At 58.7% G+C, this 105,292-nt stretch carries 101 protein-coding genes (1 of these 101 running past the window's edge); 55 read left to right on the top strand and 46 right to left on the bottom strand.

Features of this window, described 5'->3' with window-relative positions; all coding sequences use genetic code 11:
* Positions 1-135: 135 nt before the first annotated feature.
* The 5 genes from ACNA0J_RS09010 to ACNA0J_RS08990 all read right to left on the bottom strand — a co-directional run bounded on the left by ACNA0J_RS09010 (position 136) and on the right by ACNA0J_RS08990 (position 4,001).
* Complete coding sequence (locus tag ACNA0J_RS09010; protein WP_415818590.1) at positions 136-1,428, bottom strand: type II toxin-antitoxin system HipA family toxin; 1,293 nt, start codon at positions 1,426-1,428, stop codon at positions 136-138.
* A complete protein-coding gene (locus ACNA0J_RS09005) occupies positions 1,428-1,754 on the bottom strand; it encodes a helix-turn-helix domain-containing protein (RefSeq protein ID WP_415818588.1) in 327 nt (108 codons plus the stop codon). The genes ACNA0J_RS09010 and ACNA0J_RS09005 overlap by 1 nt, the downstream gene beginning before the upstream one ends.
* Before the next feature lie 180 nt (positions 1,755-1,934).
* Positions 1,935-2,492, bottom strand: a complete 558-nt coding sequence (locus ACNA0J_RS09000) for a hypothetical protein (protein WP_415818586.1) — start codon at positions 2,490-2,492, stop codon at positions 1,935-1,937.
* A 159-nt stretch (positions 2,493-2,651) separates the two neighbouring features.
* A complete protein-coding gene (locus ACNA0J_RS08995) occupies positions 2,652-3,005 on the bottom strand; it encodes a VOC family protein (protein ID WP_415818584.1) in 354 nt (117 codons plus the stop codon).
* A gap of 111 nt (positions 3,006-3,116) precedes the next feature.
* Positions 3,117-4,001 carry an arginase family protein gene (locus tag ACNA0J_RS08990; protein WP_415818582.1) on the bottom strand — a complete coding sequence of 295 codons (885 nt, stop codon included), beginning with the start codon at positions 3,999-4,001 and terminating at the stop codon, positions 3,117-3,119.
* A gap of 269 nt (positions 4,002-4,270) precedes the next feature.
* On the opposite strand from ACNA0J_RS08990, the gene ACNA0J_RS08985 reads away from it, so the two are divergent.
* Positions 4,271-6,367 carry a catalase gene (locus ACNA0J_RS08985; protein ID WP_415818580.1) on the top strand — a complete coding sequence of 699 codons (2,097 nt, stop codon included), beginning with the start codon at positions 4,271-4,273 and terminating at the stop codon, positions 6,365-6,367.
* A 71-nt stretch (positions 6,368-6,438) separates the two neighbouring features.
* Here ACNA0J_RS08985 and ACNA0J_RS08980 read toward each other — a convergent pair whose 3' ends face one another.
* Positions 6,439-7,119 (bottom strand): DJ-1/PfpI family protein, encoded by a 681-nt coding sequence (locus ACNA0J_RS08980; protein WP_415818578.1) that lies wholly within the window; start codon positions 7,117-7,119, stop codon positions 6,439-6,441.
* 123 nt (positions 7,120-7,242) lie between these two features.
* Here ACNA0J_RS08980 and ACNA0J_RS08975 point away from each other — a divergent pair, with 123 nt between their 5' ends.
* Positions 7,243-8,217, top strand: a complete 975-nt coding sequence (locus ACNA0J_RS08975) for a GlxA family transcriptional regulator (protein WP_415818576.1) — start codon at positions 7,243-7,245, stop codon at positions 8,215-8,217.
* Between the two features lie 28 nt (positions 8,218-8,245).
* Here the strand turns inward: ACNA0J_RS08975 and ACNA0J_RS08970 are convergent, their stop codons facing one another.
* Positions 8,246-8,590 (bottom strand): EF-hand domain-containing protein, encoded by a 345-nt coding sequence (locus ACNA0J_RS08970; protein WP_415818574.1) that lies wholly within the window; start codon positions 8,588-8,590, stop codon positions 8,246-8,248.
* A 181-nt stretch (positions 8,591-8,771) separates the two neighbouring features.
* Here ACNA0J_RS08970 and ACNA0J_RS08965 point away from each other — a divergent pair, with 181 nt between their 5' ends.
* A complete protein-coding gene (locus ACNA0J_RS08965; RefSeq protein WP_415818572.1) occupies positions 8,772-9,194 on the top strand; it encodes a cupin domain-containing protein in 423 nt (140 codons plus the stop codon).
* Here the strand turns inward: ACNA0J_RS08965 and ACNA0J_RS08960 are convergent.
* From ACNA0J_RS08960 to amaB, 5 genes are all read right to left on the bottom strand, one after another.
* Positions 9,159-10,007, bottom strand: coding sequence for a 5'-methylthioadenosine/adenosylhomocysteine nucleosidase (locus ACNA0J_RS08960; RefSeq protein WP_415818570.1), 849 nt, complete (start codon positions 10,005-10,007; stop codon positions 9,159-9,161). The genes ACNA0J_RS08965 and ACNA0J_RS08960 overlap by 36 nt on opposite strands.
* A 9-nt stretch (positions 10,008-10,016) precedes the next feature.
* Positions 10,017-10,553, bottom strand: a complete 537-nt coding sequence (locus tag ACNA0J_RS08955) for a GNAT family N-acetyltransferase (RefSeq protein WP_415818568.1) — start codon at positions 10,551-10,553, stop codon at positions 10,017-10,019.
* A 45-nt stretch (positions 10,554-10,598) separates the two neighbouring features.
* Positions 10,599-11,213 carry an ABC transporter ATP-binding protein gene (locus ACNA0J_RS08950; RefSeq protein WP_415818566.1) on the bottom strand — a complete coding sequence of 205 codons (615 nt, stop codon included), beginning with the start codon at positions 11,211-11,213 and terminating at the stop codon, positions 10,599-10,601.
* Positions 11,214-11,258: 45 nt separating this feature from the next.
* Positions 11,259-13,664, bottom strand: a complete 2,406-nt coding sequence (locus tag ACNA0J_RS08945) for a glucose/quinate/shikimate family membrane-bound PQQ-dependent dehydrogenase (RefSeq protein WP_415818564.1) — start codon at positions 13,662-13,664, stop codon at positions 11,259-11,261.
* Positions 13,665-13,825: 161 nt separating this feature from the next.
* On the bottom strand, positions 13,826-15,328 hold the full coding sequence (gene amaB, locus ACNA0J_RS08940) for an L-piperidine-6-carboxylate dehydrogenase (protein WP_415818562.1): 1,503 nt from the start codon (positions 15,326-15,328) through the stop codon (positions 13,826-13,828).
* Positions 15,329-15,436: 108 nt separating this feature from the next.
* Between amaB and ACNA0J_RS08935 the strand changes: the two genes are divergently transcribed.
* The 6 genes from ACNA0J_RS08935 to ACNA0J_RS08910 all read left to right on the top strand — a co-directional run bounded on the left by ACNA0J_RS08935 (position 15,437) and on the right by ACNA0J_RS08910 (position 20,358).
* Positions 15,437-16,186, top strand: a complete 750-nt coding sequence (locus ACNA0J_RS08935) for an amino acid ABC transporter ATP-binding protein (protein WP_415818560.1) — start codon at positions 15,437-15,439, stop codon at positions 16,184-16,186.
* A gap of 90 nt (positions 16,187-16,276) precedes the next feature.
* Positions 16,277-17,068, top strand: a complete 792-nt coding sequence (locus tag ACNA0J_RS08930) for an ABC transporter substrate-binding protein (protein WP_415818558.1) — start codon at positions 16,277-16,279, stop codon at positions 17,066-17,068.
* 4 nt (positions 17,069-17,072) lie between these two features.
* A complete protein-coding gene (locus ACNA0J_RS08925; RefSeq protein WP_415818556.1) occupies positions 17,073-17,765 on the top strand; it encodes an amino acid ABC transporter permease in 693 nt (230 codons plus the stop codon).
* 2 nt (positions 17,766-17,767) lie between these two features.
* Positions 17,768-18,457 (top strand): amino acid ABC transporter permease, encoded by a 690-nt coding sequence (locus tag ACNA0J_RS08920; RefSeq protein ID WP_415818554.1) that lies wholly within the window; start codon positions 17,768-17,770, stop codon positions 18,455-18,457.
* 11 nt (positions 18,458-18,468) lie between these two features.
* Positions 18,469-19,761 (top strand): NAD(P)/FAD-dependent oxidoreductase, encoded by a 1,293-nt coding sequence (locus tag ACNA0J_RS08915; RefSeq protein ID WP_415818552.1) that lies wholly within the window; start codon positions 18,469-18,471, stop codon positions 19,759-19,761.
* Between the two features lie 12 nt (positions 19,762-19,773).
* Positions 19,774-20,358 carry a helix-turn-helix domain-containing protein gene (locus ACNA0J_RS08910; RefSeq protein WP_415818550.1) on the top strand — a complete coding sequence of 195 codons (585 nt, stop codon included), beginning with the start codon at positions 19,774-19,776 and terminating at the stop codon, positions 20,356-20,358.
* Positions 20,359-20,397: 39 nt separating this feature from the next.
* Here ACNA0J_RS08910 and ACNA0J_RS08905 read toward each other — a convergent pair whose 3' ends face one another.
* Positions 20,398-21,501, bottom strand: coding sequence for a branched-chain amino acid aminotransferase (locus ACNA0J_RS08905; RefSeq protein WP_415818548.1), 1,104 nt, complete (start codon positions 21,499-21,501; stop codon positions 20,398-20,400).
* 210 nt (positions 21,502-21,711) lie between these two features.
* Here ACNA0J_RS08905 and ACNA0J_RS08900 point away from each other — a divergent pair, with 210 nt between their 5' ends.
* The 3 genes from ACNA0J_RS08900 (at position 21,712) to ACNA0J_RS08890 (ending at position 25,192) form a co-directional block, all read left to right on the top strand.
* Positions 21,712-22,755: a DUF72 domain-containing protein gene (locus ACNA0J_RS08900; RefSeq protein ID WP_415818546.1), complete on the top strand. Its 1,044-nt coding sequence runs from the start codon at positions 21,712-21,714 to the stop codon at positions 22,753-22,755.
* A 143-nt stretch (positions 22,756-22,898) separates the two neighbouring features.
* Positions 22,899-23,795: an alpha/beta fold hydrolase gene (locus tag ACNA0J_RS08895; protein ID WP_415818544.1), complete on the top strand. Its 897-nt coding sequence runs from the start codon at positions 22,899-22,901 to the stop codon at positions 23,793-23,795.
* A complete protein-coding gene (locus ACNA0J_RS08890; protein ID WP_415818542.1) occupies positions 23,792-25,192 on the top strand; it encodes an MmgE/PrpD family protein in 1,401 nt (466 codons plus the stop codon). The genes ACNA0J_RS08895 and ACNA0J_RS08890 overlap by 4 nt, the downstream gene beginning before the upstream one ends.
* 46 nt (positions 25,193-25,238) lie before the next feature.
* Here ACNA0J_RS08890 and ACNA0J_RS08885 read toward each other — a convergent pair whose 3' ends face one another.
* A complete protein-coding gene (locus ACNA0J_RS08885) occupies positions 25,239-26,141 on the bottom strand; it encodes a LysR substrate-binding domain-containing protein (protein ID WP_415818540.1) in 903 nt (300 codons plus the stop codon).
* 202 nt (positions 26,142-26,343) lie between these two features.
* Here ACNA0J_RS08885 and ACNA0J_RS08880 point away from each other — a divergent pair, with 202 nt between their 5' ends.
* Together ACNA0J_RS08880 and ACNA0J_RS08875 are read left to right on the top strand one after the other, a co-directional pair.
* Complete coding sequence (locus ACNA0J_RS08880; RefSeq protein WP_415818538.1) at positions 26,344-27,333, top strand: Bug family tripartite tricarboxylate transporter substrate binding protein; 990 nt, start codon at positions 26,344-26,346, stop codon at positions 27,331-27,333.
* An 18-nt stretch (positions 27,334-27,351) separates the two neighbouring features.
* Positions 27,352-28,701: an MmgE/PrpD family protein gene (locus ACNA0J_RS08875; protein WP_415818536.1), complete on the top strand. Its 1,350-nt coding sequence runs from the start codon at positions 27,352-27,354 to the stop codon at positions 28,699-28,701.
* Positions 28,702-28,756: 55 nt separating this feature from the next.
* On the opposite strand, the gene ACNA0J_RS08870 is transcribed toward ACNA0J_RS08875, so the two are convergent.
* Positions 28,757-29,512: an Atu4866 domain-containing protein gene (locus ACNA0J_RS08870; RefSeq protein WP_415818534.1), complete on the bottom strand. Its 756-nt coding sequence runs from the start codon at positions 29,510-29,512 to the stop codon at positions 28,757-28,759.
* 44 nt (positions 29,513-29,556) lie between these two features.
* On the bottom strand, positions 29,557-30,627 hold the full coding sequence (locus ACNA0J_RS08865) for an aldo/keto reductase (RefSeq protein ID WP_415818532.1): 1,071 nt from the start codon (positions 30,625-30,627) through the stop codon (positions 29,557-29,559).
* A gap of 158 nt (positions 30,628-30,785) precedes the next feature.
* Between ACNA0J_RS08865 and ACNA0J_RS08860 the strand changes: the two genes are divergently transcribed.
* On the top strand, positions 30,786-31,691 hold the full coding sequence (locus ACNA0J_RS08860) for an AraC family transcriptional regulator (protein ID WP_415818530.1): 906 nt from the start codon (positions 30,786-30,788) through the stop codon (positions 31,689-31,691).
* A 32-nt stretch (positions 31,692-31,723) separates the two neighbouring features.
* On the opposite strand, the gene ACNA0J_RS08855 is transcribed toward ACNA0J_RS08860, so the two are convergent.
* Complete coding sequence (locus ACNA0J_RS08855; RefSeq protein WP_415818528.1) at positions 31,724-32,800, bottom strand: LacI family DNA-binding transcriptional regulator; 1,077 nt, start codon at positions 32,798-32,800, stop codon at positions 31,724-31,726.
* Between the two features lie 156 nt (positions 32,801-32,956).
* On the opposite strand from ACNA0J_RS08855, the gene ACNA0J_RS08850 reads away from it, so the two are divergent.
* From ACNA0J_RS08850 to ACNA0J_RS08810, 9 genes are all read left to right on the top strand, one after another.
* A complete protein-coding gene (locus ACNA0J_RS08850) occupies positions 32,957-33,961 on the top strand; it encodes a Bug family tripartite tricarboxylate transporter substrate binding protein (protein WP_415818526.1) in 1,005 nt (334 codons plus the stop codon).
* Positions 33,962-33,964: 3 nt separating this feature from the next.
* A complete protein-coding gene (gene araD / locus ACNA0J_RS08845; protein ID WP_415818524.1) occupies positions 33,965-35,716 on the top strand; it encodes an L-arabinonate dehydratase in 1,752 nt (583 codons plus the stop codon).
* A 21-nt stretch (positions 35,717-35,737) separates the two neighbouring features.
* On the top strand, positions 35,738-36,547 hold the full coding sequence (locus tag ACNA0J_RS08840) for an HpcH/HpaI aldolase family protein (RefSeq protein WP_415818522.1): 810 nt from the start codon (positions 35,738-35,740) through the stop codon (positions 36,545-36,547).
* Between the two features lie 23 nt (positions 36,548-36,570).
* On the top strand, positions 36,571-37,539 hold the full coding sequence (locus ACNA0J_RS08835) for a tripartite tricarboxylate transporter substrate binding protein (RefSeq protein ID WP_415818520.1): 969 nt from the start codon (positions 36,571-36,573) through the stop codon (positions 37,537-37,539).
* Between the two features lie 271 nt (positions 37,540-37,810).
* On the top strand, positions 37,811-39,136 hold the full coding sequence (locus ACNA0J_RS08830; RefSeq protein ID WP_415818518.1) for an MFS transporter: 1,326 nt from the start codon (positions 37,811-37,813) through the stop codon (positions 39,134-39,136).
* Positions 39,137-39,155: 19 nt separating this feature from the next.
* Positions 39,156-41,708, top strand: coding sequence for a nitrite reductase large subunit NirB (nirB, locus tag ACNA0J_RS08825; protein ID WP_415818602.1), 2,553 nt, complete (start codon positions 39,156-39,158; stop codon positions 41,706-41,708).
* A gap of 31 nt (positions 41,709-41,739) precedes the next feature.
* Positions 41,740-42,075 (top strand): nitrite reductase small subunit NirD, encoded by a 336-nt coding sequence (gene nirD, locus ACNA0J_RS08820; RefSeq protein WP_415818517.1) that lies wholly within the window; start codon positions 41,740-41,742, stop codon positions 42,073-42,075.
* A complete protein-coding gene (locus ACNA0J_RS08815) occupies positions 42,072-43,295 on the top strand; it encodes an NAD(P)/FAD-dependent oxidoreductase (protein WP_415818515.1) in 1,224 nt (407 codons plus the stop codon). The genes nirD and ACNA0J_RS08815 overlap by 4 nt, the downstream gene beginning before the upstream one ends.
* 14 nt (positions 43,296-43,309) lie before the next feature.
* A complete protein-coding gene (locus ACNA0J_RS08810; protein ID WP_415818513.1) occupies positions 43,310-46,045 on the top strand; it encodes a molybdopterin-dependent oxidoreductase in 2,736 nt (911 codons plus the stop codon).
* Between the two features lie 20 nt (positions 46,046-46,065).
* On the opposite strand, the gene ACNA0J_RS08805 is transcribed toward ACNA0J_RS08810, so the two are convergent.
* From ACNA0J_RS08805 to ACNA0J_RS08795, 3 genes are all read right to left on the bottom strand, one after another.
* Entirely contained in the window at positions 46,066-47,172 is a 1,107-nt protein-coding gene (locus tag ACNA0J_RS08805) for an enolase C-terminal domain-like protein (RefSeq protein WP_415818511.1), read from the bottom strand.
* Positions 47,173-47,242: 70 nt separating this feature from the next.
* Positions 47,243-47,869: a glutathione S-transferase family protein gene (locus ACNA0J_RS08800; protein WP_415818509.1), complete on the bottom strand. Its 627-nt coding sequence runs from the start codon at positions 47,867-47,869 to the stop codon at positions 47,243-47,245.
* A gap of 65 nt (positions 47,870-47,934) precedes the next feature.
* Entirely contained in the window at positions 47,935-48,900 is a 966-nt protein-coding gene (locus tag ACNA0J_RS08795) for a Bug family tripartite tricarboxylate transporter substrate binding protein (protein WP_415818507.1), read from the bottom strand.
* Between the two features lie 134 nt (positions 48,901-49,034).
* On the opposite strand from ACNA0J_RS08795, the gene ACNA0J_RS08790 reads away from it, so the two are divergent.
* A complete protein-coding gene (locus tag ACNA0J_RS08790) occupies positions 49,035-49,802 on the top strand; it encodes a FadR/GntR family transcriptional regulator (protein WP_415818505.1) in 768 nt (255 codons plus the stop codon).
* Positions 49,803-49,822: 20 nt separating this feature from the next.
* Here the strand turns inward: ACNA0J_RS08790 and ACNA0J_RS08785 are convergent, their stop codons facing one another.
* The 3 genes from ACNA0J_RS08785 to ACNA0J_RS08775 are packed head-to-tail and all read right to left on the bottom strand — an operon-like array spanning position 49,823 to position 51,862.
* Positions 49,823-50,209 carry a RidA family protein gene (locus ACNA0J_RS08785; protein ID WP_415818503.1) on the bottom strand — a complete coding sequence of 129 codons (387 nt, stop codon included), beginning with the start codon at positions 50,207-50,209 and terminating at the stop codon, positions 49,823-49,825.
* Between the two features lie 39 nt (positions 50,210-50,248).
* The gene (gene yghU, locus ACNA0J_RS08780; RefSeq protein ID WP_415818501.1) at positions 50,249-51,127 is read right to left on the bottom strand and encodes a glutathione-dependent disulfide-bond oxidoreductase; all 879 of its coding nucleotides are present in this window, start codon (positions 51,125-51,127) and stop codon (positions 50,249-50,251) included.
* Positions 51,128-51,157: 30 nt separating this feature from the next.
* Positions 51,158-51,862, bottom strand: coding sequence for a glutathione S-transferase family protein (locus ACNA0J_RS08775; RefSeq protein WP_415818499.1), 705 nt, complete (start codon positions 51,860-51,862; stop codon positions 51,158-51,160).
* Positions 51,863-51,972: 110 nt separating this feature from the next.
* Between ACNA0J_RS08775 and ACNA0J_RS08770 the strand changes: the two genes are divergently transcribed.
* Positions 51,973-52,551, top strand: coding sequence for a TetR/AcrR family transcriptional regulator (locus ACNA0J_RS08770; protein WP_415818497.1), 579 nt, complete (start codon positions 51,973-51,975; stop codon positions 52,549-52,551).
* A 51-nt stretch (positions 52,552-52,602) separates the two neighbouring features.
* Here ACNA0J_RS08770 and ACNA0J_RS08765 read toward each other — a convergent pair whose 3' ends face one another.
* The 4 genes from ACNA0J_RS08765 to ACNA0J_RS08750 form a co-directional block, all read right to left on the bottom strand.
* Positions 52,603-52,920 carry an NIPSNAP family protein gene (locus ACNA0J_RS08765; RefSeq protein ID WP_415818495.1) on the bottom strand — a complete coding sequence of 106 codons (318 nt, stop codon included), beginning with the start codon at positions 52,918-52,920 and terminating at the stop codon, positions 52,603-52,605.
* A gap of 187 nt (positions 52,921-53,107) precedes the next feature.
* Complete coding sequence (locus ACNA0J_RS08760; RefSeq protein ID WP_415818493.1) at positions 53,108-54,175, bottom strand: phosphotransferase; 1,068 nt, start codon at positions 54,173-54,175, stop codon at positions 53,108-53,110.
* A complete protein-coding gene (locus ACNA0J_RS08755) occupies positions 54,168-55,361 on the bottom strand; it encodes an acyl-CoA dehydrogenase family protein (RefSeq protein ID WP_415818491.1) in 1,194 nt (397 codons plus the stop codon). Before ACNA0J_RS08755 ends, ACNA0J_RS08760 begins: the two co-directional genes overlap by 8 nt.
* A 10-nt stretch (positions 55,362-55,371) precedes the next feature.
* Positions 55,372-56,118 (bottom strand): SDR family NAD(P)-dependent oxidoreductase, encoded by a 747-nt coding sequence (locus tag ACNA0J_RS08750; protein ID WP_415818489.1) that lies wholly within the window; start codon positions 56,116-56,118, stop codon positions 55,372-55,374.
* 156 nt (positions 56,119-56,274) lie between these two features.
* Here ACNA0J_RS08750 and ACNA0J_RS08745 point away from each other — a divergent pair, with 156 nt between their 5' ends.
* Positions 56,275-56,973, top strand: a complete 699-nt coding sequence (locus ACNA0J_RS08745) for a GntR family transcriptional regulator (RefSeq protein ID WP_415818486.1) — start codon at positions 56,275-56,277, stop codon at positions 56,971-56,973.
* On the opposite strand, the gene ACNA0J_RS08740 is transcribed toward ACNA0J_RS08745, so the two are convergent.
* The 5 genes from ACNA0J_RS08740 to ACNA0J_RS08720 form a co-directional block, all read right to left on the bottom strand.
* Entirely contained in the window at positions 56,949-58,793 is a 1,845-nt protein-coding gene (locus ACNA0J_RS08740) for an ABC transporter ATP-binding protein (RefSeq protein WP_415818600.1), read from the bottom strand. The two genes, ACNA0J_RS08745 and ACNA0J_RS08740, sit on opposite strands and share 25 nt — an antisense overlap.
* Positions 58,794-58,976: 183 nt before the next feature.
* Positions 58,977-60,002, bottom strand: a complete 1,026-nt coding sequence (locus ACNA0J_RS08735; protein ID WP_415818481.1) for a Bug family tripartite tricarboxylate transporter substrate binding protein — start codon at positions 60,000-60,002, stop codon at positions 58,977-58,979.
* Positions 59,980-61,173 (bottom strand): CaiB/BaiF CoA transferase family protein, encoded by a 1,194-nt coding sequence (locus ACNA0J_RS08730; protein WP_415818479.1) that lies wholly within the window; start codon positions 61,171-61,173, stop codon positions 59,980-59,982. Before ACNA0J_RS08730 ends, ACNA0J_RS08735 begins: the two co-directional genes overlap by 23 nt.
* 57 nt (positions 61,174-61,230) lie before the next feature.
* A complete protein-coding gene (locus ACNA0J_RS08725; protein WP_415818477.1) occupies positions 61,231-62,376 on the bottom strand; it encodes an FAS1-like dehydratase domain-containing protein in 1,146 nt (381 codons plus the stop codon).
* Between the two features lie 20 nt (positions 62,377-62,396).
* A complete protein-coding gene (locus ACNA0J_RS08720; RefSeq protein WP_415818475.1) occupies positions 62,397-63,965 on the bottom strand; it encodes an acyl-CoA synthetase in 1,569 nt (522 codons plus the stop codon).
* Positions 63,966-64,128: 163 nt separating this feature from the next.
* On the opposite strand from ACNA0J_RS08720, the gene ACNA0J_RS08715 reads away from it, so the two are divergent.
* On the top strand, positions 64,129-64,923 hold the full coding sequence (locus ACNA0J_RS08715) for an IclR family transcriptional regulator (RefSeq protein ID WP_415818473.1): 795 nt from the start codon (positions 64,129-64,131) through the stop codon (positions 64,921-64,923).
* Between the two features lie 130 nt (positions 64,924-65,053).
* Here the strand turns inward: ACNA0J_RS08715 and ACNA0J_RS08710 are convergent, their stop codons facing one another.
* Genes ACNA0J_RS08710 through ACNA0J_RS08700 form a run of 3 tightly spaced genes read right to left on the bottom strand, consistent with a single transcriptional unit; the run spans position 65,054 to position 67,709 of the window.
* Complete coding sequence (locus tag ACNA0J_RS08710) at positions 65,054-65,758, bottom strand: SDR family NAD(P)-dependent oxidoreductase (protein ID WP_415818471.1); 705 nt, start codon at positions 65,756-65,758, stop codon at positions 65,054-65,056.
* A 7-nt stretch (positions 65,759-65,765) separates the two neighbouring features.
* Positions 65,766-66,731 (bottom strand): Bug family tripartite tricarboxylate transporter substrate binding protein, encoded by a 966-nt coding sequence (locus ACNA0J_RS08705; RefSeq protein ID WP_415818469.1) that lies wholly within the window; start codon positions 66,729-66,731, stop codon positions 65,766-65,768.
* Between the two features lie 39 nt (positions 66,732-66,770).
* Entirely contained in the window at positions 66,771-67,709 is a 939-nt protein-coding gene (locus tag ACNA0J_RS08700; protein WP_415818467.1) for a dihydrodipicolinate synthase family protein, read from the bottom strand.
* Between the two features lie 115 nt (positions 67,710-67,824).
* Between ACNA0J_RS08700 and ACNA0J_RS08695 the strand changes: the two genes are divergently transcribed.
* Positions 67,825-68,763: a LysR family transcriptional regulator gene (locus ACNA0J_RS08695; protein ID WP_415818598.1), complete on the top strand. Its 939-nt coding sequence runs from the start codon at positions 67,825-67,827 to the stop codon at positions 68,761-68,763.
* A gap of 47 nt (positions 68,764-68,810) precedes the next feature.
* Here the strand turns inward: ACNA0J_RS08695 and ACNA0J_RS08690 are convergent, their stop codons facing one another.
* The 3 genes from ACNA0J_RS08690 to ACNA0J_RS08680 are packed head-to-tail and all read right to left on the bottom strand — an operon-like array spanning position 68,811 to position 72,704.
* Entirely contained in the window at positions 68,811-70,316 is a 1,506-nt protein-coding gene (locus ACNA0J_RS08690) for a fumarate hydratase (protein ID WP_415818465.1), read from the bottom strand.
* Positions 70,317-70,328: 12 nt separating this feature from the next.
* The gene (locus ACNA0J_RS08685) at positions 70,329-71,309 is read right to left on the bottom strand and encodes a Bug family tripartite tricarboxylate transporter substrate binding protein (RefSeq protein ID WP_415818463.1); all 981 of its coding nucleotides are present in this window, start codon (positions 71,307-71,309) and stop codon (positions 70,329-70,331) included.
* A 39-nt stretch (positions 71,310-71,348) separates the two neighbouring features.
* The gene (locus ACNA0J_RS08680; RefSeq protein ID WP_415818461.1) at positions 71,349-72,704 is read right to left on the bottom strand and encodes a class-II fumarase/aspartase family protein; all 1,356 of its coding nucleotides are present in this window, start codon (positions 72,702-72,704) and stop codon (positions 71,349-71,351) included.
* A gap of 106 nt (positions 72,705-72,810) precedes the next feature.
* Between ACNA0J_RS08680 and ACNA0J_RS08675 the strand changes: the two genes are divergently transcribed.
* A complete protein-coding gene (locus tag ACNA0J_RS08675) occupies positions 72,811-73,563 on the top strand; it encodes a GntR family transcriptional regulator (RefSeq protein ID WP_415818459.1) in 753 nt (250 codons plus the stop codon).
* A 22-nt stretch (positions 73,564-73,585) separates the two neighbouring features.
* Here the strand turns inward: ACNA0J_RS08675 and ACNA0J_RS08670 are convergent, their stop codons facing one another.
* Positions 73,586-74,305, bottom strand: coding sequence for a GntR family transcriptional regulator (locus tag ACNA0J_RS08670; RefSeq protein ID WP_415818457.1), 720 nt, complete (start codon positions 74,303-74,305; stop codon positions 73,586-73,588).
* Between the two features lie 150 nt (positions 74,306-74,455).
* Here ACNA0J_RS08670 and ACNA0J_RS08665 point away from each other — a divergent pair, with 150 nt between their 5' ends.
* Genes ACNA0J_RS08665 through ACNA0J_RS08620 form a run of 10 tightly spaced genes read left to right on the top strand, consistent with a single transcriptional unit; the run spans position 74,456 to position 84,770 of the window.
* Positions 74,456-76,189 carry an acetolactate synthase catalytic subunit gene (locus tag ACNA0J_RS08665; RefSeq protein WP_415818455.1) on the top strand — a complete coding sequence of 578 codons (1,734 nt, stop codon included), beginning with the start codon at positions 74,456-74,458 and terminating at the stop codon, positions 76,187-76,189.
* A 40-nt stretch (positions 76,190-76,229) separates the two neighbouring features.
* Positions 76,230-77,114 (top strand): branched-chain amino acid ABC transporter permease, encoded by an 885-nt coding sequence (locus ACNA0J_RS08660; RefSeq protein ID WP_415804095.1) that lies wholly within the window; start codon positions 76,230-76,232, stop codon positions 77,112-77,114.
* Positions 77,111-78,112: a branched-chain amino acid ABC transporter permease gene (locus ACNA0J_RS08655; protein ID WP_415818453.1), complete on the top strand. Its 1,002-nt coding sequence runs from the start codon at positions 77,111-77,113 to the stop codon at positions 78,110-78,112. The genes ACNA0J_RS08660 and ACNA0J_RS08655 overlap by 4 nt, the downstream gene beginning before the upstream one ends.
* Positions 78,099-78,818 (top strand): ABC transporter ATP-binding protein, encoded by a 720-nt coding sequence (locus ACNA0J_RS08650; RefSeq protein ID WP_415818451.1) that lies wholly within the window; start codon positions 78,099-78,101, stop codon positions 78,816-78,818. The genes ACNA0J_RS08655 and ACNA0J_RS08650 overlap by 14 nt, the downstream gene beginning before the upstream one ends.
* Entirely contained in the window at positions 78,805-79,515 is a 711-nt protein-coding gene (locus ACNA0J_RS08645) for an ABC transporter ATP-binding protein (protein WP_415818449.1), read from the top strand. The genes ACNA0J_RS08650 and ACNA0J_RS08645 overlap by 14 nt, the downstream gene beginning before the upstream one ends.
* 41 nt (positions 79,516-79,556) lie before the next feature.
* Positions 79,557-80,813 carry an ABC transporter substrate-binding protein gene (locus ACNA0J_RS08640; protein ID WP_415818447.1) on the top strand — a complete coding sequence of 419 codons (1,257 nt, stop codon included), beginning with the start codon at positions 79,557-79,559 and terminating at the stop codon, positions 80,811-80,813.
* Between the two features lie 59 nt (positions 80,814-80,872).
* The gene (locus ACNA0J_RS08635) at positions 80,873-81,910 is read left to right on the top strand and encodes a zinc-dependent alcohol dehydrogenase (RefSeq protein WP_415818445.1); all 1,038 of its coding nucleotides are present in this window, start codon (positions 80,873-80,875) and stop codon (positions 81,908-81,910) included.
* Positions 81,911-81,951: 41 nt separating this feature from the next.
* The gene (locus tag ACNA0J_RS08630; RefSeq protein ID WP_415818443.1) at positions 81,952-82,971 is read left to right on the top strand and encodes a cyclase family protein; all 1,020 of its coding nucleotides are present in this window, start codon (positions 81,952-81,954) and stop codon (positions 82,969-82,971) included.
* 17 nt (positions 82,972-82,988) lie between these two features.
* Positions 82,989-83,756, top strand: a complete 768-nt coding sequence (locus tag ACNA0J_RS08625) for an SDR family oxidoreductase (protein WP_415818441.1) — start codon at positions 82,989-82,991, stop codon at positions 83,754-83,756.
* A 51-nt stretch (positions 83,757-83,807) separates the two neighbouring features.
* A complete protein-coding gene (locus tag ACNA0J_RS08620; RefSeq protein ID WP_415818439.1) occupies positions 83,808-84,770 on the top strand; it encodes a tripartite tricarboxylate transporter substrate binding protein in 963 nt (320 codons plus the stop codon).
* Here the strand turns inward: ACNA0J_RS08620 and ACNA0J_RS08615 are convergent.
* Positions 84,721-85,704 (bottom strand): LysR family transcriptional regulator, encoded by a 984-nt coding sequence (locus ACNA0J_RS08615; protein ID WP_415818437.1) that lies wholly within the window; start codon positions 85,702-85,704, stop codon positions 84,721-84,723. The genes ACNA0J_RS08620 and ACNA0J_RS08615 overlap by 50 nt on opposite strands.
* Before the next feature lie 252 nt (positions 85,705-85,956).
* Between ACNA0J_RS08615 and hydA the strand changes: the two genes are divergently transcribed.
* The 10 genes from hydA to ACNA0J_RS08565 all read left to right on the top strand — a co-directional run bounded on the left by hydA (position 85,957) and on the right by ACNA0J_RS08565 (position 96,120).
* Entirely contained in the window at positions 85,957-87,456 is a 1,500-nt protein-coding gene (gene hydA, locus ACNA0J_RS08610) for a dihydropyrimidinase (RefSeq protein WP_415818435.1), read from the top strand.
* 52 nt (positions 87,457-87,508) lie between these two features.
* Entirely contained in the window at positions 87,509-88,363 is an 855-nt protein-coding gene (locus ACNA0J_RS08605; protein WP_415818433.1) for a transporter substrate-binding domain-containing protein, read from the top strand.
* Positions 88,364-88,391: 28 nt separating this feature from the next.
* Positions 88,392-89,144, top strand: a complete 753-nt coding sequence (locus tag ACNA0J_RS08600; protein WP_415818431.1) for an amino acid ABC transporter ATP-binding protein — start codon at positions 88,392-88,394, stop codon at positions 89,142-89,144.
* A complete protein-coding gene (locus ACNA0J_RS08595; RefSeq protein WP_415818429.1) occupies positions 89,144-89,821 on the top strand; it encodes an amino acid ABC transporter permease in 678 nt (225 codons plus the stop codon). The genes ACNA0J_RS08600 and ACNA0J_RS08595 overlap by 1 nt, the downstream gene beginning before the upstream one ends.
* Before the next feature lie 15 nt (positions 89,822-89,836).
* Complete coding sequence (locus ACNA0J_RS08590; RefSeq protein WP_415818427.1) at positions 89,837-90,505, top strand: amino acid ABC transporter permease; 669 nt, start codon at positions 89,837-89,839, stop codon at positions 90,503-90,505.
* A gap of 105 nt (positions 90,506-90,610) precedes the next feature.
* Complete coding sequence (locus ACNA0J_RS08585; protein WP_415818425.1) at positions 90,611-91,546, top strand: dihydrodipicolinate synthase family protein; 936 nt, start codon at positions 90,611-90,613, stop codon at positions 91,544-91,546.
* 32 nt (positions 91,547-91,578) lie between these two features.
* A complete protein-coding gene (locus ACNA0J_RS08580) occupies positions 91,579-92,238 on the top strand; it encodes an aspartate/glutamate racemase family protein (protein WP_415818423.1) in 660 nt (219 codons plus the stop codon).
* A 4-nt stretch (positions 92,239-92,242) separates the two neighbouring features.
* Positions 92,243-93,670 (top strand): FAD-binding oxidoreductase, encoded by a 1,428-nt coding sequence (locus tag ACNA0J_RS08575; protein ID WP_415818421.1) that lies wholly within the window; start codon positions 92,243-92,245, stop codon positions 93,668-93,670.
* A gap of 90 nt (positions 93,671-93,760) precedes the next feature.
* Entirely contained in the window at positions 93,761-94,708 is a 948-nt protein-coding gene (locus tag ACNA0J_RS08570; protein WP_415818419.1) for an N-carbamoyl-D-amino-acid hydrolase, read from the top strand.
* Positions 94,709-94,848: 140 nt separating this feature from the next.
* Positions 94,849-96,120 (top strand): MFS transporter, encoded by a 1,272-nt coding sequence (locus ACNA0J_RS08565; protein ID WP_415818417.1) that lies wholly within the window; start codon positions 94,849-94,851, stop codon positions 96,118-96,120.
* Between the two features lie 43 nt (positions 96,121-96,163).
* Here ACNA0J_RS08565 and ACNA0J_RS08560 read toward each other — a convergent pair whose 3' ends face one another.
* Complete coding sequence (locus ACNA0J_RS08560) at positions 96,164-96,907, bottom strand: SDR family oxidoreductase (protein ID WP_415818415.1); 744 nt, start codon at positions 96,905-96,907, stop codon at positions 96,164-96,166.
* Between the two features lie 344 nt (positions 96,908-97,251).
* On the opposite strand from ACNA0J_RS08560, the gene ACNA0J_RS08555 reads away from it, so the two are divergent.
* The 3 genes from ACNA0J_RS08555 to ACNA0J_RS08545 all read left to right on the top strand — a co-directional run bounded on the left by ACNA0J_RS08555 (position 97,252) and on the right by ACNA0J_RS08545 (position 99,071).
* On the top strand, positions 97,252-97,731 hold the full coding sequence (locus ACNA0J_RS08555; protein WP_415818413.1) for a carboxymuconolactone decarboxylase family protein: 480 nt from the start codon (positions 97,252-97,254) through the stop codon (positions 97,729-97,731).
* 10 nt (positions 97,732-97,741) lie between these two features.
* Positions 97,742-98,497, top strand: coding sequence for an SDR family oxidoreductase (locus tag ACNA0J_RS08550; protein WP_415818411.1), 756 nt, complete (start codon positions 97,742-97,744; stop codon positions 98,495-98,497).
* Between the two features lie 73 nt (positions 98,498-98,570).
* Positions 98,571-99,071, top strand: coding sequence for an Ohr family peroxiredoxin (locus ACNA0J_RS08545; protein ID WP_415818409.1), 501 nt, complete (start codon positions 98,571-98,573; stop codon positions 99,069-99,071).
* Here the strand turns inward: ACNA0J_RS08545 and ACNA0J_RS08540 are convergent.
* The 5 genes from ACNA0J_RS08540 to ACNA0J_RS08520 all read right to left on the bottom strand — a co-directional run bounded on the left by ACNA0J_RS08540 (position 99,068) and on the right by ACNA0J_RS08520 (position 103,147).
* Positions 99,068-100,102 carry a LysR family transcriptional regulator gene (locus ACNA0J_RS08540; RefSeq protein WP_415818407.1) on the bottom strand — a complete coding sequence of 345 codons (1,035 nt, stop codon included), beginning with the start codon at positions 100,100-100,102 and terminating at the stop codon, positions 99,068-99,070. The genes ACNA0J_RS08545 and ACNA0J_RS08540 overlap by 4 nt on opposite strands.
* Positions 100,103-100,234: 132 nt before the next feature.
* Positions 100,235-100,669 (bottom strand): cupin domain-containing protein, encoded by a 435-nt coding sequence (locus ACNA0J_RS08535; RefSeq protein ID WP_415818405.1) that lies wholly within the window; start codon positions 100,667-100,669, stop codon positions 100,235-100,237.
* 136 nt (positions 100,670-100,805) lie between these two features.
* Positions 100,806-101,684, bottom strand: coding sequence for an RNA polymerase sigma-70 factor (locus ACNA0J_RS08530; RefSeq protein ID WP_415818403.1), 879 nt, complete (start codon positions 101,682-101,684; stop codon positions 100,806-100,808).
* Between the two features lie 173 nt (positions 101,685-101,857).
* The gene (locus ACNA0J_RS08525) at positions 101,858-102,532 is read right to left on the bottom strand and encodes a DedA family protein (RefSeq protein ID WP_415818401.1); all 675 of its coding nucleotides are present in this window, start codon (positions 102,530-102,532) and stop codon (positions 101,858-101,860) included.
* Positions 102,533-102,688: 156 nt separating this feature from the next.
* Complete coding sequence (locus ACNA0J_RS08520; RefSeq protein ID WP_415818399.1) at positions 102,689-103,147, bottom strand: hypothetical protein; 459 nt, start codon at positions 103,145-103,147, stop codon at positions 102,689-102,691.
* A 142-nt stretch (positions 103,148-103,289) separates the two neighbouring features.
* Between ACNA0J_RS08520 and ACNA0J_RS08515 the strand changes: the two genes are divergently transcribed.
* Positions 103,290-104,201 (top strand): dihydrodipicolinate synthase family protein, encoded by a 912-nt coding sequence (locus ACNA0J_RS08515; protein WP_415818397.1) that lies wholly within the window; start codon positions 103,290-103,292, stop codon positions 104,199-104,201.
* Between the two features lie 141 nt (positions 104,202-104,342).
* On the top strand, positions 104,343-105,292 hold the 5' portion of the coding sequence (locus tag ACNA0J_RS08510) for a Bug family tripartite tricarboxylate transporter substrate binding protein (protein WP_415818395.1). Its footprint extends 46 nt past the window's final position; the window shows 950 of its 996 coding nt (coding positions 1-950); it begins with the start codon at positions 104,343-104,345; the stop codon falls past the right edge of the window.

Genomic DNA, 105,292 nt, shown 5'->3' with positions numbered 1-105,292 from the left:
CACCCGCTCCACTTCAGCTTTCCACGAACATCTACTTACCCCCAGGGAACGTTGTAAGGTCTCGTCCTGCTAACTGATTTCCTACACATTCCAAAATGCGCCGCATCGGAACAGGTGAACAAAAGGACGATTCCTTTACCCTTTGAGCAGCGCAGCGGCTGCCTCCATCTGTCCATGCTCGAAAGCTGCTGCGAAGTCATCTAATTCGTATGCGCGCAGCCCCACCTCAGGGCCAAGAGCCACCTTTCGCCAATTCACTACTGCAGCATAAATTTCGGCCATGATTGTTTGGGCCTGTTTTTGGTCCAATGAGAAGTAAGCCGACCGAGCCAGCAGCATATGGACATCGGTGATCGGACCGTCTTCCTCAGACAGCCATGTCTTGGATTCACGTTCTTTGTCTGGAAACGGATTGATGTCGAACGCAGGCGCAAGACGCCATAGTCCATGCTCCACATGCAGGAAACCATGGTTCTGCAAGTGATCGTCCACGTTGGTAATCAATAGATTGAACACGAGACGGCGCCAGAGTTGATGCAAATCCCGAGTAGGCGAGTGTCCGTAGGAACGGATGGCATCCGCAATTTCCGTGTAGCTGCGGTCTTCCTCGCGCGAGGCCTGCAACAGTGATGCCGCTGACTGGTATGAAGTGCGGCCATCATTGCCATCACGATCAAATCGTCGGATGACGGCCACGGGGACTTCGGCTAAGGAGACTATGCGAGCAGGGGCGGCATCGATGCCCGCCAACTGTGCCAGTTTCAACGCCAGGACTTCGCCACGCGTGACGCTGCGCGTGTCGTTCACGCTGGGGAACTTGCCGATGGCAAGCCTGCCGTCTCCGTCCACGATCGTGCATTTGGGGCGCATGCCACCAAGTGACGTGCCCTTGCCCTGCAGGTAGCGCAAATCTTCGACCGTCTCTTCTCCGCGCTCGACGGCGCGGCTGGCTTGGTAGATATGTTCGAGCTCTATCAACGGTGGGGTAGTGCGCCAACCCTCTGGTGCCGTTCTATGCCAGGTTCCATTCGGATCGCGCAGGCGCAGTGCGCCAATGCGGCTGAAGTCATCGACCGCCAGCAGATAATCTAATTCCGTCAGGGGCTGCAGTTTCGGGTCGGTGCGGCGACGCTTCGCATGGTCGCGGGCGATGACGCGACGGCCCCAGGCGTCGGGGGCTGTATCGGCTATTGCACCATGGAATACAGAGTCATGAGGCGAGGCTGCCTTGTGTGGCTGGTGACCAGGCATCAGCTGCAGGTCTGCCGATACGTTGAACCGATCAGGGCTGGTCAACCAGATCTCATCGTAGGCGAAAGCGCAGTTCTGGCGACGTCCTTGCTGGACGTACACGAGCGTGCCTAGCGGCAGGCCAGCCTTGCCGATGCATACCTGGACTTGTTGGCGGGTGGGAGCGGCGACGGGCATCACAGTGCTCCCGAAGAGCCGCCGGACTTGCTGCGCACGCGTTTGGGCAAGTGCTCGTCCATCAGCGTCAGTCCGATCTCGTCGTTTGACGTATCCAGCAGATGTTCAAGCGCGCGAATCTCGCCGAAGACATGTAGTGCGCGGGCAAAGAAGTGGATGGGCACCTTGACATCGCCTTTCTCCATCCGGCGCACGGTGGATAGGGACGCACCCATGCGCTCGGCAAGCGAGGCCTGAGAGATGTGGCGTCGCCTGCGAGCCAAGGAAATATCGCTGCCGAGCTTCCGTATCGCACGCTCAACGGGTAAAGGAAGGGGAGGGGTCATGATTAAAGTTCCCTTGAGAACATTAATTATAGATAGATGTTCTCAAAGGAGCAATTATGGCTCATAAGCTCAAGTAGTTCCAGAGGGTGACCAACAGCCTCAAACCGGTACATAATCCGGTACATTCCTGTTCCCCGAACAGGAATAGCCCTTGTGCAGCGTTAACGGTCGTGCGGTCGGTTAATGCGTTTCCGTGCAGCTTTGACGGTAGTGTGCCGCGAGACGATTTGTGCCCTCTCGAATCTGCCTGATCTCCGCATTGGCGTCGAACCCGCCTTCCGCCGGCGTCGCCCGCATATGCCCTGGTACCTCGGAAGTCCTCATGGCGACCAAGACGTGGTGATGAAGAAGAACCGTATCCAGCCATTCGGCCTCGTTGACGGTCAACAATGGCGTGAGCTGTGCTGCGCGTTTCTCGAAGGCTACCTTGTCCGTGAGCAGGCCCGGGGGCATCGGCGCAACAACGCCAACCGGTATGGTCGCCGCGTAGCCGCGGTCAGCCGCATAGTGAATTTCGGCGGCGAGCGTGGCCGCTGTGCGCAACGTTTGGCAATGGAGCTCTTCGCCTTTGGCGCGCCGCTCGGCCGATGCTCTCGCCGATAGCTCTTGCATGGCGAAAGGAAGCATGAAGTACGACGAAAGGGCGGTGCCGAGTGCTGTTGCAACGGCAATCACGACAGTCCAAAGAGCTGCGCTCGGAAGTGAACGGAGTTTCGGTGGTTCTTTCGGTCGGTCCACGAGCACTGTCTCCTAATCGCAAAGAGAAAGCGACATTGTGCCCTAGAGGCTGAGACTAGTACCCAAGGTCAGCGACACTTTGCGAGGGGCGAAAATAGTGTTCCGGAGCACTGAGAGGCTCACAAGTGCTAGGCGGCGCCGATGCTGTATCCCCCGAGTTCAGATGTGCGCAAGGATATTGACGAGCTTTCCAAACGGATCACGAACGTAGAATCGGCGCACCCCCCAAGGCTCGTCAACAGGCCCATATTCGATGGAGAATCCCGCATCTCTCATACGCTGGAATGTCGTGTCCACGTCGTCGACTTCGATCGATAGATCCGGCACAGGCGTTCCAGATCCGCCTTGCACTGCAAAGCTCAACTGGACAGTCATTTTTTCCGCCATGCGGCCATACGTCTGAAGCCAGCCGTGATCCATCAAAAGCTCCAGGCCGAGAATGTCTTGATAAAACGCGCGAGCTAGACTTGGGTCCGGCACGTCCAGGTTGGCCACTATACGTTTGACTTGCAATCTTGACTCCTTCTACCTCGCTGGCGAAGTTAGCAAAAAAGTTGCTTCAGCTATTTTAGAGAAAGCTGTCGAGAACACTGCAGCCTGAGCGCATCACTCCTCACAGCGTGCTTACTGTCGCAGCGCTGTTGCTATTACGTCGGCCAAGCCTCGTCCTGCGCTGCCGTCCTCATCCAGACGTGGGTTATAGATGGTGATCTCGATGCCGACCGCCTTACCGCTTGCTAACGCAATCCGAAGCGCGGCCCCTAGCGCATCCCACGACAGCCCGTCTGGTACGCGAAAATCGACAGCCGGCATGATGTCATCATCGAGGCAATCGGCGTCGAGATGAATGAAGAAACCGTCGAGCTCATCTCGGGTCAGGTGGTCGACCGCTTCTCGCGCGGCGGCCTCGATGCCCTTCGCCCGCACGGCCGGAAGATCAATCGCTTTGAGTTCTTTGGGGAGCGGCTGGCTGCCGTATTCCTCCTGGTCCTTATGATCGCGATACGCGAATGCGACAGCATCTTCGGGACGGACCAGCGGGCCGCGACCTTCAAGGTCGGTGAGTGTCGACGGGCCGTAGCCAGTGACCCACGCAAGGTCCATTGAGGCGCCTTCGCCATTCGGCTCCGCCTCAGGTTGAAAGAAATCGGCGTTGCCGTCGATGAAGAACAGGCCGTAGCGGCCGCGCCGTCGAAACGCGAGCATCGAGCCCAGCACAATGGTGCAGTCGCCGCCGAGCACCACCGGAAATTCTCCCGCGTCCAGTATCGTCTCCACGGCGTCGGCAAGTTGCGGCGACCACGCTGCAATTGCCTCGGCATTCAGGATGCCGGTGGTGGGATCGGGCGTAGGATTCTTGCGAGGCACAGCCACCCGCCCTGCGCGTCGCGCACGGATGCGCTGCGCGAGACCGAGTTCCAAAAGCCGATCGGGCAAGCGTTCCACGCCGTCGGTCGCCAAGCCCAGCGTAGAGGGGGCCTCGAGAATTGCATAAGAGAGGGTCTGCATTCGCACCTCCATTAGCAGCTATTTGCAGAGTAAGTCACTACCTTCCGCTCTTGCAACCGTTCAGGCCAGTCGGTGCCAGGACCGATACTTGCGCTAGGGTGTGAGTTATGCCGATCACGTCGATTTTGCAAGTCTGATATCTGACCGATAGCGAAACAGTGTGACTCTTTGTTCCAGTCACCGCATCCGCAATGACCGTTCAGGTATAAAAACTCGTACGTGTTCGAGTTTGTCCATTCAGCCCGCCATCCCTCAAGGAGAGCCCAGCCATGGCCAATATACCGAAAAGTCGTTCCGGTGCGTCCGTCAGCAAGAGCAAGTCCGACCGCCGTGGAAACGGTGATGAGCTTCACCAGGAAACAGGCGGGACGCACCCGCCGCTGACGACCAATCAGGGTATCCCGATCTCCGACAACCAGAATTCCTTGCACCCGACAACGCACGGACCGACATTGCTGGAAGATTTCGTCCTGCGCGAGAAGATCACGCATTTCGACCATGAACGTATTCCGGAGCGTATCGTCCATGCGCGCGGCTCTGCAGTCCATGGTCACTTTGAGTTGACCAAATCGCTGAAGAAATACACCACCGCCAAATTGCTGACGGAGATAGGTGCCAAGACTCCAGTCTTCGTCCGGTTCTCTACGGTGGCGGGCGGTGCCGGCTCGATCGACACACCACGCGATGTACGTGGTTTTGCCGTGAAGTTCTATACCCAGGAGGGTAACTTCGATCTGGTCGGCAACAATATTCCCGTGTTCTTCATTCAGGATGCCATCAAGTTTCCCGATCTGGTGCATGCGGTAAAGATGGAACCGGATCGCGGATTCCCCCAGGCGGCCACGGCCCACGACACATTCTGGGATTTCATTTCGCTCACCCCCGAATCGATGCACATGATCATGTGGGCAATGTCCGACCGGGCAATTCCACGCTCTCTGCGCATGATCGAGGGCTTTGGCGTTCACAGTTTCCGTCTGGTCAACGAGAAGGGAGAGAGCACGTTCGCCAAGTTCCATTGGCGGCCAAAGCTAGGCCTGCAATCGACCGTATGGGACGAGGCGGTGAAAATCGCGGGTGCCGATCCGGATTTCCATCGACGTGACTTGTTCGAGGCGATACAGCGGGGCGACTTCCCGCAATGGGAATTGGCCGTGCAGCTATTCACGGAAGAGGACGCGGCGAAGTTTCCCTTCGATCATCTCGACGCGACCAAATTGATTCCCGAAGAGACCGTGCCGCTCACCGTGATCGGGACCATGGTGCTCGATCGGTGGCCGGATAATTTCTTTGCGGAAACCGAACAGGTGGCGTTCTGTCCGGCCAATATCGTGCCGGGGATCGATTTCAGTAACGATCCTCTGCTGCAGGGGCGTTTGTTCTCGTACCTGGATACTCAGCTGTCCCGGCTCGGATCGCCGAACTTTCACCAGATTCCTGTCAACGCGCCGAAGTGTCCGTTCGCTAACCTGCAACGCGACGGTCATATGCAGATGCAGGTTCCCAAAGGGCGAGTGAACTACGAACCTAGTTCCTTGCAGGTCGATACGCCTCGAGAAACAGCGTCGGGCTTTCGCAGCTACGCGCAGCCCGCCGAGGATGGAACCAAGGGGCGCATCCGGCCGGAGAGTTTTGCCGACCATTACAGTCAGGCGCGATTGTTCTACAAGAGCCAGACTGCACCGGAGCAGGCACACATCGCCTCGGCGCTGGTGTTCGAGTTGTCAAAGGTGGAGACACTCCATGTTCGGGAAGCCATCGTGGGCCACCTGCGGCATATCGATAGCGGCCTGGCCAAGCGCGTGGCCGATGGTCTGGCGTTGGATAGCCTGCCGCCTGTGCCGCCAGCAGCCGTCAAGCCTCAGGATCTGCCACCCTCACCGGCATTGCAGATCATTGGCAAGATGAAGTCCACGCTGGAGGGGCGATCGATTGGTATCCTGATTGACGACGGCTCGGACGCGGCTGAGATTCAGTCGCTACGCCAGGCAGCGGAGGCGGCTGGGGCCTGTGTCACGATCGTTGCACCCAAGGTGGGCGGCGCTAAGCTCAGCGACGGGACCAAGCTGCCCGCCGACGGGCAGCTTGCGGGAACGCCATCGGTCGTCTTCGACGCGGTCGCCATCGTGCTGTCCGCCGAGGCCGGCAAGAAACTGGCCAAGGAGGCCGCGGCAGTTGACTGGGTGCGGGATGCCTACGGGCACCTCAAGGCGATTGCTGCCAGCGGGGGGGCGCAAGCGGTGCTGCAGGCAGGAGATGTGGCGAAGGATCCGGGCGTGGTAGGGGTCGACGATGTTCGCGGCTTTATCAAGGCAGCAAAGACGCGGCAATGGGACCGTGAGCCCAAGGTGCGAATGCTAGCTTGATCCCGTACCTATCTCGCAGCGAGGGTGTGCTGGCGCCTGCGTCCGTCGAAGACCTGGGCGGCGCCGCGCACTCAATTTCGCGAGGCAGCGATGTCGGAAACTATCCGGCGTCGAGCCGCGAGCCCGGGCTCGGACTGTTGTTTTACAAGCTCCACGATTGACCGCGGCGCGACATCCGGGCTGCCAGCATTGAAAGGCGGCGCCGGATCATATTCGAGCTGGAGTTGAATAGCCTGCGCTTGCTCAGCGCCCGCCAGTTCCGCGACCACGGTCAATCCGAAATCAATACCTGCTGTCACGCCGCCGCCTGTGATGATGTTGCCATCACGGACTACCCGTTCGTGAGTCGGAATGGCGCCCAGGGGCTCAAGCAACGAGTGAGCAGCCCAGTGCGTAGTCGCTCGCCGGCCATGCAGCAATCCTGCCGCACCCAACAATAGCGCGCCGGTGCACACAGACGTGATGTAACGGGCGCTGGCGGCTTTTCTTTGGACAAATTCGATTGTTTGACTGTCCTGCAGCAGGTCCGTTACGCCACGCCCGCCGGGCACACAAATAACGTCCAGCGGTGGGCAGTCTTCGTATGTGGTGGAGGGCGTCAGGATGAGGCCACTGCTGGACATAACCGGCTCACGCGTTTTCCAGATCAACTGGATCGTTGTGTCAGGCAGCGACGCGAGGACATCGTGAGGACCGGTCAGGTCCAGTTGTTGTACGTCGGGAAATACCAGAAATCCGATTTGAATCGTCATGAATATGCCTTTTTCAAAGGTAGTGGCGACGCGGGACAACGACGCAGCTCGAGATAGACAGATAGATTCTATGCGGGTAGCCTTTGGCGGAATTGCCAATTACCCCTCGATTTCTGCCAAGTCATGTCAAGCAAAACCCGATCCATTTTGCTGCTGGCGTTTCCGGACGTTCAATTGCTTGACGTCAGCGGGCCATTGCAGGTTTTTGCCTCGGCCAATGAACTCTTGGCAGCGCGAGGGCTCGCACGGCCCTATGCTCCCAGAGTCGTGTCAGCCGATGCCGGACTCGTGACCTCGTCCTCCGGCTTGGCCCTGCAGAGCCATTCTCTGCGTACCGTAAAGGGGCCGATCGACACGCTGGTGGTGCCAGGCGGGCGCGGCGTCTGCGCCGCGTCGGCGGATACGCGGCTGACTGATTGGATTCGGCGGCAAGTAGGCCGCTCCAGACGTATCGCCTCTGTGTGCTCCGGGGCGTTTCTGCTGGCAGAGGCCGGATTGCTGGATGGACGCCGCGTGGCAACGCATTGGTCGCGCTGCGACGAGCTCGCGAAACGCTATCCAACACTGCGCGTAGAGACGGATCCCATTTTCGTTCGCGACGGTGACGTCTGGACATCCGCCGGCGTGACCGCGGGCATCGATCTTGCCCTCGCGTTGTTGGAAGAGGACCTGGGGCGCTCGATGGCGCTTGAGGTCGCTCGTGAGCTCGTCGTCTTTCTGAAGCGGCCGGGAGGCCAGTCTCAGTTCAGTGCCACACTCTCGATGCAAAAGGCGAACGATCAGTTTGGCGAGTTGCACACGTGGATGGGAGAGCATCTGGGCTCCGACCTGTCCGTCCCTGCCTTAGCTAGACGGCTCCACATGAGCGAGCGCAGTTTCATGCGCCACTACAAAGCAGAAACGGGCATGACGCCTGCGCGTGCGGTTGAGAAACTTCGGGTCGAGACGGCACGGCGGTTGCTTGTCGACACGGCATGGTCGGCCAAACGTATCGCCGCCCGCTGCGGCTTTGGCAATGAGGAAGGCATGCGGCGCAGTTTCGTTCGGTTGCTACGGATCAGCCCCCAGGCGTACCGGGAGCGATTCTCGATTGCCTGACAGGCTTGGGCCGGGGCTGCTTTCCCGTTTACTTCCCACCCGTATAGTCTTTCATCACCTGGGTCATGAATTCTGCTTTAGCGACGCGGCCGTCACGGTTCGTGTCCATGGCCACAAACTGACTGTCGCTGACTTCTTTGGGGAAATCGTTTTTGCCGAGATAGCCGTCCGAATCCGCATCCAGTTTTCCGAAGGCTGCTGTCATGAAGGCTTGGTATTCAGTTTGGCTCACGTCGCCACTGCGGTCGGTGTCGAGTTGTTGGCGCTGCTCGGCCGTCAGTGAGGTCGATGCGGGAGGCGCCGCCGCTGCGGTGCAGAGAACGGGAAACAGGACAAGCGCACCAATTGCGCCCGAAAGTGTGGTTTTATTCATGGATGCTCCTTCAGTTCGCAGACGGCTTATCTCAGCGTGCTGCATTTGTATTTCTTCATGCCCTTCTCAATGTAGTCGGGCTCGCGGTGGCGCGCTTTCCAGAAATGCTGATTGGCGATCTTCATGAGCATAACTGCTTTTCCCATGGCCTCCAACCCTTCTGCGATAAGGACAGTATCAGATGCAAGCTAGTGAAATCATCGAAACCCTAGGCATGCAGCGCCATCCCGAGGGAGGTTGGTATGTTGAGACCTTTCGTGACGTACAGGGTGAAAGACGAGCCCATTCAACGGCTATCTACTATTTGCTTGAGGCCGGTGACAGTTCTCATTGGCATCGCGTTCGTGATGCGGCGGAAGTCTGGCACTTCTATGCCGGCGATCCATTGCTTCTCACGCTTTCCGACGGCGATAAGCTCGAAGATATTCGGCTCGGTACCGATTTCGCGAACGGCGAGCGGCCGCAAGCCGTGGTGCCGGCCGGTGTTTGGCAGGCTGCGCGACCCTTGGGACGTTTCACGCTGGTGGGTTGTACCGTCGCGCCCGGATTTGAGTATGCCAGTTTCGAGTTAGCTCCCTCCGATTGGAGTCCCCGAGGGCGTTAGTGGGGCTGGATCTATCATGCTTTGAATGCCGTCAGGCCGATAGAGCACACGGCTCGCGATGAACTGGCGCAGCACGCCACACGTGTAGCGGCCCGCCCATTGCTCCAGAAAATTCGTGAAATGATCCTTTGCGTCCTGATTGGCGTGATCTGAAATCACTCGCATGACTGCGTAGGGAACGCCGAACTCGTAGCACACCTGGGCCATGGCGCTGCCTTCCATCTCGACACAAAGCACCTCGGGTAGTCGCTGGTGTATCTCGGTGCCGCCAGCCGGGTCACTCACGAAAATATCGCCTGTTGCGATGAGGCCATGGTGCGCGCGAGGAGGTCGTACGTCAACGGCCTGCCCCGACGGGACTTGACCGCTCGCGGTGAGCGCTTCCAAATACGTTTCCGAATGCGTCATGAGCGCCAGGCTCAGAGCTGGGTCAGGTTCGAATCGCGACAGACCCAGCATCGGTACCTCGTATCGATCAAACAGGGGGCGGGCATCCAGATCATGCTGCATCAGGCTGCTTGCCACCACGATGTCGCCGATCTGTACTGAATGATGGATACCGCCTGCCAATCCGGCAAAAACGATCTCTGTCACGTTGAATTTTTCTATCAGAATAGTCGTTGTCGTTGCTGCTGCAACCTTGCCAATACGACTCAACACCACCACGCAGGGCTGGCCTGCAATTTCTCCCAGGTAGAAGTCGCGCATGGCAACTTTCTGCACAGACATGGATGATCCCATGGCCAAAACAAGACCTTCCAACTCTTTGGGCACGGCGGCCATGATGGCCAGTCTTTCTGTTGGCGTTGCCATTGTCAATTCCTATAGGGCAGGGACGATTGAGAATACCAACGCCGATACCGTGGCGCCATGTAATTGGAGCCGATTCCGCGCGATCCCTTCAAATTGCGCACCAGATTTGCGAGCCACCGCTTCGCTTGCTGTGTTGCCTACCGCAATCACGATCTCTACGCGTTGCATGCCCAGGGTATTGAATGCATATGGCGCCAAAGCCTGCACGGTACGCAACGCCACACCCTGTCGTTGAGCGGATTGTCGTACCCAATAGCCTAAATTGCAGAAGAAATATTGACGATTAATCGAGTTTAGTCCCGCCCCTCCCAGGAGTTCCCCCGTCTTTTCGGAAAAGATACCCAGCTCGTATCCTGTCTCGGCGCGAATACTCGCACGGCATTGCTTGAACCACGCGAGCGCATCTTGTTCGGAAAACGAGGACGTGCACCACGGCATCCATCGCCCAACGGTCTCAACAGACTCCCGCGTCGCGCGGGCGAAGTCCTTTGCGTCACTGTTCCGAAAACTACGGAAAATTAGTCCTTCAAAGGTAATTGAAGACATAAGTAGCTCAGTGCTGGTTTTCTCGCTTAATAAGCATCAGCTGGATCAGATCAACCCTGCGACGTTGATCGCCCTTGCTCCGCAAACCTGAACCAGCTCGTAATCGTGACTGGCGAACAGCACCACGCGATCCTCAGACCAGATCCGGAACTGTTCGGCCAGTGCGGCGCGGGCTTGTGCGTCCAGCCCGTTGCTGGGGCCATCTGCGATGATGACAGCCGGGTCGCCAATGGCGGCGGCCGTCAGAAAGACTTTGCGGCGAGTCCCTGTCGACATTTGATCGAAGCGCTTGTCCAGATGAGGCGCCAACCCTAGCCGATAAGCGAGGTCGAGCACGGCCTCGTCTAGGGACGCATTTTTTTCCCGAGCCACCTGCTCGAGCAAACCTCTGCCCGTCTGCTCGGGAAATGCCAGGCAATTGTCGGGCACGTAGGCTACGCGGGACTTTGCCTGTTCAGGGGCGTTGATGATCGAATGCCCGTCGATCCAGACGTCTCCTTCATCCGGTGCAAGGACGCCTGCGATAATGCGCAGCAAACTGGATTTGCCTGTGCTGTCTTCTTCGCATAGCGCTACACAACCAGAGGGAAAAGATTGCGTCAGCCCCTGAAATACGAGGTGATCGCCATAGCGTTTGCTGAGGTTGTCGATGCGTAGCATATTGGATGTATGTGCTGATGTTCAGGTCATGCAGGGTCTGGGCCATTAATCCGGCAGGGCGTAAGCCACCAGATAGTCACCCATCTTGGTGCCGAACGAGGCATGGCCACCGGCCATGACGACCACATATTGTTTGCCATTGACGGCATAGGTCATCGGCGTAGCCTGGCCGCCTGCTGGTAGACGTCCTTCCCACAATAGCTTGCCGTTGCTGACGTCAAAGGCGCGCAGATAGTCATCCTGCGTGGCCGCGACGAACATCACGTTCCCGGCGGTCGAGATGGGGCCGCCCAGGCCCGGTACGCCGATCTTCAGGGGAGGTAATTGGAATAGCTGTGGCAGGCTGTCACGAATGGTGCCAATGCGTTTTTTCCATACCACCTGGTGATTCTGCAGATCCACGCCAGCGACATAGCCCCACGCAGGCTCCTTGCACGGCAGGCCCAGCGGTGACAGGAAAGGATTCAGCTCCACGCCATACGGTACGCCGTACATGGGCTGTACGCCGCTTTCCGTGCCCGCTCCTTTCTCGGTCACGGGGCGGTTCGCGTCTTCGGGTATGAGCTTGGAGACAAAGGGCAGGCCGATCGGATTCATCAACGCTACCTGGCGGTCCTGGTTCACCGACATGCCGCCCCACTCGAACACGCCCAGGTTCCCCGGGAACACCAGCGTGCCGTTCTCCGACGGCGGAGTGTAGATGCCGTCGTAGTTCAGGCGCTTGAATATCACCCGGCACATGAGCTGGTCGAGCATCGTGGCGCCCCACATATCCTTATCGGTGAGCTTGTCTTGTGGCGCCAGGTTCAGCGTGGAGAAGGGTTGTGTGGGGGCGTAGCGCTCGCCCTGAGTTTGCGGGCCGCGTGCCACAGTTTGCGGCACGGGTTTTTCCGTCACGGGCACGATAGGCTGGCCGTTGCGGCGGTCAAGCACGAATACGTTGCCGGTCTTGGTGAGCACATAGATTGCCGGGACGGTTTGGCCGTTCGCCAGTGCTACGTCCATGAGTGACGGTTGCGCGGGCACGTCCATGTCCCACAGGTCGTGGTGTGTCGTCTGGAAATGCCAGATGAGGCGCCCCGTGGTGGCGTCCAGCGCCAGCATGGAGTTGGCATAGCGCTCTTTCAGCGCGTCGCGGTCGCCGCCCCAGATGTCGGGGGTACCCACGCCAGTCGGGACGTAGACGAGGTCGCTCTGTGCATCGTAGGCCAGCGGCGCCCAGGCGTTGGGCGAGTTGTGCACGAATGGTGTGGACTCGCCTGGCATGGCGTTCGGGTCTTGCGCGCCGGTGTCGAACACCCATTTCAGCGCACCGGTGCGTACGTCGTAGCCGCGAATCACGCCGGATGGCTCTTTGTTGGAAAAGTTGTCCGTGACCGAGCCGCCTATGACGATGGTGGTCGCGGTCACTACCGGCGGCGAGGTCGGGTTGTAGCCGCCAGGATAGGCATGAGGCATGCTTTTTTGCAGGTCGATCTCACCATCGTTGCCGAAGTCGCTGCATTTCTGGCCGTTGTCGGCGTTCACGGCGATCAGGCGACCGTCGTTGGCGGGAAGCAATAGCTTCCGTGGGCAGAGAGTAGACGCAGCGCTGTCACCCTTGGCCAAGCTGGCCGGGAAACGCTCGGTGTTGCCGGCGTCGTGGTAGGACACACCGCGGCAGGTCAGATGCTGAAAGGTCTTGTCGGCTTTCAGTTTCGGGTCGTAGCGCCATAGGCGTTTGCCGGTGGCGGCATCGAGCGCGTCGAGAAACTGATGGGGGGTGCACAGAAATAGCTTGTCGCCGACTTTGATGGGCGTGACTTCGTTGGTGGTCTCGCCGGAGTCGTTCTCGGTACGAAAATCGCCTGTGCGATAAGTCCATGCGACTTGCAGGTTTTTGACGTTACTGTCGTTGATCTGCGCCAGCGGCGAGTAGCGTACGCCGCCCTCGGTACGCCCATAGGACGGCCAGTCCTCGGCGGCTACGCCGGATACGGGCTTTGCCTCGGCCGGTTGCGCGCGGCTCAGTGTGCCGTTGATCTCCTGCGGGTCGTTGAATATGCTGTACCCCAGCACGCCCAGCATGGCTATCATTGCTATGCCGATCGCGGTTTTCGCGGGGCGGGGCGCGGCAAATCCACGCGTTGCTGGCGGCAGCAGCAGCCATAGGCCCAGCAGGAAAAGCAGGTCATAGCGCGGCGCCAACGCCCAGAAATCGGTCCCGGCTTCCCATACCCCCCAGACGACGGTGGCCGCCAGCACCAGCGCGTAAAGCCACAATCCCGTCTCACGATTGCGCCACAGCAGCCCCGCGCACACCAGCAGCACAATGCCCAGCACGGCGTAATACCACGAGCCGTCCAGCGTCGCCAACCAGACGCCACCCACTAGAGAATAGAGCGCAATGAGCAGCAAGATTACCCAGCCGATGGTCTGGGCCACGCTCCTGTATTGACCGTTGGTATTCATGGCGGTGATCCTTTAGGAGTGAGATCAACAACCCTTCCATCATACCGGTTCGTAGTACAACGGTACTCGGCCATTTTGAACACGCCGTTACAGCCACCACCTGTGCGGTGGCTGTGCGGGGCGTGGTTGCTCAAGCCATCGCGCCGGCTCGGCCAGGCGCGTTATTCGCCGAACTTGATGCCCTGGGCGAGCGGCAGTTGGCGTGTATAGTTGATCGTGTTGGTGGCGCGGCGCATGTAATTGCGCCATGCGTCCGAACCGGATTCCCGACCGCCGCCCGTTTCCTTTTCACCGCCGAACGCGCCACCAATTTCAGCGCCCGAGGTGCCGATGTTCACATTGGCGATACCGCAGTCGGAGCCCGACGCCGACAGGAAGGTTTCGGCTTCGCGCAGATCATTGGTGAAGATGGCCGATGACAGGCCTTGCGGTACACCGTTGTGCAGCGCCAGCGCCGCGTTGAAATCGGTGTAGCGCATGACGTAGAGGATAGGCGCGAAGGTTTCGTGACACACTACGTCGGTCTGGCCGGGCATCTCGGCGATGGCTGGGCGTACGTACCAGGCATCCGGGTATTCATCGGCCAGCACGCGTTCGCCGCCGGTCACCTTGCCGCCCTGTTCGCGCGCGGCTTTCAGCGCCACCTGCATACTGTCGAACGACGCGCGGTCGATCAGCGGGCCGACCAGTTTGGTCGCATCCAGCGGATTGCCGATAGGTGCGCTGGCATAGGCTTTGTGCAGACGCTGCAACAGATCCTCGGCCACGCTTTCGTGCACGATCAGGCGGCGCGTGGTGGTGCAGCGCTGACCCGCCGTACCGATGGCGCCGAACACGATCCCGCGCGCGGCCATGTCCAAGTCAGCCGTCGGGCCGACGATGATGGCATTGTTGCCGCCCAACTCCAGCAGCACGCGGCCGAAACGCTGGGCCACGCGGGGCCCCACTTGGCGGCCCATGCGGGTCGATCCGGTGGCCGACACCAATGCTACGGTAGGCGAGTCCACCAGCGCTTCCCCGATGTCGCGGCCACCGATCAGCACTTCCACCAAGCCGGCGGGCGTATCGCCGAAGCGCTGCGTGGCCTGGGCAAAGAGTGCCTTGCAGGCCAGCGCGGTCAGCGGCGTTTTCTCCGACGGTTTCCACACTACGGCATTGCCGCAGACGAGTGCCAGCGCTGCGTTCCATGACCACACGGCGACCGGGAAATTAAAGGCGCTGATCACGCCGACCACGCCCAGCGGATGCCAGGTCTCCATCATGCGGTGGCCAGGGCGCTCAGACGCGATGGTCAAGCCATACAGCTGGCGTGACAGGCCCACCGCGAAATCGCAGATATCGATCATTTCCTGCACTTCGCCTTCGCCCTCCGCGATGATTTTGCCGGCTTCCAGGCTGACCAGACGGCCCAATTCGCGCTTATGCTGGCGCAGAATCTCGCCGAACAGACGCACCAGTTCGCCGCGGCGCGGCGCTGGGACGTCACGCCAAACCAAGCTGGCCTGATGCGCGCGCGTGATGGCGGTGTGGGCCTGCGCGGCGCTGTGTTCGTGCACCCGGGCCAGTTCGGCGCCGTCGATGGGGCTGCGCGCGCTCAGCGTTCCTCCAGTCAGCGAATCCGCATTCAGGCCGAGCGCTCGCAAGATTTCTTGGGGGGTGTCCATGCCAGTTCCTTCGCTTTTTAAGGGTTATGCCTAAGTGGCGATTCTGGAAAAAAATTTACTATACGAAACTCTGGCGTGAAATGCGAAACCTTTTCTGCAGGGGACTCTGTGACGGATCCGTTGTTGGTTGTGCAGGCAGTCACCAAGACCTATCAGCGTGATGGGCAGGCCCCTCATCGCGCGCTGGACACCATCAATTGCGAGCTCGGCAGGGGTGAGGTGATGGCTGTTGTGGGGCCGTCGGGCTCTGGCAAGAGCACCTTGCTGCGTACCCTAAACGGCTTGGAAAGCATTGATAGCGGCACGATCTGCGTGGAGGGTGTGTCGCTCACCGATCCGACCACCGACGTCAATCTCTGGCGTACTGAGGTGGGCATGGTGTTCCAGCATTTCAACCTGTTCCAGCACCGCACGGCGCTGGACAATGTCGTGCTGCCTCAACGAGTGGTGCGAGGACGCAGCCGCACCGAAGCCGAGCGCCACGCCCGCGAACTGCTGGGCCGCGTCGGCATGGCCGATTATGGTGATCGTTACCCGAGCCAGCTGTCCGGCGGCCAGCAACAACGCGTCGCTATCGCCCGCGCGTTGGCCATGGATCCCAAGCTGATGCTGTTCGATGAAGCAACCTCGGCGCTCGATCCGGAAACGGTGGGCGGCATTCTGGAATTAATGCGCACGTTGGCGAGCGAGGGCATGACTATGGCCGTCGTAACTCATGAAATGAACTTTGCTCGCGACGTGGCAGACCGCGCTCTGTTCATGGACGCTGGCCGTATCGTCGAAATGGGTACGCCTGAAGATGTTCTCTGCCATCCCAGAGAGGCGCGCACGCGCGCGTTCCTGGAGATGGTTCTGTAGTTCCAGCAGCAAAGAAGCAAACAAGAAGCAAGGGGCGCGCGTGGCGCTGTCCCCGGAATGATAGAAATCCATTCATCACAGGGGTTAGACATGCTGAAAATTAAACAATGGCTAGGCGTGGCGGGTTTCGCGTTGGCAGCTGCGGCGGTCAGCGTGCCGGCACAGGCCGACGAACTGGCGGACATCCTCAAGCGCGGCGAGCTGCGGGTGGCGGTCCAGACGTCAGGCCCGCTCATGAGCTTCATGGACAAAACCGGCAAGCGCACCGGTCTGGCTGTGGAAGTGGCCAAGCGCATGGCCGACGACCTGGGCGTAAAGCTGGTACTACAGGACTATGAGTGGAAGGGCCTGATTCCCGCACTGCTGTCGGGCAAGGCCGACATGGTCGCTGCCGACATGACGCCCACGCCGCAGCGCGCGGCCCAGGTGCTGTTCTCGCTGCCCATGTTCTACGCCGACACGGTGGCAGTCGTCCCCAAGGACTCGCCGTATAAGTCGTATGGTGAACTCGACAAGGAGGGCGTGACCGTCGGCGCGTTGGGGGCCAGCACGTATGCGGAGGTAGGCAAGAAAATGTTGCCCAAGGCCACTCTGAAAGAGTTTTCGGGCGGTAGCGCTCCAGTGGGGCAAGCCCTGTCCAGCGGCCGGTTGGACGCGGGCATCATGTCGTTATCCACCGCCAACCAGTTTCTCGCCGACTTCGGCACCCTGCGGGTGCTGGACGGTGTCATGGTGCGTGAGCCCCTGGCCTTTGCCGTGGGCCCCAATGCCGTGCGCCTGAAGTTCTGGCTGGATAACTGGCAGACCCTGAAGACTGCCGATAACTCGCTGCCTGAACTGGTCAAGTATTGGTATTCCACCGAATGGAAGAAAGAGCACTGAGCTCATGGACTGGCTGATCGATTTTTATAACTGGCGCATCGTCAGCCAGTACGCAGGCGAGTTTGCGACCGGCCTGGGTAACACTCTCATTGCAGCGGGCGCGAGCCTCGTGTTGTCGGTGTTGGCGGGCATTCCGATAGCACTTGCCCATATGTCGTCACGGGGCATTGTTTGGCGTCCCGTAGCGGCTTATGTGCAGTTCATCCGTTCGACTCCGCTCCTGGTGCAGATCTACCTGGTCTACTATGCCGTGCCATACCTGGTGCCAGGGGCCAAAGGCTGGAGCGAGATGCTGCTGGGTATCATCGCAATGACGCTGCACCACGCTGCCTACATGAGCGAAATCATTCGCGTGGGCATCGAATCTGTGCCGCGCGGTCAGATCGACGGTGCCAAGGCCTGCGGCATGAATTACCGCCAGCGTTTGCGCTACGTCGTGCTGCCACAGGCCTTCGTCAATACGTTGCCACCGCTGCTAGGCCAGACCGCGGTGCTGATCAAGGATACGTCCTTGCTGTCATTGATCACCGTATTCGAACTGGTCGCCGCTGGCGTGCAAATGAACAGCGACCGTATCGTACCCAGTGAGAGTTTCTTGACCATCGCGGCGGGCTATCTGTTGATCTACGGTTGCATGCTGCTGTTGTCCAAGGGCGTGAGTCTCTGGCTAGCGGGTCCTGCCTGGAACGCGAGGTGATCATGCTGGACTCCTATCTTTCCGCCGCGGGCGTCGTGCTGCCCTTCCTGTTGAAAGGCTTCTGGGAAACGCTGAAGGTTTCCTTCGTGGCTATCATCGCCGGCTCGCTGCTGGGATTCGTCATCGGCGTGATCCGCAGTTATCGCATCTGCGGCGTGCATCAGTTGCTGGGGTTGTACATCCACCTTTTGCGCGGTACGCCGTTTCTGGTGCAGCTGTACATCTTCTATTTTGTGCTGCCCAGCACCGGCATCGAACTCCTGCATTGGGATTCCGCCACAGCGGCGTTCGTGTCGCTGTCTGTCTACACGTCCTGCTATGTGGCAGAGATCGTCATGGGCGCTATCCAATCGGTACCGCGTGGCCAGACCGAGGGCGCGATGACGCTCGGCCTCAAACCTCTCCAAATCCTGTGGCTGGTCATTCTGCCGCAGGCCATGCGTCTCATCGTGCAACCGATGAGCGGCGTCTACGTCATGTTGATCAAGAGCACGGCCATTCTGTCGGTGGTCGGCATCACCGAACTGACGCGGCAGGGTGAAGTGTTCATCATTACTTTCCCGTCCAAATCGCTCTTTATCTACGGCATGATCGCGGCCATCTATTTCATCTACTGCTACCCGCTGCTGCGCCTGGCCAACTGGCTTGAAAAGCGGCTGGCCGGCGGCCTGCAGGGCGCAAGCCTGCACTGAGACCGAGCATCATGACCTCCGAGTACGTTGACACTTATTACCGCCGTACGCTAGCCGACACTGACACTTACTATCCACCGTTGACGGGGGCGGATAGCACCGATGTCTGCGTGATAGGAGGAGGGTTGGCTGGCCTGTCCACCGCGCTGGAGCTGGCACGGCGCGGGCGTGACGTGACCTTGCTGGAAGGGCGGCGCATCGCCTGGGGCGCATCGGGCCGCAACGGCGGATCGGTGTCACCCGCTTTTGCCGCGGGCGCGGACACCATTCGCCGGCATGTGGACGAAGATCACTACCGTCAGCTCTACCGGCTTTCTATGGAAGGCGTGGAAATTATCCGCGCCAATATCCGCGATTTGGCGATCGACGATGCACACAAAGTAGACGGCCGTTTACGCGTGGTGCGCTATGAGGCGACCGATGCGCTGCGGCAATGGTGCGATGGCCAGCAGCGCGATTTCGGGCGAGACGTCCGCTTTCTGACCCGTGCCGAGGTGCGTGAGCGGCTGCTATCGGACGTCTATCACCAGGGGATCGAGGATCCGTCGTCGTTTCACTTTCATCCGTTGAACTACGCTCGCGCGCTGGCCCGCGAGTGCGCGCGGCTGGGTGTGCGGATCCACGAGGATACTGCCGTCAAGCACGTCGAACTGGACGGCGCAGTCAAGCGTGTGAGCACCGGGCAGGGTCAGGTCGACGCTCGCTCCGTGGTGCTGGCCACCGGCGGCTATACGGGCGGAATCGTGCCCACGTTGCGCCGGGCAATGCAGCCGATAGCCACCTACATCATGCTGACTGAGCCTCTGGGCGATCGGGTCCGGGACGCCATCCGCAGCAATGCCGCCATCGGCGACGACCGCCGCGCCGGCAACTACTACCGGGTGCTCGACGGCGGCCGCATCGGCTGGGGCAGTAGAATCACCACCCGTGTGGATGATCCGCCGGATCTGGCAGAGTCGCTGCGTCGCGAATTACTTTCCGTTTATCCTCAGCTGACGGGGGTGAAGGTCGAGACGGCGTGGTCGGGACGCATGGCCTACGCCCGGCATCTGATGCCACAGATTGGCCAGTTGGCTCCGGACGTCTGGTACTGCACGGCGTTCGGCGGGCATGGCATGAATACCACCGCGATTGGCGGCCGAATCGTCGCCGAGGGCATGACAGGCGATACTCAGCGCTACAAGTTGTTTGCCCCCTTTGGGCTTGCGTGGGCCGGGGGCAATGTCGGCAGGGCGGCGGTTCAATTGACTTATTGGTCGTACCAGGTCCGCGACTGGTGGCGGGAGAGGCGGTCGCGGGCATGACAGGGTGTATAGATGGAAGACGACAAACAGAGCGTGTTGGCACAACGGCTGAGAGCCTTGCGTCGAGCGCGGACGTGGACTTTGAAGCAGGCGGCGGCGGCTACCGGCGTGTCCGCGTCCACGTTGTCCAAGATCGAGAACGGCCTGCTGTCGCCTACCTATGACAACTTGATCAAGATCGCAGCGGGTCTGGATCTGGACGTGGCCGAACTGTTCACGTCATCCGACGCCCATATGGGTACCGGACGCCGCAGCCTCAGCCTTGCAGGAGAAGGACGTCCGTACGAAACGCCGTACTACGACCACCGTCTGCTCTGCACCGCGCTGTCGCACAAGCGCATGATGCCGTTTCATACCCGAGTGAAGGCTCGCTCGTTTGAGGAGTTCCACGACTGGAGTCGCCATCGAGGCGAGGAGTTTGTCTACGTCCTGGAAGGCGAAGTCCAGCTCTACACCGAGTTTTACGAGCCCGCCCGTCTGCGAGCGGGCGAGAGTTTCTACATCGACAGCCGCATGGGACATCGGGTGATCAGTCTGAGCAAGAAAGACGCGCTAGTACTGTGGGTGTCTACGCACGCGGACATCGGTGAGGAGTAAACCTTCCGTCAGTTCGAAAGGCCTACTTCGCAGTAACCTTTACGCCAGACGCATCATCCAGCCGTGACGGTCAGCCGTACGGCCATACTGAATGTTCGTCAATTCCTCGCGCAAGGCCATGGTGAGCTTGCCTGCGGGTGCGTTCTCGTCGCCCACTGTGAAATCGGCGCCTTTCAGCACCGATATCGGCGTCACCACCGCTGCGGTACCGCAGGCAAAAGCCTCCACGATCTCACCGGACGCAAAGCCGTCGCGCCATTCTTGCACCGATACCTTGCGCTCTTGCACCTCATGGCCGCGGTCACGGGCCAATTGAATGATGCTGGCGCGGGTCACGCCCTCGAGAATGCTGCCGGACAATTCGGGCGTGACCAAGGTTCCGTCCTTCTGGACCAGGAACACGTTCATCCCGCCCAATTCCTCGAGGTATTTGCCCTCGAGCGGATCCAGGAACAGGACCTGTGCGCAGCCGTTTTCGTAGGCTTCCTGTTGAGGCAGCAGCGAGGCGGCGTAGTTGCCGCCGCATTTGGCAGCACCCGTACCCCCCTTGGCCGCACGCGCGTAGTCGGTCGACAGCCAGATCGACACAGGCTTGACCCCGCCGGCAAAATACGAGCCTGCCGGGCTGGCGATGACATAGTAGGCCGCACGGTGCGCCGAACGAACGCCCAGGAAGCTCTCGTTGGCGATCATGAACGGACGCAGGTACAGGCTGGTTTCCGGCGCGGAGGGCACCCAGGGGGCGTCGACGGCCAGCAACTGCTTGAGCGACTCGATGAATAGCTCGGTGGGCAGCTCCGGCAGGGCCAGACGGCGCGCGGAGCGCTGCATGCGTTCCGCATTGGCTTGGGGGCGGAACGTCCAGACCGAGCCGTCGGCATGGCGGTAGACTTTCAGGCCCTCGAAGATTTCCTGCGCATAATGCAGGACCGAGGCCGCCGGATCCAGCTGCAACGGACCGTAAGGCCGTACCTCGGCATCATGCCAACCCTTTTCCTTGGTCCAGTCGATCGAGACCATGTGATCCGTGAAATATTTCCCAAACCCAGGATCGGCCAGGACGGAGTCGCGTTCGGCGGCCGTCCGCGCTGTCGTAGAACGTATCGTATTGAAAGAAACGGAAGAAGAGGCGGTGTTGGACATGGGAATATTCGCTAGTTCACTGAAATAACGGCTTGAATTCAAAAGGTAAAGCCGCAGGCCGGGATCACGTGCCCGTTGTCAGCAAGTGTAATCCTTTCGGGCGACGGGCCGGGAGTGGCTGGATCGCCCTGCAGGATGAGATTACTCCTTTCCGCCATCAAGGCGGCAATACGGTACGCTTTAGCCTGTTTCAATGCCAGTACCACAAGCATGCAAGACGATTTATTTGGAGATACCGCTACGCAGCCGGAGGCCGACACCGCGCCTCGGGTGGATCCGGTTTCTTTCATCAGCCTGAACCCGAACCAGGTGCAGCCCGCGCCCAGCGCCGAGGGCTGGCGCGACCTTGCGCAGCAGCTTCCGGCGCAGTTGCGTTTTGGTGTCTCTACCTGGTCCTATCCGGGTTGGGATGGACTGGTGTGGGATGGCGACTACGCTCCGAGCACGCTATCGAAAAACGGCCTCGAGGCCTACCATCGGCATCCGTTGCTGCGGACGGTGTGCGTGGACCGTACTTTCTGGCGGCCGTTGACGACAAGCCAATACGCCGCTTACGCAGGGCAGGTCGACGATGATTTCCGTTTTGTCGTCAAGTGCCCTGCCAGCATCACCGATGCCCAGGTACGCAGCGAGGACGGCAAGGCGCGCAAGGCCAACCCGAATTTTCTCGATCCGCGTCTGGCTGTGGAGCACTTTGTGCAGCCGACGCTCGCTGGCTTGCGCGCCAAGCTGGGCGTTCTGGTCTTTCAGCTCAGTCCTTTGCCCTGGAACTGGCTCGGCCACCCCGCGTCGCTGCTAGAGCGGCTGGACGGTATGCTGGCTGCAGTCCGGCAGGCCCTGCCCGCAGATGGCGCTGTGATCGTTGCGGTGGAGGTCCGAGATCCGGAGTTGCTGAGTCAGGGGCTGGTTGACACGCTCAAGGCGCATGGGGCGACGTTCTGCCTGGGCCTGCACGGCAAGATGCCGCCGATCGAGGAGCAACTGCCCATGCTGCGTGCGCTATGGCCCGGTCCGCTGGTCTGCCGTTGGACCCTGAATCGGATCTTTGGCGCGTATGGCTATGCCGACGCGCAAAAGAAGCACGATCCATTCAACGCCATCCTCAGCGAAGACCCCCATACACGGTCTGTGCTGGTACGCACTATCCGCGGTATCACGGGCGCAGGCCAGCCTGCCTATGTGACCGTCAGCAATGATGCCGAGGGTTGTGCGCCGCTGTCCATCCAGATGCTTGCACAGGCGATTGGGGCATAGTGCATGACCATGTCTTATCTGTTATTTCGACATCGGATAACTGTTAGCCGAATTCTGTATTAGCCACCCTGGCGTCTAGTCTCTAGAGTGATGTTCCATGGTCATGACAGGAATGTCATTTGCGACATTGCGCAGGAGCAACAATGCAGCCGGTTTCTCAATCCTCCTCGTCGGTTGGCAACAACGACGGTGTCCACGCCGCTGAGCAGAGCAGGGCGCGCTATAGGATAAAGCGCGCGAATGGCGTCGAGTTGGAAGTCTACGCGTATGGCGACGGCGATCTGATCGTGATGTTGCCGTCGCTCGGGCGCGGCGCAGAAGACCTGGCCGAAATTGCCCACCCGTTGAGCCAGGCAGGCTATCGGGTGTTGTGCCCCGAGCCGCGCGGTAACGGGCATAGCACGGGTCCCCTGGAAGGCAAGACCTTGCATGACTGGGCCGAGGATATCGCTGCCGTCATTGAACACGACGGGGGAGGGCCAGCGTTCATCATCGGGCATGCTCATGGAAACTGGATTGCCAGGACGGTCGCATCTGACCGGCCCGACTTGGTTCGCGCATTGCTGCTGCTGGCGGGCTCCGCTGGCAAAGTTCCCGTAGGCTACGAGGGCGTCCCTATCAGCGACGAGACCCGGGCACAGATCGAGGTCTGCGGGAATATGCTGCTGCCTGAATCGGCACGCCTGGAAAGCCTGAAACAGGTTTTTTTCGCACCGGGTAATGACGCGAGCGCCTGGCTCAATGGGTGGAACACGACGCTGATGACTATGCAGACACTCGCGCAAAAGAGAACGCCGGTGGATGATTTTTTTGCGGGCGGGACAGCGCCGATATTGAATCTGCAGGCCGAGTACGACGTTATTTCTCCTGCGCGTTTCGCGAATGTGCTCAAGGATTATTTGGGTGAACGCGTGACGAACAAGACTATCAAGAACGCTGCGCATGCACTGCTGCCAGAGCAACCGCAGGCCGTCATACAGGAAATACTTGCGTACCTGTCCACACAGCCACGCCTTGCCAACCATACTCGCGCCGAATGACTCAATCATCTCCTTCTTTGTTGGACAATGCCACGCGGGAACTCGCCAGTTTTTCCGCCGGGCTGGCGTTCAACCAAATTCCCGAAAATGTCCTCGGCAGAATCAAGACCAGCATATTAGACAGCATCGGTTGTTGCCTGTTTGGGATGACCTTGCCCTGGACACAAAAAGTACAAACCATGGTGGAGGAGCAGGGCAGCATTCCTGTCGCCTCCTTGTTTGGCGCCGGGCGGAAAGTCTCCGTTCCTGACGCCGTGCTGGTCAACGCCACCGCGGGCCATGCATTCGAATTGGACGATATTCATAAGGAGTCGATCGTTCATCCTGGTTCTATTGCTGTCCCTGTTGCGATCGCCTTGTCGGAAAAAACCGGCAAGCGCCGTGGTCGGGATCTGATGACTGCGATCGTGGCTGGATACGAGATCGGAACGCGTGTGGGCAACGCGGCAACCATGGATCTATTTTTCCGAGGCTTTCATCCGCAGGGAACATCCGGCGTTTTCGTCGCTGCTGCGACGGCAGGTCGTATGCTGGGGCTCGATGCGCATCGTATGCAGCACACCTTGGGGATCGCTGGGTCCCAAGCAGGCGGACTGATGGCGGCTCAAGAGGGTGCAATGGTCAAGCGATTCCATTCTGGACGCGCGGCTCAGAGCGGGGTTTATGCCGCACTGCTGGCAGACAAGGACTTTACCGGTATCACGGATGTGCTGGAGGCTTCTTATGGAGGCTACTTGAGCTCCTACTCGGGCAAGCCCAACCCTGGCCGATTGACCGATGGCCTGGGCGTTGTGTGGGAAACCGAAAAAGTCGGCTACAAGCCACATGCCAGCGTCACAAGCATCCATGCCGCGCTCGATGCGCTGGCACAGCTGATGCAGGCCCACGATCTGCGACCGGATACGATAGCTGGCATCGATGTCGGCGTCAGCCACATGACTCATGTACATTGCGCGTGGGAATACAAAGCGCAGGGAGTCACCGCCGCGCAAATGAACCTGTTTTATAGCCTGGCAGTGATGGCCTACGATGGCATGGCGTTCGTAGAGCAATATCGCCAGGAACGTTTGGCCGACCCCCGCATCCTGGCGCTCATTGCCCGCATGACAGCGCGTGTCGATCCCCGCATTGACGCGATGGGGCCTGCATTCCGGCACGCGGCGGTGGTGACCATTACGTCGACCTCCGGGGAGGTATTTGCCACCGAAATACTGCATCGGCGCGGCAGCCCGGAAAGCCCGCTCAGCCCGTCCGAGATCGAATACAAGTTTCGCAATATCGTGCAGCCTTGCCTGCGGACGGAGGATATCGACACCGTGATCGAGCTGACACGTAACCTGGATCAGTTGGACGATATCCAGCCTCTGCTCGATATTTTGAGCGCACCCCGGGCCTAGGCGAGTGGGCCAACGAGCCTTGCACGTAGCGGAAATTCTTGGGGCGTTATTCGGGATCGGCGAATGGCTCGTACATCACTTGGCGGATTACTTTCCTGACCAACTCCGTTGATACCTCATCTCTCCAGATTGCATACAGATGCAGATGACCTGCGCTGTTGTCGACATCCTTGAAGACGATGCCAGGAAACGGCATTCGCGAATACGGCTTGGGAACGATGGAGATACCGAGCCCGGAGCGGATCAGTTGAAAAACCGTGAATGGCGTTCTTGCCTGGTGCACCAGGGTGGGACGAAAGCCTTTTGCGAGGCAGCACGCCAATTGCGCATCATATAAAGATGGTGAGTGATCTCGCGAGAAACCAATGATGCGGTATTTTTCCAGTTCCGCCGCAGTGATTTTCTCAGCGTGCTCGAGTTCATGGCCGGCAGGAATGGCCAGGATAAACGGTTGAGAATAAATCGGCAGTTTGTTGAATGTCGAAATGGCCGGAATAGAGTGAACGATTCCGATGTCCAGCCGTTCTTGCATAAGCGAGTCGACTTGGTCGCGTGACGACATGTCGTAGATGCTCAATTCGATGTCGGGAAAGTCTTTTGATACCCGATCCAACACAATGGGCAGCACCTGTAATAGCGCCGAGGTGACGAAGCCGATTCTTATATTGCCGCCGTCGACTGCGGCCGCTCTGATCGTGGCACCGACCGCGCTACGCAGGTTCGCGAGAATGTTGCGGCTCTCGTTCAGGAATATCTTGCCTGCCTCCGTCAATCGGACTTCGCGCCGGCTGCGTTCAAGCAATTGGACGCCCAGATCGTCTTCCAGTGCCTTGATCTGCTGCGATAGCGGTGGCTGCGACATATGGAGTCGAACCGCCGCTTTGCTGAAGCTCAGCTCTTCCGCGACAGCCACAAAGTGGCGCAGATGCCTGATTTCTGGACTATGCATGGCCGTTTTCCCGTTTGATAGCGTCTCCATGCACTCCCGGCATGGTATGCGGATCATAGCGTTGTTCGTTATATCCGCGGCAAATAACTCGGGTATCGAAACGGTATTGGACGGGCTCGAGGATGGCGCCTAGATTGTCAATACACACAAAAACGGTGTCGCTGAACGACCTGCCGCACCGATTATTTACACGGAGACAAGAATGACGAATCTGCATACCTCGCGACGGATATGGGCAATGATCGCCGTGACGGTGACTTCCTTGATGGCGGCTCAGGCGCACGGCGAAACTGACAAATATCCTTCCAGGCCAATTACCGTCGTCGTGCCTTACACCCCGGGCGGGTCGGTGGATACCGTGGCCCGCTTGGTCACCGCTCAATTGCAGAAGCAATTGGGACAACCGATCGTGATAGAAAACAAGCCCGGCGCGTCCGGCATGATCGGCTCCGAATATGTGTCGCGTGCCAAGCCCGATGGCTACACGCTGTTGTTGCACGCCTCTAGCCAGGTATATCTGCCGTTGGTGGATGCGCGAGTCAAATACGATGCGCTGAAAGACTTCACCCCAATCGCCCGGCTCGGCACGGTGCCGCTATTAGTGGTCACAGGGGCGGAGTCGCCCTTTAACACGCTGAAGGAACTGCAAACCCAGGCCCACGCCAAAAAAGATTCTTTGACGTGGGCGACGTCGGGTTACGGAACATCGAGCCACCTCGTGGAGGAGATGCTGAATCGTGACCTGAAACTGGGCATGCAGATTGTGCCGTATCGCGGTGCTGCGCCGCAGCTGACCGATGTGACGGCTGGGCATGTTTCGGCCGCGGCTTCGCCCATGCCTGGCGCTTATCCTTACGTCGCATCCGGAAAGCTCAAGGCCCTCGCGGTGACAAGCTCGTCGCGAGTGTCCAAACTGCCAAACGTGCCTACCGTGGCGGAAAGCGGCGTGGAAGGCTTCGATTTTTCCTCATGGTATGGCGTATGGGGGCCCGCGGGCCTGCCGGCCAACATCGCGAACCAACTCGCGGCCGAAATCAACAAGGCGACTCATGCGCCCGAAGTGACCAAGGTCTTTGACACCATGATGTTCGAGGTCGCCAAGACTTCGCCTCAGGATCTGGCAAAAGTACAGCAGGACGAGCATGACAAGATCAGTCTGCTCGCGAAAGAAGCCGATATTGCGGTCAAGTGAAATAAAAGGGACGCTTACATGATAACGGGCAGCTTGGCCACGTGGTTGGCGGATTTATCCCGCGACCAGATCCCTGACGCAGTCATTAGAGAAATGCGTCATCTGGCTCTCGACACTTTCAGTGTGGGGCTCAGCGGGACACATACTCCCTGGTACCAGGCGATTCGCAACTGGGCTGTCCAGGACAATCACTCGCAGCACGGGGCGACGCTTTGGGGGGAAGGTACACGGCTCAGACCGTCCGATGCCGCCCTGGTCAATGGCGCAGCAGCTCATGCGCTGGAGCTCGACGATTTCCATAATGCCAAGGTGCATCCAGGGGCGGTCATTGTTCCCACTGTGTTCGCGGTGGCAGAGCATTATCGCGTTGACCCCGCACAGCTGGACATGGCTCTGGCTGTGGGCTACGAGGTGATGATAAGGACGTCGCTGGCGTTATCGCCTGCCGAAACACGCTTGCGCGGTTGGCACCTGACGCCGGTATGTGGCCCGCTGGGGGCGGCTGCGGCAGCGTCCGTCCTGTTGCAATTGAGACCACGCGAGATCCAGTCAGCGCTGGGATTGGCGGCTACCCAATCCAGTGGACTATTTGCCTTTACGCTGGACGGCTCCGACTCGAAACGGCTGCATGCGGGCATGGCTGCCAGGGCCGGTGTGGTATCTGCAGAGCTCGCTCGCAACGGTTTGACCGGCCCGGCCTATGCCATCGAGGCAGAAGACGGAGGCATGATGAAGGCGTTTTCCGATCATTCGGATGCCACTCGCCTGTTGCATGAGCTAGGTAAAACCTGGCACGCCGCCAAAACCAATTTCAAACCCTACAGTTGCTGCGGCAGTGCTCATGCTCACGTCGATGCAGCCCTCGAGCTACGGTCCGAATGGTTGCAAGGTGGAGTGGTGCGGGTGGGTGTGCCGACCCTGGTGGACATCCAATGCGGTTATCGATACGAGCCCGGCTCCGAACTGCAGGCTCAGATGAGCGTACGTTACGCCGTCGCCACTGCATTGCTGCGAGGTTCGGTGCTGCCGCAAGATTTCGGCGAAGCGCAACGCCGGGATCCTGCCATCGTTCAGTTGGCCAATGCGATCGAGATAGTCAGGGACGCTGATCTGGATCAACGTTATCCAAAGGAGTTCTGTGGTTGGGTGGAGGTCATTGATCGTTCTGGTACGCCACGCCGGATCATGCAATCCAATCCGTCTGGATCCGCCGAGAACACAACACGGCACGAAAAACTCCGGGAGAAATCCTTGGTGCTCTTAAACCAGGATTGCGACCCGGAAATCTCCGAGGCAATTTGCGATCGATTCCTGAAACCCGGCCCTTTGGATATTCAAGGGATTTTAGGGTCGCTGCGCATTGAGTAACGTCAACGCCTTCTGAATCAGGAATCCGTCTCCACGCATTAGCCAATGCCCGACGCTATCCTCGGCGGCGGAATATCATTCCGCCGTGATGAAGGGTGTTCTCATCGATGAATACGCCGTCGGCGGTGAATCCAGTGTCATCCCAATAATCGATGTGGTTTCCCTTGACCTCATAGCGGCCCTGATAGGCGCTCTCGCGACTACCGCGCGCCTCGTCGTAGCGACCGTTGGCAAGAAGCTCATGGCGGATGTGGCCGTCATCAGTCACCCACATTCCAGCGTAAGCATGCTCATTCATTTGCGTTTCTCCTTGTTGTTCAATAGACACCCGCTTTATGACGTCGTCATAGGGCGCGAGGTCGAGGAAGGCGATGACTTCGGTTGCGCGTTGATTTTCCATTCGGAAAATCCAAACATAGCTGTTGTGGTAGGGCTCACCGTCGGCGGCGGTTGCCGTGCCGTCCCAGTGAACGATGACATCGTCACCCTCGGCCCATACGTCTTTCACTGTGGGCCGCACGGGTGCAGACAGGCGCGCGGCAAAAGGGGCGACTGCTTGCTCCATGAACGCATCTCGGCCCCGGTAGCTTCCGGCTGCAGGGCTCGTTCCCTTGATTGTCCAGACGACGTCAGGTGACAGCACGTCTTGAAAGAACGTCCCGCTGCCAGCGGTCCATTGTTCAAAGGCCTGCACGATGAACTGCCGATTACGCTCGGTCGTCGAGCCGGCGGTTTGGGCATTCGCGCAGCCGTTGATCAGTGTGATGAAAATCAGCGCCGTTACTGTGGTGATGTATCTGAGAATCAACATGCGGTGTGCTCCTGTGTCTGTGAGAGAAAACCAAGCCGCTTCGTTCAGACGCGACGTTGCAGATTTGTCTGGCCGAAAATCAGCTGCTGGACCATAGGACGTTCCACAAAACGATTGGGAAAGATGGCCTCGGGTGCACTGGCTTGACTCAATCGGGCGATATGCTCGGTGTCGAGACGTATCTTCAGCGCGCCCAGGTTGTCCTGAGCCTGTATCAGCGTTCTGGCCCCGATGACAGGTGCGACGACAGCAGGGTTCAGCAGAGTCCAGGCCAGTGCGACTTGAGACGGCGTCGCACCGATCTCATGGGCAACGGCGTTCACGACCTCAGCGATATCCAGCGAGCGCGCTGTCATATGCCCAGACGACGCGATGACTCCCTTGCGCGTCACAGAGACACCGGCTTCGCTCTCCTGTTGCAGGTCGTCCCGGCTGTATTTGCCGGTCAGAATGCCGCCGCCGAGCGGTGACCACGGCATTACTCCCAGGCCCATTTCCTGTGCCATCGGCATCAGTTCATGTTCGGGCGTGCGTTCGACCAAGCTGTACTCGATTTGCAACGCCACGAGTGCAGACCAGCCGCGCAGATCTGCCATGGTTTGCAGCTGCGCGACCTTCCAGGCTGGCGTATTGCAGATGCCGAGATAGAGGACCTTGCCAGATCGCACCAGGTCGTCCAGCGCACGCATGACTTCATCGGGCGAGGTGGTAAAGTCCCAGGCGTGCAGGTGCAGCAGTTCGATCCGGTCGGTGTCGAGCTGCCGCAGGCTGGCCTCCACCGAGCGCACCAGATTCATTCGGTGATTTCCTCCCGAATTGGGGTCGCTTGGGTCACGCGCCATGGTGAACTTGGTCGAAACCACAATGCGATCGCGCCTGCCTTTCAGCAACTGGCCCAGAATGCGTTCCGATGTGCCGTTTGTGTAATTGACCGACGTATCAATGAAATTGCCGCCGTTGTCTACGTAGGTATCAAAGATCCGGCGTGCCTGCTCATCGTCGGCACCCCAGCCCCAATCGGCACCAAAGGTCATAGTGCCGAGAGCCAGTGGCGAGACGCGCATGCCGGATCGTCCGAGAAGACGGTATTGATCGAGCGCCGTGGGATTGGACATGGTGATCTCTTGCCTGAGTGAAAGTGTTGAATCCGCAGGGAGAAGTTTGCGCCGAGTGACGCGAATCGTTGTAGCGGGATCGTCCTGAGTTCTTGTACGATCGTCCGAACTGACGGCTCTCCAGTCGTTGATACGCCAACATCCTCATAGAGTGACACATGGGTTCGCTGACAAAGCTTGTGGATATTTTGGATCGTCATACCCCGGGTAATGGCACCTACGGCACGCCGATTCCAGGCGTGAGTCTGATCCGCTCAGATACCCCTACCATGCCGATGCCTGTTGTGTATGAACCGACACTTTGTCTTATTGCACAGGGGCGCAAGCGGGTAATGCTGGGAACGACTGCCTACGTGTACGACCCGGCGAGGTATTTGGTTGCATCAGTCGATCTGCCTGTCACGGGGGCAGTTATTGAGGCCAGCGAGACGGCCCCGTATCTATGCCTGGTAGTCGATCTCGATTTGGCCGAGCTGAGCGACCTTTGTTTGCGTTACCCGATCCAGGATCAGAACGACGATGTGCCGTCGGCCGGCATTGCGCTCAGCGACACTACACCGGAGCTGTTGGACGCAGCGGTACGGCTGGCAGCACTGCTCGACGCGCCGCGCGATATCGACGCCCTGGCCCCGCTAATGATCCGCGAGATTCTCTATCGTCTTCTAACAGATTCGGGAAACAACATCCTGAGACAGATGGCGGCGGCGGACAGTCGACTGAATCAGATCGCCAAGGGCATTGCCTGGCTGCGGGCACACTACCGCGAAAACCGCCGGATCGAAGAAATCGCCGACATTGCCGGCATGAGTCGCTCGACGTTCTATGCGCACTTCAAGGCGGTCACATCAATGAGCCCCCTGGATTTTCGTGGCCAATTGCGGTTGCAGGAAGCGCGCCGGTTGATGGTTGCCGAGGCGATGGATGCCGCAGGCGCAGGGTTTCGTGTCGGTTACGAAAGCCCGTCTCAATTCAGCCGCGACTATGCCCGTATGTTCGGTGCTCCCCCAGCGACGGACGCCTCTCGATTACGCAGGATGGCACAGGCGTCCGCAGCATGCTCATGAAAATGCGTCAGGCTGATAGGCAGCCGCGCAGATCATCTACGCCGGCTACTTGCCCTGACAATCAATTCGCTCACGAATTCATCCTGCATCGGATCCGCTGCGTGTTCGCCATCAGCATGCAAGAGCTTCAGTATCGCCCGCGCCGCGTGTTGACCGATCTGGTATCTGGGGGGCCTCACGGTCGTCAACGCCGGTGTCAAGCGTGACGATATCGCCGCATCTCCGAATCCCGCCATCAGGCAATCCCGAGGCAATTCCACACCACACGCCGGCGCATGCAGAATAGCCCCGGCTGCCATGTTGTCGTTGGAAAAAATCACCGCCTCAGGACGCGAGCGTTTTGATTCTTTTGTGAACGACTCAATCCATTTTTCCCCGACATCAAAGTCATCGGAATGCGTCGCGACCTGGATATCCGGTTTCAACCCGGCCTTTCGCATCTGTGATGCATATCCATCAGCCCGTTGCTTCGCACGAAAGTCCTCTTCGGCCATTGGCAATACAAACTGAATACGCTTGCACCCCTGCTCCAGAAAATGCCGAGCGAGTACCGCGCCGACTTCAGCGTGTGGAAAGCCCACTTGATGAAAAGGCCGCTCAGGAACAAATCCCCAGGCCTCGACGATCGGAATGTTCAAGCCCCTCAGTATGATCTCCGACGCGGGTGTGTGATCATCCCGAGTCAGTATCAGCGCACTGGGATGCCAACCCACAAAAGTACGGATGGCTTGTTCTTCCTGGTCTTTTGAATACTGTGCGTTGGCCAGTAAGAGCTGCAGACCGGACGATTGCAGTTCGTCGGTCATCCCCTTTACGAGGTCGGCAAACGTCGTACTGGCAATGTTCTGCATGACGGCGCAAACCACGCGGCCCCTGCCTGAGGCGAGCCCACCGGCGACTTGGCTGGGGACATAGCCAATGCTGTCCACGATCTCTTTCAGGCGCTCGCGTAATCCGGCGGACACTTTGTCGGGCGAGTTGAAGTAGCGGGAGACGGTAATCGAGGACACCCCAGCCATGTTGGCAACGTCATGGATGGTGTAGGTCCCGGTCTTGCGGCGGGCCGCGCGTGGGGTCTCTTTGGTGTCGGGCTTATTGTGTTGAGTCATGGTTTCTACTGATGGCGCCAGATCGAATGTTGATCCTACACTGCTTCCGATGTTACCGGTAACAGTTACCGGTAACATCGGAATTAACCCTGAGATGCCAATTCGCTAGAGATTGCACGAGAACGAAGAGGGACTTTGTGCCCCGGGAGACAAAAGATGGCCGTAAATGGAGCTGGATCCAGACGTCGATTTGCCCTTGCCGCTGCGCTGTTGAGCTGCCTGCCGCTGTGCCCGCTCTCTGCACAGGCGGATGAGGCGCAGGGTTACCCAAAAAAGCCGGTATCCCTGGTGGTGCCGTATCCGGCCGGCGGTGTCGCCGACCAGTTCGCGCGCAGCATGGCCAGTGAGTTGGGCAAGCGCCTGGGGCAAAGCGTCATTGTGGAAAACCGCCCAGGTGCGAATGGCAACATAGGCTCGGCCTTGGTCGCCAAGCAAGCCGCGGACGGCTATACGTTGTTGCTCGGCTCGACCAGTACGCTCGCGGTCAATCCGCATCTGTACAAAAACATGGGTTATGACCCCGTCAAGGACCTGCAGCCGATCACGTTGACGCATCAAATGCCCAATGTGCTGATCGTCAATACCGGCACTCCATATCACAGCGTGGCGGATGTGGTTGCCGCGGCAAAGAAGGCGCCTGGCCAGATTGCGTTCGGGTCAGCGGGGAATGGCAATTCCATGCATTTGGCGGGTGTGCTGTTTCAAAAGCAAGCGGGCATTGAGTTGATGCATGTCCCGTATCAGGGGGCGCCGCCGGCGCTGACCGACGTCATGGGTGGCGCGATTCCGATGATGTTTATCAACTTGCCAGCCATCGTCGGCTATCAAAAGTCGGACAAGATTCGTATTCTGGCTGTGACCGATACCAAGCGGGCCAATAGTGCGCCCGGCGTGCCTACATTCAGCGAGGCGGGTGTCGACGGGGTGGTGTCCCGCGTATGGAATGGATTGTTGGTGCGCCAGGGCACGCCCGATGCCATCGTGAAAAAACTCAACACCGAGATCGTGGCCATCCTCACCGATCCGGCGTTTCGCAAACCGCTAGAGGAACAGGGCTACGAAGTCCTCTCGTCTTCTCCACAAGAATTTTCGGACCTGCTGAACAAGGATCTGAAAACAATGGGCAAACTCATCGAGGCTGCCAACATCAAGCTGGATTGAAACATGGTTGAAAGAAAGAAAATCGGCGAGCTGCGCAGCCAGCGCTGGTTCGCCGGAGAAAGCATTCGCGGCTTTGCGCATCGGCAACGCATGCAGCAGCAAGGGCTGAATCGAGAAGAGTTCATGGGCCGGCCCATCATCGGCATCCTGAACACGTGGAGCGATCTGTCGCCGTGCCACGCTCACCTGAGAGATCGCGCACAGGCGATCAAAAGGGGCGTATTGCAGGCAGGCGGATATCCGTTAGAGCTGCCGGCAATGAGTCTTGGCGAGGTCATGGTGAAACCGACCACCATGCTCTATCGAAATTTTCTGGCCATGGAGGCCGAGGAGCTCATCCGCAGTTTGCCTCTGGATGGCGTGGTGCTATTGGGCGGGTGCGACAAAACGACGCCAGGGTTGGTGATGGGGGCTATCTCCATGGGGATTCCCGCCATTTTTTGCCCGGCAGGTCCTATGTTGAATGACCGATACAAGGGGCAGGCAGTCGGCGCTGGCACGCATACCAAGAAGTACTGGGAGCAGTACACCATTGGCGCGATCGATCAGGATGAGTGGATTTCGCTAGAGGCACGGATGACACGTGCCCCCGGCACATGCAACACGATGGGCACGGCCAGCACGATGACCGCGATCGTAGAGGCCATGGGGCTGGCCTTGCCGGGTTCGACGAGCGTGCCCGCCATGGACGCGGGACATACCCGAATGGCCTGGTCTTGTGGGACCCGAATCGTCGATATGGTGTGGGAGGATCTCACGCCATCGAGGATCTTGAGCCGCGCGTCGTTTCTGAACGGGGTGGCGGCGTGGATGGCGCTCGGTGGTTCCACCAATGCAGCCGTTCATTTGCCCGCCATGGCCAATCGTGCCGGCATTGAATTAGGCCTGAATGATTTTGACAGTATGGCCCGGCAGGTCCCTGTCATTGCCAATCTGTTCCCGTCGGGTAACCGCTTGATGGAAGATTTTTATTACGCGGGTGGACTGCCTGCGTTGCTGAACCGTATCCGCGATGTATTAGCATTGGACGCGTTGACGTGCACGGGCAAGACATTAGGCGCCAATATCGAGGGCCATGCCAGTACGGACGACGACGTGATTCGGCCCTTGAATAACCCGGTGGTCAGCGCGACGGATGATTGTCCCGAGGCCTGCATGGCGCTCGCTGTGTTGCATGGGAATCTCTGTCCGGATGGCGCGGTCATCAAGCCCTCTGCTGCATCTGCACGTTTGCTGAAACATACCGGACCGGCATTGGTGTTCGACTCCAACGCGGATATGTTGGCTGCCATCAACGATCCAGCATTGGACGTTGATGAGAACACCGTTCTCGTGCTGCGCAACGGTGGCCCGGTCGGTGGACCTGGCATGCCGGAATGGGGCAATTTGCCGATTCCGAAAAAGCTGCTTGAAAAAGGCATTACCGACATTCTGCGGCTCTCGGATTCGCGGATGAGCGGTACCCATTATGGGACTTGCGTTTTGCACATCAGCCCCGAGTCTGCCGTAGGCGGGCCGCTGGCTCTGATCCGTACGGGCGATCTCATTCAACTCGATATCGCGAAACGGCAGCTTGATGTTCTGGTGTCCGAAGCCGAACTGGCCCAGCGCAGACAGCAATGGACGCCGCCGGCCCAGAACTACGAACGCGGATACACCCGAATTTACCAGGCAGAAGTGACGCAGGCCCATCAGGGCTGCGATTTCAAGGCCCTCGAAGGGACCGCGCCTACACCCGAACCCTCTATTTACTAAAGACGCAGACAAGGATACGCAATGCCAGCGCCGAAAGACCTGTTAGAAAATGCATTTCGCACCCGTTTGAATGAACCTGGCGTGCCGCTTGGGACGTGGCTGATGTCAGGCGCCTCCAGCACGGCAGAGGCCATGGGACACGCTGGATTCGATTGGCTATTGGTCGATCTGGAGCATGTCCCGCTAGATGAAAAAGAAACGCTCGCGGTATTGCAGGCGATCGCTGGGACCAATGCCTGCCCGATTGCCCGTCTGGCCGCGAATGATCCGATCCTGTTCAAGCGCGCCTTGGACCTCGGAGCCAAAACCGTCATGGTGCCGTTTGTGGACAGCGCTGCGGCGGCCCAGCAAGCGGTGTCGTATGCAAAGTATCCGCCTGAAGGGATTCGCGGCTTTGCGGCCGTGCATCGCGCCAGCGGTTATGGCACAGCCAGCGAGTACGCCAAACGCGCGAATGACTCGGTCTTCACCATCATTCAGTTGGAAACGCCGCAGGCCGTGGCTGCGTTGGAGGATATTGCGAGTGTGCCGGGCGTCGATGCGCTGTTCCTGGGACCGGGCGATCTATCCGCCAACATGGGGCATATCGGCAACATCGCGCATCCCGAAGTCAAAGCCGTGATCGCCGATGTGGCCAAACGTTGCCAGGCGATCGGCAAACCTTGTGGCATTGTCGGTCCCACCCCCGAGATGGTTTCCGAGTTCATCGAGCTCGGCTATTCGTTCGTTGCCGTGGCTTCGGATATGGGAATGATGATGCGGCAGGCGACTGCTTTCATCGGCGCCATCCGGCCCGCCATCGCAAAAAAATTCGAAAGCAGCGTGTACTAAAAGAGAGATTGGGAGACAACACGATGAAATTACCATCGGCTCTGGTGAGCGCGATCGCGGCGGCCGTGGCGCTGGCAATAGCACCTCAGGTCGTGTCTGCACAGCAGGCGAACTATCCCAGCAAACCCATCACCATGATCGTGCCGTTTGGTCCAGGCGGCACGTCCGACATCATGGCTCGAATCCTGGCGAAGCATCTGAGCGCCACGTTGCCTGCGACGATTGTTGTTGAAAACAAAGCTGGAGCGGGTGGTGCCATCGGGATGACCCAGTTGAAGCGATCTGCGGCTGACGGATACACGGTGGGCTTGTCCGTTATCGGGCCGGAAGTCCTGCAGCCCGCGATCCGAAAGACGGGGTACACCTATCAGGACTTCGACCACGTATGCGCCACCTATTCCGTGCCGCTGATGATGATGGTCACCGAGGATTCGCCTTTTCGCAGCGTCTCGGATGTCATTGCCTACGCGAAAGAGAACCCGGGCAAGCTGACGTATGGATCCTCTGGACACGGCACATTGCTGCATCTGGCCATGGAGATGTTGATGGATCAGGCTGGGGCCACGGCACTGCACGTTCCATACAAAAGCTCTGGAGAGATGGTCACTGATCTGATGGGGAAACAGATCATGGTGTTCAACGAAACGCCAACGGTGTCCAAGCGCTATAAGCTGCGCCCGTTGGCGGTGTTCTCGGACACGAGGCTGGCCGGCTATCCCGATGTCCCGACTATTAAAGAGGCGGGATGGTCTATCAATGCCTCTATCTGGGGCGGGTTGATTGCGCCAAAGGGCCTGCCTAAAGAGGCGATCGGTGCATTGGAAAACGCATGCCAGACGGCATTGAAAAGCGATGCGTATCGGGCTGACGTCGAGCCGCTGGACACCCCAGCCTATTACATGGACTCGCAAGCCTTTGCCGCGTTTGCGCAGGACCAGTTCAACATGTATGGCGATCTGATCAACCGCCTGGGTTTAGTGGAAAAGCAATAACCGGCATTCCCCTTGTTGGTTCATGTGTCCCCTTTAGCGGGAAGGATCAGCACCATTGTCGTGCGGGCGGGGGCCCGCGCGCATTTGATAGCACCTCATTGGTGCTTCTCGATCCAGAATGAGTGCAGCGAGCACTTGTTTGGTGCGACGCAACATTGTCTTGTCTTAGTAGTCCTGCTTGGCACGGTTTTTGCATAACTGTCAGGCAAAACGACTCGTGCCGTCAGGTAACACCAGGCCGGTCTCAAGTACTACGTTCAACGGGACAGACATGACTGCCAAAGCTACTCGCATTGATTTGTTCAGCCTGCGTACGCCGCAGATGCGTGCCTTTCATCTGACTTGGCTGGCATTCTTTGTGTGTTTCTACGCGTGGTTCGCGTGCGCGCCGCTGATGCCGGTGCTAAAGGGCGAATTCAATCTCACGCCGGGGCAGATTGCCAATATCAATATTGCCGCTGTGGCGGTGACCATTCTGGTGCGCCTCATCGTCGGGCCGCTGTGTGATCGTTATGGACCGCGCAAGGCTTATACCGGCTTGCTGGTATTAGGAGCGATTCCGGTATTGGGCGTGGCCTTGGCGCAGAGCTATGAAGCCTTTTTGTTCTTCCGGTTGGCGATAGGCGCGATCGGAGCGAGCTTCGTCATCACGCAATATCACACCTCTGTCATGTTTGCACCCAATGTGGTCGGCACGGCGAATGCCACCACCGCGGGCTGGGGTAACGCAGGAGGCGGCGTGGCGCAAGGCACGATGCCGCTGCTGTTGACTGCCATCGTGATGATGGGTGTCAGCCAAAGCCTGGGTTGGCGGCTGGCCATGGTAGTGCCCGGTGTGGCGATGCTGATCGTTGCTGCACTCTACTGGCGCTATACGCAAGATTGCCCTGAGGGCAATTATTCAGATCTGCGGGCAGCAGGAAAGACGATCGAGGGTGGCAAGAAAGGTGGCTGGGCGAGTTTTGCTGCGGCGGCCTGTAATTATCGCGTGTGGTTGTTGTTTGTGACCTATGGCGCCTGCTTTGGTGTGGAGATTTTTATCCACAACGTGGCCGCTATCTACTACGTCGAGCGTTTTGGTCTGTCGCTCTCGTCGGCGGGCATGGCGGCCGCGAGCTTTGGCTTGCTGGCGCTGTTCGGCCGTGCATTGGGCGGCATCGTTTCTGACCGGATGGCGCATCGACGCGGATTGGATGGACGCACGCTGTTGTTATGCGTGCTGATGGTGGGCGAGGGTGTGGGGTTGTTGGGCTTTGCTCATGCAGATAACACCACGCTAGCCGTGCTGGCAATGCTGGTGTTCGGCCTCTTTACCCATATGGCCTGCGGTGCGACGTATGCGCTCGTGCCCTTTGTGGATCGCAATGCGTTGGGCGGCGTGGCAGGCATTATCGGCGCCGGCGGCAATGTCGGTGCGGTGGCGGCGGGCTTCTTGATGAAGGGGATGGGCGATACGCAGAGCACGCTGTCTGTGCTGGGTGTGTTGGTGATCCTGTCGGCCGCATGTGCGATTGCCGTGCGTTTTTCTGCTGAACATAAGGCTCGCGAGCAAGCCTTATACAACAACACGCTGAACCCCAGCGCCGTGGGCGCCTGAGGAGGAATTTGTCATGAGCATGAAGATCATCGTTGTTGGCCACGGCATGGTGGGCCACAAGTTTCTGGAAAGTCTTGCCGAGACGGGACTGCAAAATGTCGAGGTCACGGTGTTATGCGAGGAACCGCGTCCTGCCTATGACCGGGTGCACTTGTCTGAGTTTTTCAGTGGCCGTACCGCTGACGATCTGTCGTTGGTAGAACCTGGTTTCTTTGAGCGTACCGGTTTCAAGCTGCGCCTGGCCGCGCGCGCCGTTGCGGTAGAGCGCCGTAACAACACCGTGACGACTGCCGATGGCGAAGTGCTGCCCTACGACAAGCTGGTGCTGGCCACGGGCTCCAATCCTTTTGTGCCAGGGTTGCCTGGGCGTGATCGTCCGAATTGCTTCGTTTATCGCACGATCGAAGATCTGGAGGCGATGCAGGCCGCTGGCCATGGGGCCAGGCGCGGTGTGGTCGTCGGTGGCGGGTTGTTGGGCCTGGAGTGTGCGAAAGCGCTACGAGACATGGGCCTGGAAACGCATGTGGTCGAGTTTTCGCCGCGGTTGATGACGGTGCAGGTAGATGAGAGCGGCGGTCAGATGCTACGCCGCAAGATCGAGGCGTTGGGCGTCCAGGTGCACACCGATCGCAACACGGTAGAGATCGTGGACGGGACGCTGGCACGCCACCGGATGGTGTTTGCCGACGGCAAGCTCCTGGAAACCGACATGATTGTGTTCTCGGCCGGCATACGGCCACGGGACGAGATCGCACGTCAGTGCCTGCTGGCAGTGGGCCCGCGTGGCGGCGTGGTGATCGATGATTTCTGCCGCACGAGCGATCGCAATGTTTATGCGATAGGCGAATGTGCGTCTTGGCAGGAACAGGTGTTTGGCCTAGTGGCGCCCGGCTATGACATGGCCCGTGTGGCGGCGCGGCATATCGCCAGTACGGCAGGCCTGGCAGATGTGGAGTCCGCCCGATTCGCCGGTGCCGACATGAGCACGAAACTCAAACTCATGGGCGTGGATGTTGCCAGCATCGGTGATGCGCATGGCAAGACGAAGGACTGCCGTAGTTATCAGTACGTGGATGAGCGCAAGCAAGTCTACAAAAAAATCGTCGTCAGCGGGGACGGCAAGAAATTGCTCGGTGCCGTGCTGGTAGGCAACGCCGACGAGTATGGCACCCTGCTGCAGATGGCGTTGAACGACATCGCCTTGCCCGAGGACCCAGAGTTTCTGATCCTGCCATCAAGCGATGGCAAAGCCAAGCCCGGCCTGGGAGTGGATGCGCTGCCCGACAGTGCACAGATATGTTCCTGCAATAACGTCACGAAAGGACAGATTTGTGCGGCTGTCGGCGATGGGGTATGCACGATCGGCGATCTGAAGGCCTGCACGAAGGCCGGATCGACCTGCGGTGGCTGTGTGCCGCTGGTGACGCAGGTCATGAAGGCCGAAATGAAAAAGCAGGGAATGGCCGTCAACAACCATTTGTGCGAGCACTTCCCCTATTCGCGTCAGGAGATCTACCACTTGGTCCGCGTGGGCGGCATCAAGACGTTCGATGCATTATTGGAAAAGCATGGCAAGGGATTGGGCTGCGACATCTGCAAGCCCGTCGCGGCGAGCGTGCTCGCATCGTGCTGGAACGAATTCGTTCTGCAGCCGCCTTTGGCTGGCCTGCAGGATAGCAATGATTATTACCTGGGCAATATCCAAAAAGACGGCAGCTATTCCGTCGTGCCCCGTATGCCTGGTGGCGAGGTGACGCCCGACGGTTTGATCGCAGTCGGTCAGGTGGCCAAGAAATATGGTCTCTACACCAAAGTCACTGGCGGACAGCGCGTGGATATGTTTGGCGCGCGGGTAGAGCAGTTGCCTCTGATTTGGGAAGAGCTGATCGCAGCCGGTTTCGAATCGGGCCACGCGTATGGCAAATCGCTGCGTACCGTGAAAAGCTGCGTGGGATCCACGTGGTGCCGTTATGGTGTGGGTGATTCCGTGGGTTTCGCAATCTCTTTGGAGAACCGATACAAAGGGCTGCGTTCCCCACACAAGATCAAGTTCGGCGTGTCGGGTTGCACACGTGAATGCGCCGAGGCCCAGGGCAAGGACGTGGGCATCATTGCCACCGAGAAAGGCTGGAATCTCTACGTTTGCGGCAATGGCGGCATGAAGCCACGTCACGCCGAGTTGTTGGCATCCGATCTGGATCAGGCCACGCTGGTGAAGTATGTCGATCGCTTTTTGATGTTCTATGTGCGTACGGCAGACCGTTTGCAGCGCACCAGCACCTGGCGCGACAACCTGGAAGGTGGTCTGCAGTATCTGCAAGATGTCGTGGTGCACGACAAGCTGGGCATAGTGGCCGAGCTGGAAGCCGAGATGCAGCACGTGGTGGATACCTACCAGGACGAGTGGAAAGTCGCCGTCACGCAGCCCGAGGTACGCAAGCGTTTCCGCAGTTTCGTGAATAGCGAATCGCTGGACGAAAAAATCGTCTTTGTGCCCGAACGCGGACAGATTCGCCCGGCGTCACCGCAGGAGCGCGAGGATGCCGAGCGCGCGGAAGCCCTCACCGTCTAGTACTCATTGGATATAGAGAAGGAATGTCAGCATGACAACCCATGAAAATGGCTGGGCAGACGTTTGCGCAGTTCAGGACATCGTGCCCGGCACCGGGGTCTGTGCCTTGGTCAGCGGTCGGCATGTGGCGGTCTTTCGTTTGGGCGATGGACGCGTTTTTGCCATTGGCAATATCGACCCCAAGAGCGGCGCCAGCGTGCTGGCGCGCGGCTTGGTCGGTAACCTCGGCGATCGTGTCGTCGTCGCGTCGCCGCTATACAAGCAGCATTTCGACTTGTTCACCGGCGAGTGCCTGGAGGAGCCAGAGCAGTCAGTGCCGGCTTATCCCACCAAGGTCGACAACGCTCGGATCTGGGTGGCAGCATGAGTCAGGCGGGGCGCCCTAGTTTGGTGGTAGTAGGCAATGGTATGGCTGGCATGCGTACCGTAGAGGAACTGCTGCAGCTCGCCCCGGATTTGTATGACATCACCGTGTTCGGTGCAGAGCCGCACGGCAACTACAACCGTATCCTGCTGTCTCCGGTATTGGCCGGTGAAAAGAGCGTGGGCGATATCATGCTCAACACGCGTGAATGGTATGCCCAGTACGGTATCACTTTGCATGCAGGTGATCCGGTGGTGCAGATCGATCGTTCACGCCGGCTCGTGCACGCGCAAAGCGGCTTGCAGGTTCGATACGATCGTTTGTTGATCGCCACCGGGTCGCGGCCGTTCATTCCACCAGTACCTGGCAGCGACCTCGATGGCGTAATCGGGTTCCGCGACATCCAGGATGTGGAAACCATGCTCGAGGCCTCACGCCAGCATCATCATGCCGTGGTGATTGGCGGAGGGTTGCTGGGGTTGGAGGCCGCCAACGGTCTGTTGCGTCAAGGAATGACGGTAACTGTGGTGCACCTGCATCCAAGTTTGATGGAGCGCCAGCTGGATGCGCCGGCCTCTTCGTTGTTGCAGCGGGCGTTGGAGTCCAGCGGCCTGCGTTTTGAAATGAGTGCGCAAACTGCCGAGCTGGTAGGCACGGAGCGCGTCATTGCGGTGCGTTTCAAGGACGGGCGCGAGATTGCCGCCGATCTGGTGGTGATGGCGACAGGCGTGCGGCCAAATGTCGACTTGGCTCGTGACTCCGGCCTGCACTGCGAGCGTGCGATTGTCGTGGACGATACGCTGCAAACCTATGATCCATGTGTGTACGCCGTGGGCGAGTGTGTAGAGCATCGCCGCAGCACGTTCGGCTTGGTTGCCCCTATATGGGAACAGGCGCGCGTATGTGCGGCACATCTGGCGGGGGCGGGCCATCGCCGTTATGTGCAACGTGCTACGGCGACCAAGCTCAAGGTTACGGGCGTCGATCTTTATTCGGCTGGCAACATCGTCGGCGGCGCAGATACCGAGGATATTGTTCTGCGCGATCCGCGGCGCGGTATCTATAAGCGGCTGGTGCTCAAGGATGACTGCGTCGTCGGTGCGGTGCTGTACGGTGACGTGACAGACGGGCCGTGGTATTTCGATTTGATCCAACGGCAAGCGCCGATTACCTCGATTCGGCAACGCCTATTGTTTGGCCAAACGCTCTGCGAAGCAGAGTGACGGCATGATTGCAGATGACAACGACGATTAAAATAGCTCCCGTTGACGCGCCGGTACGTACCACTTGCCCCTATTGCGGCGTGGGGTGCGGCGTGCTGGCTACGCCGCGGGCTGATGGCGACGTACATATTGCGGGCGACCCTCAGCATCCCGCCAACGGCGGACGTCTATGCGTGAAGGGCTCTGCGCTCGGTGAAACCGTTGGCCTGGAAGGCCGTCTGCTTTATCCGGCCATGCGACCGGCCATGTCCGATCAGAAAGAGCCACTGCAGCGCGTATCGTGGGATCAGGCGCTCGATAAGGCGGCCCAGGGGTTTCGTCGCATCATCGAGTCGGATGGCCCTGATGCCGTGGCGTTTTATGTTTCTGGTCAGTTGTTGACCGAGGACTATTACGTTGCCAATAAATTGATGAAGGGCTTTATCGGCAGCGCCAATATCGATACGAATTCTCGGCTATGCATGTCATCGGCCGTGGCTGGGCACAAACGTGCCTTTGGTGAAGACTTGGTCCCTGTCTGCTATGACGATCTGGAGTTGGCCGATCTGGTCGTGCTGGTCGGGTCCAACGCCGCATGGTGTCATCCCATCCTGTTCCAACGCATCGCGCGCGCCAAAGAAGCCCGGCCGGATATGAGGCTGGTGGTAATCGATCCGCGTCATACGGCTACCTGTGAATTGGCCGATCTGCACTTGCCCGTCAAGCCCGGTACCGATGTGTGGCTGTTCAATGGCCTGTTGGCGCATCTGGTTCGGCAAGGTTTCGCAGACGATCGTTTCGTGTCGGAGCACACCACGGGTCTCGATGAGACGCTGCTCGCGGCAGGCGCCGACAGTGACATCGCATCCGTGGCCCGTGACTGCCGTCTCGATGAGGAATCTGTTCGCACTTTCTTTCAGTGGTTTGCCGAAAGGCCGCGCACCATCACCGCGTTTTCGCAGGGTGTGAATCAGTCCTCGGCCGGCACAGATAAAGTCAACAGCATCATCAACTGCCATCTGCTCACGGGCCGTATTGGTCAGCCCGGCATGGGGCCGTTCTCTATCACCGGTCAGCCCAATGCCATGGGCGGACGCGAGGTGGGGGGCTTGGCCAATATACTGGCTGCTCATCTGGAGCTGCATGAGCCCGCGCATCGCGAACTCGTCCAGACGTTCTGGGACGCGCCACGTATGGCCGATCGGGTGGGTTTGAAGGCCGTCGATTTGTTTCGGGCCATCGAGGCGGGACGCGTAAAGGCGGTATGGATCATGGGAACGAATCCCGTGGTCAGCCTGCCCGATGCAGACCAGGTCCGACGCGCCTTGAATGCATGTGAACTCGTGGTGGTGAGCGATATCGTCGCTCATACCGATACGATGGCGCATGCCGATATTGTGCTGCCTGCATTGGGCTGGGGCGAGAAGGATGGCACCGTTACCAATTCGGAACGCCGGATTTCGCGCCAACGCGCTTTCCTGCCAGTGCCCGGCGAGGCGCGTGCGGATTGGGACATCATTGCCGACGTGGCGCGGCGTATGGGTTATGAGGGATTCTCTTATCATCACCAGCGAGAGGTGTTCGATGAGCATGCTCGTTTGTCGGCCCAGTCTAACGCAGCCAATCTGATACCGAGGGCATTTCATATTGGCGGACTGGTGGGTCTATCGGCGCCGGCATACGACGCATTGACGCCGGTGCAGTGGCCCCTTCGATCCTTGGGTGACAGTGGTGCTGCGCGCTTGTTCAGCGACGGCGGCTTTTCCCATGCTGACGGACGCGCGCGTTTCGTACCCACGCCGGTGCGTACACCGGAATACACCACGGATGACGAGTATCCGCTGATACTCAACACAGGCCGTGTACGTGACCAATGGCACACCATGACGCGTACGGGACGCGCTCCCAAACTGGCCGACCATGTTCCCGAGCCCTTTATCGACCTGCACCCGCACGATGCGCTGTTGGCGGGTGTGCGAGAGGGTGCGTTGGCACGTGTGCGTTCCCGCTGGGGCAGCATGGTGGCCAGGGTGCGTCAGGGCGGCGGCATCGCTCGCGGCAGTGTGTTTGTGCCCATTCACTGGAACGGTCAGTTTGCCTCCGATGCGCGCGTAGGTGCAGTGGTCAACCCAGTCGTCGACCCTGTTTCGGGCGAGCCGGAGTTCAAGCACACACCGGTGACGGTGGAGCCTTTCGACGTGGCTTGGCACGGTTTTGTGCTGACGCGCCGGGAGCTGAATACCCATGATGTAGCTTGGTGGACGCGTATCCAAGGGCGGCAGTTTCTGCGCTATGAACTGGCCGGACGGCAAGCTGTCGATGCCCCTCACGATTGGGCGCGCGCGCTATTGGGAGTGAGCGACGTGCAGGCCGATTGGCTGGAATACGAAGACCGTACCGCACGCATCTATCGCGCCGTGTATCTCATCGATGATCGTATCGAAGCCTGTGTTTATCTGTCGCCGCGTCCCGATCTGCCGTCGCGTCAGTGGCTGGCGAGTTTATTCGCTCAGGAGTGTCTGGAAGACATAGACCGCGCAGGTGTACTGCTGGGCCAGCCTATCGTAGCGGGCGCGGATACGGGCCCCGTGATCTGCTCCTGCTTTGGTGTCGGCCGCAATACCATCTGCGACGCGATCCGCGACAAGGGGCTGCAGACGACAGGCGAGATTACCGCCTGCGTCAAAGCAGGCGGTAACTGCGGCTCATGCGTGCCAGAACTCAAGCGGTTGCTGACCGAGACTCAAGTATTGGCGCGGGTGGCTGCTTGATGACGCTGCCTCTTTTGTGATCACAATACCGCGAGGCGCTTGCGTTCGATAAGGTCAAAGTCGATCTTTGCGCCCAGCCCTGGCTCCGTTGGGGCATGCACAAATCCTTGCGCGTCGGGCTCAATATCCTCGATCAAACCGTACTTCTGCGCGCCGCTCGGTAAAAGCACCTCAAAGAATTCAGTATTCTTCAATGCCATTGCAACGTGCAACTGGGCCACGTTATTCAATGAATTTCCACCATGATGAATTTCGTAATTCATGCGAAAGGCTTCGGCTAGATGAGCGGCTTTCAGCATGCTGGTGATACCGCCTTTGAGCGGGATATCCCCTCGCAGGAAATCAGTCGCACTCTGCTGAATCCACGGCACATAAGCATCGAGCACAGCCGCCGGGGCCTCGGTGGCCATGATGGGAATATGCAGTTGCTGCTTGAGCTTTACGTAGTTGTAGAGGTCTGAGTCCTGTAGCGGATCTTCGTACCAGTAGTAATTCAATTCCTCGATAGCGCGGCCAACGCGGACGGCTTCGGGGTACTGATATGCCCACGCGGCATCGAGCATGACCAGATAATCGTCGCCGACCGCCTTGCGTACTGCTTGGCATACGCGGATATCCTCTTGCCACGGATGAGGCGGGTGGATTTTGTAGGCGGCCCAGTTCAAGGATTGATAATGCAACGCTTCGTCGGCATATTCCTGAGCCGAGTCCAAAATCATGGAGCTGGCGTAAGCCTTGATCTTGGTGCGATAGCTGCCCATCAGACGATGAATGGGCAGGCCAGCGACTTTACCCGCAATGTCCCACAGCGCCACGTCGCAGGCGCCAATCGTCCGTATGGTGGTGGTGCGGGCGCGACGCCACATGGCTTGAAACAGCCGCTCGCGATCCAAAGGGTCCTGACCCATCAAGATGGGCTTGAGATATTTGATCAGGTTGGGGGCGTCCAAGTCTGCGGGGTAGTACGCGGACCCCAGAAACGCATGCCCGGTCACGCCGTCGTCGGTCTGGATGGAAAGCAGCCCCATTTTGCTCGATCCAGCGAATTTGCCGGTATGGGCCGCGTAGCTGGTAGGGGGGATGTCATCCCAAGAGAAAAGGGTGACGCTGACATTATCGATCTTCATCTATTGCTCCGATGTGAGGCGCCTCGCTGTTGTCCAGCTCAATGCAGTAGCGCAGCGGTAGCCTCGGTAATCAATGACTCGCTTCGGTATATAGGCGCATACCTTCTATTACCCCCGGCCGTGCCGCCATGCGTTTGGCCCATGCGGTCAATGCCGGATATGCCGCAGGATCCAGCAGGTCGCGGCGTAGCGCATAGTTGGGGTAGAGGATGAAATCGGCATAGCTGATCGCACCAGCCAGATACTCGCGCGTTTTGAGATGTTGCTCGACAATGCCGAAATAGCGCAGGAAACGTTTGCGAAAGAGGTCGATGTGCGATTGGACTTTCTCTGGGGAAACGACCTCTACCTGGTTCATGGCGGCACTGGTACCGCCAATGTCGGTGCCGGCTTGCCAGGCCCATTGCATTGCCAGGGCGTGTTCTGCGGCGCCTTGAGGCACAAAGCGGCCGGATTTCTGGCACACATAGAGCACGATGGCTCCCGATTGTGCCAACACAAGAGGGCGGCCATCCGGGCCATCAGGGTCAACTATGGCAGGAATCTGGCTGGCCGGATTGATCTTCAGATACTCCGGTGTCTTGTGTGCACCCGCACCTACATCGATAGGGATCACTCGATGCGGCAAGCCGGATTCCGCTAAAGCGATAGTGGCGCGTAGACCGTTGCTGGTACGCCAAGCGTAGACATCTATCATTCATTTACCTTTCTGTTTATGCGGTCTGAGAGCGTTTTTCTGGTGATGCGGCCAGTTGCTGTGGATCATTCCACTTTTACGTTTGCCCGTTTGATCAATCCGGCCCAGTCGTTGGATTCCGCATCTAACCACTGCTTGTATTCATCGGCCGATTGATATACCGGCTCGACCATCATTTTTCGCAGCGTTTCCACCGTTTTGGGATCGCGCATGAAATCCTGTACCGCCTCGTTCAGCTTGTTGATTTCGGCTTCTGGCATAGTTGCCGGCGCAAATAAACCTTGAGAGATCATCGCCGAGAATCCCGGCACACCGGATTCGCTGATAGTGGGGATGTCCGATGCGTAGGGAGAGCGATTGGGGGTGGCAATCGCCAGAGCGCGTAGTTTGCCTGCCCGCAACAGCTCCAACACCGACGGCAATCCCGTAAACACCATGTCGATATGGCCGCCCACGGTATCCGAAATGGCGGGGCCGCTGCCTTTGTAGGGAACATGAACCAGCTTGATCTCGGCCTGCTCCATGAGTTTTTCCGCAGCCAAATGCGTGATGCCGCCTGCGCCGGAAGAGCCGATGGTGAGCTTGCCTGGTGTTTTGCGGGCGGCTTCGAGTACGTCCTGGAATGTCTTGAAGCGCGAGTTGGCTGGGACGACAAGGACGTTGCCAAAACTCGCCAGGTTGGCCACGGGGATCAAGTCGTTGCGCGAGTAGCTCAGAGAGGCGTAAAGAGAGGGGATGATGCTATAGACCGCCGAGTCCGACACCAGCAGCATCTTATTCGGAGGGGTTGATTTGACGACCGCTTCGGTACCTATGATGCCGCCTGCACCGGCGCGGTTTTCTACGACGATGGTTTCTTGCAGCGCTTTTCCCAGCGCTGGCGCCACCATGCGGCCGAACAGGTCAGAGCCACCGCCAGGGTTGTACGGCACGATCAATTGCACCGGTTGCCCGCCCTGCGCGCTCGCAGCGATAGGAACGAGTGGTAGTCCGAGCGCGATGCCAGCCGCGCATAACAGCTTTTTCAACATTGCTTGTCTCCGAATTTTTGTTCGTACTACCGATAGACATGCTTTGCATGTCAAACTCGTCTTTTCGGCTTTCGTGGCCGACGATTATTTGTTTGGTAAATTACATCATTGTTAAGTTGTCAGGCAACTATTTTATGGCTAGCGCTCCGACAAATGACCGCTCGCGGAAGACGCCTCCCAATGAGGACCTGCGTGCAACGCGTCCACCGCGATTGGCCGATCAACTCTATGATCGTCTGCTGCAACAGATCACCTATGGGAAATATCCCGAAGAAAGCCGGCTCCCGTCAGAGTTCGATTTATGCGCAACGTTCGGCGTTTCGCGCCCGGTAGTTCGCGAGGCATTGTTTCGCCTGCAGGCTGATGGTGTCATCGTGTCGCAGCGTGGGGCGGGGTCTTATGTGCGAAAGCGTCCCAGTCCCGAGTTGATACGGTTGGCTCCGATAGGAGGCTTGGCCGAGCTGGTGCGCTGTATGGAGCTGCGCAGCGCAATCGAGGGCGATGCCGCCTATATGGCTGCGGCGCGACGCAGCGACGATGATCTCGACATCATGGCCAAAGCCCTCGACGATATGCGAGTTGCTTTCGAGGCGCGCCAAGTCGGCAACGACGCCGATTACCGCTTTCACCAAGCCATTGCGGCGGCCTGTGGTAACGATCTATTCGTGACGATGCTGCAGTCGCTTTCGCAGCAGATATTCGACTACATGCGCGTCATGCGCAGCTTGGCGTTATCCAGTGCGGTGACACGAGGCCAGCAGGTGCAGCGCGAGCACGAATGTATTTTCCAGGCGATTCGTGATCAGCAGCCTGAGGCGGCACGAGATGCAATGCGTGAGCACATCCACAATTCCAGGATGCGAACACTAGACGAGAATTTCTTGCCTGCTAAAAAGAGGTGATGGCTGGCGCTCGAGCTTAATCAAGCCTCAGACATTGGCCCACCCGGATATTTCGGGCGTCTGGCTGCAGTCACAATGATTTCCACCAGCAACGCCGGCGCGGCCAATTTGGCCTCGCACGTCGCACGTGTAGGCATTGCATTCGCCGGGACCCATTCGGCCCAGGCGGCGTTCATCCCGTCAAAGTCGCGCTCGATGTCTTTGAGCCAGATTTGCACGGACAAGAGCCGAGACTTGTCCGATTTCGCCTGTGCCAGATAGCCGTCGATTTTTTTCAGCACATCGCGGGTCTGTTCGGTGATGCCTCCCGCGGCATTCGATGTCACGCCCGCCACATACACGGTATCTCCGTGAATCACGACTCGGCTCAAGCGCTCGTTGGACTCTCTGCGTACGATATCGGTCATGGGGGGTCTCCTTTGCGTGTGGACGGGCGTGAATGATCGTCAGGATCGGTTCGCTTCGATCTTATCCTGAGTTTTCGTTTCAAAGTCACTCGCGTCGTGGCGCTCGCGCAATTGTTCGGATGGCTCTCCGCTCAGGCGATTGACCATACGGCCGCGGCGTACTGCGGGCCGTGCCAGGATGGTATCGGCCCAGCGCTGGACGTGTTTGTAATCCTGCACGCTGAGAAACTCTGCCGCGCCGTATTGCCAGCCTTTGGCCAGTCCGCCGTACCAAGGGAATACGGCGATATCGGCAATCGTATAGTCGTTGCCAGCCAGGTACTCGCTCTCGGCGAGCCGCCGATCGAGTACATCGAGTTGACGTTTGACCTCCATGGCGAAACGATCGATGGCATATTCGATTTTGGTCGGGGCATAGGCATAGAAATGACCAAAACCGCCACCCAAATAAGGCGCGCTGCCCATTTGCCAGAACAACCAGTTCAACGTCTCGGTACGCCCCTGGATGTCTTTCGGGATGAAGGCGCCAAATTTTTCGGCCAGATACAACAGAATCGAGCCCGACTCGAATACGCGAATCGGCTCGGGGCCGCTGCGATCGAGCAAGGCGGGGATCTTGGAATTGGGATTGACGCCGATAAATCCGCTGCCAAACTGATCGCCTTCACGGATATTGATCAGCCACGCATCGTATTCGGCGCCGGTGTGCCCCAACGCGAGCAGTTCCTCCAGCAGGATCGTCACCTTGACGCCATTAGGCGTGCCTAGCGAATAGAGTTGCAGCGGATGTCGGCCGACCGGCAATTCCTTGTCGTGCGTAGGGCCAGCGATGGGCCGATTGATGCTGGCGAAGTGACCGCCGCTGGGTTGGGCCCAGGTCCAGACCTTTGGAGGAACATATTCGGGAGAGTCTGCCATGCTGATGCTCCGGGATAGCGTCGAGACCGCTCAGGCGGCTGAGGGATAGTTGGAAGGAAAGAGTGCGCGTTTGGTTTCTTCGTCGTTGACGCGCTTGAACTCGTGGTTCTGGCCGACGGCGCGCGCTCGCGCAACGGCAGGCCGTGCATCAACGGTGTCAAAGAGACGCTTGAGATTAGGAAAGGGCGCAAGCGGATCGTCTGCGCCTTTGCGTACTCGCGAGGCGCGATCTAGCCAGCCCCAGGCCGACATATCTGCGATCGTGTATGTGTCACCGACGATATAGGTGCGTCCCTCGAGATGATCGTTCAGCACTTGGTAATGCCGTTCAGCTTCGCGCCGATAGCGGTTGACGGCATAGTCCAGGCCCTCTGGCGCGGCAAACTGAAAATGTACCGCTTGTCCCGAGAACGGGCCCAGGCCGGATGCGAGGAACAGCAGCCACGAGAGCAACTCCGGCCGGTCTTGGGCGGCGCCCATGAATTTGCCGGTTTTTTCTGCGAGGTAGAGCAAGATCGCGGTGGAATCAAAGACGCGGGCTTCTTTGCCATCGGGCCCGGCTGTGTCGACGATGGCAGGGACTTTGCCATTAGGGTTGATCGCCCGAAACGCGGGCGCATGTTGCTCGCCCTTGCTGGTGTCGACCGGGATGACTTCGTAAGGCAGGCCCGCCTCCTCGAGAAAGAGGGAAATCTTTGCGGGGTTCGGCGTGGGGTGAAAATAAAACCGGATCATCTGTTTGCTCCGAGCAACGGTCTTGAGTTTTAATACGACCATTCTATAATGGCTCAACACGACAAGAATGGCAAGCACTGCGATGCCATAACGGGATCACAAAAAAAGATATGGCAAGGCCCAGAGAATTCGATGAGGATGCGCTGCTCGATGCGGTGATGCACTGCTTTTGGTCTCAGGGCTACGAGGCAACATCAGTGAAAGACCTCACTTGCGAGACGGGAATCACCGCCGCCAGTCTCTACAACGCTTATGGGGACAAACGCGGACTGTTCCGAGTCTCACTTGATCGCTACCTGGTGCATATCATGGAGCGAATAAAAATAGGCGAAACGCTCCCTCCTCGCGAGGCCATCGCCTATTTTTTTGAACAGATTCTGAACCGATCGCTGAATGATCGCGAACACAAGGGCTGCATGTTGGTGAACTCTGCGTTGGAGCTCGCCCCTCATGATCCCGAGTTTCGAAAGGTTATTGCCGATGCATTGAAGAACATTGAGATGTTCTTTCTACGTTGCATCACTGCAGGACAGGCTGACGGGACGGTCACGCGCGTGCTGCCCGCCGCGCAATTGGCCCGCCATTTGCTCAGTGTCTTGATGGGCGTGCGTGTCTTGGCGCGCGCCCGCCCGGAAAAGGCGCTGCTGGAGGGGGCTGTTACGACGGCTCTAACATTGTTGAGAGGTTAGGTCGTATACCCGGCGGGGCGTAGTGTCTTCTTTACTCTCAGTTGCTGGACATCAAGGTTTGAAGAAAGCAACCGGAGTCATCAGGCGGTTTTCCTGGCTGACGACATAGCCTGCTTCGGCGCTCTTGGTCAGGTAGCTCGCCCATTCCGGATCGCTTTGCAGGGCCTGGCGGCGCGCGGCGCGGTCAGCGGCGTCTTGATAGACCCAGATGTGCATGTAGCTGTTCACATTGCCCGTCTCGGTCTGCATGTAGGCCAGGGGCTTGCCCAGATGCCGGCTCTGTATCTCGTAGCCATGTTCCGCATACAGGGCGAGATGTTTTTTGATCGTGCCGGGGCGGCAGGTGTAGGTACGGACGTCGTAAAGCATGCGTGTTCCTTCGTGTAGCATGAGTATTGATGCCAGGCTGCGACAGCCACTTGTACTTTTGCCATTGGGTGGCGAATTAGTACGAGTGGTACTGTACGCAGTCATAGGAACGGCGCGTTAGGACAGATCAGAAGTCGCCTAGGACTTTTTTGCAGGGCCTGGATATGGGGATTGGGGCGCTTGCCGGTCAGGCGATTCGGGTCCTTACCTGTTCCCACGCGATATCGGCGACTCTCGTAAACCGATTTCCCATCGCCTCTGCATCCGCGCTGGCTGCGGTTCCCCGCAGCACGCGGCCCTTGATCCCGTGCAGGATGGCGGCAAAGCGGAACATGTTGAAGACGACGTAAAAATCCAGGTCAGGAATCCCCGCGCGCCCTGTACGTTCACAATAGGCCCGCACATAGGCCTGTTCATCGGGCAACCCCGAGGCCTGCAGGTCCAGCCCCCCGATTCCGCCCAATATGTCTGGAGGCATGCGGAACATCATGGCGTGATATGCAAAATCCGCAAGAGGATCACCCAAGGTGGACAGTTCCCAATCCAGCACCGCAAGTACCTTGGGTTCTGTTGGATGGAAAATCATGTTGTCTGCCCGAAAGTCGCCGTGCGTGATGGTGACGTCCTCGGTATCGGGCAGATGTTTGGGCAGCCATTGGACGAGTTGGTCCATCGCCGGATGACGGCCCGCGAGATCATCTTCGAGATACTGCTTGGACCAGCGGTCGATCTGGCGTTTGACGTAACCCCCCGGCCGGCCATAGTCACCCAGGCCGATAGCGGTATAGTCGATTTGGTGCAGCGTCGCCAGGGTGGCGTTCATGGCGTCCATGTACTGTGCGCGTGCTTCACGTGCGACGTCGGCAAAGCTGGCGTCCCAGAATACGCGGCCCTCCACCATGTCCATGACAAAGAACCAGCTGCCGATGACGCTGTCATCTGTGCACAGGCCATAGATCCGCGGCACTGCGAAACCCACGGTACCTAGTGCACTCATCACGCGGGCTTCGCGTTCTACGGCGTGAGCGCCTTTTAGTAATACGCCCGGCGGTTTGCGTCGCAGTACATAGTTGCGGGTCGGTGTCTGCAGGCGATAGGTCGGGTTGGATTGCCCGCCTTTGAACTGGTCTATCGTCAGTGGTCCCTGGTATCCCTCGACGTTGGCTTGCATCCAGGCCTCTAAAGCAGCCTGGTCAATGCGATGCTCGGGCCGGACAGCCGCGGTACCAGCGAAATTTCCAGTCGCTTTAGCCATGCGCACCTCCGTGCAACGCATCGCGTTTCATCTTTTTCGCCAGCGACCATTTGTGGACCTCGGTCGGGCCGTCATAGATGCGGAACGCGCGGACTTCACGGAATATCTGCTCGACAATCGTGTCGCGCGAGACACCGGTGCCGCCCATGACTTGCACGCAACGGTCCGCGACGCGAAATAATGCGTCGGAGACAGCGACCTTTGCCATGGAGCTTTCAGTGGTGGCTTGAGATCCGGAATCCAGCACGCCCGCGCACCAGTCGATCATCAAAGCGGCTTGTTGCAGATCGATCAAGTTGTCGGCCAGCATGAAGCCCACACCTTCGTGGTCAATCAGCGGTTTGCCGAAGGCTTTGCGTTTGACCGCATAGGCGGTTGCGATCTCGTGCGCGCGCGCAGCGCCACCGAACCAACGCATGCAGTGCGACAGACGGGCCGGAGACAGGCGGATCTGCGCGTAGCGAAAACCCTCGTGCACCTCGCCGAGAACGTCTTCCTGTGGAACGATGAGGTTATCGATGACGATCAGGGCGTGGCCGCCGGGCATCGAGCTGTCGATGGTATCGAGGATGCGTTCGATACGAATGGCGGGATGGGGTAGTTTGACCAGAAACATCGTGGCCTGGACTTTGTCGCCGGTATTGCTGCGTGCCATCACGATGCCGACCTCGGCGCCTTCTGCACCGGTGATGAACATCTTGCGTCCATTGATGATCCAGTTATTGCCTTGTTGAACGGCGGTCGTCTGCAGCATCGAGGGATCGGATCCCGCGCCACCATCCACCGCAGGTTCGGTCATGTAAAAGGCCGAACGTGCGTGTCCACTGACCAGCCGGTCCAGGTACTTGGCCTTTTGCGCCGGGGTGGCGACTTTGCCCAGCAAAAACATATTGCCTTCGTCTGGCGCCATGGTGTTGACCGCTATGGGTCCCAGGGGTGACAGGCCTGAGCGCTTGAGCACGGCAGCGGTTTCCAACTGCGTCATGTGGCTGCCATCGGACAGGATATGCGGCGTCATGACGCCAGCAGCGCGAGCCTTGGCACGCAGTTCTTCGACGAGCTCCTGTGTCGGGCCATGTGCGGTGCGGCGCGGATCGTTCTCATAGGGCACGACGACGTTACGCACAAACGCCTCGACGCGCTCGCCGACTTCGCGGCTGCGTTCACTGGGGTAGGGGGTGTACATGCCTGTTTCCTCAAAGCGTATTGACCAGATGGCCGCCGTCGACCACGAGCACCGAGCCTGTCATGTAGCGTGACGCGTCGCTGCACAAGAGCAGCAAGGGGCCATCGAGATCCTCGAGTTGGCCTAGACGCCGTTGCGGAATACGTTTGATCAACGCTTTACCTGCGTCGGATTGCCAAAAATCGGCGTTGATCTCGGTCTCGATATAGCCGGGCGCCAGGGCGTTGACGCGAACGCCATAGCGCGCCCATTCCAGCGCCAGCGTCTTGCTCAGCTGGATGACGCCGGCCTTGGACACGGCGTACGACACGATGCCGCCTGCTTGGCGCAGGCCCAGGATGGAGGCCACATTGATGATGCTGCCACCATTGGCCTGCAGCGCGGGCAGCAGGGATTGGGCCAGAAAAAACATCCCCTTGAGGTTGGTGTCCAGCACGGCATCCCAGTCCTCTGAACTGTGCGTGGCTGCAGCACTTTCCCGCACGATGCCGGCGTTATTGATCAGCACATCCAGTGTGTCGATTTGCTTGACCAGCTCGGTATGGCTGGCGGCATCCGTGACATCAAAGGGCAGGCACAGCGGCGCTACGCTGCACGACAGGGTGTCGGCGAAGGCCTGCAATCGATCCAGCCGCCGGGCCGCGAGGATCAGTTGCGCGCCCTGGGCGGCCAAGGTCCTGGCAAAGTGCTGTCCCAGACCGCTGGAGGCGCCCGTGATGAGCACCCGTTTGTTCGCGACGGATAGTGATGACGCCATTGCGTTGGTCTCCTCTGGTCCTATTGGCCCTGCCGCCATGTTCTTGGTGGGGCAGGGCAATATTTTCATCCGTAGAGTAAAATTGTTCCATAAAATTGTAGGATGATTTTTCTGGCGTGACCAGACCTTTATTTTTATGTGCCTGGAACTTTGCTTATGAGCCCATCTGCCCTGATTGCTGAAACCGGTGATTCGCCGTCGCTACAACAGAAAGCCAAAAGCGCCTCCGATGTGGTGTTTCAGGGCATTTTGCGCGAGCTTGAGGCGCACGCTCTGGTACCGGGCCAGCGCTTGGTCGAGGTCGATCTGGCCGCACATTTCGGGGTGGGGCGCAATTCAGTGCGCGAAGCCTTGCAGCGGCTGGCGGCAGAGGGGGTCATCGAGCTCTCGCGGCACAAGGGGGCGGCGATACGATCGCTGAGCCAGCAGGAAACGCTGGATGTGCTGGATGTGGCCGAGCGCATGCTGGGCCTGTTGGCGCGCACGGCGGTTCGAGGTGTTGGCGAGCCGTCTGCCCGCGCCTCGTTGCAAGAGACCTTGCAGCAGTTGGCGCAGGCCGATCAGACGCAGGACAGTATTGCCTTTGCCCGCGCCCGCCGGCGGTTTTATCGGGTATTGCTGGATATGGGAGGAAACCTGGAGCTCAAGCGCCTGTTTCCCACGATTCTGATGCCGGTGGTACACGCCCAGCATCGCCTGCCCAGCCTGCAGAAAATGCGCCTTGACGATTATCGGCGCATTGCCTTGGCGGTATTGGATGCCAAGCCGGATCACGCTGAGGCGGCGGCCAGTGCGCACGTGAACCATGTGCGCACGACGATTCAGACCGCCTATGCCGCAGGCAGGTCGTCCTGACCCAGAAAGCCGCCGCTCTGGTGCTGCCACAGGTTGGCGTAGACGCCATTTTGCAGCAGCAGCTCAGCGTGAGTGCCTTGTTCGATGATGCGCCCTTGGTCCATCACGATCAGCCGGTCCATCGCTGCGATCGTGGACAAGCGGTGTGCGATTGCAATGACCGTCTTGCCTTGCATCATTTCGCTCAAGCTTTCCTGAATTGCGGCTTCGACTTCCGAGTCGAGGGCGCTGGTGGCTTCGTCCAGTAACAGGATCGGGGCATTCTTGAGCATGACCCGCGCAATCGCGATGCGTTGACGCTGTCCGCCAGACAGCTTCGCTCCGCGCTCGCCGACCTGCGTGTCGTAGCCTGTGCGGCCCTGCGGATCGTTCAGGCGCTGAATGAAGTCGTCGGCCTGGGCATGCATGGCCGCCGCTTGTATGTCCGCGTCGCTGGCCTCGGGCAATCCATAGGCGATGTTGTCGCGAATACTGCGATGGAGCAATGACGTGTCTTGGGTGACCATGCCGATGGCTTGCCGCAAGCTGTCCTGTGTGACATGAGCGATGTTTTGTCCATCAATGCAGATGCGGCCTGCATCGACATCGTAAAAGCGCAGCAGCAGATTGACGAGCGTGGACTTGCCTGCACCCGAACGGCCGACAAGACCGATTTTCTCGCCTGGTTTCACGGTCAGGCTCAGGCCATCCAGAACCTGACGGTTGCCGCTGTAGTTGAACGAGATCTGATCGAATACGACTTCGCCCTTGGTGATCTGCAGCGCTGGCGCGCCGGGTTGATCCTGGACTTTGACCTTGCGGGAAAACGTCCCGATGCCATCCTGCACGGTGCCGATGGCCTCAAAGAGCGAGGTCATCTGCCACATGATCCAATGCGACATGCCGTTGACCCGCAAGGCCATCGCCGTCAGGGCGGCCACCGCTCCCGGGCCGACCGCTCCGGCATGCCATAGTTGCAGGGCATAGCCGCCAGCAGAAAGAATCAATCCGACCACCAACGCCTGATTGATAATCTCGAACTGGCTGACCAGCCGCATCTGGCTGTATCCCGTGTTCTTGAAATCCTCCATCGCTGCGCGCGCGAAATGCGCCTCGCGATTCGTATGCGAAAACAATTTAACAGTGATGATGTTGGAATACGCATCTGTCACACGGCCCGTCATGGACGAGCGCGCGTGGGCCTGTTCCTGCGATACCTTGCCCAGTCGGGGGATGAAATATCGCATCGTGAGTCCGTACAGGACGATCCAGACGAGAAATGGGATCATCAGCCGGCTATCAAACCCTCCCGCCAGCGCGATGATCGTCACAAAATAAATGCCGATGCCCAGCACTATCTCGGAAAACGTAAACAGCACCTCGCGCACGGCGAGAGCGGTCTGCATGACCTTGGTCGTGACTCGTCCGGCAAACTCGTCCGCAAAGAACGACAGGCTTTGCTGCAGCATCAGCCGGTGAAAATTCCAGCGCAGCCTCAGTGGCAGATTGATAGCCAATACTTGATGTTGGATGACGGTGCGTACGGCAACCAGCGCGATACTGGCGACCAGTACGATACCGATGCTCCATAGTACGCGCGTCTCTTCGGCGGATATCGCATCCGTCTGCCAATCGGCCAGAAAATCCACGACCTGACCGAGAAAGGCAAATAACCAGGCCTCATAGATCGAGACGCTGGCGCTGAACAGAGCCAGCAGGGCGAGATAACCACGGGCCCCCTTCGAGCACGCCCACAGAAACGGCAACAGCCCCTTGGGAGCGATGGCGGGGGATTCGGCGGGAAAGGGATCAAGCAGATTTTCAATCGGGCGGGGCAAGATAGCCTCCGGTAATACAGGGAAAAGGAGACTTTACGACATTCGATGCTTGTTCTGCTTGATCGTCAACATGGTGGAGATATCAGGCCGCACGACCTATGAGCCACCAGGAGGGACTTGATCGTGTGCGCTTTTCCTGCTGTGCTCGTGAGTCACTGCTTTCCAGGATGATTCTCGGCTAAAAAATCAGTTCGCTTTTAACCCCGCTGCTTCGATGACGGGTGCCCATTTCTGGCGTTCGCTCTGGGCAAATTCGGCGAGTGCGCGGGATGAACCGCCGGCAGGCTCATGGCCGAGTTCGAGTAGGCGTTTTTGAACGTCAGGCCGTTTGAGGATTTTGGTCAATGCCTGGTTGAGCGTTTTGACGTTGGCCGGTGGTGTCCCATGAGGCGCGTATATGCCATTCCATGCGATCACCTGAAAGCCGTCCACCCCTTCGCTCGCGACGGAGGGTACGCCGGGCAAGAGTGCCGACGGCTTGAGCGACGTGACCGCGAGAGGCTTTATTTTGCCGCCGTCTATCAAAGAGCGAGATGCACTGACGGTATCAATGGCGAGAGCAACGCGGCCGCCGATGAGGTCCGTTATGACGGTACTGGAGCCTTTATAAGGGATCCCGGTAATGCTTGTGCCTGTCTGTTTTTCAAGGAGTTCCAGTACCAAGCGTGCCGTGGTGCTGGGCAGGCCTACATCAATACGGTCGGGTTTGGCTTTGGCGGTCTGCAGTAGCGTTCTAATGCTGGTATATGGCGACTCTGGCGAGGTCAGCAGAACCATTGGAAAGGTGCTGACCAGAATTACAGGATCGAAGTCGCTTTCGGGATTGAACGGCACGCTGCTGTAAAGGTACGAGTTGAGCACGTGGGTGCCGTTTGTCCCCATAAGGATGGTATATCCGTCAGGGGTGGAGCGTGCCGCTTCGGCAGCACCGATGTTGCCTCCGGCGCCGGGGCGGTTCTCGACAACGAAGGGTTGGCCAAGCTCTTTGGTCAAGTGCTCGGCCAGCAAACGCGTGGCGACATCGGTGCCTTGACCTGCTTGATACGGCACGATAATGCGTACTGGTTTCTCCGGGTAGGATGCGGCGACGGCGAATTGGCTGAGGGACAGCATTACTGCAGCAAACAATCTTTTCATCTTTGTCTCCAGGTGGATGAGGTGTTGCTGTTTTTTTGCTATGTCTGATTTCTTAGGGGGCGGGTAAAACGCCAAGTGCCCGTAATCGCGCTATGTGTTCGAGGTCAAAGCCGCTCTCGAGCAAGATTTCGTCGGCGTGTTGAGCGAATCGAGGAGGTGGGCTGCCCGGCAAACCAGGCGTACGGCATAAGTGGTTAGGCAGGCCGACGCCGTGATAACCATTACGGTCGATTCTTGCGGTAGCCGCCTGGGCCTGCTCGAACGCTTCTGGCACGCTGTTGATAGGGCCGATAGGCACGCCCAGTTGCATCAGCTCTCGGCACAGCGTGTGACGATCTTTGTTTGCCAGTGCACGGTCGATGGCGGTAGTCAGCGCACTACGATGAGAAAGCCGGGCGGCATTGCTGGCAAAACGCCGATCAGCGATCAGTTCGGTCAGTTCAAGGTAATCGCAAAATCGACGAAACTGCCGGTCGTTGAGTATGCCCAGAAATACCGGCCCATTCTTGCAGTGGTATTTGTCGTAAGGGGCGATATTCGGGTGGGCGCTACCCAGAAGCTGTGGCGTTTTGCCTGAATACATCCAGTTGGCTGCGTGCGGGACAAGCAGGCTCAAGGCGGTATCGAATAGCGTCGCTTCGACGCGTTGGCCCCGATTGCTGATGCCGCGTTCTACCAGTGCCATCAGTATTCCCGTCATAGCGGTGTAGGCGGTCAAATGGTCAACGATCGGAATGCCGATGCGCGTAGGGCCGGACTCGGGCTCTCCGTTAATACTCATCAAGCCGCACATCGCCTGCAAAATGGCGTCGTAACCAGGCATGCCGCCCATAGGACCTTTGTCACCAAAGCCGGAGATAGAGCAATAAATCAGGCGGGGGAATTTCTCGGAGAGAACTGTGTCGTAGTCGAGTTGCCAGCGCGTCATGGTGCCTGGCAAGAAGTTCTCGACCAGCACGTCTGCATTCTCTAGCAGCCGCAGCAAGACGTCACGTCCTTCTGGCTGGGCCAGATCGAGCGCCAAGGCACGCTTGCCTCGATTGACGGCATTGAAATAGGCGGCAGTGCCGCTGCCGTCGAAAGGAGGCCCTAACGTCCGTGTTTCATCGCCCGCAGGTGGCTCGACCTTGATAACGTCCGCGCCGTTATCTGCCAACATCTGGGTGCACAATGGTCCTGCCAATACCCTGGATACGTCTATCACCCTAAGGCCACTCATTGAGCCCTTGTGATGATGATCTAGCATGATCGTTACCTCACATGCAGCGAGCCCGGCCGTTGACCGGGCTCTGTGGGGCGGTGGTTAGCCGCGAGAGGGGAGTTCCACTACGCCTGTCCCCAACACTGACAGTTCGTTGTCCTGATTTCGAGCCTCCTGCTCGATTTCAACGAGATGCCGGCCCTCTTCGACATATTTACGCTTGACCTTGCCTGTAAAGAACAGCATGTCGCCCTCGGGATTATGACGGCGGATCTTGCAATAAGATTTACGTAGAAAGCCATCATCGCCCATCCAATTGGTCAGATGGTGAGTGAGCCACGAGTTTCGTTCTGGGCCATAGTCATAGGCACCTGGAGCACCGACCTCCAGGGCGAAGTCTTCTTCCCAGTGCACCCGTTCCGGCACATCGGGAATACCAAATCGATTGGTGATGCCGACACCGGGGTGGGCATCGATGAGCTGCCATGCCAGCTTGTTTGCGCGAATATACAGCCCACCCCAACCTTGCGCGTAGGCAATGAAACCGGTCACTGTCATGGGGCCCTTGAATAGGGTGGGGAGGCTTTCCCCTTCTGTGACGTCGTCCCAGTAGCGCGTGTTTGAGCCGCGAATTTCTTCCTGGGCATAGAGTTTATAAGCCTCGCGGATTTCTTCTTCGCTGTAGCGGCGTGGCTCGCGTGCACGGACTTCTTTGTATTTGCTGCCTTGTTCACGGGCGTGATCACGCTCGGTGCGAAAGCACCAGCTATCGGCTTCGGCGAGCTTGTCGCCTGCCTGGTTAAAGAAGTCGACGTGATAAATCTGCTGTACTGCGCGTCCGGCAAAACGGGTCTCGTGTTCGATGAGGTCTTTCAGATAGGCCTCGGTGGAGATCACGTCATTACGGCGTATGGGGTTGTGCCAGGTCCAGTCTGCGCCGGACCACATCGCATGTACCCCTGGCAGTCCTCCTACATAGCCTGACACGATACGGCTGGTCGAGAATAAAAAGCTGGGCAGGGCGATGATGCCGCCGTAACGAGTCTCGGCGGCGTACGCTGGGTCGCACCATAGAGGATTGTCGTCACCAATGCCATGCGCGTAATGGCGGATATTGTCTCGGGTGGCCTCGTAGCACCAAGGTTCGGCGGTAAAGCCGATTTTTACGCCGATACGTTGACGTAGCTCTTCCAGCCCTTGCTCGGTGATTTTGGGAAAGCTTCTTTGCGTTTGAGTTTGGGTCAACATGATGTCTCCGGTTCTGATTGTCATTGCACGGCAGTGGCCGCGGCGAGGTTGGCGATCTCTTGTTCGCGCAGTTTTTTGCGATGAATCTTTCCAGCGGGAGTCTTGGGCAGCTCCGTCACGAAAACAACTTGACGCGGATATTCGTGTTGACTGAGCTGTGTGCGTACCGTGTCTTGGATTTCCTGGGTGAATATCTCGTCACCGGGACGTCGGGTGACAACGAATGCCTTGACCACCTGGCCACGCAATGTGTCGGGTACACCAATCGCGGCGGCTTCAATGACGTCAGGATGTTTGAGAATGGCGTCTTCGATTTCGACCGCGCTCATCGTCCATCCTGCAGAAATAATGACGTCGTCAGCACGTCCTCCATGCCAGAAATAGCCATCCTCGTCGATGCGGCCCAGGTCTTTGGTGGCGACCCAGTCGCCTCGCCGCCAAAGCTTGAGCTCTCCGGTAACACCTGCCGGACATGGAACGCCATTGGCGTCTTGCACCTCTACACGTAAGCCTGGTACGGGCTTGCCAAGGGATCCTGGTTTGATCTGGAAATCCGGAGCGCCGGGATAATTGACGAGGCAGACACCGATTTCGGTGGTGCCATACATGCTGCCGGCCGGATGCCCGAATACGCTGGCGACAAACTCTGCGGTCTCGCTGTCAATAGGCTCGCCGGTAAAGGAAAGCTTGTCCAAATAGTATTCATAGTGCGTCGCGACACCCGCATTTCGCATCATGCGGTAATGTGTGGCTGCCGCCGATAGATTATTGAAACGATGATCCTGCAGAGCCTTGAGCAGTCGCTCGGCGTGATATTTTCCGCTATACGCCCCGATCGTGACGCCCAGGGCCAGCGGTGCCAGCGTGCCGTGCCACAAACCATGCCCCCACGCGGGCGAGGACGGGCACATAAACCGGTCGCCCGGGCGGATCCCGCTGCCGTATAGTGCTGCCAACATGAGTGTGACGATGGCACGATGCGTGTGCTTGACTGCATCAGGCAACTCTCGTGTTGTACCCGAGGTGTACTGAAAGATCGCGAGATCGTCGGCACGGCTTTGGCATTGGAAATGGTCGGGGTAGCCGACCAGGTCGCTCAGGAAGCGTTCGCCCGTCACGATCACATCCAGATTCGGCAGGCTTGGTACCTGAGGGGCCTTTTCCGCGTGGGTGATCAGTAGACGGGGCAAGCAGTCTTCAATGCGTAGACGAATTCCGTCCGGGCCAAAAAGGGTGAACAAGGGGACGGCGATCGCCCCCATCTTGATCGTGCCAAATAGCGATACATAGAACTCGCGCGAGGGTTCCAGCATGACGGCAACCCGGTCACCAGGTTGAACGCCGCGCGCCACCAAGGCATGTGCAAAGCGCGATGCGTCGCGAGAGAGTTCGTCGAATCCCAGGATTTCGTCTTCGCCATTGGCCTTAACCAGGATCACCGCATGGCGGCCGCTCTTGGCATGGCGATCAACGCACTCGTGCGCAATGTTCATGTATTCGCTATCGCCGTCGAACAGTTCCCATAGCTTTTCCGGCGAGCAATGCGCTTGCGCATCTGCGTACGTGAGGTACTCCGTCAACTTTGTCATGACGTCCTTATCTCCTCGTTCTTGTTGGAGTTCACTTTACGCAGCGATAAATAAATTGTCAATTACGTTTATTGATTGTATTAGTACAATTATGATCGATGCGTTAAGGAAACCAAGGCGACGAAAGCGTCGTATCCTTAGCGCCATAGACGGAGACACACGTATGAACGATGCACCTGACGTTGCGGCCAAAGCGGGGCCGCGTATCCGGGAAGTACCCGCGGTGACGCGGGCTTTTGCGATTTTGCGGTTACTCGGGCGCGGAGGCGATCCGATGACGCTCAAGACCATTTCTGAAGAGCTCGGAATGGTCACCAGCACGTGTCTGCATATCTTGCGGGCGCTGGTAAGCGAGGGACTGGTCAAGGTCGATGTGGGCAGCAAGCGATATAGCCTGGACGTAGGCATGCTGACATTGGCCCGCAGCGTGATCGAGAGCAGCCCTTTTCCCGCATTGGCTCAGCCTGTGCTGGATCGCTTATCCAACGAGGCAAATGTCACCGCGATCGGTGTCGAGATCACAGGCCAGGACCATATGGTGGTATTGGCGCTTTCCCGTTCCCATGCACCGTTTCGCTTGCATGTCGATGTAGGCAGCAGATTTCCTGCGCTGATCAGCGCAACAGGAAGATTGGTCGCGGCCTACACCAGCATGGATGAGGCTGATGTTGAACGTCGTTTTAAGGCCTTGCGCTGGGATCAGCCGCCTGATATCGACGCCTGGCGTAAAGATGTTGAGAATGTGAGAAAGAAGGGCTACAGCATCGATCGTGGAAACTATATCGACGGGGTGACTGTCGTTGCTGTCCCGGTATTCAATGGACAGGGCAGGCTCTCGCATTCCCTCGTTGCTGCAGCGTTGTCGAATCAGTTGGTAGCGGCCAAGGCACAGGCGTTGGCGAAAGACCTGCAAAACGAGGCCGAAACCTTGTCGGCATTGCTGGCTGGGAGGGCCTGAATATGTCAACGGCGGTGGTGGGCTGTGTACGACAAACAGCCTCGTGTTTGTACGAGGGGAAGTATCTGTGGGATCAGATCTGATCGCTAGCGGTCAGGCCGTGTTGAAGAAGTCTCGGCCAATGTGCCATTTAACGCTGTAGCGATGCGCCTCCACAGATGCTTATATCCTGCCCGGTAATCGCGGCGGCCGCCGGAGACAGCAGATAGCCAACCAATTGTGCAATTTCAGCAGGTTCGATCAACCTGCCAATCGGCGGCAGTTGCGCTGAGCTGGCAGATCGCGCCGGATCATTCACCATACCTGTCGCGGTGGCAGCAGGCGAAACCACGTTGACCGTGACGTCCTGTGCGGCGACCTCTGCCGCCCAACTGCGCGATAGTGCAATCAACGCGGCCTTGGTTGCGGCGTACTGACCGCGGCCCGGCATGCCTTGCGCGATGCGGCTGCCGATGAATACGACCCTGCCGTCACGACGGTCCGCCATGGCTGGCAGGATGGTATTGCACAATATGCTGGCAGCGTCGACGTGAATACGCCACATCAGCTCGCCGGCGTGGCGATCCAACACACCGATGCGTCCCACACGCAGCACGCCTGCTGCATGCACCAAGGCATCGGCATCAACCAGTTGGGCGGCTATGCTTTCGACGTCAGCGCCGATGCCTAGGTCGGCCGTGACGGCGCGGAAGTGTTCGGACTCCAGTGTCGGTGCTGTGCGGTCCATCCCCGTCACACGCCAGCCGGCCCGCAACAGAAACTCGGCGATCGCTCGTCCGATTCCCGCGCTGGCGCCGGTCACGACGGCGTGTTTTTGCGGAGCATCATCGTTCACATGTTTATCATTGCGCACGGATATTGGCCTCGGTCACAATTTTTTGTGCTTGCGCCATCTCCTCGCGTTGAAAGTTGGCGAAATCGGCGACCAAGCCCGGTTGGAACATCAGGCCTTGTTCAGTGAGCTTGGCTCGCATATCGGAGGCCAACGCAATGTTGACTTCCTTATTCAAACGCTCGGTGACCTCCGCGGGTAGATTGGCCGGGCCCCATAGCCCATACCAACTGTAGAACGCGTAACCAGGGATTGTTTCTGCGACCGTCGGTACATCAGGCAAACTGCTTGCGCGTTCTGAGGATGTGACGGCGATGACCCGGAGCATGCCTGTCCTGTGATACTGCAGTGATCCTAGAATGGGATCAATGAAGCCATTGATCTGTCCGCCGATCAGGTCGTTGAATGCCGGGGCAGTCCCTTTGTAGGGCACCGTCAAATACTCCAGATGACCGGCCCGCTTGAGCGATTCGGTGGCCAGATGGCCGGCTGATCCTATGGATCCCACGGCAAAGGTCATTTTGCCGGGGTTGGCCTGCGCATAGCTGATGAGCGACTTGATGTCAGTAATGGGCAGGTCTTTATTGATGGCCACGGAAAGCGGGGCCTTTGCGACCAACGCAATGGGAGTGAAATCCTTTTCGACCCGATAGGGAACGGACTTCATTGTCATTTGCGTCGTGGTAAAGGTCGACGCGCTGAACAACAGGGTATAGCCGTCGGGTGTCGCGCGGGCAACTGCGTCGCCGCCAATGATGCCGTTGCCGCCGGGGCGATTTTCCACAACGATGGATTGACCCATCTGCGTGCCCAGTTTTTCCGCGAGCATACGGCCAACAATATCCAGCGTGCCGCCGGGTGGAAAGGGAATGATCATACGTATCGGGCGGGTGGGATAGTCTGCTGCGCTGGCTTGAGCAGACACCGCCAGAGTCACTGCCGTGACGCACGCGCTGAGCAAGGTCTTGATGTGCATGATTGTCTTCCTCCTTGTTATCTGTTGGCCGCTACGTTGTCAGCGTGCGAGTAGTCCCGCCTGTTTGACCGCGGCACGCAATGCGTCGAGTTCGCCTGCGGAAGGCGCCTCGGTGGGCGGGCGCACAGTGGCATCGTCGATGACGCCGGCGAGATACATGCCGCCCTTCATGCGCGCATGGGCTTCGCCTGTGGGCTCGCCGCCGCCATAGACGGCGTCTTTCAGGGGGGTGATGATGGCCTGGATCTCTACCGCCTTCTTGAGATCTCCTGCCTTGACGGCATTCCACAGATCGATGATCAGTTGCGGGATAAAGGTGGCAAAGCCGACCAGTGCACCATCCACGCCCTGGACCATCGACGCGAGCAGATATTCATCGTGGCAGGTCAGAATGGCCTTGCTGGCATTGGCCTCGCGGATGGCCTGAATGTCGCGGGCATACTTGTTCATGTCACGCTGGCCGACCTTGAATGCCTGCACATAGGGCAGACGAGCCAGATCCGCCAATAACTGAGACGAGTACGAGGCGCGCGTCCAGGCCGGATAGACATGGCAGACCAGGTCGAGATCCGGTGCAGCATTGTGAATCGCCTCGAAATACTGCAGCGCATGGCCCGAGGTGAATCCAAAGCGCAGCCAATGATGCGGCGGCATGACGTCCAGCGCGGCCGCGCCCGCTTCTTTGGCGGCACGGGCATGGTCTGCGGCATCGGCGAGACCTTCGCACACGATCGACGAAATGACGGGGATTTTGCCTTTCAGTTCGTCGGCGACGATACGGGTGACATCGGCTCGTTCGTGCGGCGTCAGCGCGAAGACTTCGCCGGTATGGCCGTTGGTCATGACGGCAACGACGCCCTCATGGCCGGCGAGCCAGGAAGCGAGCTTGCGCAGGGCAGGCTCGTCGATACGATGATCGGGTGTAAAAGGGCAGGAAATAGCAGGTATGATTCCCCGATAATTATTAATGGAAGGCATAGTCGTCTCCGGGTGTAGATAGCGAGTTCCGATCCGAACTCCAATGCCGCTATGGTTTCTCATCCGCCTGCCGTCCGTCCAATACTCGAATCGCATAGAACTATTCACCGCAAAGATGGGCCCCGGAAACCGACCTCTCGATCTCGAATGGCTAGAAGACTTTCTGGCCCTGGCAGAATGCGGCAATTTCTCGCGGGCGGCCGAGGCTCGCCGCATTGCACAACCCGCGTTCAGCCGGCATATTCGGGCGCTCGAGGAATGGGTGGGGGTGGATCTGTTCGATCGCAGTGCGCATCCTGCCGCACTGACGGCGGCGGGCAAGCGTTTTCATCCGCTGCTGGAGGATATCCTCGCCAGCCTGCAGGCCGCGCGCATCAAGGCACAGATTGCGCATGACGTGGCCGCCGCCAGCCTGCGGTTTGCGGCGACGCACGTGCTGTCATTGACGTTTTTCCCGTCCTGGTTGAGCCGCCTGGAGGGACAGCTGCACCTCGGGTCGATTCAGACCATGTCTGATAGCGCGCAGACTTGCGAAGACGCCATGCTGCAGCGCCGGGTGCAATTCATGCTCTGCCATGGCCATGCCCGGATGGTCAATCGATTGGATGAGGCAAATTACCCGAAATTGATCCTGACACAAGACGTCTTGATGCCGGTATCTGCACCCGATGAGCAAGGGCAGGCCCGATATAACCTGGACGCAACGTGTGTTCCCCCTTTGCTGGCCTATAGCGAAGGTGCTGGGTTGGGACGAATATTGCGCGCGGAGATGCGCCAATGGTTCGGGGGCAGCTCAGAGGCGATTGCACATCCTGGGGCGTCTGTCGTGTTCACGGCGCATCATGCCTTGTTGCTCAAGTCCATGGTTCAAGCCGGCCGTGGTGTGGCGTGGCTGCCCGAAAGCCTCATTCGCCGGGAACTGGAGCAAGGTGAATTGGTCGCTGCTGCGCCATCCTCGGCGTATGTTCCCGTGGATATTCGCCTGTATCGACAGCCCTTTGAAATGGCGCCAGCTGCGGAGAAAGTATGGCAGTTGGCGAGCGCTGAAAATTGAGCGGGCACTGTCTCCTTTGACTGCACCGCACAGCAGATTTCAACGTCTCAGCTAACGGCCTTCAGCGGGAAAACGGTGTGAACGCGTTCGCCCCTGGCGTCGATCGCCACCGTAACGGGCATATCGCGCACCTCGAATTCATAGATCGCCTCCATGCCAAGGTCTTTGAAGGCGACGACACGCGCCGCACGGATCGCGCGCGCCACGAGATAGGCGGCGCCACCCACCGCACTCAGGTAGGCGGCACCGTTTGTCTTGATGGCATCTATCGCAACAGGGCCGCGCTCCGCCTTGCCTATGGTCACGAGCAATCCGGTTTCGGCCAATAGCCGCGGCATGAATTTGTCCATGCGGGTGGCGGTGGTGGGACCTGCCGGACCGACGGCTTCTCCGTCGATGGGATCCACGGGGCCGACATAATAGAGCGCACGGTTGCGCAGTGGCACCGGCAAGGGCAGTCCTTTAGCGAGCAGGTCCACCATGCGCTTGTGTGCCGCATCGCGTCCGGTCAGGAGTTTGCCCGACAACAAGAGTGTCTCGCCTGCTGCCCACTGCGCGACATCGCTCGGCGTCAGGGTGTTGAGATCAACGCGTTTGCCTTCTTGGCCGGGTAGTGCATCGGGGATGCCATCCCAGACATGGGAATCCGTTTGCGGCACGCGCGCAGGACCATTGTCGGGCATTTCAAAGGAAACAAAACGCGTCGCCGCGCAGTTTGGTACGAGGGCGACGGGCAGGAGTGCCGCATGCGAGGCCGAAGTAGCGACCTTGACGTCCAGGACCGTAGTGTCGCCGCCCAGGCCTTGCGCGCCGATGCCCAGTGCGTTGACGCGCTGAAAGACCTCTATCCTGAGTTGCTCCTCGGCGTCACGTGCGCCCCGCTTGAGCAGGTCTTGCATGTCGATGGGAGTGAACAATGCGCGCTTTGCCATCGATACGGCTTGTTCGGGTGTACCGCCAATACCTAAGCCCAGTACGCCGGGCGGGCACCATCCTGCGCCCATGCCGGGTAGCTGGGACACTACCCAGTCCGCCACGGAATCGCTGGGATTGAGCATGGCGTAGCGCGTTTTGACGTCACCGCCACCACCTTTGGCGACGACGGTGAGCGTCAATGCATCGCCTTCGACGAGCTCCACTTGGACAATGGCGGGAGTGTTGTCCCGCGTGTTGCGGCGTGTTCCGAGCGGGTCCTGGATCATCGACGCCCGCAATGGATTTGCCGGACAGCCATAGGCGCGAGCGACGGCGCGATTGGCAATGCTTTGCAGACTGGGCGTGGGGCCCGATTCATCGTGGTAGATGCGGACATCCATGCCCATGGTCACGTAGACATGCGCAACCCCAGTATCCTGACAGACGGGCCGGCGAGCTTGCGCACTGAGCTTGCTGTTGATCAGCAATTGCAGCAGTGCGTGGCGTGCAGGGGCCTTGCTTTCCGTCGCATGCGCTGTCTTCAGGGCTTGCACGAAATCCGCGGGATGGGTGTAGCTGATCGCTTGCAAGGCGTCAGCAATGCTGGTTTCGATATCGGTTGCGGACACGCGGCGCATGCTGTTTTCCCCTTATTGCAGGGTGATGCCGGCTTGTTTGATGACAGCGGCCCAGCGTTTGCCTTCGTCGGCGGTGAACTGCTGGAATGCCGCGGGAGCATATTGTTCGGGTGGCAGCAATTTGATGCCTTGATCGCTCATCTTGCTGGTGAAGTCTTTGTCTTGCACGGCCTTCTGCCATGCTTGATACAAGGTCTGTACGACTTGATCCGGTGTGCCCTTCGGTGCATATAGACCAAACCAGGTCGCGACCTCGAATTTGGGAATTGCCTTTTCTCCTATCGTAGGCACATCGGGAAACTGCGCCATGCGGTCCGGCGAGGTCAGGCCCAGTGCCCGCACTTTGCCGCCCTTGGTTTGCGGCAAGGCGGTATTGGTCTGATCGAACATGGCATCGACTTGGTTGCCCATCAGATCGTTCAATGCGGGGCCGGCGCCTTTGTAGGCGATAGGGGTGATCTCTATTGCGGCCTGGCTGGCGAACATCGCTGCCACCAAGTGCGAGGTGGACCCTACGCCTGCATTGCTGAAGTTCAGTTTCCCGGGGTGTTGTTTGCCATAGGCGACCAGGTCGGACACGGATTGGTAGGGCGAGGACGCGCCTACCAACAACACCAACGGGGTGTCGGGGAATCGAAACACCGCCTTGAAATCTTTGACCGGATCGTAAGGCAAGCTTGAATAGAGGGCAGGGGCTGCCGCCATATAGCCGATGTGACCGACCAGGAATGTATAGCCGTCCGGCGCTGATTTGGCGGCTTTGGTGGCGCCTATCGTGCCTCCTGCGCCGCCGACGTTCTCGACCAGAATGGTCTGCCCCAGCTCCTGGGAAACGCGATTGGCGACGTTGCGCGCCATCGCGTCCGTGGGCCCGCCCGCGGCAAAGGGCACGATCCAGGTGATGGCCCGATTGGGATAGTTGTCTTGTGCTTGGGATGACATCGGCAGGGCGAATGCCCCGGCGATGGTGAGTGCAGCTATCAAGTTTTTCATGCGTGTCTCCGTCCTGTTATGTGTGGTGGAGGCGAATGCTTACGCTCGCCCTGAGAGTGAATAGGCGCGCATGCGATCCACCATGGCGGGCGCAGCGCCCAGATAGTTGGCGGGGTCGCACAGGCGTTCAATTGCCGTACCGTCCAGCCGCTCGGTGACGCGGGCATCCTCTTTCAGGACATCAGCCAAGCGGCGGCGTGAAGTCGCGGCAAAACGGCAGGCGTCATAGACCACGTCATGCGCCGTCTGGCGGCCGATATGCGGGGCCAGGCCCATCATGACGGCTTCAGCCACAATGAGACCGCCGGAAATATCCAGGTTGCTCGCCATGCGTGCAGTGTCGACCTCCAGACCGCCCAGCATGAATTTCGCCTGATGCAGCGCGCCAGCGGTCAAGACGAACGCTTCGGGTACGGCGGACCATTCGATATGCCACGGGCCTGTCGCGCGTTCGAAATCTTGCAACATCGCGTCCAAGGCGAGTCCGGCATGTTGACGCACGGTTTTGGAGGCGCTCCACATGAGTTCGCAAGAAATCGGATTGCGTTTTTGCGGCATCGTGCTGGATGCGCCACGGCCTTTCACAAACGGTTCAAAGGCTTCGCTGAATTCGTTGGTCATCATCAACATGATGTCGACAGCAATCTTGCCCAACGATCCGGCGACCAGCGCCAGAAACTGCACGGTTTCTGCCAGGCCGTCTCGGGCGACATGCCACGTGATGGGCGTTGCCCCGAGGCCCAGTTCTTGCATGAGCGCTGCATGTACGGCCAGGCCCAGGTCTCCGAGCGAAGCCAGTGTGCCGGCGGCACCGCCAAATTGGCCGATCAACACGCGTGGGCGCAATTGCGCGAGGCGTTCGCGATGACGGCGCACCATTAACAGCCACACGGCGGCCTTGTAGCCGAAGGTGATGGGCAGAGCGTGTTGCAGATGCGTGCGGCCCGCCATCGGCGTGTCGCGATATTGCAGCGCGAGCTTGTCCAGTATGTCGTCCAGCGCGGCCAGGTCGGCGTCGATGATCTCCAGCGCATCACGCACCTGCAGCACGGTGGCCGTATCCATGATGTCTTGGGTGGTGGCGCCCCAATGCAGGTATTCGCCTTCGGCGCCACATATCCGCGACAACTGGTGTACGAGCGGCAAGATGGGATAGCCGACGATTTCGGTCTCGATGCGCAGCTCTTCCATATCGATGGCCGCCGCGTCCGCGCGCGCAGCAATCGCGTCGGCGGCCTGCGCGGGAATGACGCCTAGCCGGCCTTGCACGCGGGCCAGCGCGACTTCGGTTTCCACGTAGCGCCGTACGGTGGCGGCATCGTCGAACACCGCGCGCATCGCGTTGGTGCCGAACATGTCTTTGAACAGGGCGGATTCGAGGACGGAGACTGGCATAAATGTACGCTCATAAAAAGTTGTACGTACATTTAAGCAGGTGGGATTTTTCGCGTCAATATCGGGAATTACCCGTAGCGGGGCGGCATCCAGGGCAACAGATAGAATGGAGGTTGTCGCCGATTTCCCCTACGCCATGTCAATTACGCTGTACACCCGCATCTCAGAAGAACTCGCACGGTTGATCGCAAATGGCGTGTATCCCGTGGGTACGGTGCTGCCTGCCGAGCACACCTTGACGGAGCAGTTTGACGCCAGCCGCCATACGGTGCGTGCCGCGTTGCGCCAGTTACAGGATCTGGGCTTGATCGCGCGCCGCCGCGGCAGTGGAACGGTGGTGATTGCGGCTAGACCGAAGGCCGGCTTCAGCCAGTCGCTGAGTTCGCTGGAGGATCTTGTCCAACTGGCGGTGCGCAGTCCACGCACGATCAAGCAGGTTCAGGAAGTCGTGGTGGACGTTGAACTAGCCGCATACTTGGGCGTGGGGCCCGGGACACGGTGGTTGAAGTTTTCGTCGACTCGCGGTGTCGACGGAGCTCCGCCGGTGGCGTGGACGGATTTGTATGTCGATACTCACTACAAGGGCGTGCGCAAGCTGGCCCGTGAACATCCAGATCGACTGGTGTCGGAGTTGATCGAAGAGCATTACGGCCGCCGCATTGCTTCAGTCGAGCAAACGATTTCGGCAGTCGCGATTCCAGCGCCGGTCGCAAAGGAACTTGAAGTGCCGGTAGATTCTCCTGGCCTGTTGATCCGCCGGCAGTACAAGGATCAGGCTGGTCAATTGGTCGAAGCGTCGTGTTCCTATCATCCTGCAGGACGGTATGAGTTTTCGACGACGCTGATTCGAGAGCAGTGAAGGCAATTGCCAAGCCCGTCTGTTAACCGTCGGCGTTGGTCGTTGTGACAAGATGGTCGAGAATAGGCCGCCCGCCTTCGATAATGTCGCGCACGATGCTGGCCTCGCACGCCTGCGGGTCGCGGGCCTTCAGCGCTGAAAACAAGGCCTCGTGTTCATGCGGTTCAATTGCGTTGGGATCAACGTCTTTGTAAATCAGATTCAGGTAGGGGCCGGTGCGCACCCACAGCGATTCGATCATCGCCACGAGTTCTTCGCGTTGGCTCAGTTCGTATACGCCGAAGTGAATTTCCCGATTTAACCGCAAGGTGGTCGAGTATTGACCCTCTCGCTTGGCCGCAATCATTTTCTTGTGCAGGGCTTTGAGTGCGGTGATGTGCTGCGCCTGGACGTGCTCTGCGGCGCAGCGAGCCGCCAAGCCCTCTAGCGCGACGCGCATGTCGCGCAGTTCCACGAACTTCTCGCGTGAAAGCGTCGGCACGGTGACGGAACGATTGATGTTCATCGTCAATGCCCGCTCCGCCACCAACTGCAACATGGCTTCGCGCACGGGTGTCTGGCTGACGCCCAGCCTTTCAGAGAGCATCCGGCCGGTCAGTTTCTGGCCCGGCATCAATTCCCCGATCGCCAACGACGATCGTAATGCTTGATAGACCTTTGATGACAGGTTCGAGTGGCTGATTCGGGCCGCGGACAGACTGTCTGGCTGGTCCGAGGGGGAGGTGGGATCGACTAGTCGCATAGGGTGGGTTGTCTTGTCAGTACTGCTTCATACCACATCCACACGGGGTACTCAGGCTGCTCGACGAAAATTTGAAAGAGGTGTTGACGTAAATTATATTTTATAAAATACTTAAAAAAACATCACAACACTGACTCGGAGACAACTCTCATGGCGGCATCGGCGGCAAGCAACGCATTGGTTTCACGCGGGCTTTTGTATCAAGGCACCGTGGCGCATCGACTGGCAGAGGGGCTGAAGCGGCACGGCGTGACGTGCCTGTTTGGCCAAAGCCTGCCGTCGCTGGTGCATCTGGCTGGGCGGGAGTTCGGGATCAAGCAGATCGCCTATCGCCAGGAAAATACGGGCGGCTATATGGCCGACGCCTATGCGCGTGCCACGGGCAAAGTGGGCATCGTGACGGCGCAAAACGGCCCGGCAGCTGCGTTGCTGGTGGCACCGCTGGCCGAGGCTCTCAAGGTTTCCGTGCCCGTCATTGCCTTGGTCCAGGAGGTCTCCAGAGACCAGACGGACAAGAACGCGTTCCAGGAGCTGGACCATGAATCGATGTTCCGTCCGGTCACAAAATGGGTCAGGCGAGTGACCGACCCCAATCGGATTGATGACTATCTGGACATGGCATTCACGGCAGCCTGCGGCGGCCGTCCTGGTCCGGCGGTTTTGTTATTGCCGGCCGATTTTTTGCTGGAGCCGGCTCCGGCGAGTGCTGAGCGCAAGGCGAATTTGGGGCAGTTCCCGCTAGACCGCTCTCTCCCCAATAGTGAGGCGCTGAAAGAGGCGGCCGAGCTGTTGGCTTCAGCGCAGAGTCCGGTAGTGATTGCGGGCGGTGGAGTACATTTATCAGGCGCAGCGCAGGCCTTGGCTCGCCTGCAGGAACAGTACAGCCTGCCTGTGGCGACCACCGTGATGGGCAAGGGCGGCGTGGATGAGACACACCCGTTGTCGATCGGCGTGGCTTCGTACTTTATGGGTGAGAACGGCTCTGCCCGATACATGCGCCACCTGATTTCGGATGCTGACGTCGTGCTGTTGGTCGGGAATCGCACCAACCAGAATGGCACCGACTCCTGGAAACTCTATCCGTCGGGCGCGCGGTTTATTCACATCGATGTGGACGCCCAGGAAATCGGCCGAAACTATGAGGCATTGCGGCTGATCGGGGACGCGCGCACCACCTTGGAGGCGCTATGCGATCAGCTTGCCACAATAGACACCTCAGCCAGAAAGCAAGCACGCGCCGAGGTCGAATCGGCGATCAAACGTGGCCGGGAACAGCACGAAGAACAAGTCGCCTCGCTCGTAGGCAGTGACTCCGCGCCCATGCGTCCGGAACGCATCATGCGCGAAATCGACAAGCGGTTGACAGCCGAATCGGTCGTGGTCGCCGATGCCAGCTACTCGTCCATCTGGATTGCCAACTATATGCGCGCGCGCAAAGCCGGCAGCCGGTTCATTACCCCTCGTGGGTTGGCAGGCCTGGGATGGGGATTCCCCATGGCGTTGGGCGTGCGCGTGGCGCGGCCGCAGGCGCCGATTTTCTGCGTCGTCGGTGACGGAGGTTTTGCCCATGCGTGGGCCGAGCTCGAAACCGCCGTACGGATGAAACTTCCCGTGGTGCTGGTCGTACTGAACAACCAGATTCTGGGCTATCAAAAGCATGCGGAAAACATCAAGTTCGGCGAATACACCAGCGCCTGCGAGTTCAGCCCCGTCGATCATGCTGCTATCGCCCGAGCGGTAGGCGCCGAGGGCATCCGTGTGGAAAAGGCAGAGGATCTCGGTGCCGCCTTGGACCGAGCCATGTCGTCAGATACGGTGACCCTCATCGACGTCATCACCGACCCCAATGCCTTTCCACCGGTGACGTGGTACGAGTCCAACTGATTTCATCCACTGCAAAAGCGTGCCCCACTGCGGAGGGTGAATGGAAACGGTTCTGCAACTATTGATCTCTGGCGTACTGCTAGGCGGCGTCTATGCCTTGGGTGCGATGGGGTTGAATCTGATCTTTGGCGTGGCCAAGGTGGTCAACTTCGCCCATGGCGAGTTCTTGATGATCGGCATGTACGCGGCATATTGGCTGTGGAAGCTGACCGGATTGAACCCATATGCGGGCGCGCCAGTGATCCTCGTGTTCGGGGCGGCGATAGGTTGGGTTTTCTATCGCTGCTTGATTCGCTACACCATCTACAAGACCGAGATGACGCAGGTGTTTGCCACATTGGGCTTGTCCATCGTGTTGCAGAACCTCGCGCTGATGTTGTTTTCGGCGGATTTCCTGACGGTAAAGGTCTTTACGGCTGATTGGGAATCCATCCCCTTTCTGGGGGGCTATGTCAGTACTACACGTCTGGTGTCGTTCCTCTTTGCCGTCGTGGCCATGGTTCTCACACTGCTCTTCATGAAGCGCACCTATACCGGCCGCGCCATTGAGGCGGTATCGCAGGATCTATCTGCTGCCCGGCTGGTGGGCATCGATGTCAATAAAGTCCTGACGATTGCGTTCGCGCTCGGTATTGGCCTGACGGTATTGGCGGGGGGGGTTCTGGTTCCCAGTTTCTATGCCTTTCCGACCGTGGGATCGAGCTTTGTGCTGATTTCGTTTGTCGCCGTCGTGCTGGGTGGTTTAGGCAACGTCGCCGGAACGGTCGCGGGCGGGTTGATATTGGGGGTGATCGAAACGCTGGTGGGATATCTGGAGCCCGACTTGAAAGAGGCGACGCATTTCGTCCTGTTGATTGTGTTGCTGGCCTTTTTACCAAACGGACTATTTGGCGTAGGCGGTGCTGAGAAAGAGGGCCTCAAATGACCTTACACCGCATTGACTACCGTCGTGGCGATGCGCTGGGCGCTGTCTTTCTTGTCGCCATTGCGATTGGCCTGCCTTTTATCGTGGCGGACAGGTTCTATCTGAATCTGCTGTTTCTCATTCTTCTATATGGAGGCTTGGCCTCGGCCTGGAATCTGCTTGGAGGCTATGCGGGGCAGTTTTCTCTGGGGCATACGGCGTTCTTTGGTATCGGGGCATACAGTTCGACGCTGCTCTACACGATGGCAGGTGTTTCTCCCTGGCTAGGAGCGCTGGGGGGTATGGCGATTTCGATGGCGCTGGCTTTCCTGATTTCGTATCCCGTGTTCCGGCTACGTGGTGTGTTTTTTGCGATGGCGACGATCGCCGTTGGTGAAACCGTACGCATTGTGTTGTTGTGGTACCGCCGCATTGCTGATATTCCGTACGGTATCAGCATTGACTACAAGCCCGGTTTCGCCCGCATGATTTTTTCCGAGCCACGCAGTTATGCGTTGATGGCAGGCATATTTTTGCTGGTCGTCGTCGCCGTCTGTTATGCCGTGTCTCGCAGCCGGGCTGGCTACTATCTGCAAGCGCTGCGCGATAACGAAGACGCCGCGCAGGCCGTGGGTATAGATCTGCGGCGATACAAGCTGATCGCATTTCTGATCAGCGCGGCCTTTACGTCGCTGGGCGGAACATTGATGGCGCAGTATGTGCTTTATATCGAACCCAGCACCGTATTCAACACGACCATCTCCATCGATCTGGCGTTGATGTCCATATTAGGCGGGATAGGCACGCTCTGGGGGCCGTTGCTCGGCGCGGCGGTCACCATGCCGTTGCAAGAGTTCCTGAGAGACTGGTTGGGCTCGGCGGGAGCGGGCGCTCATCTGGTGGTATACGGCGCGTTATTGGTGCTGATCGTCATGCTGTTGCCACAGGGCGTCGTGGGGGCCTGGAAAGACTGGAGCGCCAAGCGCCGCCGGCACGGAGGCGAGCATGCTCGAGGTTAAGAATCTATCGAAGCGGTTTGGCGGCTTGACTGCAGTGAACGAGGTCAGCCTGTCGGTCGCCAAGGCCGAGATCGTGGCGCTCATCGGGCCGAACGGCGCAGGAAAAACCACGCTATTCAATTTGATTGCGGGCGCGATGCCCAGGGATGGCGGCGAGGTCGTATTCGACGGTCGCGATTTACCTCATCAAGGCAGCGCCGCGACGTGTCTGGCCGGCCTGGCCAGGACCTACCAGATCCCGCAGCTCTTTACCTCGATGACTGTGCTCGACACCGTGTTGGTCGCGGGCTTGTGCCGTGGCTCATCAATCCATCGAGCTCGCGTAAAGGCCATGGATGTGCTGGCACGCGTCGGTTTGGCGGGGCGCGAAGCACACGCCTCCACGGCATTGACCATCAGTGGGAAAAAGCGCCTGGAAATCGCCAGGGCCTTGGCCACCGAGCCTCGCGTACTGTTGCTCGATGAAGTCATGGCGGGGCTGAATCTATCAGAGGTGAACGGACTGCTCGACATGATCCGAGAGCTGCGCGCAGGTGGTATGACCATTGTGCTGGTCGAGCACAATATCGACGCCGTGTTGAACATTGCCGACCGGGTGGTTGTCTTGGACCAGGGGCGCAAGATCGCAGATGGCTTGCCACGTGAGGTGCTGAGCCAGCCCGAGGTCATCCGCTCGTATCTGGGAGATGGCTATGCCGTTGCTTGAAGTACAGGGTGTGCACACCTCCTACGGCGATACGGAAGTTCTGTTCGGCGTCGATATGCATGTCGACGAAGGCGAAGTCGTGGCAATTGTCGGCTCCAACGGAGCAGGAAAGACAACGTTGATGCGCACGATCGCCAAGCTCATGCCGGCAAGCAGTGGAGACCTCAGCTTCGGGGGGAAAAGCTTGGCCCCCCTGGCGACGCACGAGGCGGTCGAGCAGGGGCTGGTGTATGTCCCTGAGGGACGGCGTCTATTTCCGAGATTATCTGTGCGAACAAATCTGGAACTCGGCGCTTACAGCCCGCGAGCGAGAGACCAGCGCGACGCCACACTGGAAACGATATTTCAGTTATTCCCCGTGCTCAAACAACGCGAGTCTCAGCTTGCCGGCACGCTGTCGGGTGGCGAGCAACAGATGTGTGCAATTGGCCGGGGCCTGATGTCAAAGCCCAGATTGCTGATGGTCGACGAAGTATCGCTTGGGCTGGCGCCTGTCATCGTCTCCAAGGTGTACGAGGCCATTGCGCAGGTCAGGCAGTTGGGTACGACCGTGCTGTTGGTCGAGCAGAACGTACGGCAGGCGATAAAGGCGGCCGATCGAGGCTACGTCATCAAGCATGGCCGGGTCGTTTTATCGGGCAGCAGCGATGAACTAATGGGAAATCCAGAAGTTAGAAAGGCCTATCTGGGCATGTAGTCCAACATAGAGGCGAGGGTCAATCGCCAGAAGGAGGAGATTTGAAGAACATACATAAAAGCATCCGTCTTGGTTTGGGCATGCTCATCGTGGCAGCGTCGGCCAGCTCCGTAGCGGACATAAAAATCGGCGTGCTGTTGCCACTGACCGGTCCGCTGTCGTCGCTGGGGAATGACGTCAATCGCGGCTTTGAGCTCGCCAGAGATATGGCGAACGAAAAAGGTGGCGTGAATGGCGAAAAAATCGTCTTTGCGACCAGCGATGTGCCCGGCTCGAACGAGGCCGCTTCGCAAGCCACACGGTTGATCACGCGGGACAGCGTGCAGGTGATTGTCGGGTCGTACGCGAGTTCGATCTCATTTGCCGCCAGCCAGGTCGCCGAGCGAAATGGTGTCATTTATGTCGAGCAAGGCGCCGTCGCGGATGACATTACCAAGCGCGGTTTCAAGAATCTTTTCCGCTTTATCTACCCGGCTACGGAGCTGGGCCGTGGGGGCGCGCAGTATGCGACTGACATCATTCTGCCCAAACTCAATATCCCGTTGAAAAATGCCCGCGTGGCGATCATGAACGAGGACAGCTCCTATGGCACGGCCGTCGCCGAGGGGGCAAAGAAGTGGCTGCAGGATAAGGGCGTGCAGGTGGTGGATACTGCCAGCTATAGCTACAAGACGACTGATCTTTCGTCGGTGGTGCAGCGCTTCAAGTCAGCCAAGCCGGACATTGTCATTGCGTGTTCCTATACCCCTGATGGCATTCTTTTCTGGCGCCAGGCGCGTGAAGCCAAACTGGAACTGAAGGCGCTGATCGGTAACGGCGGAGCGCACAATATTCCCGATTTTGCTGAGGCCCTGGGCGATGATGTCAACGGACTGTTCAATGCCGGCACGTCCGCCTATTTCAATCCAAAGGGCTTGAGCCCGGAGGCGGCGCAGTTGTTCAAGGAATTTCATTCCGCCTACGAAAAGAAATTCCAACGCAAACCGTCGGCGCATTCCGCGATGGGTTTTAACGCCATGTGGGTGCTGCTGTCTGAAATATTGCCGGCCGCCGGTGGTACTGATCCAGAAAAAGTGCGGGCAGCATTCCTCGCGCTGGATAAACCTGTGGGCTCGACGATTGTGGGTTGGGGCTTGAAATTCGATCCCCAGACGGGAAACAACACGCGTGCCTTTCCGATGATAGATCAGTGGCAAGAGCGGCAAATCCGCACGATTTACCCGCCGGAGTTTGGGGTGACCAGCAATATCACCATGCCTCTGCCAGAGTGGGGGAAACGCGCGGACGTGGGCAAATAAGGCGATCGCTGCCGAGAGGGCATTCGTTCGATCAATACTTTGAAAGATGAGGAGTCGCCATGCTCGCGTTGAGAAAAACGGCACCCGTACAAGGACTCGATCTGGAGCACGTAGAGGAGCCTGGCGACCTGCAGCCGGACGAGGTCTTGGTCGAGGTCGCCGCAGTGGGAATCTGCGGTTCGGATCTTCATGTGTACGACTGGGGCGAGAACTATGAGTTCATGCGCGAGCGTCTTCCCGTCACGCTCGGCCATGAGTTCTCCGGGCGCGTAGTCAATATAGGGGCCGGTGTGTCCAGTTCGAAGATCGGCGATCTGGTGGCGATCATCCCCAGTACCAGTTGTATGAAGTGCGAGCATTGCCTTGCCGGATATCCGCAGCGCTGCATGCACCGGAGCACGGTGGGGTTGACTCGCGATGGTGCATTTGCGCGCTATGTCCGTGTGCCGTCCGTCAGTTGCATTCGATTGCCTGAGCACATAGATATGGCGCTCGCCGCGCTCATGGAGCCGCTGAGTGTGGGAGATAACGCCGCGCAGATCGGCGCCGTGTCCATGGGTGACACCGTGGTCGTACTGGGACCGGGGACCATTGGCCAGGCTATTGCACGATGTGCTCGATGGCGGGGGGCATCCCAGGTCATCGTGGTGGGAAAAGGCGATGAGTCCCGCTTAAAGACGGCATTGCAGGTGGGGGCGACTCATGCCATTGATCTGGATGAGACGCCGGATCTTCGGTCCGCGGTGATGGCGCGCACCGGCAATCGACTGGCTGACGTGGTGTTAGAAGCGACGGGACGGGCCTCCAGTATCGGCGATGGGTTGGGTCTGCTGCGTAAAGAGGGCGTGCTGGTATGCGCGGGGATCCACGCAGAACAAGCCGTGTTCGATGTGACGTCTTTAGTCCGAAATCGTCAGCAAATACGGGGGGCGCACGCGTCGCGCCGTTCCTCTTGGCATGCCGTGGCGCACCGAATTGCGAACGAGCCGGATAGTGTGCGGGCCATGATCTCGCGCGAAATGCCTTTGTCCGACGGATTAGTGGGTTTTGACCTTTGTCGAAATCGAGAAGTGTCGAAAGTCATCCTGCGTCCTTGACGCGGCAGGCAAGCGCTACTTACAACAGGAGTGCAAGGAAAATGTCGAAGCGTTGGAAAGTGCGTCCACCTGGTTCGAACTGGGGGGATTATGGCGAGGACGATGAACTGGGGCGGCTGAATCTCCTCACGCCCGAGAAGCGCCTGGCAGCTGCCCGGGAGATCCGCAAGGGGATTGCGTTCTGCCTGAGCCTGCCCTTGGATCTGCCCGGCGGGACGGCGCTCAATCCGAACCGGCATCCGCCGCAACGTCATGTGGCCACTCGCAAAGAAGGCAAGCCCAGCGTCAATTACCCGTTGAAGCTGGAAGACAACCGTTATGTGGATTGTTCCAGCGATGACTCGGTAACGTTGTTTACCCAGTATTCGACGCAATGGGACGCACTGTCCCACGTGGGCCAATATTTCGACGCACAGGGTGACGGTACCGCGCAGCCGATGTATTACAACGGCTTTCGTGCGGACGAACACATCAAACCGCCGCAGTCAGGCCAGCCGGCGTATGCACACCGATTGGGCATCGAGAAGATGGCCGAGACTTGTGTTCAGGGCAGGGGCGTATTGATAGATCTGCATGCGCACTATGGCGATGCACGGACGCTTGTCGATTATGAAATGTTAAAGCGGGTGATCGATGCGGATAAGATCGATGTCGCTCCTGGCGATATGTTGTGCCTGCACACGGGATTCGCTCAGAAACTCGTCGATATGAAGGGCGATCCGGATCCGCATGTATTGCACCATTCGTGCGCGGTGCTGGATGGCCGCGACAAGCGGCTTGCGCGATGGATAGAGGACAGCGGCATCTCTGTCCTGATTGCGGATAATTTTGCTGTCGAGGCCTATCCCTATGATCACCAGGGTTGTGATCATTGCGAGGGATTGCCGCTGCACCAGGTCTGTTTGTTCCGTTTGGGTATCCATCTGGGCGAACTCTGGTATCTCACGCCACTGGCGCGATGGCTGCGCGCGAATCACCGGCATCATTTCATGCTGACCAGCCCGCCGTTGCGACTGCCGGGCTCGTTCGGTTCCCCTCTTACTCCCGTGGCGACGGTCTAGCTATGGCAATAGACATCATGAAACCTCGTTTCGAGGGCCGGGTTGCGGTCGTGACTGGCGCCCGGCAGGGGATTGGATATGCCGTTGCAAAACGCTTTTATGCAGAGGGCGCTTCTGTCGTGCTGTGGGATGTGGACGACACCCAGACGCGTCGGGCGCAAGATGAGCTGGACGCGAGTGGGCAGCGGTCATTGGCGGTTTCGGGCAGCGTGGCCGACAGTGAGGCCGTCGCATTGGCTTTTCGGACCGTCGCCGAGCGATTTGGCAAAGTCGATATTCTCGTCAACAACGCAGGCATATCGCCGAAGCACGGCGGGAAACGGGCGTCGATGGAAACGGTCGATGCGACCGAGTGGCGCGAGGTTATCGACGTCAATCTAACGGGCGCTTTCCTGTGTGCACAGGCCTGCTTGCCGCTCATGAGACAGCAGGGTTACGGACGGATAGTGAATATCTCGTCTCAAGCCGCACGCACGTTGTCAACGGTAGCAGGAGGTCACTATGCGGCGTCCAAGGCCGGACTGGTGACCTTGGCACGCAATCTGGCAGGCGAGGCTGGACCATACGGCGTGACGGCAAACTGTGTGGCGCCCGGCCGCATCGTGACGCCGATGGCCAATGCGGCGGGCGCTGACGTCAATGCACAGTACTTGACTCGCATTCCGGTCGGACGGCTGGGAACGGTGGAGGACGTCGCGGCGGCAGTGGCGTTCCTGGCCTCGGAGGAGGCCGGTTTTGTGACCGGTGCCGTGCTTGATGTGAATGGCGGTTCGTTTATGGGCTAGCACGATGCACGTCGCTTTTTATCGACGCGCCACAATAACAGGAGACAAAAAATGAGCTGGATGAGATATCTGCTTGCTGGGTTGTGCATCAGTTTTTCGATGCCGATGGTCTGTGCGGCATCGTATCCCGATCGGGAAGTGCGCCTGATTGTGAATTATGGCGCAGGGGGCGTCACGGATGTTGCTGCCAGACTGTTGGCGAAAGCATTGGAACAGGAACTCAAAAAACCTGTCGTCGTGGAAAACAAGGCAGGCGCCCAGGCAACACTGGGGCCCGCCCATTTGATGCGGCAGGCCCCTGATGGCTATACCCTGGGCATTATCACGCTGTCCGCTGTGTCAATTACGCCTCATATGATCGATGTTCCCTATACGATCGACGATTTCGAGTTTGTCGGTGGTTCAGGTCGATATCGCTATGGATTGGCGGTTCAGGCAAACGCACCGTATAAGACGGTGCAGGAATTTGTGCAAGCCGCACGCGATGCAAAGGGCCATCCTCTGTTTTTCGGCACGCCGGGAGCACCCAATAATCTCGCGTTCTTCGACATCGCCAAGAAGACCGGTGCCAATCTGGAGCAGGTACTGTATAAGTCAGGCACTGAGGCTGTGACGGCGCTAGCCGCCGGGCAGATCGCTGCAGTGATCCAGACGCCTTCAGAGATAACGCCATTCGTAGAGTCGGGGAAAGTTCGCCTGTTGGCGTCAGTCAGCCCTGATAGATGGCAGACCTTGCCGGAAATGCCTACCTTGAAAGAAGCTGGCGTGGACGTCGAGATCGGTTCCTGGATGGGCGTCGCCGTACCGAAGGGAACGCCTGCAGCTGTGCGCTCGAGGCTGGAACAGGCGTTGGCAGCGGCGATGAAGAATCCCGATCTGGTGAGCGGTTTGAGCAAGATGGGCATAGACCCCGCCTACCTCAGCGGACAGGACTATGCCCAGCTTCTCAAGCAGGAATACAAGCTCATGTTGCCGCGCTTGGAGGCTGCAGGGGCTCCGGTGAAAGATCGATAGACGTATAGCCGAGCGCTGCTCCTGGTATCTCGATCCCCGAATGTCCTTCTTTCCGGATGACGTCCTTCAGCGTGTCAATAAAGGACTGCGATAGTTGCGAGACAGGTTCGTCGCGCAGGCGAACCAGGTGGGCTCTCAGGGTCGGACTCTCTGCAATGGGGCGAGTGACAAGTCGGCTGGCCGACCAACTGCGGGCCGAGAACTGGTCAACGAGGGCAATGCCTGCGCCAGCTTGTACAAGCGCACATGCATTTTGCGGCGACCCTACCTCGACGACGGGACGCAGCGGCAGCTCGCTTTCTTCGAACATGCCCTGCACCATGCGTCCAAACGGCGACGATTTCTCGTATGAGATGAACGGATAGGCCAGCAGGTCTTTGATTTCCAGGACGGCCCTGCGTGACAGCGGATGGTTGTAGGGGCAGATGCACACCAACTGGGCGCGTGCGATTTCTTCTTGTTCCAGGCTGGGGTGTTTGATGGGCAGGATCGTGACGGCGAGGTCTGCCTGCCGCTTCAGCAGCCGTTCGGTCAGCGGGTTGTGATTCAGATAATGGAACGTGAGCTTTACATGCGGGTGCGTGTGCCGATAGCTCGCAATGGCAACCGGTATGAGCATCTGGCCAAGGCTCGGGCTGGCGACAATGTTGAGAATCCCTTCCTGGTGCTCAAACAGTTCGCGCGCCATATCGTTTACGCGCTGCACGCCTTCGTACACGACCTCGACTTCATGGAATAGTTTCTTGGCTTCCAGCGTAGCCTGCAAGCGTCCGCGGATCCGGTTGAATAGCGGAAAACCGATGCGTTGTTCGGTATGCGAGAGCAGCCGGCTGACCGCGGGCTGCGAGACGAACAGCATTTCCGAAGCTCCCCGGATGGACCCGGTAATCATCACGGCTCGAAACACTTCGATCTGTCGGATATTGAGCTTCATAGGTGGGGTATCGGGGCTGGTACAGGCTATCCGGCAGGAATTCAGGGTTAACACTTATGCCAATGGCGGGCAGTCAAAATTGTACAAAAGGCGAATTTTTCTCTATTAATTAAGGGTTTTCCCTAGAAAAATATCCTCATCGGCCGAAATTCCTTAACCTCATGTTAATCAATGGGACTAAAGAAGCAATAGGCATAAGGGTAACGGAGGTCCAATAATTCTCTCAATTGGAACTTCCTGAGCCATTAGCTGATGCAGCCTTCAGATACGTCTCCCGTCGAATTCGATCTCACTATCCGCAACGGGCGGATAAGCAATGCGGATCGCATTTTTTTTGCCGATATCGGCGTGCGCAACGGTGTCATCGTTGAAGTCGCGCAGGGGCTGCCTGCCGGCAAACAGGATGTGGATGCGGGTGGTCTGTGGGTACTGCCCGGTGGCATCGACAGCCATACGCACATCGAGCAATTGTCCGGCATGGGCGTGATGTGCGCGGACGATTTTTACTCTGGTACGGTCTCCGCCGCTTTTGGCGGCACCACCACGATTCTGTCCTTTGCCGCGCAGCATCGAAACGACCGTATCCCCGATGTGTTGGAGGACTACTCGCGCCGGGCCAGAGAAAAAGCCGTGATCGACTATGGATTCCATTTGATCCTGGCCAACCCCGACGAACAGGCACTGATGCACGATCTGCCCGCCGTCATCGATGCGGGCATTACCTCGTTCAAGGTCTACATGACCTATGACAAGCTCAAGCTCGATGACTACCAACTGCTGGATGTGCTGGCAGTGGCGGGTGAGCGTGGGGCGATGGTCATGCTGCATGCCGAGAATCACGACATGATCCGTTGGGTCGCACGCCGCTTGCTGGAGCGCGGCCATACGGCGCCAAAGTTTCATGCGATATCGCATGATCCGCTGGCGGAATCCGAGGCGACCCATCGCGCCATTGCCTTGTCGCGATTGATCAATGTGCCGGTGCTTATCGTGCACGTCGCAGGCGCCGAGACCGTGGACATCATTCGAAAGGCGCAGCATTTGGGGGCCCAGGTGTATGCCGAGAGCTGCCCGCAGTACCTGTTCCTCGAGGCGAAGGACTCCGATCTGCCGGGATTCGAAGGCGCGAAATTCTGCTGCAGCCCACCTCCTGGAGACAAGGCGTCGCAAGAAGCCGTGTGGCAAGGTTTCAAGGATGGAACATTGAATGTCTATTCCTCTGACCATGCGCCTTATCGTTTTGACGAGTCGGGCAAGCTGCCTAAAGGAGACGCCACCACGTTCAAAGAAATGGCCAATGGCGTGCCGGGGATCGAGCTGCGCCTGCCTTTGCTGTTTTCCGAAGGGGTCATGAAAGGCCGTTTGACGCCCGAGGAGTTCGTGGCCCTGACGTCGACGAATCATGCGCAGATGTATGGTCTGGCGCCAAGAAAAGGGACGATTGCTGTGGGCGCGGATGCCGACGTGGTGCTTTGGGATCCGAATCGCAAGACTGTGGTGTCTGCCGAGATGCTGCACGACCGTGTCGGCTATACGCCCTATGAAGGCAGGGAAATCCAGGGTTGGCCGGTCGAGGTTTACAGCCGCGGGCGTTGTGTCATCAAAGACAACCAGCTCCAAGTCGAGCGCGGCAGCGGCCAATTCATCGCGAGGTCTCGCCCTGATCCGGTGCTGAATCGCCGTGCGCCTGCTGAGGGCCGCGGAATATTCAGTCAATTTATCGGGCTGAAATCCGCAACCGCAACTGAGTAGTTTCACACAAGCCGGTATTCCGGTGAATTCCTGACAGAACAAGGGGATGTTCATGCAAGGTCTGAAACTGTTTTTTGGTAGTTGCTTGATCGGAAGTTCGTTGTTAGTCGGGCTGGCAAGCCAGAGTGCCGCGCAAAACGCGCCGATACGGACGGCCGTGGACGCGACGTTCGCGCCGCACGCGATGGCCAGTCTAGGGGGCGGGCTGCAGGGGTTCAATGTAGATCTCGGCAAAGAGATCGCAAAACGCCTGAGCCGTGAAATCACCATCGAACCGGCGGAGTTTTCCGGGCTGGTGCCGGGGCTGAACAGCCGCCGATACGATTTTCTGATTGCACCGGTCACCGTGACACCAGAGCGCGCCAAGGCCTTGCTGTTCACAGAGGGATATCTGGACACGGACTACACGTTTCTCGGTCGCAAGAATGAGCCGCCCCTCGAGTCTCTGGAGCAATTGAAGGGCAAGGTGATCGCCGTGAACAAGGGCTCCAATTACGAGGCCTGGGCACACGACAATGCCGCGAAATATGGCTTTCGCTATGACGTTTATGGCGGCAATGCGGATGCGGTTCAAGCGGTGCAGGCATCGCGCGCGGATTTCAATCTGGCGGGCACAACCGTGGTCGCCTGGGTGGCGAAGCAGAACCCGCGCTTGGTGACCAGCTACACCATCAAGACTGGTCTGGTATGGGCATTGGCATTTCGCAAGGATGACCAGGAGGGAAGGCTCCAGGTATCGAATGTCCTGAAATGCATGAAGCAGGATGGAACGGTGTCGAAGCTGGCGGAGAAGTGGTTCGGATTCAAGCCCGCGGCAGAAGATGCCGCCGTTCGCATCGCGCCGGGAACGGGTGTGCCCGATATGGAGGGCTACGACCCCGCACCGGTACAGCCTAAGTGCGCCTGAGCAGCAGACGAGAACTAAGGGGTATGTCATGAGTACCAATGCCATTCTTGAGATCTCCGGCCTGCGCAAGCAGTATGGTCAGACCGAGGTGTTGCGCGGCATAGACCTGCAGGTGAATAAAGGACAACTCGTGTGCGTGATCGGCCCTTCGGGGTCCGGGAAAAGCACGATGTTGCGATGCTGCAATCTGCTGGAAGTCCCCAGCTCAGGCAGCATCGTAGCCAACGGCCATAATGTCCTGGACCCCAAGACGGATATCAACCGGATGCGTCAGGATGTGGGGATGGTGTTTCAACAGTTCAATCTGTATCCCCATCTGAATGCGCTGGATAACGTCAAGCTGGCGCTGTGCAAAGTGCAGAAACACAGCACGGACGAAGCACGCAGGATCGCCATGTCGGCATTGGAGCGCGTCGGATTGGGACATAAGGCAGATGCCATGCCGGGACAGCTGTCGGGTGGGCAGCAACAGCGTGTCGGCATAGCACGAGCCATTGCGCTCGCGCCCCAGATCATCCTGTTTGATGAGCCGACCAGTGCGCTGGACCCGGAGCTGGTCGAAGACGTTCTGGAGGTCATGCGAGAGCTGCGCGCAAGCGGAATGACTATGCTGGTGGTCACGCACGAAATGGCATTTGCGCATGCTGTCGCGGACAAAGTCGTCTTTATGGATGGCGGGATCGTTGTAGAGCAAGGCAGCGCGGCCGACATCTTCGAACATCCGAAAGAGACACGAACCCGCAGCTTTCTGGCTCGCTACGCGAATAGGCTCGTTCACTGATGGGAACGTCCAGCGGATTTTTCTTTACGTTTTTCAACGTCGATATCGCCGTCCAGTATCTGCCGGCGCTCGCTGTCGGTGCAGCGGTGACGTTGGGAACCGGGCTGGCAGTAGTGCTGACAGGCACTGTTCTGGGCGTGGCCCTGGCCATACTCAGAGCGCTGGAATGCCGAGTCCTGACGTTGGCGATCGTGGCGTTTGCCGATGTGTTGAGGTCGTTGCCGCCTTTGGTGATCCTGATCGTGATGTACTTCGGCCTGCCCGAGGTGGGCTTGCCCCTGTCGGCGTTGTTCGTGACGTGGTTTGCGCTCTCTCTGGTGCTGGCTGCTTATGCCGAAGAGAGTGTCTGGGCGGGAATCTCGTCATTGCCTGACGGCCAGATGGAGGCGGCGCGATCAACGGGCTTGTCATGGTGGTCCGCGATGCGATGGGTCGTGCTGCCGCAGGCGCTGCGGCGTGCCGTACCCACTCTGACCAATCGCATCATTTCCATCACGAAGAACACGGCATTGGGATCGGTGGTGTCACTGAACGAGTTGCTCAATGCGGCGCAAGGCGCAAGCAGCTTGTCCGGAAATCCCACCCCTTTGATGATGGCAGCGTTGTCGTACGTAGTCATCTTTCTGCCACTGGTGATTCTATCCAGATGGTTGGAAAGAAATTGGGTTCGATGCTGAGCGCCGGGTGACACTATGGAAAGCCTGATCCAGAATTTCTTTAACCTGCCTCTTTATGCGGATGTTTTTCCGTATTTGATGAAGGGCCTCTGGACCACCGTCTGGTTGTCGGCCATCGTGATTCCGCTTGGCGCGATATCGGGTCTGGTGCTGGCGGTGATCGTCACGCAATCCAGCCGCCGATGGCTGCGATGGGGAGTGATTGCCTATATCGATTTCTTTCGCGCGTTTCCTCCGTTGGTGTTGCTCATACTGGTCTACTTTGGTTGGCCGTTTCTCGGGATTGAGTTGGACAAGCTGACTGCTGTCGTCATCGCTTTTGTATTGAATAACGCCAGCTATTACGCAGAGGTTTTTCGCGCCGGCCTCGAGGGCGTACCGAAAGGGCAGATGGAGGCGGCTCGCTCGACCGGCTTGGCGCGCTGGCAGGCGCTTTGCTATGTCCTGGTCCCGCAGGCCGCTCGTAATGTGCTCCCTGATCTGGTGGGCAACAGTATCGAGGTGTTGAAGTTGACGACCATCGCCAGTGTCGTGGCGCTGCCGGAGCTGCTGCGTTCTGCCAGAGATGCTCAGGCACTGCTCTACAACCCGTCGCCCATTGTGCTCGCGGCGCTGATGTATCTGGTGTTGTTGTGGCCCCTGACCCGCTGGCTGGGCAGGCTGGAGCATAGGCGGTCGCGCTAGACGATAAAGACACCAATTCACGAATTTCAGGACGCACTGATACGTCCTCGTGGGGAAACTACGCCCTGAGCGGGCTGATCAAGATTTTTTGGAGTGATTCAACCTATGGCTACCCAATCGCATCGCCTCACAGAGCAGGCCAGCGGCGTGTACATCATTGCCGCGACGCCGTTTGATGACCAGGGCGAGGTCGACCTGTATAGCATCGACAGCCTGACCGATTTTTATCTTGAGAAAGGCGTGACCGGCTTTACCATCCTGGGCATGATGGGCGAGGCGCCCAAGCTCAGCGAAGCGGAAACAACCCTGGTGATGGAACGCATCCTCAAACGCGTTGACGCTCGAGTGCCGGTTGTAGTGGGCGTGAGCCATTCGTCGAATCGCCATATCGAACGGCTCTCCAAGGAGGCCATGGATCTGGGTGCGGCGGGGGTCATGGTCGCCCCGGTTCCCAATCTGAAGACTGACGAACAGGTCTACGGATACTACGCCAATATTGCGAAATTGCTGGGGCGAGGCACACCGATCTGCCTGCAGGATTTCCCGCAGGCGACGGGTGTGCATACCTCGGTATCGGTCATCAATCGTCTGATCGACGAGTTCGAGCAGGTGGTCATGCTCAAGCACGAAGACTTTCCCGGCATGCGCAAGTTGAGCCAAGTCAGGCATGACAGTGAGACGAGCGGACGGCGGCGCATCAGCATTCTGGTCGGCAATGGCGGACTGTTCCTGCCGCAGGAAATACTGCGCGGCGCCGATGGGGCGATGACGGGGTTCGCGTTTCCCGAGATGTTGGTTCAGGTATGTCAGCTGTTTAGCGAGGGGAAATCCGAAGCCGCTGAAGATCTGTTCAACATTTATCTGCCGCTGCTGCGTCATGAATTCCAGTACGGCATCGGCCTGGCTTTGCGCAAGGAAACGTTGCGTCGCCGTGGCGCGATTCGTTCGGCATTTGTGCGCAAGCCCGGCCCCGTTCTGGACGCACGGGATCACGAGGAACTGACACGTCTGATCGCGCGCCAGGAAAAGGCGTTGGCTTGATAAGCGAAAGCGACGGCCCAAAAGGACAAACCATGAAGAAAACGCTTTATGTGATCAATCCAAATAGCAACACAGGCGTGACTGCCGGGATTGACGCTGCGCTGGATATCCTGCGCCAGGACGATGCGCCGATAATCGAGTGTGTGACCTTGAAAGAGGGGCCGCCCGGGATTCAGACACAGCGCGACGTTGATCTGGCCGCCGTGCTGGTGCGGGAGTTCGCCGAGCAGCACCGAGAGGATGCAGCGGGATTTGTGACGGCATGCTTTAGCGATCCCGGGCTGCATTCGCTGCGGGAGATCCCGGATGTCTTGTCGCTGGGTATCAGCGAAGGGGCGGCTTTGGCGGCGATGATCTTGGGTCGGACGTTCGGCGTCATTGCCATCCTGGATGTTTCAATCCCCCGGCATATGCGGGCCTGGGCCGCGATGGGGATCAGCGACCGTGTGGCAGGCGAAGTCGCGATCGGGCGTACGGTAGCGGAATTGTCCGATAGCGAGGCGACATTGACGTCCATGATAGAGGCCGGCAAGTCGTTGCGAGACAAGCATCGGGCCGATGTGCTGGTCATGGGATGCGCCGGGATGGCGCGCTATCGCGAATCGCTGCAACAAGCCGTCGGGTTGCCCGTCGTCGAACCCAGCCAGGCAACCGTCGCCATGGCGCTGGGACGCCTGCGCCTGGGATGGTGAGTGCATGAGCCGATCCATCCCCCACCTCAAGTCCCAGTTCTTGCAGCGCTTATCCGAAATCGTCGGAGAGTCGGGACTCGTCAGCGACGCGCAGCAAAAAGACGATCACGACACTGACTGGCTGAAGAAGTGGCACGGCCGTAGTTGCGCGGTGGTGCGTCCAGCGAGTACTCAGCAAGTCGCGCAGGTGATGCGTCTCTGTCACGAAACACGCATTCCGGTGGTGACCCAGGGAGGCAATACGGGAATGAGTGGCGGGGCCACGCCTGATGAGAGCGGTGCGCAATTGATTCTGAGCACGTCGCGGCTGCGGCGCATCAGAGAAGTCGATCCCTTGAATAATACGATCACCGCAGAGGCCGGAGTGTTGCTTGCGCATGTTCAAGAGGCGGCTCAGGAGGTGAATCGTTATTTTCCTCTCAGTCTCGGGTCCGAGGGCAGTTGCACCATAGGGGGCAATCTGGCGACCAATGCCGGGGGCGTTGCGGTGCTGCGTTATGGCAATACCCGGGACCTGGCGCTGGGTCTGGAGGTCGTACTGCCCGATGGCCGCATCTGGAATGGTCTGCGCGCGTTACGCAAAGACAATACTGGCTACGCGTTGCGGGATCTCTTCATCGGCTCGGAAGGGACGCTCGGCGTCGTGACCGCCGCCGTACTCAAGCTGTTTCCTCAGCCCGTGGCGCGTGTGGCGGCGTGGGTCGGTTGCGATAGCATGGAAAGCCTGCTGGCCTTGTTGGCATTGAGCCGGGATACCTGCGGAGATCGCCTTGTTGCATTCGAGATGCTGACGCAAGCCTCGGTGGATCTCATTATGCGTCACATCACGGATGCAAGGCGGCCGTTGGCGAATGCGCATAAATTCCATGCCCTGGTCGAACTGGCCGATACTTACGAGAATGGCCTGGCAGAGATGTTGGAAGGGACGCTCGAGCGAGCCATGGCCGCCGGATACGTCGAGGACGCCACCGTCGGGCTCAATATTGCGCAACGACAGGCGTTCTGGAAAATCCGTGAGGGAATCTCCCAGGCGCAGGTCCGGGCTGGCAAGGCGATCAAGCACGATATCGCTTTACCTATATCGAAGCTACCTCGCTTCGTGGCTGATGCGGACGCCGCCGTGAAAAAGGTCATGCCCGACGCCTGCATCATTAATTTTGGCCATATGGGCGATGGCAACTTGCATTTCAATGTGCTGATGCCGCTAGATACGCCCACACCTGAAATGTCGCAAGCCGTGAGGCAGCTCAATCGCCTTGTGCATGACCTTGTCGATGAGGCCAATGGGAGCATCAGCGCCGAACACGGCGTCGGGCAATTGCGGCGCGATGAGTTGCGCAACTACAAATCCTCTGTCGAGCTGGATCTGATGATGCAGCTCAAGCAGTCTATCGATCCAAACCAGATCATGAACCCTGGGAAGTTGCTTTGAGCATCGTGGCTCCGACATTCAAGGGCATGAAAATTTTTCGCAGTACCGCACGTTTCTTTCAATGTCGTGCATTTTTTAAATGAGATAAGTATGAGTGATAGCAGACACTTGGGAATCGCCGTTGCCCAGATGGGACCGGTGCATTTGAACGATAGCCGCGCCGCCGTGGTAAAGAGGCTCGTCGAGATGTTGAACGAGGCCGCCTCCAGAGGAGCGAAGCTCGTCGTGTTCCCAGAGCTGGCGCTGACCACGTTCTTTCCGCGTTACTGGATGACCGAGGAAGAGGCCGTCGAACGTTTTTTTGAACGATCCATGCCGAACAAGGATGTGCAGCCGCTGTTCGACGCCGCGAAGGCTCGGGGCGTTGGGTTCTATCTGGGATATGCAGAACTGACTCCCAGCGGCGAACGCTTTAACACCAGTATCCTGGTCGACGCGAATGCCAACATCATCGGAAAATACCGCAAGATTCACTTGCCGGGGCATTCCGATCACAAGGTGGATGCGCCATTCCAGCATCTGGAGAAGAAGTTCTTCGAGGTCGGCGACGTCGGCATTCCCGTGTTCGAGGCATTCGATACACGTGTTGGCATGTGCCTGTGCAATGACCGCCGTTGGCCCGAGACGTGGCGCGTGATGTCATTGCAGAGCGCAGAGGTTGGTGTATTGGGTTACAACACACCATCTGTCAACATTCATTGGAACGAGCCCGTGCACTTGCGCATGTCGACCCATCTGGTGTCGCTGCAGGCCAGTGCTTATCAGAACGCGATGTGGATCGCCGCCGCCGCCAAATGCGGATCGGAAGACGGGCATCACATGATTGGCGGTTCCGTCATCGTCGCCCCCACGGGTGAGATTGTTGCGCGCGCCATATCCGAAGACGACGAGGTCATTGCGACGTCGGCGGACTTGTCGTGGGTCGAGAATTTCCGTAATCACGTCTTCAATTTCGCCAAGCATCGCCGGCCTGAGCACTACAAAATCATCGTGGAGCGCACCGGTGCAGGCGAGCCTTTGCCGATTCCAAAGATCTGATCTATGTGTCTTTGAGGCCGGCGGACTAGTGTTTCGCCGGCCAGCGGCAAACGAAGCCCCCACGCCGCGCCTTCGGCTTGCTGCCCCCCAGGGGGGTGTTTTTGTCTTGGGGCGGCCCGGCAACAAAAAAAGGGAAATAAATGAGTCAATACAATACCTCGGGTACCGAGGCCTTGAGTGCTGCCCAGGCGCCTCATGATGCGGACACTCAAAACGACACTGGACGCAGCAGTCCGATGCGGGCACTGATCGCAGCGGTTTCTGGCTATGCCATGGACGGTTTTGATCTCCTGATCCTCGGATTCATGCTGAATGTCATTGGGCTCGAGCTCGGGCTGACGGAAGCGGAAAGTGGTTCGTTGGTCACGGCGACCTTGATCGGCGGAATTTTCGGGGGAATCGGTTTCGGTATCCTCAGTGATTACTACGGGCGGGTCAGGGTGCTGACGTACACCATCCTGATGTTTGCGATCTTCACGGGGCTTTGCGCACTGGCCGTCGGCTACTGGGACTTGATGGCGTATCGATTCCTGGCGGGCCTGGGTTTAGGAGGCGAGTTCGGTATCGGTATGGCGCTCGCCATCGAGGCCTGGCCTGCAGAGAAGCGTGGCCGCGTGTCGTCGTATGTCGGAATGGGATGGCAATTGGGGGTGTTGGGAGCAGCGGTACTGACGCCATTGCTCTTGCCTCACATCGGATGGCGTGGCATGTTTGTCGTGGGCCTCTTTCCTGCTGTGGGATCGTTCATCATTCGCAAGGTCATCGGCGAATCCGAAATCTTCCTGCGCTCTACAAAGAAGAAAAAGCGTGAGTTCCCGATCAAGACCCTGTTCCGTGATGCTGAGACGACGAAACGCAGCATCGGCGTGATCATTCTGTGTTCGGTGCAGAACTTCGGGTACTACGGACTCATTGTCTGGATGCCGGCCTATTTGTCGAAAATGTTTGGCTATAGCCTGGCAAAATCGGCCGTGTGGACGGGGGCTTCGATCATCGGGATGCTGGTGGGAATCTGGATTTTCGGCCAGTTGGCAGATCGAATAGGCCGGCGTCCCACATTTATCGGCTATCAGATCGGCGCGCTTGTCATGGTGTTTGTCTATTCGACCCTGACCTCACCTGAAGCATTGTTGATCGGCGGCGTGGTGATGGGCGTGTTTGTCAACGGCATGATGGGCGGGTATGGCGCGCTATTGGCCGAACTCTATCCGACTCATGCGCGGGGAACTGCCCAGAACGTGCTCTGGAGCATCGGACGGGGAGTGGGCGGCTTCAGCCCGTTGGTGATCGGCGCTTTGGCCTCGTCTTATTCCTTTGGTGTTGCCATTGGCGCATTGGCCTTGATTTATCTGATCGATATCTTTGCGACGATCTGGCTGATTCCCGAGTTAAAGGGCGCCGAACTGGAATAGGCTGCGCGAACATCGCTGTGGCGACACAGCGATGTTCAACGTATCAGTTCATTCCACCGTTAGCGCGCAGCGTCTGTCCATTGACCCAAGATCCCTGCGGGCTGGCAAGAAACGAGACGACGTTGGCAATGTCTGCTGGGGTGCCCAACCGCTCCAGCGGATTCAGTTTGGCCAGCCGGTCGATCAGTTCGGCGGATTTGCCGTCCAGAAACAAGTCGGTCGCGGTAGGGCCGGGGGCCACGGCATTGACCGTGATCGACTTTCCTCGCAGTTCTTTGGCTAGCACGCCAGTCAGGGTTTCGACTGCGGCCTTGGTGGCGGCGTAGACGCCGTAGCCCTCCTGTCTCAGACCGATGACACTGGTCGAGAAGTTGATGATTCGTCCGCCGTCACGCACGCGCCGTGCGGCCTGACGCATAGCGTTAAAGCTGCCTTTGAGATTGATGTTGATCAGGCGATCGAACGCAGCATCGTCAAACTGCGCAATGGCCGATAGATGCATCACTCCCGCATTGTTGACCAGCACATCGACGCCGCCATAGCGAGCCTCAGTGGCGTCGAACAGTTGCCCGACGGCGGCGTTGTCGCTGACGTCGGCTTGCAGGGCGTGGGCCTGGCCGCCTGATGCGCGGATACGTGCCACGACTTGTTCCGCATCGTCGCGTCGGCCCGCGTAGTTGACGGCCACCGCGTAGCCGTCGGCAGCCAAGCGCTCCGAGATGGCGGCGCCGATGCCGCGCGATCCTCCAGTGACCAGGGCGACGCGCGAGGGGGAAGGGGTGTTCATTGATGTCCTTGGTTAGCTGCCGGAATGGCGTAAAGACACTTTATTCGTTATTTGGTGTTGGATAATCTGGCTAGATTTGCAATGACTATTCAATGGTTTGAATAATGGCGTGCGCTGACCTCATCCGATAAAGCAGCCGACGCGACTGGCGGTGGGNNTCGCCCCATGGGTTTCTTGCGATGCAGCCAGCGATTGGTGCCATTCAATCAACATCATGATCCCCTTGCCGGATCTACCGGCAGATTCCCTCGCCTCCTACGATGTGGCTGTCCGTTGCCTGCATAGCAGCAACGACCGCTTTCAAGCCGCCGGGCGGGCGGCGCCAACCTATCGAGGGAATCATCATGAGTCAGCGTATCAACGCGTTTGCGCAATCCCCAGAGTTGTTCAAGAAATTCGTCGAATTCGGCATGCTCGTGAAATCGGGCTCCATCGAAGACGAGATTCTTAATCTAGTCGATGTCCGTGCGTCGCAGCTCAATGGTTGCGGGTTCTGCCTGGATATGCACGTCAAGCAGGCCAAGATCCAAGGCGAACGCGAGCTGCGTTTGCACCACGTCGCGATTTGGCGCGAATCCACGTTGTTTTCGCCGCGTGAACGCGCTGCGCTGGCATGGACCGAGGTATTGACCCACCTGCCGGCACAGGGCGTGCCTGACGATATCTATGAGCGGGTGCGTACGCAGTATTCGGAAAAAGAATTGACGGAATTGAGTTTCTCCGTCATGGCGATCAATGCCTGGAATCGTCTGAACGTAGGTTTCCGGACGGTGCCGGGGTCGGCCGATAAGGCTTATGGCTTGGATAAAGCCAATCTCAGCTAAGGACATCATCATGAAAATCCTGGTCATTGGCGGTACGGGCTTGATCGGTTCCAAGTTGGTCGCCATCCTGCTTCAGCACGGTCATAATGCCATCGCAGCATCGCCTGCTACGGGGGTGAACACGATTACCGGCGAGGGATTGGCCGAGGCGCTCGAGGGCGTGCAAGTCGTGGTGGATGTGGCGAATTCCCCATCCTTCGAAGACAAAGCCGTCTTGGAGTTTTTCGCCACGTCGGGTCGCAACCTGCTCGCCGCCGAGGCCGAGGCGGGCGTTCGCCATCATGTGGCGCTGTCGGTGGTGGGTACGCATCGGCTCGCGGAAAGCGGTTATTTCCGCGGCAAAATTGCCCAGGAAAAATTGATCAAGGCCAGTGGTATTCCGTACACGATCGTCCATAGCACGCAGTTTTTCGAGTTCTTGGGCGGCATCGTGCAGTCGGGCGCCGAAGGCGATCATATTCGTCTGCCCGCGGCTTACGTGCAGCCTATTGCGTCGGACGATGTGGCCAGGGCGATGGCAGACGCCACGCTGGCAGCGCCGGTGAACGGGACCATTGAAATCGCCGGTCCGGAAAAGGTGCGTATGGCTGCATTGGTTGAGCGTTATCTGGCCAATACGGGTGATGCTCGTCCGGTGATTGCGGATCTGCAGGCCCGTTATTTCGGCGCCCTGCTGGAGGACGATACGCTCGTACCCGTCCGCAATCCCCATTTGGGGGCTATCAATTTCGAGACCTGGTTTCGGCGATCGAGAGCGACACTCTAAGTCGATTGGAGAGAGTGACGGAGGTGTTAGCATGGCCCACCGCCTTCGTTCTCCGATCTGAAATGAGATAAGTATGACTAAATTGCAGCCCCCGCCGTTAAGCTTATTAGATAAGTATCGCGGGGATGATTTCCAAGCGGTCTATACGGCCAATGTCACCGTTCAAGGGGGCGAAATAGAGCACGGTCGAGCGTCAGGCGTTGCTCGTTCCGATGACGGTGCTTTACAAGTCGAGTTGCGTCTGCCGACTGAACTGGATGGTCCTGGAGGCGGGACAAATCCGGAACAGCTATTCGCCGCTGGTTATGCGGCTTGTTTCCATGGCGTATTGAGTCTGCTGGCGATGAAAGCAGGCGTGATGTTGCGTGATGTGGAGGTTAAAGCATCAGTGAGTTTCGGCCGCGATCCGGTTGACGGCTTGCACGCGCTGACTGCGCACGTCCATGTTCATTTACCAGGTCTGGACAAGGCCGCAGCACAAGAACTGGTGAGAAATGCCGAGCGTTTATGCCCCTATGCCAAGATGGCACGGCAGGGCATTCATAGTGTCGTTACCGTAAACGACCCGCTTTAGCCTTTAAGCAGGAAATTGTCTACGCTCAGCAAATCCAGGGCGCGGATTTGGACGGTCATGTAATCAATGAAGACGCGTATCCGGCCAGGCAGGTGTTGCCGGCTCAGGTAGCAGAGGTAATGCCCCCGATCGTCTGGAGCGTATTGTGGCAAGCAGGGTACGAGCGCTCCCTTTTTCAGGTATTCGCTCACTTGGTAGCCCGCCATTTGAGCGATTCCCTGTCCTTCGAGGACGGCTTGCAGTATGAGATCGGCGTCGTTGAACGAAAGCATGGCTTGGGGCGTGAATTTGCGCGCCAAACCATTCACTTTGAATTCCCAGTCGTAGAGCCGGCCCGATGGTAGCCGGAAATTGATGCAACAATGTTGGGCAAGGTCGTCAATCTCCGTGGGCATCGAATGCGTTGCGATATAGCTGGGTGCGGCGCATAACAGCATCTGCATTGGGACGATCTGTTTGGCGATGACCTGACTGTCCTCCATGCGGCCATCACGGAACGAGACGTCAATCCGGCTTCCCGTGAAATCAGTCGGGCCATCATCGAGCAACAGCTCTACAGAAATGTCGGGATAGGCCGTGCGAAACCCTTTCAATAATGGCGCCACGACTTTCCGTCCAAAACCAGTGGTGGCGCTGACGCGCAGATGTCCTGCTGGAGGGCCTTCTCGCAATTCCCGCATGTCGTCCAAGGCCTGCACGATATGTTTGACCCCTGTATGGCAGTTTTCGTAAAACCGTTCGCCTTCGCGAGTGAGGGACGTACTGCGCGTGGTGCGCAGGAACAACCTGGTTCCCAGTTGATCTTCCAGCTTTTGTACGCTGCGGCTGACGGCGGAGCGGCCGATGCCGAGGCGGTCACCGGCTTTGGCAAAGTTGCCTTCCGATGCCACCGCGATAAAGGCGACGACGCCCGCGTAGCTGGTCGCGAAGCTGTAGGCCAGCGAGTCGGCACCGGTACCCGATGCAGCGATCGCAGAACTCTCGACGGATCTGGCCGATAGCCCGTCGTTAGGGGAGGCTGTGTTTTCCATATCCCTAAGACGTGCGGGCTATTGGATTTGTGACGTTACTTTTGAAAAAATTTTCAAAACGAGCATCATCCTCGGGTATACCCCGATATGGTGAGGTCGCTGAGCGCCACTCGGAGCGTGGCGTCTGAGGGGTTATTGCACAGGTATCAGTGCCGGCGCGCCTTGTGCCTTGATCAACACCACGACGAATTTGGCCGGCTTGGTCTTGCTGGCGTTGCGTCCGACAGTGTGCAGGTCATTGGGGCCTTCGTAATAAGTCTGGCCCGGGGTCAGGGTGACTTCCTTTTCGCCCTCCACTTGCATCACGATGCTGCCTTCCAGGACATAGACAAACGCGTGCGCGTCGTGACGGTGGATGGGGTCGGCAGCGCCGGGCGGGTAGTCGACCGTAATCATCAACGCCTCTTTACCCGGGAGGTCGGGCAAAGCCTTGGTCATCAACGGCGTAACGACGGGCTCGGGCACGCTGGCGCTATGGCCGCCGTGAGGCGGTGCGGCGACTGCGATAGTGGTGACCAGAGCGCTGGCGGCGCTTACGAGTATTCCGTGCTTGAGGATATTGCGCATGACCTGTCCTTGTGCTGGTTGAGAGAGCAGGTCCATCGTAGGGGCGCGAGCGTTACGCCGGTAGATGGGCGAAAGGGATCACGATGTTGCCCGGACGGCACCAATGTCCGGGCGCAGATCGCCATGGCGCTGCGGGTTAGTTTGGGGAATACGAGGCGGCGATGCGCGCGAGTTTGTCCGGATTGCGCTGGACGAGCACGCGGGTGATGCGTTGCCCATCGGTCTCATACGATTGCACGGATTCCAGCGCGCCCTGGATATAGCGCAGCAATGTCCATTGCCCGTTGACGAGTGTGACCTCGACCCGCAGCGTATCGCCATAGCGTCGCTGACCGGCATAAAACAGCTGGGCCAGGCGTTTGCCACCGACCAGGCTGGCAAAACTGGGCACTTTGCCGCCGCCGTCGCCTATCAGTTCCGCGTTGTCATTGAGCAGGGCATACAACCCATGGAAATCGCCTCGCTGCATGGCGTCGGCAAAACCTAACATCAGGCAATGATGCGTTTCGCGCGATACCTTATGGCGCGGGGGGGATTGTTGCAGTTGTTGTTTGGCTCGCCGAACCAATTGACGGCAAGTCGCCTCGGTCTTATCCAGAGTCCGGGCGATATCCTCGTAGTCAATGTCAAAGACCTCGCGCATCAGGAAAGCCGCGCGGGCTTCGGGGGACAAGCGTTCAAGCATGAACAGGAACGCAACCGAAACGTCGTCCGCGAACTCGTGGATTTCCTCCGGGGTGGATGGCGGCGCCATCAAGATCGGCTCCGGCAACCAGACGCCGGTATAGTTTTCTCTTTGGGCCTTGGCCGCGCGCAGGCTATCGATGGATAGCCGAGTGGTAACGGTGACCAGCCAGGCTTCGGGGTTGTCCAGTGTCGAATGATCGGCTTCGTGCCAGCGTAGCCAGGTGTCTTGGACGATGTCTTCTGCGTCGGCGACGCAGCCCAGCATGCGGTACGCGATCGCCTGCAAACGGGGGCGATGACGATTGAACAGACTGGTAGAGTCGGTCATGGGAATGGGGCCGCGGCCAGAGCTTAAGTGGACTGGAACGGCCGCTATTTTGCGGTTTCCCTACGGAAACGGCAAGTGTGTCCCCAATAACTCTCACGGAGCCATGGCTAGCCACATGACTCCGACTGCTCGCCCGGTTGTGTGCCCGTCGTCATGCGCTCAACGTACGCACGTTAATGCTCAAGAAACTCTTGCAGGCTTTCTACGCCGATTTGCGCTTTCCTGAGCGTTCTGGCCATCATGGCGCGGCGACAATAGCGATACAGGATGTAGAGCGCCAATGCGCTGCCAGCGATGAGCAGTGCGTGCCAGCCCAAATCGGACAGCATGGCAAAAATTTGCTCGATCTGGGACGCAAAAATTCCCCCGATGATCAGTCCGGCCGACGCCCACAGGGCGACACCCGCGCAATCGTGCCACAGGAAAGCTCGAAATCCGACCGCCATGGCTCCGCAGAGTGGCACAGAAACCAGCGATAGCCCCGGAACAAAGCGGGCAACGATGAGCAGTCGCACGCCCCACCTGCTGAAGAAGTTTTCAGTCCGGGCAATGCAGGTTTCCCGGGAAAGAGAAAGGCTGCACACGGTGTAAAGCGTTCGTTCACCGTAGCGTTTGCCTCCCTGAAACCAGATCAGATCGCCCAGTACGCCACCGGCGACGGCGGCAGCCAGGATGATGGCCAACTGGGGCAGCACTGCCGACGCGCTGGGTGTCGCGATCGCGCTGCTGGCGCCGATCGTGATCAGTGTCGGCATGACCGGTAAGGGTAAACCCAGGGATGCGCCCAGTACGTTGAGAAATACCACAAGTACGCCATAGTGGGCGATGAGTTCATGCGACACCATCATGCTCTCCTTTGACGCGAGTCGGGTTTTGAGACCAAATCGTATCGATGAGAGACGCAGGGCAGTAGCCCTGACTAGGGATGCGTCATGTTGCTCGGGCGGCAACAATCCGTATTGGCGATGATGGCCGGATAGCTATGATGTGCGTGGATCAGTTGGTCATCGGGCTTTTCGCAGCAATACCCATCCGCCGATTGTCAGCCCGATTCCAGAAATCAGCATGGGCAACCCGAAAATCAGTGACCAGAAGAAGAGCGCGACACGGCCGTCGTTGCCTCCCTCGCCCCTGAGTTCGCCGGTATCCATCATCAGCACGGCAGCGAGCAGACCGAGTAGTAGTGAGATGCCGAGAGGGATGCAGCCTCGGCCGAATAACTGATACAAGGTGGTGCTGCGCAAGAGGAACGCGGCGACGGCAATGGCGACCAATAACGCCAGGACCGAGGCCGCTATCAACACATGGTCAATGGCGTTGGGATCCGTCACGGCTCCGTTGGTGGTATCAGTGGCGGACCCAAATACGCTAAACAGAATCGGGTGGATGAAGCCGTAACTCGCGCGTCCGACAAACAGGCCAAACAATATGCTGGCAATCCATTTGAGTGGGGTAGGGATCATGCGGGTGCCTTTTCGGTAATTCAATTCTTGTATCACTGCATACCCTCTTCGCATTGGACGGCTTGAAGGTAAAGGTGTTCAATCTACCAGAGTCCAGCCGGGCGTACGCCCGGCTGGATCCGTCAACGAGATGAGAGACAACATGAGTCAGGCCCCTACCAAGCTGCGCGCCGCCCTGAACGGGATTTCCGGCATTCTGGTGACCCCTTTTGATGACGCCGACAAATTGGCGCCCGCCCGCCTAGCGCCTATTGTGGACCGTGCGATCAACGCCGGGGTGCATGTGTTGGTGGCCAACGGAAACACCAGCGAGTTTTACGGGCTGACGACCAACGAAGCCGAACAAATGGTACATGCCGCCGCCGAGCATGTGGCGGGACGCGCACCGTTGCTGGCTGGGGTGGGGCGCAGCTTGCATGATGCGATTGCCTTGGCGCGGGCCTCTCGCGCGGCCGGAGCTAGTGCATTGATGGTGCATCAGCCGCCAGACCCTTTTGTGGCGCCGCGCGGTGTAGTGCAGTATGTCACGCGTATTGCCGAGGCGGGCGATGGCCTGCCTCTGGTGCTGTACCTGCGTGATGACGGGATTGGCCTGGATACGGTCGAGGCGCTGTGTGCGATCCCTGGCGTAGTGGGCGTGAAATGGGCTTCGCCCACGCCGTTGCGCTTGGCGGAAATCATCGAACGTACGCGTGAGCGTGATATCGCGTGGGTGGGTGGCTTGGCCGAGCATTGGGCACCGCCGTTTTACGCAGTAGGCTCGCGTGGTTTTACCTCGGGTCTCATCAATGTCCTGCCCGAGCGCTCGGTCGCGATTCATGCCGCTCTCGAGGCGGGTGATTATCCGCGTGCCATGGAGCTGATTCGCAGCATGGCCGAATTCGAGGCCTTGCGCGCGATGGAACGCAACGGTACTAACGTGACCGTGGTCAAGCGTGCATTGCAGTTGATGGGTAACGACTGCGGCGCCGTACGCGCGCCGGGCGCCTGGCCCCTTTCCACGGAAGCTGACGACACGTTGCGCCGCCTGCTCGGCCAGTGGGGCTTGATCTGACTTTCTTGTCTTTGGTGTTCACGCCGGCCTGAGATCCTGCAGGCCGGACGTGATGGTACGCCTGTCTTTTGATACGGCGTGGCGTGCTGCTGCGCGTCGCTGCCGTGCGCCCAAAATCCAATCATAGGAGTAGGAGACTTCATGTCTGTTTTATCGCATACCTCCCGGGTAGTGCGCCTGGCGGCGGCTTTCGTTGCTGCCGCGTTCGGCGCCAACGTTGTTCCCGCTGTTGCGGCTGATTATTCCAGTCAACCTCTCACGATCATCGTGCCTTATGCGCCTGGCGGCTCGTCGGACGCGATTGCTCGCCATTTATCGCAGCCGCTGAGCGAAGCGTTGGGCACCACGGTGATCGTGGACAATAAGGCCGGTGGGAACGGCGCTATCGGCGCTACGCAGCTGGCGCGTGCCAAGCCCGATGGGCATACGATTCTGATCGGGGCATTGGGCGTATTGGCCATCAATGAGGGCTTGTATCCGAAACTGAGCTATTTGCCGCGCAAAGATTTCGATATGCTCACCATCGCGGTACGTACCCCGAACGCTTTTGCGGTGACACCGTCGTCTTCTGTTCAGACCTTGCCCGAATTGATCGAGCATCTCAAGGCGGAAAAGGGCAATGTGCCGGTTGCAACGTCAGGCTCTGGTTCCAGCGAACATCTGACTTTGGCGCTTTTCTTGCAGAATAGCGGTACGCAGGCCATTCATGTGCCCTACAAGGGCGGCGGACCCGCGATTACCGATACGATGGCGGGCCATGCGGAAGTCCTGGTATCGAATCTGGGTGCGGTAGCGCCGCACATCCAAGCCAATCGTTTGCGTTTGATCACGGTGACAGGAGCGGAACGATCCGCATTGTTCCCGGATGTGCCGGTACCGGGTGAAGCGGGCGTGCCGGGGATGGATGTGTATTCCTGGCAAGGTATTGCCGCACCCAAGGGCTTGGCGCCCGAGGTCAAGGAGAAACTGGTGGCTGCCTTGCATAAGGTGCTGACATCGGCGGAGTTTCGCCAGAAGATGTCGGGTTTAGGCTTTGACGTGGTGGCCGATGGTCCTGATAGTGCGACGCAGTTTCAGATAGCGGAAGCCGA

Origin of the sequence: Bordetella tumbae, from assembly GCF_965139195.1 — a bacterium.
GTDB classification, from domain to species: domain Bacteria; phylum Pseudomonadota; class Gammaproteobacteria; order Burkholderiales; family Burkholderiaceae_B; genus Bordetella_A; species Bordetella_A tumbae.
The sequence above is the reverse complement of the archived record's forward strand: the minus strand, read 5'-3'. Positions and strand labels throughout refer to the sequence as shown.

Coding starts and splice junctions, on each gene's coding strand:
- amaB (WP_415818562.1), bottom strand. CDS start 15,328: ATGGACACCCCCCAAGAAATCTTGCGAGCGCTCGGCCTGAATGCGGAT.
- ACNA0J_RS08555 (WP_415818413.1), top strand. CDS start 97,252: ATGAGTCAGCGTATCAACGCGTTTGCGCAATCCCCAGAGTTGTTCAAG.
- ACNA0J_RS08810 (WP_415818513.1), top strand. CDS start 43,310: ATGACAACGACGATTAAAATAGCTCCCGTTGACGCGCCGGTACGTACC.
- ACNA0J_RS08680 (WP_415818461.1), bottom strand. CDS start 72,704: ATGCCAGTCTCCGTCCTCGAATCCGCCCTGTTCAAAGACATGTTCGGC.
- ACNA0J_RS08870 (WP_415818534.1), bottom strand. CDS start 29,512: ATGTTGATTCTCAGATACATCACCACAGTAACGGCGCTGATTTTCATC.
- ACNA0J_RS08765 (WP_415818495.1), bottom strand. CDS start 52,920: ATGCTTTACGACGTCCGTACCTACACCTGCCGCCCCGGCACGATCAAA.
- ACNA0J_RS08635 (WP_415818445.1), top strand. CDS start 80,873: ATGCTCGCGTTGAGAAAAACGGCACCCGTACAAGGACTCGATCTGGAG.
- ACNA0J_RS08785 (WP_415818503.1), bottom strand. CDS start 50,209: ATGACCGATATCGTACGCAGAGAGTCCAACGAGCGCTTGAGCCGAGTC.
- ACNA0J_RS08720 (WP_415818475.1), bottom strand. CDS start 63,965: ATGACAAAGTTGACGGAGTACCTCACGTACGCAGATGCGCAAGCGCAT.
- ACNA0J_RS08835 (WP_415818520.1), top strand. CDS start 36,571: ATGAAATTACCATCGGCTCTGGTGAGCGCGATCGCGGCGGCCGTGGCG.
- ACNA0J_RS08815 (WP_415818515.1), top strand. CDS start 42,072: ATGAGTCAGGCGGGGCGCCCTAGTTTGGTGGTAGTAGGCAATGGTATG.
- ACNA0J_RS08545 (WP_415818409.1), top strand. CDS start 98,571: ATGACTAAATTGCAGCCCCCGCCGTTAAGCTTATTAGATAAGTATCGC.
- ACNA0J_RS08685 (WP_415818463.1), bottom strand. CDS start 71,309: ATGAAAAACTTGATAGCTGCACTCACCATCGCCGGGGCATTCGCCCTG.
- ACNA0J_RS08585 (WP_415818425.1), top strand. CDS start 90,611: ATGGCTACCCAATCGCATCGCCTCACAGAGCAGGCCAGCGGCGTGTAC.
- ACNA0J_RS08745 (WP_415818486.1), top strand. CDS start 56,275: ATGAGCCCATCTGCCCTGATTGCTGAAACCGGTGATTCGCCGTCGCTA.
- ACNA0J_RS08900 (WP_415818546.1), top strand. CDS start 21,712: ATGCAAGACGATTTATTTGGAGATACCGCTACGCAGCCGGAGGCCGAC.
- ACNA0J_RS08755 (WP_415818491.1), bottom strand. CDS start 55,361: ATGTACACCCCCTACCCCAGTGAACGCAGCCGCGAAGTCGGCGAGCGC.
- ACNA0J_RS08990 (WP_415818582.1), bottom strand. CDS start 4,001: ATGCAGACCCTCTCTTATGCAATTCTCGAGGCCCCCTCTACGCTGGGC.
- ACNA0J_RS08600 (WP_415818431.1), top strand. CDS start 88,392: ATGAGTACCAATGCCATTCTTGAGATCTCCGGCCTGCGCAAGCAGTAT.
- ACNA0J_RS08945 (WP_415818564.1), bottom strand. CDS start 13,664: ATGAATACCAACGGTCAATACAGGAGCGTGGCCCAGACCATCGGCTGG.
- ACNA0J_RS08980 (WP_415818578.1), bottom strand. CDS start 7,119: ATGACGATTCAAATCGGATTTCTGGTATTTCCCGACGTACAACAACTG.
- ACNA0J_RS08645 (WP_415818449.1), top strand. CDS start 78,805: ATGCCGTTGCTTGAAGTACAGGGTGTGCACACCTCCTACGGCGATACG.
- ACNA0J_RS08860 (WP_415818530.1), top strand. CDS start 30,786: ATGGGTTCGCTGACAAAGCTTGTGGATATTTTGGATCGTCATACCCCG.
- ACNA0J_RS08965 (WP_415818572.1), top strand. CDS start 8,772: ATGCAAGCTAGTGAAATCATCGAAACCCTAGGCATGCAGCGCCATCCC.
- ACNA0J_RS08930 (WP_415818558.1), top strand. CDS start 16,277: ATGCTGAAAATTAAACAATGGCTAGGCGTGGCGGGTTTCGCGTTGGCA.
- ACNA0J_RS08715 (WP_415818473.1), top strand. CDS start 64,129: ATGAACGATGCACCTGACGTTGCGGCCAAAGCGGGGCCGCGTATCCGG.
- ACNA0J_RS08730 (WP_415818479.1), bottom strand. CDS start 61,173: ATGCTAGATCATCATCACAAGGGCTCAATGAGTGGCCTTAGGGTGATA.
- ACNA0J_RS08760 (WP_415818493.1), bottom strand. CDS start 54,175: ATGGCTAAAGCGACTGGAAATTTCGCTGGTACCGCGGCTGTCCGGCCC.
- ACNA0J_RS08655 (WP_415818453.1), top strand. CDS start 77,111: ATGACCTTACACCGCATTGACTACCGTCGTGGCGATGCGCTGGGCGCT.
- ACNA0J_RS08805 (WP_415818511.1), bottom strand. CDS start 47,172: ATGAAGATCGATAATGTCAGCGTCACCCTTTTCTCTTGGGATGACATC.
- ACNA0J_RS08535 (WP_415818405.1), bottom strand. CDS start 100,669: ATGCGCAATATCCTCAAGCACGGAATACTCGTAAGCGCCGCCAGCGCT.
- ACNA0J_RS08890 (WP_415818542.1), top strand. CDS start 23,792: ATGACTCAATCATCTCCTTCTTTGTTGGACAATGCCACGCGGGAACTC.
- ACNA0J_RS08855 (WP_415818528.1), bottom strand. CDS start 32,800: ATGACTCAACACAATAAGCCCGACACCAAAGAGACCCCACGCGCGGCC.
- ACNA0J_RS08620 (WP_415818439.1), top strand. CDS start 83,808: ATGAGCTGGATGAGATATCTGCTTGCTGGGTTGTGCATCAGTTTTTCG.
- ACNA0J_RS08895 (WP_415818544.1), top strand. CDS start 22,899: ATGCAGCCGGTTTCTCAATCCTCCTCGTCGGTTGGCAACAACGACGGT.
- ACNA0J_RS08530 (WP_415818403.1), bottom strand. CDS start 101,684: ATGACCGACTCTACCAGTCTGTTCAATCGTCATCGCCCCCGTTTGCAG.
- ACNA0J_RS08795 (WP_415818507.1), bottom strand. CDS start 48,900: ATGTTGAAAAAGCTGTTATGCGCGGCTGGCATCGCGCTCGGACTACCA.
- yghU (WP_415818501.1), bottom strand. CDS start 51,127: ATGGCAGACTCTCCCGAATATGTTCCTCCAAAGGTCTGGACCTGGGCC.
- ACNA0J_RS08960 (WP_415818570.1), bottom strand. CDS start 10,007: ATGGCAACGCCAACAGAAAGACTGGCCATCATGGCCGCCGTGCCCAAA.
- ACNA0J_RS08700 (WP_415818467.1), bottom strand. CDS start 67,709: ATGCCTTCCATTAATAATTATCGGGGAATCATACCTGCTATTTCCTGC.
- ACNA0J_RS08650 (WP_415818451.1), top strand. CDS start 78,099: ATGCTCGAGGTTAAGAATCTATCGAAGCGGTTTGGCGGCTTGACTGCA.
- ACNA0J_RS08955 (WP_415818568.1), bottom strand. CDS start 10,553: ATGTCTTCAATTACCTTTGAAGGACTAATTTTCCGTAGTTTTCGGAAC.
- ACNA0J_RS08675 (WP_415818459.1), top strand. CDS start 72,811: ATGGAGGTTGTCGCCGATTTCCCCTACGCCATGTCAATTACGCTGTAC.
- ACNA0J_RS08550 (WP_415818411.1), top strand. CDS start 97,742: ATGAAAATCCTGGTCATTGGCGGTACGGGCTTGATCGGTTCCAAGTTG.
- ACNA0J_RS08565 (WP_415818417.1), top strand. CDS start 94,849: ATGAGTCAATACAATACCTCGGGTACCGAGGCCTTGAGTGCTGCCCAG.
- ACNA0J_RS08905 (WP_415818548.1), bottom strand. CDS start 21,501: ATGTCCAACACCGCCTCTTCTTCCGTTTCTTTCAATACGATACGTTCT.
- ACNA0J_RS08875 (WP_415818536.1), top strand. CDS start 27,352: ATGATAACGGGCAGCTTGGCCACGTGGTTGGCGGATTTATCCCGCGAC.
- ACNA0J_RS08630 (WP_415818443.1), top strand. CDS start 81,952: ATGTCGAAGCGTTGGAAAGTGCGTCCACCTGGTTCGAACTGGGGGGAT.
- ACNA0J_RS08625 (WP_415818441.1), top strand. CDS start 82,989: ATGAAACCTCGTTTCGAGGGCCGGGTTGCGGTCGTGACTGGCGCCCGG.
- ACNA0J_RS08950 (WP_415818566.1), bottom strand. CDS start 11,213: ATGCTACGCATCGACAACCTCAGCAAACGCTATGGCGATCACCTCGTA.
- ACNA0J_RS08570 (WP_415818419.1), top strand. CDS start 93,761: ATGAGTGATAGCAGACACTTGGGAATCGCCGTTGCCCAGATGGGACCG.
- ACNA0J_RS08790 (WP_415818505.1), top strand. CDS start 49,035: ATGGCTAGCGCTCCGACAAATGACCGCTCGCGGAAGACGCCTCCCAAT.
- ACNA0J_RS08525 (WP_415818401.1), bottom strand. CDS start 102,532: ATGATGGTGTCGCATGAACTCATCGCCCACTATGGCGTACTTGTGGTA.
- ACNA0J_RS08850 (WP_415818526.1), top strand. CDS start 32,957: ATGGCCGTAAATGGAGCTGGATCCAGACGTCGATTTGCCCTTGCCGCT.
- ACNA0J_RS08560 (WP_415818415.1), bottom strand. CDS start 96,907: ATGAACACCCCTTCCCCCTCGCGCGTCGCCCTGGTCACTGGAGGATCG.
- ACNA0J_RS08925 (WP_415818556.1), top strand. CDS start 17,073: ATGGACTGGCTGATCGATTTTTATAACTGGCGCATCGTCAGCCAGTAC.
- ACNA0J_RS08830 (WP_415818518.1), top strand. CDS start 37,811: ATGACTGCCAAAGCTACTCGCATTGATTTGTTCAGCCTGCGTACGCCG.
- ACNA0J_RS08515 (WP_415818397.1), top strand. CDS start 103,290: ATGAGTCAGGCCCCTACCAAGCTGCGCGCCGCCCTGAACGGGATTTCC.
- ACNA0J_RS08775 (WP_415818499.1), bottom strand. CDS start 51,862: ATGATCCGGTTTTATTTTCACCCCACGCCGAACCCCGCAAAGATTTCC.
- ACNA0J_RS08915 (WP_415818552.1), top strand. CDS start 18,469: ATGACCTCCGAGTACGTTGACACTTATTACCGCCGTACGCTAGCCGAC.
- ACNA0J_RS08580 (WP_415818423.1), top strand. CDS start 91,579: ATGAAGAAAACGCTTTATGTGATCAATCCAAATAGCAACACAGGCGTG.
- nirD (WP_415818517.1), top strand. CDS start 41,740: ATGACAACCCATGAAAATGGCTGGGCAGACGTTTGCGCAGTTCAGGAC.
- ACNA0J_RS08660 (WP_415804095.1), top strand. CDS start 76,230: ATGGAAACGGTTCTGCAACTATTGATCTCTGGCGTACTGCTAGGCGGC.
- ACNA0J_RS08725 (WP_415818477.1), bottom strand. CDS start 62,376: ATGTTGACCCAAACTCAAACGCAAAGAAGCTTTCCCAAAATCACCGAG.
- nirB (WP_415818602.1), top strand. CDS start 39,156: ATGAAGATCATCGTTGTTGGCCACGGCATGGTGGGCCACAAGTTTCTG.
- ACNA0J_RS08920 (WP_415818554.1), top strand. CDS start 17,768: ATGCTGGACTCCTATCTTTCCGCCGCGGGCGTCGTGCTGCCCTTCCTG.
- ACNA0J_RS08840 (WP_415818522.1), top strand. CDS start 35,738: ATGCCAGCGCCGAAAGACCTGTTAGAAAATGCATTTCGCACCCGTTTG.
- araD (WP_415818524.1), top strand. CDS start 33,965: ATGGTTGAAAGAAAGAAAATCGGCGAGCTGCGCAGCCAGCGCTGGTTC.
- ACNA0J_RS08985 (WP_415818580.1), top strand. CDS start 4,271: ATGGCCAATATACCGAAAAGTCGTTCCGGTGCGTCCGTCAGCAAGAGC.
- ACNA0J_RS08520 (WP_415818399.1), bottom strand. CDS start 103,147: ATGATCCCTACCCCACTCAAATGGATTGCCAGCATATTGTTTGGCCTG.
- ACNA0J_RS08770 (WP_415818497.1), top strand. CDS start 51,973: ATGGCAAGGCCCAGAGAATTCGATGAGGATGCGCTGCTCGATGCGGTG.
- ACNA0J_RS08865 (WP_415818532.1), bottom strand. CDS start 30,627: ATGTCCAATCCCACGGCGCTCGATCAATACCGTCTTCTCGGACGATCC.
- ACNA0J_RS08750 (WP_415818489.1), bottom strand. CDS start 56,118: ATGGCGTCATCACTATCCGTCGCGAACAAACGGGTGCTCATCACGGGC.
- ACNA0J_RS08605 (WP_415818433.1), top strand. CDS start 87,509: ATGCAAGGTCTGAAACTGTTTTTTGGTAGTTGCTTGATCGGAAGTTCG.
- ACNA0J_RS08690 (WP_415818465.1), bottom strand. CDS start 70,316: ATGCGCCGCGTGTCCGCAACCGATATCGAAACCAGCATTGCTGACGCC.
- ACNA0J_RS08885 (WP_415818540.1), bottom strand. CDS start 26,141: ATGCATAGTCCAGAAATCAGGCATCTGCGCCACTTTGTGGCTGTCGCG.
- ACNA0J_RS08800 (WP_415818509.1), bottom strand. CDS start 47,869: ATGATAGATGTCTACGCTTGGCGTACCAGCAACGGTCTACGCGCCACT.
- ACNA0J_RS08970 (WP_415818574.1), bottom strand. CDS start 8,590: ATGAATAAAACCACACTTTCGGGCGCAATTGGTGCGCTTGTCCTGTTT.
- ACNA0J_RS08595 (WP_415818429.1), top strand. CDS start 89,144: ATGGGAACGTCCAGCGGATTTTTCTTTACGTTTTTCAACGTCGATATC.
- ACNA0J_RS08575 (WP_415818421.1), top strand. CDS start 92,243: ATGAGCCGATCCATCCCCCACCTCAAGTCCCAGTTCTTGCAGCGCTTA.
- ACNA0J_RS08880 (WP_415818538.1), top strand. CDS start 26,344: ATGACGAATCTGCATACCTCGCGACGGATATGGGCAATGATCGCCGTG.
- hydA (WP_415818435.1), top strand. CDS start 85,957: ATGCAGCCTTCAGATACGTCTCCCGTCGAATTCGATCTCACTATCCGC.
- ACNA0J_RS09005 (WP_415818588.1), bottom strand. CDS start 1,754: ATGACCCCTCCCCTTCCTTTACCCGTTGAGCGTGCGATACGGAAGCTC.
- ACNA0J_RS08975 (WP_415818576.1), top strand. CDS start 7,243: ATGTCAAGCAAAACCCGATCCATTTTGCTGCTGGCGTTTCCGGACGTT.
- ACNA0J_RS08540 (WP_415818407.1), bottom strand. CDS start 100,102: ATGGAAAACACAGCCTCCCCTAACGACGGGCTATCGGCCAGATCCGTC.
- ACNA0J_RS08665 (WP_415818455.1), top strand. CDS start 74,456: ATGGCGGCATCGGCGGCAAGCAACGCATTGGTTTCACGCGGGCTTTTG.
- ACNA0J_RS08705 (WP_415818469.1), bottom strand. CDS start 66,731: ATGCACATCAAGACCTTGCTCAGCGCGTGCGTCACGGCAGTGACTCTG.
- ACNA0J_RS08910 (WP_415818550.1), top strand. CDS start 19,774: ATGGAAGACGACAAACAGAGCGTGTTGGCACAACGGCTGAGAGCCTTG.
- ACNA0J_RS08590 (WP_415818427.1), top strand. CDS start 89,837: ATGGAAAGCCTGATCCAGAATTTCTTTAACCTGCCTCTTTATGCGGAT.
- ACNA0J_RS08695 (WP_415818598.1), top strand. CDS start 67,825: ATGGGCCCCGGAAACCGACCTCTCGATCTCGAATGGCTAGAAGACTTT.
- ACNA0J_RS08615 (WP_415818437.1), bottom strand. CDS start 85,704: ATGAAGCTCAATATCCGACAGATCGAAGTGTTTCGAGCCGTGATGATT.
- ACNA0J_RS08670 (WP_415818457.1), bottom strand. CDS start 74,305: ATGCGACTAGTCGATCCCACCTCCCCCTCGGACCAGCCAGACAGTCTG.
- ACNA0J_RS09010 (WP_415818590.1), bottom strand. CDS start 1,428: ATGCCCGTCGCCGCTCCCACCCGCCAACAAGTCCAGGTATGCATCGGC.